The sequence below is a fragment of the Amycolatopsis sp. NBC_00348 genome, from assembly GCF_036114655.1.
GTDB lineage: Bacteria > Actinomycetota > Actinomycetes > Mycobacteriales > Pseudonocardiaceae > Amycolatopsis.
In genome coordinates this window covers 2,373,031-2,487,977 of the sequence record NZ_CP107994.1, presented here as the reverse complement: position 1 = coordinate 2,487,977, position 114,947 = coordinate 2,373,031, and the positions used below count along the sequence as shown (strand labels likewise).

The 114,947-nt window shown below is 72.0% G+C and carries 96 protein-coding genes, 3 pseudogenes and 1 riboswitch (2 of these 100 only partly in view); of the genes and pseudogenes, 36 read left to right on the top strand and 63 right to left on the bottom strand.

What is annotated here, in order from left to right; genetic code table 11:
* Nucleotides 1-1,215 carry the beginning of a glutaminase domain-containing protein gene (locus tag OHS58_RS11215; protein ID WP_328648171.1) on the bottom strand. It extends 1,335 nt beyond the left edge of the window, so only the first 1,215 of its 2,550 coding nucleotides appear in the window; it begins with the start codon at nt 1,213-1,215; its stop codon lies off the left edge, out of view.
* 255 nt (nt 1,216-1,470) lie between these two features.
* Between OHS58_RS11215 and OHS58_RS11210 the strand changes: the two genes are divergently transcribed.
* Entirely contained in the window at nt 1,471-1,833 is a 363-nt protein-coding gene (locus OHS58_RS11210) for an amidohydrolase family protein (protein ID WP_328648170.1), read from the top strand.
* Between the two features lie 39 nt (nt 1,834-1,872).
* Here OHS58_RS11210 and OHS58_RS11205 read toward each other — a convergent pair whose 3' ends face one another.
* Complete coding sequence (locus tag OHS58_RS11205; RefSeq protein WP_247052126.1) at nt 1,873-2,139, bottom strand: DUF1883 domain-containing protein; 267 nt, start codon at nt 2,137-2,139, stop codon at nt 1,873-1,875.
* Between the two features lie 293 nt (nt 2,140-2,432).
* Nucleotides 2,433-2,906, bottom strand: coding sequence for a MarR family winged helix-turn-helix transcriptional regulator (locus OHS58_RS11200; protein ID WP_326953063.1), 474 nt, complete (start codon nt 2,904-2,906; stop codon nt 2,433-2,435).
* Nucleotides 2,907-2,958: 52 nt separating this feature from the next.
* Between OHS58_RS11200 and OHS58_RS11195 the strand changes: the two genes are divergently transcribed.
* Entirely contained in the window at nt 2,959-4,404 is a 1,446-nt protein-coding gene (locus OHS58_RS11195) for a phenylacetate--CoA ligase family protein (RefSeq protein ID WP_328648169.1), read from the top strand.
* Here OHS58_RS11195 and OHS58_RS11190 read toward each other — a convergent pair.
* Both OHS58_RS11190 and OHS58_RS11185 read right to left on the bottom strand, forming a co-directional pair.
* Nucleotides 4,401-6,962: a hypothetical protein gene (locus OHS58_RS11190; RefSeq protein WP_328648168.1), complete on the bottom strand. Its 2,562-nt coding sequence runs from the start codon at nt 6,960-6,962 to the stop codon at nt 4,401-4,403. The genes OHS58_RS11195 and OHS58_RS11190 overlap by 4 nt on opposite strands.
* Nucleotides 6,963-7,062: 100 nt before the next feature.
* On the bottom strand, nt 7,063-7,989 hold the full coding sequence (locus OHS58_RS11185) for an aminoglycoside phosphotransferase family protein (RefSeq protein ID WP_328648167.1): 927 nt from the start codon (nt 7,987-7,989) through the stop codon (nt 7,063-7,065).
* A 189-nt stretch (nt 7,990-8,178) separates the two neighbouring features.
* Here OHS58_RS11185 and OHS58_RS11180 point away from each other — a divergent pair, with 189 nt between their 5' ends.
* Entirely contained in the window at nt 8,179-8,553 is a 375-nt protein-coding gene (locus OHS58_RS11180; protein WP_326949915.1) for an STAS domain-containing protein, read from the top strand.
* A gap of 1 nt (nt 8,554) precedes the next feature.
* Here the strand turns inward: OHS58_RS11180 and OHS58_RS11175 are convergent, their stop codons facing one another.
* From OHS58_RS11175 to OHS58_RS11130, 10 genes are all read right to left on the bottom strand, one after another.
* Nucleotides 8,555-9,256, bottom strand: a complete 702-nt coding sequence (locus OHS58_RS11175) for an RraA family protein (protein ID WP_328648166.1) — start codon at nt 9,254-9,256, stop codon at nt 8,555-8,557.
* Nucleotides 9,257-9,285: 29 nt separating this feature from the next.
* Nucleotides 9,286-9,609, bottom strand: a complete 324-nt coding sequence (gene cutA, locus OHS58_RS11170; protein ID WP_326949917.1) for a divalent-cation tolerance protein CutA — start codon at nt 9,607-9,609, stop codon at nt 9,286-9,288.
* A gap of 273 nt (nt 9,610-9,882) precedes the next feature.
* Nucleotides 9,883-11,526 (bottom strand): Hsp70 family protein, encoded by a 1,644-nt coding sequence (locus tag OHS58_RS11165; protein WP_328648165.1) that lies wholly within the window; start codon nt 11,524-11,526, stop codon nt 9,883-9,885.
* Nucleotides 11,527-11,531: 5 nt separating this feature from the next.
* Nucleotides 11,532-12,785: a hypothetical protein gene (locus OHS58_RS11160; RefSeq protein WP_328648164.1), complete on the bottom strand. Its 1,254-nt coding sequence runs from the start codon at nt 12,783-12,785 to the stop codon at nt 11,532-11,534.
* Nucleotides 12,782-14,257 (bottom strand): dynamin family protein, encoded by a 1,476-nt coding sequence (locus OHS58_RS11155; RefSeq protein ID WP_328648163.1) that lies wholly within the window; start codon nt 14,255-14,257, stop codon nt 12,782-12,784. The genes OHS58_RS11160 and OHS58_RS11155 overlap by 4 nt, the downstream gene beginning before the upstream one ends.
* Nucleotides 14,254-16,095, bottom strand: a complete 1,842-nt coding sequence (locus OHS58_RS11150; protein ID WP_326949921.1) for a dynamin family protein — start codon at nt 16,093-16,095, stop codon at nt 14,254-14,256. The genes OHS58_RS11155 and OHS58_RS11150 overlap by 4 nt, the downstream gene beginning before the upstream one ends.
* Before the next feature lie 26 nt (nt 16,096-16,121).
* Complete coding sequence (locus tag OHS58_RS11145; protein WP_328648162.1) at nt 16,122-17,606, bottom strand: hypothetical protein; 1,485 nt, start codon at nt 17,604-17,606, stop codon at nt 16,122-16,124.
* 129 nt (nt 17,607-17,735) lie between these two features.
* Nucleotides 17,736-20,309, bottom strand: coding sequence for an AAA family ATPase (locus OHS58_RS11140; protein WP_328649792.1), 2,574 nt, complete (start codon nt 20,307-20,309; stop codon nt 17,736-17,738).
* A gap of 210 nt (nt 20,310-20,519) precedes the next feature.
* Nucleotides 20,520-21,119, bottom strand: a complete 600-nt coding sequence (locus OHS58_RS11135; protein ID WP_328648161.1) for a hypothetical protein — start codon at nt 21,117-21,119, stop codon at nt 20,520-20,522.
* 4 nt (nt 21,120-21,123) lie between these two features.
* The gene (locus OHS58_RS11130; protein WP_326953051.1) at nt 21,124-21,564 is read right to left on the bottom strand and encodes an LppU/SCO3897 family protein; all 441 of its coding nucleotides are present in this window, start codon (nt 21,562-21,564) and stop codon (nt 21,124-21,126) included.
* A gap of 142 nt (nt 21,565-21,706) precedes the next feature.
* On the opposite strand from OHS58_RS11130, the gene OHS58_RS11125 reads away from it, so the two are divergent.
* Entirely contained in the window at nt 21,707-23,113 is a 1,407-nt protein-coding gene (locus OHS58_RS11125) for a hypothetical protein (RefSeq protein ID WP_328648160.1), read from the top strand.
* A gap of 67 nt (nt 23,114-23,180) precedes the next feature.
* On the opposite strand, the gene OHS58_RS11120 is transcribed toward OHS58_RS11125, so the two are convergent.
* Entirely contained in the window at nt 23,181-25,061 is a 1,881-nt protein-coding gene (locus OHS58_RS11120; protein WP_328648159.1) for a hypothetical protein, read from the bottom strand.
* A 225-nt stretch (nt 25,062-25,286) separates the two neighbouring features.
* Between OHS58_RS11120 and OHS58_RS11115 the strand changes: the two genes are divergently transcribed.
* The gene (locus tag OHS58_RS11115) at nt 25,287-26,438 is read left to right on the top strand and encodes an FAD-dependent monooxygenase (protein WP_328649791.1); all 1,152 of its coding nucleotides are present in this window, start codon (nt 25,287-25,289) and stop codon (nt 26,436-26,438) included.
* Between the two features lie 4 nt (nt 26,439-26,442).
* Here OHS58_RS11115 and metH read toward each other — a convergent pair whose 3' ends face one another.
* Nucleotides 26,443-30,084: a methionine synthase gene (gene metH, locus OHS58_RS11110; RefSeq protein WP_328648158.1), complete on the bottom strand. Its 3,642-nt coding sequence runs from the start codon at nt 30,082-30,084 to the stop codon at nt 26,443-26,445.
* Between the two features lie 14 nt (nt 30,085-30,098).
* Nucleotides 30,099-30,177, bottom strand: a riboswitch (S-adenosyl-L-homocysteine riboswitch).
* A 349-nt stretch (nt 30,178-30,526) separates the two neighbouring features.
* Between metH and OHS58_RS11105 the strand changes: the two genes are divergently transcribed.
* Nucleotides 30,527-31,387 carry a TIGR03619 family F420-dependent LLM class oxidoreductase gene (locus tag OHS58_RS11105; protein WP_328648157.1) on the top strand — a complete coding sequence of 287 codons (861 nt, stop codon included), beginning with the start codon at nt 30,527-30,529 and terminating at the stop codon, nt 31,385-31,387.
* 343 nt (nt 31,388-31,730) lie between these two features.
* Here the strand turns inward: OHS58_RS11105 and OHS58_RS11100 are convergent, their stop codons facing one another.
* The 7 genes from OHS58_RS11100 to OHS58_RS11070 form a co-directional block, all read right to left on the bottom strand.
* Complete coding sequence (locus OHS58_RS11100; RefSeq protein ID WP_328648156.1) at nt 31,731-33,116, bottom strand: sugar porter family MFS transporter; 1,386 nt, start codon at nt 33,114-33,116, stop codon at nt 31,731-31,733.
* Between the two features lie 592 nt (nt 33,117-33,708).
* Entirely contained in the window at nt 33,709-34,710 is a 1,002-nt protein-coding gene (locus OHS58_RS11095; protein WP_328648155.1) for a zinc-dependent alcohol dehydrogenase family protein, read from the bottom strand.
* 27 nt (nt 34,711-34,737) lie between these two features.
* Entirely contained in the window at nt 34,738-35,439 is a 702-nt protein-coding gene (locus tag OHS58_RS11090) for an HAD family hydrolase (RefSeq protein WP_328648154.1), read from the bottom strand.
* On the bottom strand, nt 35,436-36,251 hold the full coding sequence (locus OHS58_RS11085; RefSeq protein ID WP_328648153.1) for a carboxymuconolactone decarboxylase family protein: 816 nt from the start codon (nt 36,249-36,251) through the stop codon (nt 35,436-35,438). Before OHS58_RS11085 ends, OHS58_RS11090 begins: the two co-directional genes overlap by 4 nt.
* Nucleotides 36,252-36,291: 40 nt before the next feature.
* On the bottom strand, nt 36,292-37,122 hold the full coding sequence (locus OHS58_RS11080; RefSeq protein ID WP_247052149.1) for an AfsA-related hotdog domain-containing protein: 831 nt from the start codon (nt 37,120-37,122) through the stop codon (nt 36,292-36,294).
* Between the two features lie 30 nt (nt 37,123-37,152).
* Nucleotides 37,153-38,595 (bottom strand): hypothetical protein, encoded by a 1,443-nt coding sequence (locus OHS58_RS11075; RefSeq protein WP_328648152.1) that lies wholly within the window; start codon nt 38,593-38,595, stop codon nt 37,153-37,155.
* Between the two features lie 321 nt (nt 38,596-38,916).
* Nucleotides 38,917-39,858, bottom strand: coding sequence for a glycoside hydrolase family 5 protein (locus tag OHS58_RS11070; RefSeq protein WP_328648151.1), 942 nt, complete (start codon nt 39,856-39,858; stop codon nt 38,917-38,919).
* 19 nt (nt 39,859-39,877) lie between these two features.
* On the opposite strand from OHS58_RS11070, the gene OHS58_RS11065 reads away from it, so the two are divergent.
* Entirely contained in the window at nt 39,878-40,054 is a 177-nt protein-coding gene (locus tag OHS58_RS11065) for a hypothetical protein (RefSeq protein ID WP_328648150.1), read from the top strand.
* Nucleotides 40,055-40,059: 5 nt separating this feature from the next.
* Here the strand turns inward: OHS58_RS11065 and OHS58_RS11060 are convergent.
* Together OHS58_RS11060 and OHS58_RS11055 are read right to left on the bottom strand one after the other, a co-directional pair.
* Nucleotides 40,060-40,143, bottom strand: a pseudogene (locus tag OHS58_RS11060) (cellulose binding domain-containing protein); the annotation flags it as partial.
* 106 nt (nt 40,144-40,249) lie between these two features.
* A pseudogene (locus tag OHS58_RS11055) lies at nt 40,250-40,408 on the bottom strand (hypothetical protein); the annotation flags it as partial.
* Nucleotides 40,409-40,850: 442 nt separating this feature from the next.
* Between OHS58_RS11055 and OHS58_RS11050 the strand changes: the two are divergent.
* Nucleotides 40,851-41,981: a cellulose-binding domain-containing protein gene (locus OHS58_RS11050; protein ID WP_328648149.1), complete on the top strand. Its 1,131-nt coding sequence runs from the start codon at nt 40,851-40,853 to the stop codon at nt 41,979-41,981.
* Here OHS58_RS11050 and mgrA read toward each other — a convergent pair.
* Together mgrA and OHS58_RS11040 are read right to left on the bottom strand one after the other, a co-directional pair.
* Nucleotides 41,978-42,970 carry an L-glyceraldehyde 3-phosphate reductase gene (mgrA, locus tag OHS58_RS11045; protein WP_328648148.1) on the bottom strand — a complete coding sequence of 331 codons (993 nt, stop codon included), beginning with the start codon at nt 42,968-42,970 and terminating at the stop codon, nt 41,978-41,980. The genes OHS58_RS11050 and mgrA overlap by 4 nt on opposite strands.
* A 48-nt stretch (nt 42,971-43,018) precedes the next feature.
* On the bottom strand, nt 43,019-44,251 hold the full coding sequence (locus tag OHS58_RS11040; protein ID WP_328648147.1) for an AGE family epimerase/isomerase: 1,233 nt from the start codon (nt 44,249-44,251) through the stop codon (nt 43,019-43,021).
* A 186-nt stretch (nt 44,252-44,437) separates the two neighbouring features.
* Between OHS58_RS11040 and OHS58_RS11035 the strand changes: the two genes are divergently transcribed.
* Nucleotides 44,438-45,499 carry a lytic polysaccharide monooxygenase gene (locus OHS58_RS11035; protein WP_328648146.1) on the top strand — a complete coding sequence of 354 codons (1,062 nt, stop codon included), beginning with the start codon at nt 44,438-44,440 and terminating at the stop codon, nt 45,497-45,499.
* A 54-nt stretch (nt 45,500-45,553) separates the two neighbouring features.
* Here the strand turns inward: OHS58_RS11035 and OHS58_RS11030 are convergent, their stop codons facing one another.
* Nucleotides 45,554-46,570, bottom strand: coding sequence for a LacI family DNA-binding transcriptional regulator (locus OHS58_RS11030; RefSeq protein ID WP_328648145.1), 1,017 nt, complete (start codon nt 46,568-46,570; stop codon nt 45,554-45,556).
* A gap of 194 nt (nt 46,571-46,764) precedes the next feature.
* On the opposite strand from OHS58_RS11030, the gene OHS58_RS11025 reads away from it, so the two are divergent.
* Together OHS58_RS11025 and OHS58_RS11020 are read left to right on the top strand one after the other, a co-directional pair.
* Nucleotides 46,765-48,036, top strand: coding sequence for an ABC transporter substrate-binding protein (locus OHS58_RS11025; RefSeq protein WP_328648144.1), 1,272 nt, complete (start codon nt 46,765-46,767; stop codon nt 48,034-48,036).
* A gap of 48 nt (nt 48,037-48,084) precedes the next feature.
* The gene (locus OHS58_RS11020; protein WP_328648143.1) at nt 48,085-48,621 is read left to right on the top strand and encodes a GNAT family N-acetyltransferase; all 537 of its coding nucleotides are present in this window, start codon (nt 48,085-48,087) and stop codon (nt 48,619-48,621) included.
* Here the strand turns inward: OHS58_RS11020 and OHS58_RS11015 are convergent.
* The 5 genes from OHS58_RS11015 to OHS58_RS10995 all read right to left on the bottom strand — a co-directional run bounded on the left by OHS58_RS11015 (nt 48,605) and on the right by OHS58_RS10995 (nt 57,471).
* Nucleotides 48,605-49,366 carry a GH12 family glycosyl hydrolase domain-containing protein gene (locus OHS58_RS11015; RefSeq protein ID WP_326949944.1) on the bottom strand — a complete coding sequence of 254 codons (762 nt, stop codon included), beginning with the start codon at nt 49,364-49,366 and terminating at the stop codon, nt 48,605-48,607. The genes OHS58_RS11020 and OHS58_RS11015 overlap by 17 nt on opposite strands.
* A gap of 82 nt (nt 49,367-49,448) precedes the next feature.
* Nucleotides 49,449-51,251: a glycoside hydrolase family 6 protein gene (locus OHS58_RS11010; RefSeq protein WP_328648142.1), complete on the bottom strand. Its 1,803-nt coding sequence runs from the start codon at nt 51,249-51,251 to the stop codon at nt 49,449-49,451.
* A gap of 30 nt (nt 51,252-51,281) precedes the next feature.
* Nucleotides 51,282-52,715, bottom strand: coding sequence for a cellulase family glycosylhydrolase (locus OHS58_RS11005; protein ID WP_328648141.1), 1,434 nt, complete (start codon nt 52,713-52,715; stop codon nt 51,282-51,284).
* 154 nt (nt 52,716-52,869) lie between these two features.
* Entirely contained in the window at nt 52,870-55,785 is a 2,916-nt protein-coding gene (locus OHS58_RS11000; protein ID WP_328648140.1) for a glycoside hydrolase family 48 protein, read from the bottom strand.
* 690 nt (nt 55,786-56,475) lie between these two features.
* Nucleotides 56,476-57,471 (bottom strand): LacI family DNA-binding transcriptional regulator, encoded by a 996-nt coding sequence (locus OHS58_RS10995; RefSeq protein WP_326951552.1) that lies wholly within the window; start codon nt 57,469-57,471, stop codon nt 56,476-56,478.
* A gap of 249 nt (nt 57,472-57,720) precedes the next feature.
* Here OHS58_RS10995 and OHS58_RS10990 point away from each other — a divergent pair, with 249 nt between their 5' ends.
* Genes OHS58_RS10990 through OHS58_RS10975 form a run of 4 tightly spaced genes read left to right on the top strand, consistent with a single transcriptional unit; the run spans nt 57,721 to nt 62,294 of the window.
* On the top strand, nt 57,721-59,022 hold the full coding sequence (locus OHS58_RS10990; protein ID WP_326953030.1) for an ABC transporter substrate-binding protein: 1,302 nt from the start codon (nt 57,721-57,723) through the stop codon (nt 59,020-59,022).
* A 4-nt stretch (nt 59,023-59,026) separates the two neighbouring features.
* Nucleotides 59,027-60,016, top strand: a complete 990-nt coding sequence (locus OHS58_RS10985) for a carbohydrate ABC transporter permease (RefSeq protein WP_326949949.1) — start codon at nt 59,027-59,029, stop codon at nt 60,014-60,016.
* On the top strand, nt 60,013-60,870 hold the full coding sequence (locus OHS58_RS10980) for a carbohydrate ABC transporter permease (protein ID WP_326953029.1): 858 nt from the start codon (nt 60,013-60,015) through the stop codon (nt 60,868-60,870). The genes OHS58_RS10985 and OHS58_RS10980 overlap by 4 nt, the downstream gene beginning before the upstream one ends.
* A 2-nt stretch (nt 60,871-60,872) precedes the next feature.
* Nucleotides 60,873-62,294: a GH1 family beta-glucosidase gene (locus tag OHS58_RS10975; protein ID WP_328648139.1), complete on the top strand. Its 1,422-nt coding sequence runs from the start codon at nt 60,873-60,875 to the stop codon at nt 62,292-62,294.
* A gap of 54 nt (nt 62,295-62,348) precedes the next feature.
* On the opposite strand, the gene OHS58_RS10970 is transcribed toward OHS58_RS10975, so the two are convergent.
* Nucleotides 62,349-62,567, bottom strand: coding sequence for a hypothetical protein (locus OHS58_RS10970; protein WP_328648138.1), 219 nt, complete (start codon nt 62,565-62,567; stop codon nt 62,349-62,351).
* Between the two features lie 149 nt (nt 62,568-62,716).
* Between OHS58_RS10970 and OHS58_RS10965 the strand changes: the two genes are divergently transcribed.
* Together OHS58_RS10965 and OHS58_RS10960 are read left to right on the top strand one after the other, a co-directional pair.
* The gene (locus tag OHS58_RS10965; RefSeq protein ID WP_328648137.1) at nt 62,717-64,483 is read left to right on the top strand and encodes an IlvD/Edd family dehydratase; all 1,767 of its coding nucleotides are present in this window, start codon (nt 62,717-62,719) and stop codon (nt 64,481-64,483) included.
* Nucleotides 64,484-64,581: 98 nt separating this feature from the next.
* Nucleotides 64,582-64,884, top strand: coding sequence for a DUF3040 domain-containing protein (locus tag OHS58_RS10960; protein ID WP_326953027.1), 303 nt, complete (start codon nt 64,582-64,584; stop codon nt 64,882-64,884).
* A 48-nt stretch (nt 64,885-64,932) separates the two neighbouring features.
* On the opposite strand, the gene ku is transcribed toward OHS58_RS10960, so the two are convergent.
* Together ku and OHS58_RS10950 are read right to left on the bottom strand one after the other, a co-directional pair.
* Nucleotides 64,933-65,877 carry a non-homologous end joining protein Ku gene (ku, locus tag OHS58_RS10955; protein ID WP_328648136.1) on the bottom strand — a complete coding sequence of 315 codons (945 nt, stop codon included), beginning with the start codon at nt 65,875-65,877 and terminating at the stop codon, nt 64,933-64,935.
* A 51-nt stretch (nt 65,878-65,928) separates the two neighbouring features.
* Nucleotides 65,929-66,126, bottom strand: coding sequence for a hypothetical protein (locus OHS58_RS10950; RefSeq protein WP_247052170.1), 198 nt, complete (start codon nt 66,124-66,126; stop codon nt 65,929-65,931).
* Nucleotides 66,127-66,309: 183 nt separating this feature from the next.
* On the opposite strand from OHS58_RS10950, the gene OHS58_RS10945 reads away from it, so the two are divergent.
* Nucleotides 66,310-66,516 (top strand): hypothetical protein, encoded by a 207-nt coding sequence (locus OHS58_RS10945; RefSeq protein WP_328648135.1) that lies wholly within the window; start codon nt 66,310-66,312, stop codon nt 66,514-66,516.
* A gap of 42 nt (nt 66,517-66,558) precedes the next feature.
* Here the strand turns inward: OHS58_RS10945 and OHS58_RS10940 are convergent, their stop codons facing one another.
* Complete coding sequence (locus OHS58_RS10940) at nt 66,559-67,290, bottom strand: GAF and ANTAR domain-containing protein (protein WP_326949955.1); 732 nt, start codon at nt 67,288-67,290, stop codon at nt 66,559-66,561.
* Between the two features lie 243 nt (nt 67,291-67,533).
* Between OHS58_RS10940 and OHS58_RS10935 the strand changes: the two genes are divergently transcribed.
* Nucleotides 67,534-67,740, top strand: coding sequence for an STAS domain-containing protein (locus OHS58_RS10935; RefSeq protein WP_328648134.1), 207 nt, complete (start codon nt 67,534-67,536; stop codon nt 67,738-67,740).
* Here OHS58_RS10935 and OHS58_RS10930 read toward each other — a convergent pair.
* Nucleotides 67,711-68,682, bottom strand: coding sequence for a TIGR03557 family F420-dependent LLM class oxidoreductase (locus tag OHS58_RS10930; protein ID WP_328648133.1), 972 nt, complete (start codon nt 68,680-68,682; stop codon nt 67,711-67,713). The two genes, OHS58_RS10935 and OHS58_RS10930, sit on opposite strands and share 30 nt — an antisense overlap.
* A gap of 106 nt (nt 68,683-68,788) precedes the next feature.
* On the opposite strand from OHS58_RS10930, the gene OHS58_RS10925 reads away from it, so the two are divergent.
* The 3 genes from OHS58_RS10925 to OHS58_RS10915 all read left to right on the top strand — a co-directional run bounded on the left by OHS58_RS10925 (nt 68,789) and on the right by OHS58_RS10915 (nt 70,415).
* On the top strand, nt 68,789-69,118 hold the full coding sequence (locus tag OHS58_RS10925) for a plasmid stabilization protein (protein ID WP_326949958.1): 330 nt from the start codon (nt 68,789-68,791) through the stop codon (nt 69,116-69,118).
* Between the two features lie 62 nt (nt 69,119-69,180).
* Entirely contained in the window at nt 69,181-69,627 is a 447-nt protein-coding gene (locus OHS58_RS10920; RefSeq protein ID WP_326949959.1) for an ATP-binding protein, read from the top strand.
* The gene (locus tag OHS58_RS10915) at nt 69,624-70,415 is read left to right on the top strand and encodes a SigB/SigF/SigG family RNA polymerase sigma factor (protein WP_326953021.1); all 792 of its coding nucleotides are present in this window, start codon (nt 69,624-69,626) and stop codon (nt 70,413-70,415) included. Before OHS58_RS10920 ends, OHS58_RS10915 begins: the two co-directional genes overlap by 4 nt.
* Nucleotides 70,416-70,468: 53 nt before the next feature.
* Here OHS58_RS10915 and OHS58_RS10910 read toward each other — a convergent pair whose 3' ends face one another.
* Nucleotides 70,469-71,986 (bottom strand): CYTH and CHAD domain-containing protein, encoded by a 1,518-nt coding sequence (locus OHS58_RS10910; RefSeq protein WP_328648132.1) that lies wholly within the window; start codon nt 71,984-71,986, stop codon nt 70,469-70,471.
* Nucleotides 71,987-72,110: 124 nt separating this feature from the next.
* On the opposite strand from OHS58_RS10910, the gene OHS58_RS10905 reads away from it, so the two are divergent.
* The gene (locus OHS58_RS10905) at nt 72,111-72,647 is read left to right on the top strand and encodes a hemerythrin domain-containing protein (RefSeq protein WP_328648131.1); all 537 of its coding nucleotides are present in this window, start codon (nt 72,111-72,113) and stop codon (nt 72,645-72,647) included.
* Nucleotides 72,648-72,749: 102 nt separating this feature from the next.
* On the top strand, nt 72,750-73,556 hold the full coding sequence (locus tag OHS58_RS10900) for a GAF and ANTAR domain-containing protein (protein WP_328648130.1): 807 nt from the start codon (nt 72,750-72,752) through the stop codon (nt 73,554-73,556).
* Nucleotides 73,557-73,611: 55 nt separating this feature from the next.
* Here the strand turns inward: OHS58_RS10900 and OHS58_RS10895 are convergent, their stop codons facing one another.
* Entirely contained in the window at nt 73,612-74,076 is a 465-nt protein-coding gene (locus OHS58_RS10895) for a hypothetical protein (RefSeq protein ID WP_247052179.1), read from the bottom strand.
* A 70-nt stretch (nt 74,077-74,146) separates the two neighbouring features.
* Nucleotides 74,147-74,986: an aldo/keto reductase gene (locus tag OHS58_RS10890; protein WP_328648129.1), complete on the bottom strand. Its 840-nt coding sequence runs from the start codon at nt 74,984-74,986 to the stop codon at nt 74,147-74,149.
* Between the two features lie 167 nt (nt 74,987-75,153).
* Between OHS58_RS10890 and OHS58_RS10885 the strand changes: the two genes are divergently transcribed.
* Genes OHS58_RS10885 through OHS58_RS10875 form a run of 3 tightly spaced genes read left to right on the top strand, consistent with a single transcriptional unit; the run spans nt 75,154 to nt 76,129 of the window.
* The gene (locus tag OHS58_RS10885) at nt 75,154-75,567 is read left to right on the top strand and encodes a phage holin family protein (RefSeq protein WP_326953016.1); all 414 of its coding nucleotides are present in this window, start codon (nt 75,154-75,156) and stop codon (nt 75,565-75,567) included.
* Nucleotides 75,564-75,869 carry a DUF3618 domain-containing protein gene (locus OHS58_RS10880; protein ID WP_247052182.1) on the top strand — a complete coding sequence of 102 codons (306 nt, stop codon included), beginning with the start codon at nt 75,564-75,566 and terminating at the stop codon, nt 75,867-75,869. Before OHS58_RS10885 ends, OHS58_RS10880 begins: the two co-directional genes overlap by 4 nt.
* Nucleotides 75,866-76,129, top strand: a complete 264-nt coding sequence (locus OHS58_RS10875; RefSeq protein ID WP_247052183.1) for a DUF4235 domain-containing protein — start codon at nt 75,866-75,868, stop codon at nt 76,127-76,129. The genes OHS58_RS10880 and OHS58_RS10875 overlap by 4 nt, the downstream gene beginning before the upstream one ends.
* Nucleotides 76,130-76,171: 42 nt before the next feature.
* Here OHS58_RS10875 and OHS58_RS10870 read toward each other — a convergent pair whose 3' ends face one another.
* Nucleotides 76,172-76,558 carry an STAS domain-containing protein gene (locus tag OHS58_RS10870; RefSeq protein WP_326953015.1) on the bottom strand — a complete coding sequence of 129 codons (387 nt, stop codon included), beginning with the start codon at nt 76,556-76,558 and terminating at the stop codon, nt 76,172-76,174.
* A gap of 167 nt (nt 76,559-76,725) precedes the next feature.
* Between OHS58_RS10870 and OHS58_RS10865 the strand changes: the two genes are divergently transcribed.
* Complete coding sequence (locus OHS58_RS10865) at nt 76,726-78,015, top strand: NAD(P)/FAD-dependent oxidoreductase (protein WP_328648128.1); 1,290 nt, start codon at nt 76,726-76,728, stop codon at nt 78,013-78,015.
* Nucleotides 78,016-78,031: 16 nt separating this feature from the next.
* Here the strand turns inward: OHS58_RS10865 and OHS58_RS10860 are convergent, their stop codons facing one another.
* Nucleotides 78,032-78,226 (bottom strand): DUF2630 family protein, encoded by a 195-nt coding sequence (locus OHS58_RS10860; protein WP_326949969.1) that lies wholly within the window; start codon nt 78,224-78,226, stop codon nt 78,032-78,034.
* 59 nt (nt 78,227-78,285) lie between these two features.
* Nucleotides 78,286-79,167 carry a LysR family transcriptional regulator gene (locus OHS58_RS10855; protein ID WP_328648127.1) on the bottom strand — a complete coding sequence of 294 codons (882 nt, stop codon included), beginning with the start codon at nt 79,165-79,167 and terminating at the stop codon, nt 78,286-78,288.
* Between the two features lie 81 nt (nt 79,168-79,248).
* On the opposite strand from OHS58_RS10855, the gene OHS58_RS10850 reads away from it, so the two are divergent.
* A complete protein-coding gene (locus OHS58_RS10850) occupies nt 79,249-80,577 on the top strand; it encodes a diaminopimelate decarboxylase (RefSeq protein WP_328648126.1) in 1,329 nt (442 codons plus the stop codon).
* Nucleotides 80,578-80,617: 40 nt separating this feature from the next.
* On the top strand, nt 80,618-82,117 hold the full coding sequence (locus tag OHS58_RS10845; protein ID WP_328648125.1) for an ArnT family glycosyltransferase: 1,500 nt from the start codon (nt 80,618-80,620) through the stop codon (nt 82,115-82,117).
* 105 nt (nt 82,118-82,222) lie between these two features.
* Here the strand turns inward: OHS58_RS10845 and OHS58_RS10840 are convergent, their stop codons facing one another.
* On the bottom strand, nt 82,223-84,583 hold the full coding sequence (locus OHS58_RS10840) for an alpha-L-fucosidase (RefSeq protein WP_328648124.1): 2,361 nt from the start codon (nt 84,581-84,583) through the stop codon (nt 82,223-82,225).
* A 217-nt stretch (nt 84,584-84,800) separates the two neighbouring features.
* On the opposite strand from OHS58_RS10840, the gene OHS58_RS10835 reads away from it, so the two are divergent.
* Together OHS58_RS10835 and OHS58_RS10830 are read left to right on the top strand one after the other, a co-directional pair.
* Nucleotides 84,801-85,064 (top strand): hypothetical protein, encoded by a 264-nt coding sequence (locus OHS58_RS10835; RefSeq protein WP_247052192.1) that lies wholly within the window; start codon nt 84,801-84,803, stop codon nt 85,062-85,064.
* Between the two features lie 461 nt (nt 85,065-85,525).
* Complete coding sequence (locus tag OHS58_RS10830; RefSeq protein ID WP_328648123.1) at nt 85,526-86,746, top strand: SGNH/GDSL hydrolase family protein; 1,221 nt, start codon at nt 85,526-85,528, stop codon at nt 86,744-86,746.
* Here OHS58_RS10830 and OHS58_RS10825 read toward each other — a convergent pair.
* From OHS58_RS10825 to OHS58_RS10785, 9 genes and pseudogenes are all read right to left on the bottom strand, one after another.
* Nucleotides 86,704-88,021: pseudogene (locus OHS58_RS10825) on the bottom strand (MFS transporter). The gene OHS58_RS10830 and the pseudogene OHS58_RS10825 overlap by 43 nt on opposite strands.
* On the bottom strand, nt 88,018-88,569 hold the full coding sequence (locus OHS58_RS10820; protein WP_328648122.1) for a GNAT family N-acetyltransferase: 552 nt from the start codon (nt 88,567-88,569) through the stop codon (nt 88,018-88,020). Before OHS58_RS10820 ends, OHS58_RS10825 begins: the two are co-directional and overlap by 4 nt.
* Before the next feature lie 72 nt (nt 88,570-88,641).
* Nucleotides 88,642-93,657, bottom strand: coding sequence for an RHS repeat-associated core domain-containing protein (locus OHS58_RS10815; RefSeq protein ID WP_328648121.1), 5,016 nt, complete (start codon nt 93,655-93,657; stop codon nt 88,642-88,644).
* A gap of 35 nt (nt 93,658-93,692) precedes the next feature.
* A complete protein-coding gene (locus OHS58_RS10810) occupies nt 93,693-94,271 on the bottom strand; it encodes a YbaB/EbfC family nucleoid-associated protein (protein WP_328648120.1) in 579 nt (192 codons plus the stop codon).
* Nucleotides 94,268-94,612, bottom strand: a complete 345-nt coding sequence (locus OHS58_RS10805) for a type VII secretion target (protein WP_328648119.1) — start codon at nt 94,610-94,612, stop codon at nt 94,268-94,270. Before OHS58_RS10805 ends, OHS58_RS10810 begins: the two co-directional genes overlap by 4 nt.
* 4 nt (nt 94,613-94,616) lie before the next feature.
* Nucleotides 94,617-96,695: a hypothetical protein gene (locus tag OHS58_RS10800; protein ID WP_328648118.1), complete on the bottom strand. Its 2,079-nt coding sequence runs from the start codon at nt 96,693-96,695 to the stop codon at nt 94,617-94,619.
* An 8-nt stretch (nt 96,696-96,703) separates the two neighbouring features.
* The gene (locus OHS58_RS10795; protein WP_326949980.1) at nt 96,704-97,174 is read right to left on the bottom strand and encodes a hypothetical protein; all 471 of its coding nucleotides are present in this window, start codon (nt 97,172-97,174) and stop codon (nt 96,704-96,706) included.
* A gap of 19 nt (nt 97,175-97,193) precedes the next feature.
* The gene (locus tag OHS58_RS10790; protein WP_247052200.1) at nt 97,194-98,036 is read right to left on the bottom strand and encodes an ESX secretion-associated protein EspG; all 843 of its coding nucleotides are present in this window, start codon (nt 98,034-98,036) and stop codon (nt 97,194-97,196) included.
* A gap of 182 nt (nt 98,037-98,218) precedes the next feature.
* Nucleotides 98,219-99,142 (bottom strand): ketopantoate reductase family protein, encoded by a 924-nt coding sequence (locus tag OHS58_RS10785; RefSeq protein WP_328648117.1) that lies wholly within the window; start codon nt 99,140-99,142, stop codon nt 98,219-98,221.
* 375 nt (nt 99,143-99,517) lie between these two features.
* On the opposite strand from OHS58_RS10785, the gene OHS58_RS10780 reads away from it, so the two are divergent.
* Nucleotides 99,518-100,429: a hypothetical protein gene (locus OHS58_RS10780; RefSeq protein WP_328648116.1), complete on the top strand. Its 912-nt coding sequence runs from the start codon at nt 99,518-99,520 to the stop codon at nt 100,427-100,429.
* On the opposite strand, the gene OHS58_RS10775 is transcribed toward OHS58_RS10780, so the two are convergent.
* From OHS58_RS10775 to OHS58_RS10755, 5 genes are all read right to left on the bottom strand, one after another.
* Nucleotides 100,386-101,108 (bottom strand): flavin reductase family protein, encoded by a 723-nt coding sequence (locus OHS58_RS10775; RefSeq protein WP_328648115.1) that lies wholly within the window; start codon nt 101,106-101,108, stop codon nt 100,386-100,388. The genes OHS58_RS10780 and OHS58_RS10775 overlap by 44 nt on opposite strands.
* Before the next feature lie 134 nt (nt 101,109-101,242).
* Nucleotides 101,243-102,061 (bottom strand): FAD binding domain-containing protein, encoded by an 819-nt coding sequence (locus tag OHS58_RS10770; RefSeq protein ID WP_328648114.1) that lies wholly within the window; start codon nt 102,059-102,061, stop codon nt 101,243-101,245.
* Nucleotides 102,058-102,528, bottom strand: a complete 471-nt coding sequence (locus OHS58_RS10765; protein ID WP_328648113.1) for a (2Fe-2S)-binding protein — start codon at nt 102,526-102,528, stop codon at nt 102,058-102,060. The genes OHS58_RS10770 and OHS58_RS10765 overlap by 4 nt, the downstream gene beginning before the upstream one ends.
* Complete coding sequence (locus OHS58_RS10760; protein ID WP_328648112.1) at nt 102,525-104,789, bottom strand: xanthine dehydrogenase family protein molybdopterin-binding subunit; 2,265 nt, start codon at nt 104,787-104,789, stop codon at nt 102,525-102,527. The genes OHS58_RS10765 and OHS58_RS10760 overlap by 4 nt, the downstream gene beginning before the upstream one ends.
* 66 nt (nt 104,790-104,855) lie before the next feature.
* Entirely contained in the window at nt 104,856-105,617 is a 762-nt protein-coding gene (locus tag OHS58_RS10755) for a sulfite exporter TauE/SafE family protein (protein WP_328648111.1), read from the bottom strand.
* 245 nt (nt 105,618-105,862) lie between these two features.
* Here OHS58_RS10755 and OHS58_RS10750 point away from each other — a divergent pair, with 245 nt between their 5' ends.
* Both OHS58_RS10750 and OHS58_RS10745 read left to right on the top strand, forming a co-directional pair.
* Nucleotides 105,863-109,015 carry a discoidin domain-containing protein gene (locus tag OHS58_RS10750; protein WP_328648110.1) on the top strand — a complete coding sequence of 1,051 codons (3,153 nt, stop codon included), beginning with the start codon at nt 105,863-105,865 and terminating at the stop codon, nt 109,013-109,015.
* Between the two features lie 64 nt (nt 109,016-109,079).
* Nucleotides 109,080-110,087: a LacI family DNA-binding transcriptional regulator gene (locus tag OHS58_RS10745; RefSeq protein ID WP_328648109.1), complete on the top strand. Its 1,008-nt coding sequence runs from the start codon at nt 109,080-109,082 to the stop codon at nt 110,085-110,087.
* 47 nt (nt 110,088-110,134) lie between these two features.
* Here the strand turns inward: OHS58_RS10745 and OHS58_RS10740 are convergent, their stop codons facing one another.
* On the bottom strand, nt 110,135-110,287 hold the full coding sequence (locus OHS58_RS10740) for a hypothetical protein (protein WP_328648108.1): 153 nt from the start codon (nt 110,285-110,287) through the stop codon (nt 110,135-110,137).
* Nucleotides 110,284-111,990, bottom strand: coding sequence for a discoidin domain-containing protein (locus tag OHS58_RS10735; protein ID WP_442875528.1), 1,707 nt, complete (start codon nt 111,988-111,990; stop codon nt 110,284-110,286). The genes OHS58_RS10740 and OHS58_RS10735 overlap by 4 nt, the downstream gene beginning before the upstream one ends.
* Before the next feature lie 496 nt (nt 111,991-112,486).
* Between OHS58_RS10735 and OHS58_RS10730 the strand changes: the two genes are divergently transcribed.
* On the top strand, nt 112,487-114,700 hold the full coding sequence (locus OHS58_RS10730) for a discoidin domain-containing protein (RefSeq protein WP_328648106.1): 2,214 nt from the start codon (nt 112,487-112,489) through the stop codon (nt 114,698-114,700).
* Between the two features lie 48 nt (nt 114,701-114,748).
* Here OHS58_RS10730 and OHS58_RS10725 read toward each other — a convergent pair whose 3' ends face one another.
* A protein-coding gene (locus tag OHS58_RS10725; RefSeq protein ID WP_328648105.1) for an FAD-dependent monooxygenase crosses the window boundary here: on the bottom strand, nt 114,749-114,947 show its 3' portion. 1,292 nt of this gene lie beyond the right edge of the window; 199 of the gene's 1,491 nt are visible here — the last part of the coding sequence; its start codon lies beyond the right edge, outside the window — the gene reads right to left on this strand; it ends in the stop codon at nt 114,749-114,751.

The window sequence follows — 114,947 nt, the reverse complement described above, 5'->3', positions numbered from 1 at the left end:
GGTGACGTCCACTGTGGACATGTTGCCGCTGGAGGAGATCTCCTTGAGGAAGGCCCACGGCGCGCCGCCGCGGTCGACCAGCTCGGTGCCGCCGAACGCCTGGCGCAGGGCGAGCGCGCAGATCCCGGCGTAGTGCTCGCCGGTGGTGCCGCCGCCGGCCGCGGCCACGGCGTCGTCGTGCAGCCGCTGGTCGATCGCCGTCGCCGCCGACAGCGCGGCCGCGTGGTCGGCCGCGAACCAGACGGCCATGTCCTGCCAGCTGCCCCAGTAGTGCGTCCACCAGGGCTTCAGCTCCGCGCCGAGGTAACGCACCGCCGGGGTCCGGACGTGGCCGACCGAGAGCGTGAACGGCGCCGACGTCCCGCCGGCCGCGATCGTGCCGAGGTTCTTGTTGAACGCGAGCACCGGCCAGCGGTCGCTGATCGCGCGCGGCTGCGCGGTGTCGCTGGTGTTCGGCAGGGCGCCTTGCCCGGCGGACGCGGCGCGCACGACGGTGTCCTGCCCGATCTGCCAGGTCGTCCCGGCGGTCGGTGCCGCCACCACGAGGGAGCCCCAGCTGGCCTGTTCGCCGTTCTCCTGCAGCACGCCCGGGCTCGCCGGGGTGCAGCTCAGCAGGGTCTGGCCGCCGGACTGCTGCTGCGTCCAGGTGACCGGGGTCGCGGTGTTGCCGTGCACCCACTCGGCCGAGGTGTCGAAGTGCAGGTCGACGGCGTGCGCGCGGCCGTCGGTGCTGGTGGCCTGGATGGTCACGTAGCCGAACGGCACGGACTGGCGTTGCAGGTTCGCCGGGTCGACGGGCGAGAAGAACGTGACGGTCAGGTTCACCCCGCCGCCGCCGAGGACGTAGGTCGAGCGGGTGCCGGTGACCTGCAGGCTCACCTGCGTCATCGGGGTCAGCGCGGGCCCGGACGGCAGGGCGGGCGAGCCGGCGAAGACGTAGGCCACGCCGTCGACGCGGGCGAGGCCGCACAGCGCGGTGGTGTGCCCGTTCCAGAAGCTCGCCCACGTGCCGGGCAGGTTGTCGGACGGCTGCCAGGCGGACAGGTACGGCGAGCGGACGATCAGCGGCGTGGCCGGCGGCCGGAGCGGGCTGAAGGTGCCGGCGGCGGCCGCCACACCGGGCAGCCACAGGGCGGCGGCGACCGCGGCGGCCGTCCCGCCGGCGAGCCGCAGGAGGTCGCGGCGGGACAGGTGATCGCGTGCACGGGAGGACATCGATGGCCCCTTCTACGGCGTGTGACCGGAGCGACGAACAGCGCAGGGACACTTTTACATCGTTGATACAACGTTGTAAATCCGCCGATGGTCGGCGTCCGCTGTTGCTCCGGGTGCCGGACGGACCACGCTGCGCTCTGGTCCGGTGCCACCTGAGCCCGCCGTCCGGTCGGCGCTGACCTGGCCGGACAGTGATTCGGGGCCGCCGCGGACCGCACGCCGGACAGCCCGCCCCGGGCCGTTTGGCGCGGGTCGGTGTCTGGCCCGGTTCCTGTCCACTCGGGGCGTGATCGGACCATCACGGTGCCTGGCCGAACACCCGCGCCCTCGACCGCGCCATCACCCCGGATCCGCCCGACGCCCACATCCAGCGCGACGCCGGCGGCGCGCTCACCGGCGTCCTGCAGGCGCGCGGCGCCGAGCACCGCCTGGAGCGCCGGGAGTCGTTGCGCGGCCGGGGTTTCCGCGCGGAGAGCGTCAAGATCATGCAGCACGGCGGGTTCGGCGTACGTCAACCACCTCGACGACACCGGCGCGATCCGGCCCGGCCGCCGCGCGGACCTGGTCGTGCTCGACCGGGATCCCTTCGACGGCACCGAAAGGGAGAGGTCGCGCTGACGTTCACCGGCGGCCGGTGTGTCCACGGGGCGTGCGGGCTCAGGGCACGACGCTCACCCGCGGGTGCAGGGGCAGGCTTTCCAGCCCCTCGACGTCGAGCACCAGGAACCAGTGCGCGTTGGCCGGGATGTGGATCTTGAACATCGGTGCGGTGGCCACCCCGCCGTGCATCCGGTAGTACTGCCGGCGCCGGTAGGCCTCGAAGTTGACCGCCGTCAGGAGCCTGACGTTGGCCATCGCGGCCAGCCGGATGGTGACCACCGCGTCTCTTCGTACCTTCCCCAGGTCGAACACCTTCGGTTGCATTCCGTCCCTCTTCCACGCGTGTGTTTTCACCCAGTTGCCCGAGGTCGGCGCTCGACGACGCGAGAGATCGGAAGCCACCAGACCGGGCCCGGCCTTCCGGCTCGCCCGGCCGTCGGAGCGTCGCTGCGTGCCCAGTCACGGTCGGCGAACCTCCAGATGCGGGACCGAATCTGGACGTACCCAGCCACGCCGTACGCCACGCATGGCAGGCCGCTTCCACCCGTCCGGCCTAGTTCTTTCGGGCCGCCGGACCGGATTAACCCGCCAGTCGGCCGAGCCCGATCCACCACCCGTCAGGGATCTTGGCGCCGCGACTCCGCCAGTGAACCGAGGGCCAGGACGCCGTGCTGGAGTCCCTCACGGAACGTCGTGCGCTGGCCCGGGCTCAGGTCGGCGAGCAGCTCCCGCTCGACCTCCCCCACCGCGGGCGCGCAGCCGGCGAGCAGGGCCCGCCCGGTGCCGGTGAGGCTGGCCAGCAGGACGCGCTTGTTGTCCGGCTTGGGCGTCCGCTCGATCAGGCCGCGCTTCTCCAGCGCCAGCACCATCTCGTGCATCGTCTGCGGCCGCAGGAACGACCGGCGCGCGAGCTGGGCCGACGACAGCGGGCCGCTCGCCTCCAGCACGGTGAGCGCGGTGTACTGCAGCGTGGTGAGCCCGAGCTCCCTCAGGGCGTCGTCCAGCAGCGCCCGGATGGCCAGCTCCAGCCGCTTGACCAGGTACAGGGTCAACGGCGCGCCGGTGGCGGGCTGCTCCGCGGAGGTGCTCACGCGCCCATCATGACACCTCGGGGCGGTGCCGGCCGGACGCTATGCTGCGATCATGGACCACGGTCGGCAGGCCCGCGTGCGCCAGGCGTTCGACACCTTCTTCGCGGCACCCGGGCCGGCGCCCGCGGACCAGGTTCTCGACCTGTTCCGCCGGACCGCGGACACCGTGCCCGCGTACCGGAAGTTCCTGGGGGACCACGGGATCACGCCGGAGTCGGTGACGACGCTCGAGGACTTCCGGCGGCTGCCGCTGGTCGACAAGGCGGGCTACCACCGGAAGTACCCGCTGCCCGAGCTGTGCCGCGACGGCACGTTCGCCGGCCTCGACATGATCGCCGTCTCCTCCGGCTCCAGCGGGCACCCGACCATCTGGCCGCGCGCGCTGGAAGACGAGCTGCACGTCGCCCGCCGGTTCGAGCAGGTCATGGTCGACGGCTTCCACGCCGACGAGCGCAGCACCCTCGCCGTCGTCTGCTTCCCGCTCGGCACCTGGGTCGGCGGCCTGTTCACGACGGCGTGCGTGCGCCACCTCGCGGCCAAGGGCAGCCCGATCACCGTCGTGGCGCCGGGCAACAACAAGGCCGAGATCCTGCGGGTGCTGCCCGAGCTGGCGCCGCACTTCGAGCAGGTCGTGCTGCTCGGCTACCCGCCGTTCGTCAAGGACGTCGTCGACACCGGTGTGGCCGAGGGCGTCGACTGGCCCGCGTACGCGATCAAGCTCGTGCTGGCGGGCGAGGTGTTCAGCGAGCAGTGGCGTGACCTCGTCGCGCAGCGGGCCGGGGTCGCCGACCCGGTCCGCGACATCGCGTCGCTCTACGGCACCGCCGACGCCGGCGTGCTCGGCACCGAAACCCCGGTCTCGGTGGGCATCCGCCGGTTCTTCGCCGACCGGCCCGAGCTGGCGCGCGAGGTCTTCGGCGACGCGCGGCTCCCGACGCTGGTGCAGTACGACCCGGCGAGCCGGTTCTTCGAGGTGCACGAGGGCACGCTGGTCTTCACCGCGGACGGCGGGATCCCGCTGATCCGCTACCACATCGCCGACGACGGCGGGGTCCTGCCGCACGCCGACCTGCTCGCCTACTGCGCCCAGCACGGCTTCACCCCGCCCGAGGGCCCGGACCTGCCGTTCGTGTACGTCTTCGGCCGGTCGCTGTTCACGGTGTCGTTCTTCGGCGCGAACGTCTACCCGGAGAACGTCACGGTCGGGCTGGAGCAGCCGGGCATCAGCGCCACGGTGACGGGCAAGTTCGTCATCGAGTCGGTGGAGGACGAAGACCGCGACCGCCGGCTGCGCATCACGGTCGAGACGGCCCCGGGCGCGACGGCGGACGCGGGCCGCATCGCGGAGTCGGTGCGCGAGCAGCTGCTGCGGCTCAACAGCGAGTACGCGCACTACGTCCCGGCCGAGCGGCAGCTGCCGGACGTCGTCCTGCGCCCGGCGGGCGACCCGGAGTACTTCCCGGTCGGGGTGAAGCACCGCTACACGCGGCCGTCCTAGGGTTTGACGAGCTTGCGGAACCGTTCGCGGCGTTCATCGGATGACGAGCCGTCGGCGATGTCGTCGTCGAACCACGAACACAGCGCGCCCCACAGGTCCGCGCGGGCCGCGAAGTCGTCCTGGGTCTGCTCGACTTCGGCGATGTCGGCCACCAGCTGGTCGAGGCGCAGGTCGCAGAGGCGGACGTACTCGCGGACGACGATGTTCGCGTCCATGCCCGTCCGGCCCTTCGCGCCCGCCGCGCCGCGCAGCTGGGCGTGCAGGCGTTCCTCGTTGTACAGCGGGAAACCGCTGATGGCGCCCGGGTAGGCGCAGTCGGCCGACCACTCGCGGAACGCGCTGATCGCCTGGTACCGCGTGTACCAGTCCTGCTTCCCGGTGGCCAGGTCCGCCAGCCGGCGCCACGCGTCGCGATCGGTGGCGCGCCAGCGGTCGAGCACCCGGCCGTCCTGGACCGGGGCGGGGTCGAGGGCCCGCAGCCGCCAGAAGTGCGCGCGGCAGCTGGCGATCTCGCAGACGAGCTGGCGGACGTAGCTGACCTGTTCCCAGACGTGCGCGCGCTGCGGGCGCAGCGGCGCGGCGCGGTCCGGCGAGAAGGTGACCATCTCGAACACGCGGAACAGCTCGTGCCCGCGCAACGCGGCGAGGTCGGGGTCCTCCCCCATCACCCACGACCGGCGCTCGGGCAACCGTCCACTGTGGCTGATCGTGGCGGCGTGGTAGAGCTCGCGGACGGCGCGGCGGGCCACCTCGTCGCGCGTTTCCCCGGTCAGGCGCGGGTTCCGGGCGCGGTCACGCAGGTCGCGCTCACCCCGCGGGCCGACTTCGAGCATCGCGACGGCGTACACGCTCGCCGCGTTGTAGCACTCTTCCCACGACTTGCGCGGCCCGGCGGCTTCGACGGTGTCGTCGAGCGCCTGCGGATCCGGGGGCCAGCGCCGGTCCGGGCAGACGTCGGCCAGCTTGACGCGGCTGCCGGGGTAGGCCGGGCGGGGTTCGGGGACGGCGCCGGACATCGGCTCGACGTCCGCCATCGCCCGCCGCAGCACCGCCCAGACCAGCGAGAGGTCGAGCGCGCGGTTGGTGAGCTGCTCCCAGCTGCGGCGCCAGCGCCTGCCGAAGTTCCGGTAGTCCGCGACGAGCCGCTCGATCTCGTACTGCGACAGCGCGCAGAAGTACGACCGCATCTCGGCGGCGCGCTGGTTGTACTCCGCCAGCTGCTCGAGCGTCGCGTCCTGGACGACCAGCTCCGGCACCGACACGCGCATCACGCGCCGGTGGAGTTCGAGCCGCTTCTCCCGCGGGATCGCGTACGGCCGGGTCCGGACGTCGAGCTCGACGTAGCGGCGGAACCGCAGCTCCAGCGCGGCCCGCAGTTCCGCGCGGCGCAGCGCCCGGGCGTCACCGGGGACGCCCGCGGTGGTCCGGCGGACCCACCACGAGCCGGCGACCGAGTCGCCGTGGCCGAGGACCAGTGCGTGCCGGTAGCGGGCGATCAGCAGGGCGACGTCGCGGCTGCGGCCGGCGTGGCGCGGCTGGCGGGCGAAGTCCTCGCCGATCCACCACCGGGCCAGCTTCGGCTTTCCCCTGCTGCACAGGGTGATCACGTCGTCGTAGGTGGCGAGCGCGTCGAGGTGCAGGTCCAGCTGCTCCTGCAGGGCGGCGATCTCGAGTCTGATGTAGACGTTCGACGGGTCGAGGCTGAGCGCGCGGTAGTACTCGGCGAGGGCTTCGTCGTAGCGGCGGTAGGTGATGAAGTGGTTGGCGCGCTGGTAGGCGTCGAACAGCTCGTACGGGATCTTCGCGTCGCGCCAGGCGGCCCAGTGGATGTTCGTGCGGACGTAGGCGCTGCGCGGGATGACGAGCGCGGCGACGGCGTTGGCCGCGCGGTGCAGCACGCGCGGCCAGCTCTCGTCCTCGATCACCAGCGGGCTGGCGGCGAAGCGCGGGCACCGCACGAGCTCCAGGATCAGCTGGTAGCGGCCGGAGGTGTTGCCGGGCCGGACGGTGCCGGTGACGGTGAACGCGGCGGGCGGCTGCGCGAGCCGGATCAGCTTGGTCGCGGCCTTCCACCAGCCGTCCGCGGACTCACCGGCGTTCTCGACGATCTGGATGAAGTCGTAGGAACCGCCGACGCCCGGCACGGAAGTCGGGGTGTAGAGCCGCGAATCGTTCAGGATCCGCTTGAAGGCGGCGGTCAGCTCGACGGCGGAGTCGATCTCGCGGTCGTGGCTGGCGTCCGGCCGCTCGTCGGCGAAGAGGCGGATGTCGATCTGGTTGGCCCGGAACGCCGCGGCTTCGAGCCGGGCCTTGCCGGTGAAGTACAGCGTCAGCACGGCCGAGATGACGACCACCGACGTCTGCAGGACGGTCCAGGTGATGACGCTCGCGACCTTCGGGTCGCGGATGAACGTCAGCTCCTGGAAGAAGGGAAGGTACGGCACGATCGCGAAACCGGCCGCGACGAGGCCCGCCGTCACCGCCGCGAGCCACCACCTGATCCGGTGCGCTTCCGGAAGTTCCGCTTGATCGAACCCGCCGTGTCGTTGCCCGGCCACCCGTCGACCACCCCCTCGTGTCAGATTACTCGCCCAGGGGGTGCGTTTCGTTACGGCCCGTGATCTGCGATTTCCGCGATGGCCGCGGCGTGGCACCGTCTCATCGGGACGCCGACGCGTGGTCCGCCACCAGCTCGTCCAGCCGCCGTCGTGCCGCGGCCACCCGCGCCGGATCCGGGCCGGTCAGCTCCGCCCGTGACGGCAGCACCGCGGTCAGGCCCCAGGCGCGGCCGCGGGCCCACGTCGCGTCGTCGACGTCGAGGGCCTTGCGGAACTCCGCGCGGCCGTCGGCGGACAGGACCGACCACGCGGCGATCAGGTCGCACGCCGGGTCGCCCACCGCCAGGGTGCCGAAGTCGATCACCGCGCTCAGGCGGCCGTTGCGGGACAGCAGGTTCGCCGGGGCCGGGTCGCCGTGGACCCAGACCGGCGCGCCCTCCCACGGCGCCACCGCGCGGGCCGTTTCCCAGACCGCCGCCACCGCATCGAGGTCGACCAGGCCCGCCAGGGCTTCGATGCGCGGTGCCAGCCGGGCCGGCGCGATCGCCGAGTCGCGTTCGTCGGTCGTCGAGACGCCGCGGAAGCCGTTGCTCCACTGCGGCGGCGGGCCGCCGGTGGCGTCCGCGCCGCGCAACGCCGTGAAGAACGCGGCGAGGTCGGCCGCGACGCCGTCGACGCGGTCCGGGTCGACGGCTTCGCCCGGCAGCCAGCGGTAGACCGACCACGGGAACGGGTAGCCCGCGTCCGGTTTCCCCTCGGCCAGCGGGACCGGGACCGGGAAAGGCAGGTGCGGCGCCAGTTTCGGCAGCCACTCCTGTTCGCGTGTCACCTGCCCGGTCCACCGCGCGAACCGCGGCAGCCGCACCGACATGTCCGGCCCGAGGCGGTAGGTCGCGTTGTCGACGCCCTGGGCCGGTGCCGGCTCCACCGCGAGTCCCGCCCAGCGCGGGAACTGCGTCTCGACGAGGCGGCGGACCACGGCGGCCGTGATCGTCGCTTCGGCCGAGGAAAGATCACCGGTGACCACGAAGGACGTCCCCCATTCGGCATGCCCGGCCGGGGTATGGCGGGCACGGCCGATCACAGCGGGTACCCGTGCGCCCTGTCCAGCGAATTTGGCGGCAGTGGTTCACGAAGATCGAGTGCAGTACGATGGGGATTAACGGCTGAGCCGGGCTTCACGGCTCTCCGCAGCCCCGAGGAAAGGTGTGCCGCGATGGTTCCCGAACCACGACCGGCCGACCACGAACTCGCCACCGCCTGGGTGGACGCCCACGGCAGGCTCTCGATCGACGTCCACCACCCCCGGCCGCGCACCGTGCTCGTGCGGGTGGCCGGCGAGATCGACCTGAGCACCGCGCGCAAGCTCGACGAGGTGCTGCAGGCCCGCGTGGCCCCGGAGATCGACGAGGTGATCGTCGACCTCGGCGACATCACGTTCTTCTCCGTCGCCGGGCTGAACTCGCTCATGCGGGCCCGGCTCCTCGCCGACACCGCGGGCGCCCGCCTCACGATCGACGCCGAGGGCTCGCGCGCCGTCCGGCGGCTGTTCGCCCTGCTGCCGACGGAAAGCCTCTCGTCCGCCCGGTGAGTCACTCCTCGATCGCACCGCCGACGGCCCGCAGGTGCGCGCGGAAGGTGAGCGCCGGGTCCGTTTCCCGCGCGGCGAGGAAGTCCGCGAACCGGACCTGCTCCCGCAGCGACTCCCCCGCCCGGATCCGGTCGGCCTGACGGCGTTCGGTGTCGCGGATCCCTTCGGCGAGGGTGAACAGCTCGTCCGCCCGCTCCGCTGGGACGAACAGAACGCCGTCGTCGTCGCCCAGCACCAGGTCCGACGGCCCGATCCGCCACACACCGACGATCGCCTCGGCCAGCCCGCCCTCGACGCGGGGCCCGAGGCTCAGCGGCCCGGTCGGGAGCGAGCCGAGGCTGAACACGGGCAGGCCGATCTCGCGGATGTCGGCGGTGTCGCGGTGCAGGCCCCAGATCACCACCCCGGCGAGCCCGGCGGCGCGCGCTTCGAGGACCACGAGGTCACCGACGCAGCTTTCGTCGACGCGGCCGCCGTTGTCGACGACCAGCACGCCACCGGGGACGGCCTGCTCGAACGCCTCCAGGAAGACGTCGACGCTGCCGACGTGCCGGGCCGGGACCGCCGGCCCGAGCAGGCGGCTGCCCGGCACCACCGCGCGGGTCGGCGCGGGGGCGCAGCGCACGGGCAGCCCGGCGCGGACGCAGGCGTCCGCGAGGTGGGCGGTGGTCAGCGTCGCGAAGCGCTGCCTGAGATCGTCCATTCCCTGACCCTAATCAGCGAACGGCGCGCTCAGCCACGGGTTTCCGCGGTCAGCCAGGCCAGGTAGGCCGCGCTGCCGCCCTCGATCGGCGTGGCGATCACCTCGGGCAGGTCGTAGCGGTGCAGCTGCGCGATCCGCGAGGTGAGCGCGGCCACCCGGTCGGCCGTCGTCTTGATCTCGACGCGCCACTCCTGATCGGTCTGGACCGCGCCTTCCCAGCGGTAGACGCTGGTCACCGGCCCGACGATCTGCGCACACGCCCCCAGCCGCGCCTCGATCGCCTGCGCGGCCAGCTCACGAGCCGCCGCCTCGGAGTCGGTCGTGGTCGTCACGATCACGTGCTCTGCCACCATGCCCGCGAGGCTACCGGCGCCGGCTCATCGCCAGTGCGCCGAGCAGCGGCCCGAGGGCGGCACCGGGACCGCGGCACGCCAGCCGATCGGCCTGGGTCGGTTCGCGTGATCGGCACGCCGACACGCGTGATTACAGGGTCGACACGCGTGATTGCAGGGACGACACGCCGCCCGGCCCGGAGCCTGGGCGCGGAGGCCTGGGCGCGGAGGCCTGGGCGCGGGCCGTGCCCCCCGACGGTGCACGGCCCGCGTCCCTTCCGGACTCCCCCTGGCTCAGGGCGTGGGCTTCGCGCTCGTGGTGGTCGTCCAGCTGGTGGTCGTCGTCGGGGTGGTGGTGTGCGTCGGCGTTGTGGTCCGCGGTGGGGTCTTGCGGTGCGTCGTGGCCGGCGGGTTCGTGTGCGGCGGGGCCACCGTCGCGTGGGTCGTCTCCGGGGTGTCCGACGGCGACGGGATGCTGACCAGCGTCGGTGTGTCGCTCGTCGATGCCGGCGCCGACGTCGGGTCGCCGGCCGAGCCGCCACCGCCCGAGCTGCTCACCGCCACGGCCACCCCGCCGATCGCCACCACCGTGACCGCGCACAGCCCGATCACGACTCCGCGGCGCGATGCGCGACGTCCCGGGCTCGCGCCTTCGCCCTTGCCGCGGCCTAGCGACGGCGGGGGCGCGCCCACACCGGGGGTGGCCATCGCGCGCGTCTCCTCGCGCGGTGCGGGCGCCCGCCGGGCGTCGGGTCGCGCCGGGACACCGGCGGGCGGCGTCCGCGGCACCGCGAGGCCGTTCGGCGGCGTGCGCGGTGCCGGCGGCCGGGGCACCCCGGGGAGCGGCAGCTGGGCCTGCGTCGCCTGCACCAGGCCGGACCGGCCGGACGCCAGCGCCGCGGCGCCGAGCGCGACGCCGTACTTCGGGTGGATGTCGACCGCGGTCGGGCGGCCCAGCTCGGCCGACACCAGCTGCGACACCAGCGGGATCCGCGACGAGCCGCCGACGAGCAGCACCGCGCCGAGGTCGGCGGGCTGGAGGTTCGCCGAGCGCAGCGCGCGGTGCAGTGAACCGATCGTCGCGGTGATCGACGGGCGGATCATCTCCTCGAATTCACCACGTGTGAGGCGCACCTCGGTCTGCACCGACGGCAGCAGCACCGGCACGGCCGTCTCGGTGTCTGCGGAGAGGGCTTCCTTGGCCAGCACGCATTCCTGGCGCAGCCGCACCACCGCGGCGACCGCGCCGGGGTCGTCCGGGTCGATCTGCGACAGCTTGCCGTCGAGCGCGCGGTCGACGTGGGCGAACACGGCCTCGTCGAAGTCGACGCCGCCCAAGCCCTCGATGCCCTCGGGGGTGCCGAGGATCTCGAAGCCGCCGCCGCGCTTGCGCAGCACGGTCGCGTCGAACGTGCCGCCGCCGAGGTCGTACACCGCGACGACGGCGCCGTCCTCCAGCCGTTCCTGCGCCGCGTAGTGCGCGGCCGCGGCCTCGGGCTCGGTGATCAGCCCGACGCGGTCGATCCCGGTCAGCTTGGGCACCTGCTCGAACAGCTCCCGCTTGTACGGGCCCCAGTTCGCCGGGTGCGTCAGCGTGATCCGGTCCGGCCGGCCGCCCTGCTGCCCGGCGACCGTCCGCACGACGTGGCCGAGCAGGTGCGCCATCAGCGACGCCACCGAGTGAGGCGCGCCGCCGAGCAGCACCGGCGTCGGGTCGCCGAGGCGCCGCTTGAACTCCCGCGCCACCCGGTCCGGCTCGACGGCCGCCCGCCGGTTCGCCGCGTCGCCGACCAGCACGCTGCCGTCCGCCCGCAGCAGCACCACCGACGGGATGGCCGCCGTGCGGTCGCCGAGCGACACCATCTCGATGTGGCCGGCACTGTCGACGGCGGCGGCCGTGAAGGTCGTGCCGAGGTCGATGCCCAGTCCGTAGCCCATTGTTGTCAGCCTCCGCCGTCCGCGTGCGCATGGTGATCGAAGTGGTGGTGCTCGTCCGCGTCCGGAACCGGCTGCGGTTCCTCGGGCGGTTGCTCGTGGTCCGGCGGGCCGGGTGGCTCCAGCGGCCGCGGGTCGTGCCGGTCGTGCTCGCCGGGTGGTTCCGGTGGCTCGCCGTCCGTGTCCGCCGGCTCCGGCTCGTGGTGGTGGTCCTTCGGCGGCTCGAACGGGTGCTCCTCCCGGGGTTCGGGCCGCGAACCGGTCACTTCCCCGGCGTCGTGGTGCGCCCGCTCGGGCTCGTTCGCGAAGCTCGGCTTCTCCGTCGCGAAGCTCAGCGGCTTCGACGCCGGGTGGTCGGCGAGCGCGGACGACGTCGCCAGCGTCGTCGTCTCGACGGCGACCGGCGCCGCGGCCGGAGCGTCCACTGTGGACGGCTGACGGCCGAACGTGACGACCGGCGCCGACGGCGGCCCGGGCACCGACGGCGCGGGAGCGGTGACCGACGTCGTCACGGACGTCCCGCGGGCCCGGTCGCCGACCGTCTCGGTCTGGTGGATGGTCGGCCCGGCCGGCTCGCCGAAGGGATCCTCGGCGGACGCCTTCTCGTCGGCGGTGATGCCGACCTCGATGCCCGGCGGGCCGGTCTCGGCCGCGTCGAGCACGACCGTCTCCTCCTGGAAGACCTCGATGTCGCCGTGCCCCGGCGCGTCGGGCGTCAGCGCGTAGCTCAGCGAACCCTGGTGCTCGACGCTGATCGTGCCGTCCGGGTTCTCGTGCACCACGACGTCGGCGTCCTGGAAGATGTCGATGTCCGTGTCGCCGGGGGTGCCGTCGCCCGGCACGACCAGGTGCTGGTGGTCGACGTAGACCTCGTCGTGGCCGTGGTTGTGGACGACGAACCGTTCGGTGGCGTCGATGACGAAGTTGCCGAACGCGTCCTCGTGGACGTCGATCTGCTCGAACTCCTCGACCGTGGGCAGGTCCGCCAGCGGCGTGCCGTCGGCGGTCTCCGGGTGCCAGGTCGTGCCGGTCTGCGCCTCGACGGAGCCGTCTTCGCCGCGGGTGACGGTGGTCGTCTCGACGTGCGGCACGTACTCGTGGCCGGACGCTTCTTGCGCCGTCTCGGCCGCGGCCGGTTCCGGCTGCGGCGGCGGCGCGCTCGGCGACCCCGGCGTGAGCGCGTTGCCCAGCACCTCGGAGACGGTGGCGCCGGCGACGGCCGCGACCGCCTTCTTGATCTTCCCTTGCACGTGGTCGTTCACGACAGGACCTCCGCCCGGGCTTCGCTGAGCAGGATTCCCTCGCAGGTCCGCACGAGGACGCGGGCCGCGTCGCGGACGTCGCGGGGTGAGGCCGGGTGCTCGGCGCGCCGCTGCCACCGCAGCAGCTGCGCGCCGAGCGCCTGCCGGATCGCCGCGCGGCCCGCGTCGGTCGGCAGGCCCAGCCGGCTCGGCACGTCCACCCCGGCCGCGCCGAGCAGCCGTTCCGCGTCGCGGGCCTCGTCGGTGGTGAACAGCACGACGCCGAGCCGGATCGAGTCGATCAGCTGGATCTCGGCGAACTCGTGCGCGCCGGCGACGATGCGTTCCCATTCGTGCAGCAGCCCGCCGGCGCGGTCCGGGTAGGCCCGCAGCACCAGTTCCACCGCCTGCAGCGCCGAACGGGCCTTGAGGACGTCGGCCCGCGCGGCGAACTGGGTGGTCAGCAGCTGCCGGAGGCGGTGCAGGCCGCTGCGGGCCAGCAGCTCCCCCGACAGCGCCCGTGCGCCGGTCACCAGGCCGCCGCCGGTCAGCTCGACGGCCAGCCGGACGCCGAAGAGGCCGTAGCGGTTGAGCAGGTCCGCGCGCTGCATCGCCGGAACGTCCACTGTGGACTCCGCCCGGGCGAACCGGTCCGCCGACGTCAGCAGCCGCGCCAGCTCGTCCGGCGGCGCGGCGGCCAGCAGTCCGAACGCGCGGTACTCGGCCTCCTTCAGCGACGCGGCGGAGCCGGCCAGCAGGCCGGCCACCGGCACGACGGTCTGGCAGAGCCCGCGGACGCGGGGGTCCCGGGCGTAGCGGGCGGCGACCTTCGCCGCGGAGTCCAGCGCGTCCGTGCGGGCGTGCCCGACCTCGTCGGCCCGTGACAGCACGCCGATCGTGTTGACCGGGCGCCGTTCGGCTGGGTCGTCGTGGAAGGCCTCCAGGAACCGGACGTCGTCGCCGTGCACGTGCCGCATCAGGTAGATCACGGCGTCCGCGGTGCCGACGCCGTCGCGGTCCGGGACCAGCGCGACCTCGGTGCGCTCGGAGACCGACGGCCGCGCCGAGCCCAGCCCGGGCGTGTCGATCAGCGTCATGGCCCGCAGCGCGGCGGACGGCCAGTCGACGACCAGGCGGTCGACGTCGTCCGGCGCCATGCCGAGCTCGAGGCCGAGGGTGCCGCTGAGCCGGCCGAACGGCAGCTGACGCGGCATCCCGCGGACCGGGTGCAGCATGATCCGGTAGGTCGGGCCGTTGCGGTACCAGGTGACGACGCGGGTGCACTCCCCCGCGTCCGTCGCGGCCAGTTCCTGCCCGACCAGCGCGTTGAGCAGAGTGGACTTCCCGGCCTTGACGCGCCCGGCGATGGCGACGCGCAGCGGCTCGGCCAGCCGGCCGGCGATCTGGCGCAGCGCCGGCTCGGCGGGCGTGCCGGCGTACCCGGCGCACGCGCGGGCGACGAAGCCGCGGACCTGGACGTACAGCGTGGTCATCGCGTCACCGCCGCTACCGGTTTGGGCGTGCTGCGCAGAGTGAGTTCGTCGGCGCGGCGGCCGAGCACCTCGAGGGCTTCGATGTCGGCCTCCAGCCGGTTCAGCTCGCCTGTCTCCGATTCGTCTTCGACCACGGCCTTCTTCGCCGCGGCCAGCGCCTCGGTCAGGGAGCGCTGCAGTTCTTCGACGCGCGCGCTGTAGGCGTCGCGGAGTTCTCGCTGGACGGTCCGCATCGCGTCGCGGGAGTCCTTGCCCACCTGGAGGTTGAACTCGTCGACGAACCGGCGGACCGCGGTCTTGGCCAGGCCGCGGCGTTTCTCGAGCTGCCGCTTGCGCTCGTCGAGGAACCCGGAGCGGCCCATCAGCAGGCCGGCCGCGATGCCGAACGGCGTCGGGATGGCCAGCGCGGCCATCTTCGTGAGCATCGAGAACATCAGGAACCCGCTGTAGGCCTTCTGGAACGCGGCCATCCCGGTGGTGCCGCGGGTCTTGACGCCGGTGAACGACGAGTCGATGTCGATCTCTTCGACCACGGTGACGGGCGCCTGCACCTCGCGCGGCAGCACGGCCTGCGACTCGGCGAGCTCGAAGTGCTCGGCGACCCGGCCGGCCAGGCCGCGGGCCTGCTTGATGAACGTCGCGTAGTTCTCCAGGGTCTCGTTCGCCAGCCGCTGCCGCAGCCATTTCTCGAACTCGGGCCAGTTCTTGGCCGGGTCGCCCTCTTCGATGGCCTCTTCGGCCTCGTGCAGCACACCGCGTGACCGGGCGCGCAGGTCGTAGTCCACATCGGACGAGATGTCGGCGAACCCGTCGAAGAGCAGCTGCTGCCACTTGGAAGACTGGCTGCGCAGCGCGTCGACGCGGTCGTTGACCCGGGTCAGCTCGGCGATGAGCGCGGCGGACTGCTCGGGGTGCGCCAGCGAGGTGCGACGCGACCGCAGCGCGGCGTGCAGCTGGCCGACGGCGGACCCGACGTGCAGGCCGACGGCGTTGAGCGCCGAGCGTTCGGCGTCACCGACCACGCCCTGGAGGTGCTTCACCAGCTGTGGGAAGCCGGACTCGACGTTCATCTCCTGGTCGGCCGAGCGGGCCGCGACGGTTCGCAGCTCCGACGAGACGGCGATGGTGTCGATGGTGATGCCGCAGGCGTCGAGGTGGCCGGCGTTGAGCTCGAGGATCCGGCGCCAGTGCGGGTAGAGGTCGGTTTTGGTGAGGACGAAGAACACCGACGGGCAGAGTTCTTTCACCGTCCGGAGAAACCGCAGCTCGGCGGCGGTCAGCTCCTGCGAGGCATCGGAGAGGAACAGGACGGCGTGCGCCCGCGGTAGCGAGCTGACCGTGACGGCGTTGTGCAGCGAGCCGAGGCCGCCGACGCCGGGCGTGTCGACCAGCACCAGCCCGCCGGAGAGCAGCTGGCGGCTGATCGACGCCGTGACGGACTTGAGCTTGCGGACGTTGCCCGGGTTCCCGGCTTCACTCACGTGGGACGGCAGGTCTTCGAGGGAGATCCGCTCGGTCCACGGCGGCGACGACGGATCGGCCGGCTCGTAGGTCGCCAGGGCCCCGGACTCCGGCGCGAACCGGACGGCCGTCGGCACCGCGGTCGCGATGTCGTCGTCGACCGGGCAGATCTTGGCGGTGAGCAGGGCGTTGATGAGAGAACTCTTGCCCTGCTTGAACTCCCCGACGACGTAGACGGTGATGTCGGGCTCGGACAGCAGGCGCCGGGCGTCGGTGAGGCGCTGGACGAGGTCTTCCCGTCCGTAGGCCTTGGCGCCCTTGACCGCGAGGTCGAGGGTGTCGAGGGCGATGCGCCCCCCGCCGCTCGGCTCCTGCATGACCGCTCCCTTTCCCTCAAGCCGGCTCAGATGTGGTGGTCGACGTCGTGGTGGTGGTGATCGACGTGGTGATCGTGCTGCGCGGCGTCGTGGTGCTGCTCGTGTTCGTGGCTGTGGTGCTCGGTGGCCGCCTGCTCGTTGAACTGGTTGCCGCCGTGGCCGCCCGAGCCCTGCTCGTTCTGGAAGATGTTGCCGTGGCCGCCGGTCGAGGCCTGCTCGTTGAACTGATTGCCGCCGTGGCCCGCGCCCTGCTGGTTCTGGAAGATGTCGCCGCCGCCACCGTGGCCGCCCGTGGAAGCCTGCTCGTTGAACTGGTTGCCCCCGTGGCCACCGGAACCCTGCTCGTTCTGGAAGATGCTGCCGCCGTGACCACCCGTGGAAGCCTGCTCGTTGAACTGGCTCCCACCGTGGCCACCGGAACCCTGCTCGTTCTGGAAGATGCTGCCCGAACCGCCGGTCGAGGCCTGCTCGTTGAACTGGTTGCCCTCGTGGCCGCCCGCGCCCTGCTCGTTCTGGAACACGTCGCCGCCGTGGCCGCCCGTCGACGCCTGCTCGTTGAACTGGTTCCCGCCGTGACCGCCCGAGCCCTGCTCGTTCTGGAAGATGCTGCCCGAACCGCCCGTCGAGGCCTGCTCGTTGAACTGGTTGCCGCCGTGGCCTGAACCCTGCTGGTTCTGGAAGATGCTGCCCGAGCCGCCGGTGGAAGCCTGCTCGTTGAACTGGTTGCCCCCGTGGCCGCCCGCGCCCTGCTCGTTCTGGAACACGTCGCCGCCGTGGCCGCCCGTGGAAGCCTGCTCGTTGAACTGGTTCCCGCCGTGACCGCCGGAACCCTGCTCGTTCTGGAAGATGTCCCCGCGGCCACCGTTGGACGCCTGCTCGTTGAACTGGTTCCCACCGGAACCGCCGGAACCCTGCTCGTTCTGGAAGATCGCGCCGCCGATGCCGCCGCCGGTGGAGGCCTGCTCGTTGAACTGGTCACCGCCGTGCCCGCCCGAGCCCTGCTCGTTCTGGAACACGTCCCCGCCGTGGCCGGCCGAAGCCTGCTCGTTGAACTGGTTGCCACGCCCGGCACCTTGCTCGTTCTGGAAGATGTCCCCGCGGCCACCGTTGGACGCCTGCTCGTTGAACTGGTCGCCCCCGTGCCCACCCGAACCCTGCTCGTTCTGGAAGATGTCCCCACGACCACCGTTCGAGGCCTGCTCGTTGAACTGGTTCCCACCGGAACCGCCCGAACCCTGCTCGTTCTGGAAGATGTCCCCACGACCACCGTTCGAGGCCTGCTCGTTGAACTGGTTCCCACCGGAACCGCCCGAGCCCTGCTCGTTCTGGAAGATGTCCCCACGACCACCGTTCGAGGCCTGCTCGTTGAACTGATCGCCCCCGGAACCGCCCGAACCCTGCTCGTTCTGGAAGATGCTGCCCGAGCCACCGGCCGAGGCCTGCTCGTTGAACTGGTTGGCGCCACCGGAACCCTGCTCGTTCTGGAAAACGTCGCCCGACGAAGTCGTCATCTCGTGCACTCCTGACATTCGGATCGGTGAAGCCCGTGCCCCTCCGTTGTCACCAGTCTTGGGGCGAAGCGGCCGCCGGTCATGAGTAGCGGGCTACTCGGCTTCCCGGCCGGGGACCGCGCGGACTACCTACGGGGCGTCGGCGGGACTACTCCCCACCTCGGGCCGGCCCACCACCGAAGCCAGCTCGCGGCGCCCGGAGATACCCAACTTCGCGTAGACGCCGTGCAGCACGTTGTCGACCGTCCGCACCGACACCACGAGCCGGTCGGCGACGGCGCGGCTCGTCAAGCCCGTCGCCACCAGGCGCGCGATCTCCAGCTCCCGGTCCGTCAGGTCCAGCGGCGTCTCCAGCAACGCCAACGCCGGCGTCGCGGCGTCCTCACAGGACGCCAGCCACGACCGCGCCCGCTGCGCCGACGTCCCCGCGCTGCCGAGCTTCCCCTCCGCCCGGTACAGCCGCGCCGCCTGCGCCGCGGCCTCCGCGGCGAGCAACCGGGCCCCGACGTCGGCGAAGCCGGTCGCGACCTCGTCCAAGGACGCCGCGTCCGACGCGCGCGCGTGCTCCGCGTACAACGACGGGAGGCGCCCCTCCAGATCCACCGGAACGACCTCGGTGCCGAACCGGAGCACGTCGTGGCGTATCTCCGCCGCGAGTGCGAGCCGGCCCTCGGCAACAGCCGAGGCGGCCGCCGAAGCAGCGAGGTCGGCCGCCCGCGTCAGCTCGCCCCGGGCGGCCGCGACCCAGGCGTGGGCCCACGTGCCGAGCGGCCCCGGAACGTCGGGCGCGTTCGCGACCTTGCCGGTCATCGCCGTCGCCCGGGCCAGGGCCGCGACCACGGCGGGGCGGAACGCGTGCGGCTGGTCGTGCGCCTCCGTCGCGAGGGCCTCGCGCAGCCAGCGGATCGCGCCGCGGAGGTTGCCGTAGGCGAGCGCGACCGTGCCCAGCGACGCCGACGCGCCGGCCAGCGCCGGGCCCCAGCGGTCGCGGATCGCGTCGCGGTAGCCGTCGCCGGCCAGGTCCTCGGCCTCTTCGACGCGCCCCGCCCCGCACAACGCGACGATCCGCGCGTGCTCCAGGCGGGCCCGCGCGCCGGGCGCGTCGGCGTCGGAGATCCGCCCGGCGAGCGCGAGTCCCTCGTCGACGACGCCGAGGCACGCCTCGACGCGCCCGCTCTCCGCCAGGGCCCCGGCCGCGACGACCAGCGCCGCGAGCCGGAGTGGGTCGCCGCGGCGGTTGCGGTCCAGTACCGGGCCGAGCAGATCTAGTGCGGCGCCGGCCGCCCCGGACGCCGCCCGCAAGGCCGCGCGGGCCGTCGCCAGCTCGTCCACTCCGGACGACACGGCCGTCTCCGCCGTGTCCAGCACCGCTTCGGCCTGCTCGGCACGGCCGAGGCCGAACGCCAGGTTCCGGGCGCGGGTCGCGGCGACGCGGGCGTGCTGCACGTCCGACACCGTCTCGCCCGCCAGCTCGGCCAGGAGGGCGTCGGCGTCGGCGTGCCTGCCGCCGGCGATCCGCACCTGGGCCAGCAGGAACTTCGCGGCGAACCCGCCGCCCAGCCGGACGGCCTCCTTCGCCAGCTGCTCGGCTTGGGGGAAGTCCTTGCGCAGCAACGTCTCCGCCGCCGCGCGGACCAGCTGCGGGTCGGTCGGCAGCCCGGCCGCGAGCCGCCACCGGACCAGCCTCGGCTTGTCCTCGGCCCGGCGCGCGCCGGTCATGTCGAGGGTCTGGGCGAGGATCCGGAACGTCTCCCGCTGGCGCAGCGGCGACGTCCGCCGCCGGATCACCTCGGCGTAGAGCGGGTGCGCGAGCCGGACCTCGAGACGTCGCCCGGTGCGTTCGGACACGACCAGCCCGGCCTGCTCGGTCGACGCGAGGACGCGCCCGGCGCCGAGCCGCACCAGCGGGTCGCTGCCCAGCGTCTCGCCGAAGGCCAGCAGTTCCAGCAGCCGCCGCTCGTCGGCGTCGACGCGGTCGGTGCGCGTCTCGATCAGCTCGACCAGGCGCGGGGTGGCGCGCAGCGCCCCGCTCCAGCGCCAGACGCCGTCCTCCGCCGACAGCGAACCGCTGTCGAGCCCGCCCTGCACGAGCTCGCGCAGGAACAGCGGGTTGCCGAGGGAGAGGTGCCACAGCCGGTGCTCCGCGCCGTCGTCGAGCCGCCCGCCCAGCGCCGCGGTGAACAGTTCCCGCGTTTCCTGGCGGGTGAGTTCCCCGATGTCGAGCCGTTCCGCGACACGGTCCTTCCACATCGCGAACACCGGATCGGGCACGCTCACCCCGTGCGGCGCGATCACCAGCACGAATGCGGCCGCCGTCGCCGCCAATTGGTGGACCAGCGTCGCGGACAAATCGTCGAGCAGGTGCGCGTCGTCGACGCAGAGCACCAGCCGCCTGCCTTCCGCGCCGCGGGTGAGGTGCGCGGCGACCTGGTTGAGCCGGTGCGCCCGGTCGGCGGTGCCGGTCGCGCCGCCGGGCAGCAGGTGGGCGAACGCCCCGAAGGGGATCGTCGAGGCCGACGACATCGCCCGCACCCAGTGCGTGCGGGCGCCCCCGGCCTCCAGCTCGGCCAGCAAAGCCTTGGCCAGCCGGGTCTTCCCGGCGCCGGCCCGCCCGGTCAGCAGCAGCCCGCACACCTCGGCATCACCCAGCGCCCGGCGAGCGAACGCCAGCTCCCGTTCTCGGCCGACCAGCGGCCAGTCCATGCCCACGCGTGCTGCCTCCCCACCCCTCGCGCGGCTTTCCGGTGTCCGCGCACACCTCTTCTCCGGATAATGACGACGCCGGGGGCGCCCAAGTACCGGATTCGCACGACAATTTCGCATAAATCTCCGAGCGGCCCGGCAAATGCGACAGAACGGACAACGGATCCGCTATTCCGTGAGTATTTCCCGAGCATTCTCCCGACGTCGTGATCAATGGTTTCCCGGTGATTCTTTTTCCCGGCACACCATGATCCCGACGACCCGTGGCAGGACGACGGCGTTCCAGCCCGCCATCCCCGTGACGAGCCCCGGTTCCGGGCCACCGGTCCACACGCGCACCTGCCCCGCCCGCAGGTCGCTGCCCAGCACCCGGCCCCACGGCACCTTCCCGGCGAAGAACCGGGGCCCGCGCAGCCCGCCGGCGTCGGCGTCGATCCGCGGCTGCCCGCCTCCCCCGAAGCGGGCCGTCCCGCCGGCCGTGATGGCTTCGGCCATGGTCGACGCGATCCGCGGGCAGGCCGCCGACTCCACCAGCTCGACCAGCCGCCGCCAGGTTTCGCGCGCGTCGTCCAGCTCACCCGGCGCGGCGTCGAACCCGAACCGGCACCGCACGAGGCCGCTGGCCAGGCCGAGTGAGTAGCTGGCCCGGTGCAGCCGGGCCGCCGCGTGGTAGGCGACCCGGTCCACCTCGCCCAGCCGGAACACCCGGTCGCCGATCGCGATCACGTCGCCCGCGGCGGCGAGCGTGCGCCCGCCGCTGGAGACCCGCAGTTCGCCGGAGCCGGTGAACGCGAACTTCCCGGCCGCCATCGTGTTACTTACCGGTCTTCGCCAGGCACAACACGACCCCGGTCTCGCCTTCCTTGCCCTCCCAGAACACCTGGTCGGCGTCGGGGTAGGCGCTGCACGCGCTGACCTGCGCCTCGGTCTGCGTCTTGTCCTCGACGCGCGCGACGACCTTCAGCGTCGCGGTGCTGTCGCCGCAGTCGACGATCTTCACGTAGTTCTCGCCGCTTTCGGTGACGCAGTTGCCGACCTGCGCGTTCTCGCCGTTGGACCGGGTGGCCACCCAGACCAGCGCGAGGATCGCGGCGACCACGATCAAGAAGATGGTGAGCACGATCTTCTGGCGCCGTTTCGGGTTCTTCGCCTTGGGCTGGGGCGCACCGCCGGGCGGCGGCGGACCGGGCATCCCGGCCTGCGGCGGCACCGGCCCGGTCGGCTCCGGGTACTGGGGTCCGTTTGCCTGGGTCATGACGTTTCCTCCCTCGGGAACCTGCTGTCACCTCCTGGGCGTTCCATGCCGTTCCACCACGTTCCACCCGAAGTTCGAGACAGCGCCGGCGAAGGCCCGCCAGGATGGGACGGCTCCCCGTACCCGAGGTGAGGACCCGAGGATGACCCGTCTGCCCGCCCTGGCCGTCTCCGTTCTGACGGCTTCCGCGCTCCTGACCGGCGGCACGGCGCACGCCGCGAGCCCGCCGTTCACCGGTTCGGTCTTCCGGGCCACGCACAACAGCTACTCGGGCAACGTCGACGGCGCCAAGAACGCCCTGGCCTACCAGCTCGACCACGGCGTCCGGTTCATCGAGCTCGACATCCACGACAACGGCTACGCCACCTCGCACGACTACGGCGTCGGGCACGACTCGCCCGGCAACCTCGTCGACCACAGCGGCGGCAACCCGGCGTCGAACAACCTGCGCGACTGGCTGGCCACGGTGAACACGTGGTCGGCGGCGCACCCGGCCGCCGCGCCGATCGTCGTCATGCTCGACCTGAAGGACGACCTGACCGACAACCCGAACTTCGCGGCGGGCAACCTGACAGCGCTGAACCAGGAGCTGGAGTCGGTCTTCGGCGGCCGCCTGCTGCAGGCGAAGGACTACCCCGCGGGCCAGCCGTCCGTGGACGCGCTGCGCGGCCGCGTGTTGCCGCTGCTCTCCGGCGACGCCGGGACGCGCGCGGAGTACAAGCGCGACGTCGGCTACCACCCGGCGGTCGCGCTGAACGGGCGCGGCCAGGTCGTCGAGGTGCACGACTCCGGCGGCGGCGGGCTCTGGTACTGGACCGGGACCTACGGCGCCGATGGGCGGATCACCTGGCTGCGGCACGGGAAGTACGACAACGGGCAGACCCCGGCCGTCGCGCTGAACGACAACGGCGACCTCGTCGAGGTCCACCAGTCGCAGACCGCGACCACGCTCTGGTACCGCGTCGGCAAGCTCGGTGCGGATGGCGAGATCACCTGGCAGGCCAGCCACCAGTACGACAACGGCGTGCTGCCGAGCGTGGCATTCACCAGCGGCACGCAGTTGCGCGAGATCCACCGGAGCCAGGGCAGCAGCCAGAACTGGAGCTGGAACGGCACGCTCTCGGGCACGACGGTCGCGTGGTCCGGCAACGCCAAGACGTCCGACGCGCGGTTCCCGATCGCCACGGCCACCGGCGGCGGCCGGACGGTGACGGTCCGGACCGCGGCCGACGGCCCGACCCCGGCGCAGACGCTGCGGGTGGACACGCCCGGCGTGACCGGCGACCGGATCCGCTACCGCCAGGTGGCCTTCGACGAGTTCCAGAAGGGCGATAGCGCGGAACTGCAGGATGGCGCGCTGTTCTACGGCGCGCCCGCGACGGAGTCGGCGTTCATCACCGCGGCCCGCCAGTCGGGCAAGCTGGTGCGCGGCTGGGACTTCGACTCGGCGGGCGACGCGACGACGCCCCTGGCGAGCTACCCGGCGTCCAACCACCCGTACGACGCCTGGTATGACACCCTGCTCACCCAGAATGGCGCGGTCCAGTAGCGCCTCGTGAGTGGTGATGAGGGTTCTAACCCTCATTACCACTCACGACAAGCCGCGGCAGACCAGCTCAGCCGGGGCGGTAGCAGCAGCGGTTGCCCGTTTGGACGCCGTCGCGCAGGGCGTCGCCGATCACCGCGTCGGCCGTCGCGATGCGGGTCAGGGCGCGGCGGATCGCCTTGCCCACCGCGATCCGCGCCTTCTCCTCGGCGCCGGCGAACTCGCGGACGCGCCCGGCCAGCCCGGCCGCCGCGGAGAGTTCGCCGACCAGCCAGTCGCGCTCGGAGCGCACCCGCTCGGCGCGGCCGTCGTCGTGGTTGGCCTCGTGCTCGTCGAGCTCGGCCTCCAGGGTGGCCAGCCACTTGCGGTAGTGGCTGGTCGCCGCCGGGTCCAGCACCGGCTGCCCGGACGTCGTCGCGGCGGTCACGCCGGGGCCGGCAGCGAGGTTGACGGCCGACAGCTCGTAGCCCGGGTTGTCCAGCAGCGTCGCGAGGTAGCCCATGCCGACGCTGTGCTCGACCAGCACCGACCGGCCGCCCAGCGCGAACAGCCACTGCCGGCCCTGCCGGCGGCAGGTGACCCGCCCGGCCGGCCGCGCCGGTGCGGCGGGCAGCGTCATCCCGAGTTCCGTGGCCTCCCGGGTCGCCGTCGCCAGTTCCCGGGCGGCTTCGGGGGCACCGAGCAACGCCAAGGCCTGCGCGAGCCGGGCCCGCGAGAGCGCGACGGCCGGCCAGTGCGCCAGCGCCAGGTTGTCCCGCACGGCCGCCCGGAAGTGCGTGACGGCCCGCTCGGGCTCACCCGCGGTCAGCATCGCGACGCCCAGCGCGTGCTGCACCGAACCGAAGCAGGCGACGGCGAGGCTGGCCGTCATCGGCAGCCGCGCGAACGGCGTCAGCAGCGCGTACGCGGCGAGCGCGGATTCGACGTCCGAGACCAGGCACGCGGACTCGACGATGCCGTACATCGACACCAGCCAGCTGCTCGACCGCGGCAGCAGCGCCAGGTCGCGGCCGCGCAACCGCGCCAGCGCACCGGCGGCTTCGCGCTCGTCCCCGGCCGAGGCTGCGGCGACGGCCAGCCCGGCGACGAGTGCGTTGTCGACCGCGCTGAGCGTCGGCGAATGCACCGTCTCGCGCAGCACCGGCAGCAGCTCGGCGACGCGGCCCTGGTACCAGCGGATGGCGCCGAGCTGCGCGGTGTACCAGCCGGTCGCGTCGGCGTCGCCCGCCAGCTCACCGCGCTGGGCGCAGGCCGCGGCCCGCTGCTCGGCCTCGGCGAACCGGCCCGCGCGGATGCAGAGCATGACGTCGATCGCGTCGAGCACGAACCCGACCGCGAGGTGGTCCTGCTCGGCCAGCAGGCCCCGCAGGTCGGCGAGCCCGCGCTGGGCGTGCGCGTCGCCGTCGAGGAACAGGTCGACGGTCCGCCAGAGCAGGCCCATCAGCAGGTCGCTGCGCCGCGACGTCCGGAAGCCCTCGGTGATCAGCTCCTGGGCCAGCGCCCGGCGCTGCCCGCCGTGGTCCGGCCCGAGCAGGCAGTGGTGGGCCAGGCTGGCGGCTTCGGCCCAGGCGACCGGGTCGCCCGCGCGCTTGGCTTCCTCCAGCACGGCGAGGATCTGGTTGCTCTCCCCCGCCACGTAGTCCGCTTCGCCGGCCAGCCGCGCTTTCAGCCGCAACGCGAGCGAAGAACCCGGGTCGACGGCGGACCGGGCGCTGCGCAACCGCGCCTGCAGCAACGCCGCCGCGGGCGCGCCGCGGTGCTCGTGCACCCACAACCCGGCCAGGCCCAGCGCCGCGCGGGCCATCCCGGCGCCGTCGCACTCCTGATCCGCCGCGCGGTAGGCCCGGTCGAACCACTCCCGGCCCGCGCGCAGGTCCCCGTCGGCTTCCAGCGCGTGTTCACCGCGGCTCAGCAGCTCGCCGACCCCGGTCGTCACCAGCGGCGTTTCCATCCCCAGCACCGTGCGCCCCCTCTCCCCCGCGAGAATGGTCCTCCCGGAGCCGAAGCAGGTCAACAAGCGAAAACCACCGCGCAAACCGGCCTCCCCGCCGGGAATTTTCCGTCGTCACCGTCCACTCTCGACGGTGACGCACCGGGTGCTGACGGTGGCCGTCAGCGCTTCGCCAGCGACCGGTAAGGCCCGGCGGCGAAGCTCTGCCCCATGACCAACGACGCCATGAAGAACCTCAAGGTCCTGATCTCCGGCGCGAGCATCGCCGGCCCGGCCCTCGCCCACTGGCTGACCCGCTACGGCTGCACCGTCACCCTCGTCGAACGCGCGGCTTCGGTGCGCCCCGGCGGCCAGGCCGTCGACTTCAAGGGCCCCACCCACCGGACCGTGCTGGAGCGGATGGGGATCCTGGCGGAGGTCCGCAAGCGGGCGACCGGCGGGCAGGACCAGACGGTCGTCGACGCCGCGGGCCGGCCCCAGGCGGTGATCCCGGGCGAGTTCACCGGCGGCGAGATCGAGATCCGCCGCGGCGACCTGGCCGAGCTGCTGTACGAGCGCACGGCCGCAGACTGCGAGTACGTCTTCGGCGACACGATCACGTCGCTGACCGAGACGGCCGACGGCGTCGACGTCACCTTCGCCAACGCCGCGCCGCGTCGTTTCGACCTCGTCGTCGGCGCGGACGGCATCCACTCGAACGTCCGGCGGCTGGCCTTCGGCCCGGAGCACGACTACGTCAAGTTCCTCGGTCACTACTACGCCCTCGCGGAACTGGGCGAGCAGGTCGACGGCGGCGAGGCCGTGATGTACAACGAGCCCGGCCGGATGGCCGCGGTCGGCGGGCCGAAGGCGTCGGCGTTCTTCGTCTTCGCCTCCCCGGAGCTCGACTTCGACCGCACGGACGTCGAACGGCAGCGCGCACTGCTGATCGACGCCTACCGCGGCGTCGGCTGGCGGGTGCCCGACCTGCTGACGAAGGTGCCGCGGGCCCGCGAGTTCTACCTGGACTCGCTCGCCCGGGTCACGATCGACCACTACTCGCGCGGCCGGGTCGTGCTGCTCGGCGACTCCGCCTACGGCAACACCCTCGGCGGCTTCGGCACCGGCCTCGCGATCGTCGGCGCGTACGTGCTGGCGGGCGAACTGCTCGCGGCCGGCGGCGACCACCGCGCCGCCTTCGCCCGCTACGAGGAGCAGTTCCGGGGCTACGCCAAGATCTCGCAGCGCGGCAGCGCGGGCCCGTTCCTCGCGCCGCCGTCCCCGCTGCGGATCAGGATGCGGGACTGGACGTTCAAGTCCCGCTTCCTGCTCCGCATGATGCTCAAGGCCACCGACAAGTTCGCCACCGACATCGAGCTGAAGGACTACCCGAGCTGACCGGCTACGCCTTGGGCTCGTAGGCCAGGTTCGGCCGCAGCCACTGCTCGACCTCGGCGACCTCGACGCCCTTGCGGCGCGCGTAGTCCTCGATCTGATCGCGGTTGAGCCGCCCGATGGTGAAGTACTTCGAGTCCGGGTGGGCGAAGATCAGCCCGGACACGCTCGCCGCCGGCGTCATCGCGAACGACTCGGTCAGGGCCATGCCCAGCTCGTCGGCCTCCAGGAGCTCGAACAGCTCGCGCTTCTGGCTGTGGTCGGGGCTCGCCGGGTAGCCGAGCGCCGGGCGGATGCCGCGGAAGCGCTCCGCGTGCAGGTCCTCCAGCTTCGGGTCGGCGTCCGGCTCGAACCAGCCGCGCCGCGCCTTGAGGTGGATGTACTCGGCGAAGGCCTCGGCGAGCCGGTCGGCCAGCGCCTTGACCATGATCGCGCGGTAGTCGTCCTGCTCGGCCTCGTACTTCGCCGCGAGCTTTTCGGCCCCGTGGATGGCGACCGCGAAGCCGCCGAGGTGGTCGCCCTCGGGGGCGATGTAGTCGGCGAGCGAGCGGTTCGCGCGGCCCTCCGGCTTCGACGTCTGCTGCCGCAGCATCGGGAACCCGATGTGCGAGAACTCGCCGTCGAGCAGGATGTCGTCGCCCTCGGTGTGCGCCGGCCAGTACGCGTAGGCGCCCTTCGCGGTGAAGCCGCCCTCGGCGATGATCTGGTCGAGCAGCGTGTTCGCGTCGTCGAACAGCTCCCGCGCGACCGGCTGGTCCAGGATCGCCGGGTACTTGCCCTTGAGCTCCCAGGCCAGGAACAGGAACTGCCAGTCGACCATCTCGCGCAGCTCGGTGATGCTCGGCTCCACGACCCGGACGCCGGTGAACTCCGGGGTCGGCAGGTCGGCGAACGACACCGTCTCCGGGTTCGCGCGCGCCTGCTCGAGGCTGAGCATCGGCCGGCGCTGCTTGTTGGCGTGCTGCTCGCGCAGCACCTCCTGGTCGGCCCGGTTCTTCTCGGCCAGCACGATCGAGCGGTCCGGGTCGAGCAGGTCGGACACCACGCCGACCACGCGCGACGCGTCGAGCACGTGCACCGTCGCGTTGTCGTAGACCGGGGCGATGCGGACCGCGGTGTGCTGGCGGGACGTCGTCGCGCCGCCGATGAGCAGCGGCATCTTCAGGCCCCGGCGCTGCATCTCCGTGGCGACGTTGACCATCTCGTCGAGCGACGGCGTGATCAGCCCGGACAGCCCGACCGCGTCGGCGCCCTCGGTGACCGCGATGTCGAGGATCTTCGCCGCCGGCACCATCACGCCGAGGTCGATCACCTCGTAGTTGTTGCAGCCGAGCACCACGCCGACGATGTTCTTGCCGATGTCGTGGACGTCGCCCTTGACCGTGGCGAGCACGACCTTGCCCTGGCCGTTCGACACGGCCGCCTTGCCCGCCAGCCGGGCCGCTTCCTTCTCGGCCTCCATGAACGGCTCGAGGTAGGCGACCGAGCGCTTCATCACGCGCGCGCTCTTGACCACCTGCGGCAGGAACATCTTGCCCGCGCCGAACAGGTCGCCGACGATCTTCATGCCGTCCATCAGCGGGCCTTCGATCACCTCGAGGGGCCGGGCCTTGAGCTGGCGCGCCTCTTCGGTGTCGTCCTCGATGTAGTCGACGATGCCGTGCACGAGCGCGTGCGACAGCCGCTCCTCGACCGTGCCTTCGCGCCAGGACAGGTCGACGACGCGCTTGGTGCCGCTGCCCTTGACGTTCTCGGCGAAGCTCACCAGCCGGTCGGTGGCGTCCTCGCGGCGGTCGAACAGCACGTCCTCGACCAGTTCGAGCAGCTCGGGCGGGATGTCCTGGTAGACCGCGAGCTGGCCGGCGTTGACGATGCCCATGTCGAGGCCGACCTGGACGGCGTGGAACAGGAACGCCGAGTGCATCGCCTCGCGGACGATGTCGTTGCCGCGGAAGGAGAACGACAGGTTCGAGATGCCGCCGCTGATGTGGACGCCGGGGCAGCGCTCCTTGATCCGGGGCAGCGCGTCGATGAACGCCTTGGCGTAGCCGTTGTGCTCGCTGATGCCGGTGGCGACGGCCAGCACGTTCGGGTCGAAGATGATGTCCTCGCCCGCGAACCCGGCCTTTTGCGTCAGCAGGTCGTACGCGCGGCCGCAGATGGAGACCTTGCGGTCGGCGGTGTCGGCCTGGCCCTGCTCGTCGAAGGCCATCACGACGACGCCGGCGCCGTAGTTGCGGATGATCCGGGCCTGGGCGAGGAACGGCTCCTCGCCCTCCTTCAGGCTGATCGAGTTGACGACGCCCTTGCCCTGGATGCAGCGCAGGCCGGCTTCGAGCACGGTCCACTTCGAGCTGTCGACCATCACCGGGATGCGGGCGACCTCGGGCTCGGTGGCGATGAGGTTGAGGAACGTCGTCATCGCCTCCTCGCTGTCGAGCAGGTCGGCGTCCATGTTGACGTCCAGCAGATTCGCCCCGCCGCGGACCTGCTCCAGCGCGACGTCGACGGCGGCCTGGTGGTCGTCGGACTCGATGAGCCGGCGGAACCGCTTGGAGCCGGTGACGTTGGTGCGCTCGCCGATCATCACGAACCCGGTGTCGGCGTTGATGCCGAACGGCTCGAGGCCGCTGAACCGGGTGAACGCGGGCGGCGCGGGAACCTCGCGCGGGGTGACGCCCTTCGCGGCGGCGGCGATCTTCTCGATGTGCGCCGGGCTGGTGCCGCAGCAGCCGCCGACTAGGTTGACCAGGCCGTCGCGGGCGAAGCCGCCGATCAGCCCGGCGGTCTCGTCCGGCGTCTGGTCGTACCCGCCGAACGCGTTCGGGAGCCCGGCGTTCGGGTGACAGGCGACGTAGGTGTCGGCGATCCGCGACAGTTCCTCGACGTGCGGGCGCATCTCTTCGGCACCCAGCGAGCAGTTGACGCCCACGACCAGCGGCTTCGCGTGCTCGACCGAGCTCCAGAACGCCTCGACGGTCTGCCCCGAGAGCGTCCGCCCGCTCAGGTCGACGATGGTGACCGAGATCCACAGCGGCAGCTCCGGCGCGACGTCGCGCGCGGCGGCGATGGCGGCCTTGCAGTTGAGCGTGTCGAAGATGGTCTCGATCATCAGCAGGTCGACGCCGCCTTCGACGAGACCGGCGATCTGCTCCGCGTAGGCGGCCTTGACCTGCTCGAACGTGACGGCGCGATACGCCGGGTCGTCGACCTTCGGCGACAGGCTGAGGGTGACGTTGAGCGGGCCGATCGACCCGGCGACGAACCGGCCGCCGAACTCGTCGGCGGCCTGGCGGGCCAGCTGCGCGCCGCGCACGTTCATCTCGTGGACGTGGGCCTGCAGGCCGTAGTCCGCCTGGCCGATGCTGGTGGCGGTGAAGGTGTTCGTCGTGGTGATGTCCGCGCCGGCCGCGAGGTACTGGCGGTGCACGTCGAGGATGACGTCCGGCCGGGTGATGTTGAGCAGGTCGGGGTCGCCGGTGACGTCGTGGGTGTGGTCGCCGAAGCGGTCACCGGTGTAGTCGGCCGGGGTGAGCCCGGCGCCCTGCAGCATCGTGCCCCAAGCGCCGTCGAGAACCGCCACCCGCTGGCTGAGCAGCTCGCGCAGCCGCGCGGTGGCCTCGGATTCGTGCGGGGTGATCGGGTTCACCGGCAGCCTCCCTCAATCGGGAGGCGCCCTTGGGTGGTTGGTCCCGGCCGAGCGTGGCGGGCCCCCTGGCCCGTTGCAGCGCCTCTCGGCCTTCGATCCAGGGTACTGGAACCCCGGCCCGGCACACCATCCCGCCCCACGGGTCCGTCCACTGGCTGGGACGCCACCCACGCGCGTCCACAATGGATCGTCGGCTCCACTCGCCACCACCCCGTTCCGACCGGCCGTTCCCGGGCTCACCCACTATGACCCGGCGAACGTCGGCGCTCTGCTCCCCGTCTGCTTACCCGGGCGGCGTCCAGCAACACTCGATCGACGCTCGATCCGGTCACGCACTGTGCGCACAGGTATACCGAAAGCGAGATCGGCCACCCCCGCCGGTCCCGCGATGCGGGACGGCGGCCGCTTGAAAACTGAAACACGTTCTAATACAGTCCCTCGCGTGGACTACGGAATCGTGCTGTTCACCAGCGACCGAGGCATCACCCCGGCGGCCGCGGCGCAGGCCGCGGAAGCCGCGGGGTTCGCCACCTTCTACGTGCCCGAGCACACGCACATCCCGGTGAAACGCGAGTCGCCGCACCCGCGCACCGGGGACGCGTCCCTGCCCGACGACCGGTACAGCCGCACGCTCGACCCGTGGGTCGCCCTGGCGACGGCCGCGGCGGTCACCGAGCGGATCCGCCTCTCGACGGCGGTGGCCCTGCCGGTCGAGAGCGACCCGATCACGCTCGCCAAGACGATCGCCAGCCTCGACCACCTCTCCGGCGGGCGCGTCACGCTCGGCACCGGGTTCGGCTGGAACGTCGACGAGCTGACCGACCACGGCGTACCCGGCAACCGCCGCCGCACGGCCCTGCGCGAGTACCTCGAGGCGATGAGTGCACTGTGGACGGAGGAAGAAGCCGCCTACGACGGGGAGTTCGTCTCGTTCGGCCCCAGCTGGGCGTGGCCGAAACCGGTCCAGGCGCACATCCCGGTCCTGCTCGGCGCGGGCCCGACGGAGAAGACGTTCCGCTGGATAGCCCGCCACGCGGACGGCTGGATCACCACACCGGCGGACACCGACCTCGACGGCCACGTCGCACTGCTGAAGGAGATCTGGCACGACGAGGGACGTTCCGGAGCCCCGTCGATCCACGCACTGGGCGAGCGCCCGGACCCACCGCGGCTGGCGCACCTGGACGCACTCGGCGTCACCGAGGTGATCTTCGGCCTCCCGGACCGCTCCCCCGACGAGGTCGCGGCCTGGATCGGCCGGCTGGCGGGAAAACTCGGCTTGGCCACGGCCCCCGTCGCCTGACCACTTACCCGGCAACCCCGGTCACCGCGTCGGCCCGGATCGTCCGACTGGCCGCCCTCGGTAACCGCCGAGGCTTGCGGGGCTGCCGGGACTCGCGGGCGCTGCGGCTGGGGGTCGTGAGTGTTTAGGAGGGTTCTAACCCTCCTAAACACTCACGACCGGTACCGGTGTGGCGCGTGCGGCTTCTGGTGCGGCGGGGTTGGCCTGCGGCGGTGTGGTCGCCGGAACGGCGGGCCGGCGGTGTCGGTAGCCGAACGCTGGTCCGGCTACAGCGCAAGGGTTCGGGAACGCGAGACGGCGGGGGTGCAGTCTTCCCGCACCCCCGCCATTCACACCACCAAGATCAGCTCTTGGCTGCCACGCCCTGGCGCGCTCGCAGGTCCAGCTCGATCTGCTCCAGCGAACGGCCCTTCGTCTCCGGGACGATCCACTTGGTGAGCACGAACAGCACCACGTTGATCCCGGCGAACAGGAACATCGAACCGCCGATGCCGAGCGAGCCCACGGCGGAGATGAGCGGGAACACCGCGCTCACGATGCCCGTCGCCGCCCAGAGGATGACGCTGCTGACGCCCATGCCCGCCGCCCGGTACTTGAGCGGGAACACCTCGGCCATCATCACCCAGACGACCGCGCCCCAGCCGAGCTCGTAACCGACCAGGTACAGCACCATCATGACCAGCATCAGGATGCCGCGGGTGCCGGTGTCGTGGACGTTCAGCACCACGAGCCCGGCCGCCACCAGCGTGATCACCATGATCACGTTGCCGATGAGCAGCAGCGGCTTGCGGCCCCAGCGGTCCACCACGAACACGACCCACGCGGTGAACAGGAACTTCGTCACGCCCAGCAGCACGCCGGACAGCAGCGCGGCCTGCGTGGCGAACCCGAGGCCGATCAGCATCGTCGGGAAGTACGCGTTGATCGCGTTGACCCCGCTGAACTGCTGCCCGATCGCGAGCAGCGCGGCGACGATCATCATCGGCCGCACGAAACCGGAGAACAGGTCGCGGAACCGCGGCTTGCCTTCGGTGTCCATCTGGATGACGTCGCGGATGGTCGCGATCTCCTCGTCGAGGTTCACGGTGTTGCCGTGCGCACTCGCCAGGACCCGCCGCGCCTCTTCCTCCTGGCCGTTCTTGACCAGCCAGCGCGGCGTCTCCGGCAGGAACGCGAGCCCGACGAGCAGGATCGCCGCCGGCACGATCGCGCCGGCGAACATCCAGCGCCAGGCCGAGATCGGGCCGAGGAAGTAGCTGGTCAGGAACGCGATCAGGATGCCGAGCACGATGAAGATCTGATTCAGCGCGCCCATCGCGCCGCGCAATCGCGCCGGTGCCAGCTCGGAGAGGTAGGTCGGGACGGTCGAGGACGACAGCCCGATCCCGAGCCCGATGACCAGCCGCGAAATCACCAGGAACGCGAACGTCGGCGAGAAGGTCGCCGCCAGCGTGCCCACGATGACGATCGCCGCGGCGACCATGATGGTGCGCCGCCGGCCGAGTGCTTCGTTGATGCGGCTGGAGAACAGCGCGCCCACGATGGCACCGATCGAGAGACTGGCGGTGATCACGCCCTTGTCCCAGGCGGTCAGCGACCACACTTTCCCGATGAACGGGAGCACACCGGAGATCACCCCGAGGTCGTATCCGAACAGGATTCCGCCGAGTGCGCCGAAGAAGTACAGAGTTGTTCGGCTGATATGCCGTGGCGGGGCCGTCTGCGTCATTGCCGGGTCGCCTCTTTCATAGGTCCAGTCCAGCCAGCGGCCACCACACTCACACGCCGGAAAAAACCGGGCAAGACAGTCCTTGATAACGATTCAGAAACGTGATCGCCATTCACATATGTGACAGCGTAAGGCGCACGGCATTGCTCCGTACGCCGACCCTTCATTCACAACCTCGAATGGGTACACAGTGGACACGGATCGACGCGGAAGACGGTTCAAAGATCCACAGTGGACAAATGCGGGACGCGATTTGTGAAAGCGCTCCCGGAACCGGCGGGCGGCAACCGGACGTATTCGGCGTTATACGCCGGGCGGGGGAAGAAGGGGTCCGGACGCAGCAGGAGGGGGTTCAACCCACCCCCAGGTGGTTGAACCCCCTCCGCGCCCCCAGACCGGACCGTCGGGCCGAGCAGCCGCAGCCTGCTCGGACGATGTCCGATGTCTGTCGGGTACCACTTTCCTCGGTACCGGCATCCGCCGCCATTCCTGCCCGGAGGGCAGTTTTTCGGCCCCACGCACCCCGCTTGAGCTGCGGAAATCGTAGATCGAGGTGCAGAACTACCCAGCCGGACCGGCAAAAATTACCCGGTCACGCGCTTTCCAGCACGACCTTGCCGACGTGGGCGCCGGACTCCAGGTGCTTGAAGGCGGCCGCGACGTCGTCGAAGGCGAACCGGCGGTCGATGACGGGCCGCAGGCCGGTGCGTTCGATCGCGCGGTTCATCGTCTGGAACGTCTCGCGGGAGGCGTTGGTGAGCCCGCGCAGGGTCAGCTGCTTGACCAGCACGAGCACCGGGTCGGCCGCACCTTCGTGGGTGAGGACGCCGGCGACGCTGACGTGCCCGCCGACGCGCGCGGCGAGCATCGACTGGCCGATCGTGCCGCCCCCGCCGACGTCGACGACGTGGTCGACGCCGCCGCCGGCCAGCTCCTCCGCGGCGAGGCCCCACTCCGGGGTGGTCGTGTAGTTGATCGTCTCGGCCGCGCCGAGCTCACGCAGCCGCGCCAGCTTCTCGTCGGAGCTGGACGTCGCGATGACGCGGGCGCCGGCGAGCGCTGCGAACTGCAGGGCGAACGTCGACAGGCCGCCGCTGCCCAGGGTGAGCACCGTCTGGCCGGGGAACACCCCGCCCTCCTCGACGACCGCGCGCCACGCCGTCACGCCGGCGCTGGGCAGCGTCGCGGCCTCGGCGTAGTCCAGGTGCGCGGGGACGGCCACGAGCGCGTCCTCCGGGAAGACGGCGTACTCGGCCAGCGTCCCGTCGAGCGAGCCGAACAGGTCGTCCGCCGTCTTCTCCGGCGTGCCGGGCCCCGCGAGCCAGTTCGGGAAGTACGTCGCCGCCACCCGGTCGCCCGCCGACCACGCGCGCACGCCGTCACCGACCCCGACGACCTCGCCCGCGCCGTCGGACAGCGCGACGACGTCCGGCTTGACCGGCTTCGGGTAGAAGCCCTTGAGGATCATCAGGTCGCGGGCGTTGACCGCCCAGCCGTGCAGCCGGACCAGGACCTGGCCGGGGCCGGGTTCGGGGGCGTCACGCTCGCCGAGGACGAGTCCGGCGCCGGGACGCGGCAGGGAAAAGTACTTCACAGCGGCTCCAAGGAGGTGGGAAACCCATCAACAGGGCCAGTGTGTCGAAGTCGCCAGCTCTTCGTCGACCATCACGAGAAGATCCGGGGTCAGTTCGGCGAGCGACGCCGGGAGGTGCCGGACGCCGAGCCCGGCCATGAACTCCCGCTGCCGCGCGTGCGCCGGGCTCGACGGGAACCCGAGGAAGCCGGCGCCGTGCTCGCGGGCGTCGGCGGCCACCCGGCTGACGTCGTCGACGAACACGATCTCGTCGAACGCGACGTCGAAGACCGTGCGGGCGATGTGCTCGACACCCGGCCGGTGCTCGTTGATGCTCACGTACGGCACCTCGGCGTCGAGCAGCGCGGTGAAGTCGCCGAGGTACCGGTCGAACGTGTGCTTCCGGGTGCGCCCGCCGTAGCAGACCAGCCGCACGGGCAGGCCGCTCAACGCCGTCAGGCAGTCCTGGACGCCCTCGGCCACCCGGATCGGGTGCTCCCGCAGGTACTCCTGCCGCGCGGCCCAGAGCTGCTTCAGCGTCTCCTCGGCCGGTTGGTCCAGGGCGCAGAGCCGGGTGACCTTCTCGGCGACGACGAGGTCGCGCAGCCCGATCACGTCCCGCTCGGCCTCGGCGTCGTACACCCCGCCGTGGTCGGTGACGAACCGGGCGATCACGTCCAGGTAGGTGTCGTCGATGAGCACACCGTCGCAGTCGAGGGCGACCACGCGGAGCTTGCGCAGGGCGCTCACCGCTGCGCGAACACTTCCCGCGCGGCCGCGATCGCGTTGAGCGCGGCCGGGAAGCCGCAGTAGAAGGCCAGGTGCAGGATCGTCTCGACGATCTCCTTCTCGGTGCCGCCGACGTTGAGCGTGGCGTGCAGGTGCACCTTCAGCTGCGGGGTCGCGGTGCCGAGCGCCACGCACGCGGCGATCGTGACGATCTCGCGCAGCCGCAGGGTCAGGTGCGGCCGGGTGTAGATCTCGCCGAAGGTGAACTCGACGATGTACCGGGCCAAGTCGGGCGCGATGTCTTCGAGCGCCTGGGCGACCTTCTCGCCCGCGTCGCCGTCGACGGCCTTCATCGCGGCCAGGCCGCGCTCGTAGCGGTCCTCGATGCCGGCCCACGGCACGTCGGCCGCCTCCCCCGTCGGGGGTTCCTCGGCCGGCAGGGCGGCGAACACGGCCTTCAGCTCCCCCAGCGCGTTCAGCGTCGCCGGGAACCCGGCGAACGAGCTGATCTGGATGGCCGTCTCGACCAGCTGACGGCGGGTGCAGCCGACGTTCAGCGCGGCCTTGGCGTGGAACTGCAGCTGCGAGCCCGCGTAGCCCAGCGCGATGAGCGCGGCGACCGTCGCCAGCTGCCGGTCCGGGAGCGGGAGGCCCGGGCGGTGGTAGACGTCGCCGTAGATGAACCCGACGCACTGTTCGCCGAACTCCGCCTCGCCGATGCTCTCGAACAGGTCCAGCACGGCCGGGCGGTCCACCCCGCCGAGCTGCTGGATCAGTTCCAATCCCTGGGCGAAGGACGCGGCAGCGCGGTCCTGCTCCGGCACGTCGGACATCGTCGTGGGGTTCCTTCCGCAGTGGTGTTCGGTGCCTTGCTCAGCCCAGGTAGGCCCGGGTGGCCTGGTCGGCCTTGCGGCGTTCCAGGGTGTCGATGCGTTCCAGCCGGATCATCGCGTAGTCGATGCCGGCGGTGGCGACGGTGCGCCCGTGCTGGCGCACCACCGCGGTGGCCCGGAACTTCAGGTGGTGCGCCCGCTCGAGGTCGGACTCCTCGATGCGCGACTCGACCGTGGCCGGGAGCGGGAACAGGAAGTCCTCGAAGGACATGTCGATCCGCTTCCACACCCCCGCGTAGCCCGCCGAGGTCAGGGCGGGGCGGACCGCGGTCTCGAACTGCGCGATGCAGATCTGGCGCATCGCCTCGATGATCACGATGCCCTGCACGTGTTCGCCGGTGTGGTGGTCGAGGACGAGCTCGTTGTCCCGGTGGACGCGCAGGTCAGCCTGGCAGAGCGTGACCTCCGGGCTGTGCACGCCGGCGAGCAGGACGTTCTCCGCGCGGTGCTTGTGGACGATCGCCGGGGCCACCGGCAGCGGCCGGAACGCGTCCGGGTCCGCCAGGAACACGGTGGCGCCGCTCTTCTCGGCGGCGGCTTCCAGCAGGTCGCAGTCCGTCCCGTCGATGCCCTGGCCGGGGTGCACGACCCAGCTGCACCCGGCCACGTCCGGGCCGTCGGACGTCATCAGGGCCAGCAGCCCCGACACCGTGAACACCTGGTCACCGCGGGCGAACCTGGCGAAGCGGTCGGCGACCACCACGACCTGCCGGCGTGTCCGGCCGTGCAACGCCCAGTCGGGGGCGGCGTCGGCCGGTTCGGCAGGACTGTCGTGGGGTGCCCGGCACGCAGAACCATCAGGTCCTGCCATCGGCACCTCCATCCGGGATCGGGTCGAGCGTCATTCCCGCGTGGACGCCTGCGCGTCCACAAGGGCCTCCGCGAGGTTCCGGGCCGTCGGGACCGAGCGCCAGCGCGGACCGGACAGCTCGGCGGCGAGGACCTTGAGCATGGCACGCACCATGTCCGGCTGTCTGCTCACATCCGCGATCAAGAGCGGTTCCACTTGCGCGGCGGCGCCCTCGAGATCGTCGAGCAGCAGGTGCGCGCGGCCCATGTCGATCCGGATCATCGGGTCCATCGCTTCCCAGCGGTTCTCGAGCGACAGCCGCTCGTAGGCCTCGCGGGCGGTCCCGAACTCGCGCAGCGCCGCCGACGCCTGCCCGACCGAGAGCAGCGACGTGCCGGCCATGTAGTGCCGGCGGTCCTTCGTGATGTTGAAGAACTGGTCCTCGCCGCCGGCCCCGAGCTCCGGGTCCTCGATGCTGGTCCAGCGCGCGATCGCGTCCAGCACCTGCGGCTCGGCCCGCACGGACGACCAACCGCGCGCCTCGGCGAGGATCAGCGGCGCGTCGGTGAGCCGCCCGCCGACCTGGTAGTTGAGCCCGTCGGCGGCGAGCTTCGCGGACTCCACGCCGTTGCCGGCCCAGAACGCCACGCGCGCCTGCGACGTGCGGACCCAGCGCCGGGCGAGGAAGTCGTCGGCGTACTGCGTGTAGAGCCAGGCGGCGGAGTTCAGCTCGCGCGAAAGCCGGTAGCGCCCGAGGTCCCCCGCGATCCACGCCATCATCGCGGCGCACTTCGCCCCGACCATGAGCAGGTCCTGGGTCTGCTTCGGCCGTTGCCGGCCCTTCAGCAGCGCGGCCGTGCGTTCCTCGACGACGGCGAGCTGGCCCAGCACCGAGTCGGGGGCGGTCCGCGTGTACGCGCTGCCCAGGAAGTTGAGGTCCGACCACAGGTCGTCGAGCTGGACCTCGTCCACGTTGGTCGTGGTGAGCAGGATGGCGTCGTCGAGCGAGGTCACCCCGACCTCGGTGTCCGCGCCGGGGTCGACGTGGACGATCGAGCGGATCGGGTAGCTCAGCACGGGTGCCGCGGCCTTGGCGGCGACCGGGACGACGGCCGCGGGCGCGACCGGCACCACCGGCTCCACCGTCTCGACGTCGGCGTGGTACTCGGCGAGGTCCTTCGGCGGGAGCTGTTCGAGGTCGCGCAGCCCGAGCAGGGACTTCCAGCTCGTGCCGTACACCTGGGCCAGCACGCGCAGCGCCGCGAACGTGGGCCGGACGCCGCGGTCGGGCCACTGCTCGTACTCCCAGATACGGGTCCCGCGCATACCCGCGCGGGGGTCACCCGTAAGGGTGTTGTACTGGTGCGCCGCCACGTCGAGCGACAACTCGGACGCCAGCCGCCACGCCGTGCGGGGCGGGACCCGGCATTCGACGATCAGGTTCTCCGCCACGCGCGCCGGGATCACCTCGCCGGGAAACCCCAGGGCGGCCAAGCGATCGCGCAGCTGTGCACGGTAGGGCTTACTCCCTGGCTTGACCTGTCGACTCATCGTTCATCCAACGATTTCCGGAGTACTGGTGCACCGGTCGACAGTACCGCAGCGTGACCGTTACGGCCCACGATGTGACAAAGGTGCGGCTCACGTCCTGAAATCGCCGTCAGGGGCGGAACGAGGCAGGAAAAGGGTGATGCCGGCCGACCTGGGGGTCATCGGCCGGCACCACGGGGCGGGCGAACCCGCCTCCGCCATTATGCATGTGCGGACGTCCGCGCGCAGCGCCGGACGAACTTCTCACACTTCGGTGGACGCGGGTCAGCCCGCGGCGAGGAAGTGCTGCCGGACGCCGGCGCCGAACGCCGTCGGCGTGCCGTCGTAGGCCGAGATCAGCGCGGGCCCGGTCGAGCAGTTCCAGGTGTTCCAGGTCCAGCCGAGGTAGGACGCCTGGTGGCGGTCGAGCCAGTCCATCAGGCCGGTGACGTACCCGCTCGCGCAGTCGTTCTCGCCGATCTCGCCGGCCACCAGGGGCACGGCCGCCGCGACCGGGGCGAGCTGGGCGTCCCAGCAGGAGGACGAGCTGCAGGTGTTGAAGTTGTACGAGTGCCACGACGCGACGAGGTTGCCCGCCGGGTCGCTCGGCTTGTACTGCAGCCACTGCGTGAGGTCGTTGGAGTAGGCCAGGCCGCCGAGCATGAGCACGTTGGTGGCACCGGTCGCGCGGACGGCGTTCACCAGCGTCTGCATGCCCGCCACCGCGTAGCCGATGCCGGTGCACGCCGACCCGCCGTCGCGCCAGCACGTCCAGGCCGCGGCCGAGCCGGAGACCGCGCGGTCGAGGTAGGGCTCGTTGAACAGGTCCAGGATCGTGGCGTCGTCACCCTTGAACGCGGTCGCGACCGACGTCCACAGGTCCACCGCGTGCGCGGCGTCGGTCATCGGCTTCTGGCACGTCGAGTTGACGTCGGTGCACGCCGAGGAGTTCCCGGTGTAGACGCCCTGGGTCCAGTGGAGATCCAGGATCGCCACGAGACCGTTCTGGTGCAGCAGGTCCACATAGGACTTGAGCGCGGCGCGGTAGGTCGCGCCGGCGTAGGCGGGCTCGACGTTCGGCAGGCCGAGCCAGCAGTCCTCGTTGAACGGCACGCGCACGACGTTCGCGTGCCAGCTCTTGATGGCGGCCACGGAGGCGGCGTCCATCGGGCCGTCGAAGATGCCGTTGCCCTGCACGCAGGCGAACTCGCCGCCGGAGCGGTTCACCCCGCGCAGGGTGACCGGCGTGCCCGCGGAGTCGGCCAGCCGGTTGCCGGCGACGTGCAGCGCGGGCGCGCCCCCGGCCGGTGGCGGGGTGGTGGTGACGGTCGTCGGCGGCGGGGTCGTCGTCGGGGGTGGCGTGCCGCCGCACGGCGCGCCGTTGACGCTGATCGACGCCGGCGCGGTGTTGGTGCCGCTGTAGCCGAAGTTGGCCCCGGCGGTGATCGACGAGCCGGGGGCGACGGTGCCGTTCCAGCCCGCCGGGGTGACGGTGACCGTCTTGCCCGTCTGGGCCCAGGTGGCGTTCCAGCCCTGCTGGAGCTGCTGGTTCCCGGCGTAGGCGTAGCTGAATCTGCCAGCCGGACAGCGGCGCCGTCCCGAGGTTCTTCAGGGTGAGGTTGGCGGTGAAGCCGCTCCCCCAGTCGTTGACCGTGTAGCCGACTTCGCAGGCCGTCGCCGCCGAAGCGGGCGACGGCGTGCCGAGGGTGAAGGCCGTCGTCGCGCCGACGACGGCGAGCGCGCTGAGGGCGCCGAGCAGTGCTGGTCCGGAACGCATCGATCACTCCTTTGTGCACGACCTGGATATGAGAGCGCTCCCAGCACCGGTGGACGCTACCGCGCGGCCCGGCGGCTGTAAACCTCGTGGCGAACGCCCGCGAACAACCCGGAATCCACTCCAACGGCGGCATCCGCCCGCTTCCACCGGTGGCGCAGCGCGACGGAGACATTTCTTTGCCGCCAACGGGTTCGGCCGTTCAGGAGTGTTCAGTGGCCGACCTCGGGGAAACGGCCCCGGAAAGCCGTCCACCGGGTCGGGCCGCGTCCGGGTCGCGCTTTACAACGACGATACGGCGGGGTTACCTTCTCGTCGGCTGGAAGCGCTCCCATGCCAGGTCACGATCACCAGACCGTGACCACGAAACACCAGGGGCGCCGTGGCTTCCGCTACGGCGCCCCTGCTCGTGTCCGCTGTCCCGTTCACCGGGAAAGGAAGCCCGATGAAGAGGTTCGCCGGTGCCCTGGCCGGGCTCTGCCTCGCCGCGGCGGGCACCTCCGCGGTCCTCGCCGCGGGTCCGGCCGCCGCCGCCCCCGCCTGCGGCGTCGACTACCGCGTCGACCAGTGGGCGACCGGGTTCACCGCCCAGGTCACCGTCACCAACGGTGCCACCGCGCTCTCATCGTGGACCCTTTCCTGGCACTACGCGGGCACACAGGCCGTGACGTCGGCCTGGAACGCCACCGTCCACCAGTCCGGCACGGCCGTGACCGCGGAGAGCCTGTCCTACAACGCGTCCCTGCCCGCCGGCGGCACCGTGACGTTCGGCCTGCAGGGCACCTACTCCGGTACCAACCCGGTGCCCACCGACTTCGCGCTCAACGGCGTCTCGTGCGGTGGCGACGCCCCGCCCACTTCGACCACCACCACCACCACCACCACTTCTTCGCCGCCGCCCGCGGGGTGCGCCGACGTCTGCGACGACTTCGAGCAGCAGACCGGCACGACACCGGGCGGCCGGTGGACCGTCGGCGCGGCGAACTGCCAGGGCACCGGAACGGTCACCGTCGACAGCACGGTCGCGCATTCGGGCACCCGCTCGGTCAAGGTCACCGGGCAGGGCGGGTACTGCAACCACGCCTTCCTCGGCACGACGTTGGCCGCCGGGAGCGTGCGGTACGGCCGGTTCTGGGTCCGCCACACGACGCCGCTGCCGGCCGGGCACGTCGCGTTCCTGGCCATGCGGGACACCGCCGACGGCGGCCGCGACCTGCGGGCCGGCGGCCAGAACCGGGCGCTGCAGTGGAACCGCGAGTCCGACGACGCGACCCTGCCCGCGCAGAGCCCGGCCGGCGTCGCCCAGAGCGTGCCGCTGGCCACCGGGACCTGGTCGTGCTTCGAGTTCGAGGTCGACGGCCCCGGCGGGCAGCTGCGGACCTGGCTGGACGGCGCCGAGGTCCCCGGCCTGGTCGTCGACGGCGTACCGACCCCCGACGTCGACCAGCAGTGGCTCGCCCGGGCCTGGCACCCGTCGCTCACCGACCTGCGCCTGGGCTGGGAGAGCTACGGCACCGACCCCGACACGCTGTGGTTCGACGACGTCGCCACCGGCCCCGCCCGGATCGGCTGCTAAGCCACGATGCGGTCGATCTCCGCCAGCTCCTCGTCCGTGAAGTCCAGGTTCGCCACCGCCGCGACCGTGTTCTCCAGCTGCGCGACACTGCTCGCCCCGATCAGCGCCGACGTCACCCGGCCGCGCCGCAGGATCCAGGCGATCGCCAGCTGCGCCAGCGACTGGTCACGCCGTTCGGCGACGTCGTTCAGCGCGCGGATCCGGCCCAGGGTCTCCTCGGTGATCCGGTCCTGGGTCAGGAACGGGCTGGCCCCCGCGGCGCGGGAGTCGGCCGGGATGCCGTCCAGGTAGCGGTCCGTCAGCAGGCCCTGGCTCAACGGCGAATACGCGATCGAGCCGACGCCGTGCTCGGCCAGGGTGTCCAGCAGGCCGTCCTCGACCCAGCGGTTGAGGATCGAGTACGACGGCTGGTGGATCAGCAGCGGCGTGCCGAGCTCGCGCAACGCCCGCAGCGCGGCTTCCGTCTGCTCGGGCGAGTAGTTGGAGATGCCCGCGTAGAGCGCTTTCCCCGACCGCACCGCCGTGTCCAGGGCCCCCATGGTCTCCTCGATCGGGGTGTCCGGGTCCGGCCGGTGCGAGTAGAAGATGTCGAAGTGGTCCAGACCGGTGCGGGCGAGGCTCTGATCGAGGCTCGCGAGGACGCTCTTGCGCGAACCCCACTCGCCGTACGGGCCGTCCCACATCAGGTAGCCCGCCTTGGACGACACCAGGATCTCGTCGCGGTACGGCCGGAAGTCGGCCGCGTAGTGCCTGCCGAAGTTCGCCTCGGCCGCACCCGGCGGCGGGCCGTAGTTGTTGGCCAGGTCGAAGTGCGTCACCCCGAGGTCGAACGCCCGCCGCAGCACCGCCCGCTGGACGTCGAGGGGCTTGTCGTCCCCGAAGTTGTGCCACAGGCCGAGCGACACGGCGGGCAGCTTGAGCCCGCTGCGCCCGGCCCGCCGGTACGGCATGCCCGCGTAGCGGTCTCCGGCGGCGACGAAAGGCGACATGGTTCTCCTTGTCGGGAGGGAAAAGACCCCCGCAGTCTACGGGCGTGATCAGCTTCCTTCGGCGACCGCGCCCCGGTCGAGGGACAGCGCCCCGGCGAACGACACCCCCGGCGCCAGCACGGGCAGCAGCGTCGCCTGGTAGGCGTGGTAGACGTCCGGCTTCCCCGCCCAGACCGTCGCGGCGGGGCGGTTGCGCGGGTCCAGCTCGTGGTGCCAGGACCCGCGTTCGCGGTCGACGAAGCACGCTTCGGCGTGCTCGCACCACTCTTCGAACCGGGCCAGGTACTCCGGGTCGCCGGTCTCCTGGTGCAGCGTCCAGGCGGCGGCGATCGCCTCGGCCACCACCCAGTGGAGGCGGTTGCGCACCACCGGGACGCCGTCGAAATCGGTCGTGTAGACGAAGCCCGGGTGACCGTCGACGGCCCAGCCGTCCCGCACCGCCGTGGCGAATAACGCCTCCGCGTCCGGCAGCAGCCACTCGGGTGCCGCGGCGCCGAGCGCGCGCTTCAGGTGTACCGCCAGCCGGGACCACTCGAGCAGGTGCCCGATGGTGACCCCGAACGGGCGGAACGGGTGCGCGGGCTCGTCCCGGTTGAACTCCAGCCGCACGTGCCAGTCCGCGTCGTAGTGCTCCGGCAGGCGCCAGCCGTGCGCGCGGGCCTCGCCGTGCACCAGGTGCTCCACAATGGACAACGCGCGGGCGGCCCAGACCGGGTCGCCGGTGACATCGTTGACAGCGAGCAGCGCTTCAACGGTGTGCATGTTGGCGTTGGCGCCTCGGTAGGTCTCCAGGCGCGTCCAGCCGCGGTCCCAGACGTCGGCGACCCGGCCAGGCCCCGCTTCCCAGAACCGGCGGTCGACGACGTCGAGGGCTTCGGCCAGCAGCGCGTCCGCTCCGTCGGCCCCGGCGGCCACCGCGCTCGTGGCCGCCAGCACGACGAACGCGTGCTCGTACGCGCGTTTCTCCGCGTCCACCGGGCCGGCCGCGGTCGCCGTGGCGAACCAGCCGCCGTGCTCCGGGTCCCGCAGCAGCCCGGTCAGCGCCGCGACGCCGTGCGCGACCTGCTCGGCCGCCCCCGGCACGCCCTGCAACGCGGCGAGCGCGAAGACGTGCGTCATCCGGCAGGTGATCCACGTTTCGACGGGCCGGTCGAGGACCGGGTGCCCGCTGTCGTCGAGCCAGGCGAAGCCGCCCGCGGGGTGGGCCGCCGGAGCGGCGAAACCGAGCAGCCGGGCGGGTTCGGCCCGCACCCAGGCGGGAACCGAAGACGGAATGTCCACTTTCCGACAACCTTGCCTTTCTCGACCGGCCGGCCCGGGTGATCGGCCGCCTTTCCCAAGGTATGCCAAAGCTCGGGCGCGGGTCACCCGCCCCCTCGCCGGATGTTCCGCGAGCCGCCGCCACCGCGTACCCTGTAATGGGAGCGCTCCCAGTCTTCGACGCCCGTACCCGACGAAGGGACCGACGTGACCAGGAGACGAAGTACGATCCTCGCCGCCGTCACCGTGTTGCTGGCGAGCTTGACCGCCGTGCTGCTGACCACGGGCACCGCCGAAGCGCACGGCGCGCTGATGAAACCGGGCAGCCGGACGTTCCTGTGCTGGCAGGACGGGCTGAGCTCGACCGGCCAGATCATCCCGCAGAACCCCGCCTGCTCGGCCGCGGTGGCCACCAGCGGCGCCAACTCGCTGTACAACTGGTTCGCCGTGCTGCGCTCCGACGGCGCCGGCCGCACCCGCGGCTTCATCCCGGACGGGAAGCTGTGCTCCGGCGGGAACCCGGGCTACGCCGGGTTCGACCAGGTCGGCGACTGGCCGCTGACCCACCTCACCGCCGGGGCGGCGTTCGACTTCTCCTACAACGCGTGGGCGGCCCACCCGGGCTGGTTCTACACCTACGTGACCAAGGACGGCTGGGACCCGTCGCAGCCGCTGACCTGGGACTCGCTGGAAGACCAGCCGTTCCTGACCGTCGACCACCCGGCGGTGACCGGGCAGGTCGGGACCGTCGACGGCCAGTACAAGTGGACCGGCGCGCTGCCGTCGGGCAAGTCGGGCCGGCACGTCATCTACTCGGTCTGGAAGCGCTCCGACAGCGCCGAGACGTTCTACGGCTGCTCGGACGTCACGTTCGACGGCGGGCACGGCGAGGTCACCGGGGTGCACGACCCGGGCACCCCGACCACCACGCCGACGACCCCGACGTCGCCCCCGCCCACCGGCGGCTCGTGCATGGCGATGTACGAGATCACCAACACCTGGAGCGGCGGCTACCAGGCCACGGTGACGATCATGAACCACAGCACCACGGCGTACTCCGGCTGGCAGGCGGGCTGGACGCTGCCCACGGGCCAGACCGTCGGCAGTGTCTGGAACGGCACGCTGAGCCAGTCCGGCTCGGTGGTCACGGTCCGCAACGCGGACTGGAACGGCCGGATCCCGCCGGACGGCGAGACGACCTTCGGCCTGGTCGTCAACACCACCGGCACCAACCCGGCCCAGCCGTCGCCCACCTGCCAGGGCACCTGACGCCGAAGTCCGTGAATGCCACATCGAGGGACGTGGTGTCCCTCGATGTGGCATTCACGGACTCGACGGGGCCGGGCCGGTGCTGCCGCGGGTGATCAGCGCCGGCGGGGCCGTGCGGACGTCGCCCGCGTCGCCGCCCGTCAGCAGGTCGCGCAGCACCGACACCGCGAGCGCGCCGAACTCCGCGACCGGGCGCCGCACCGCCGTCAGCGCCGGGCGGACCAGGCGGCAGAGCACCGAGTCGTCCCACGCCACCACCGAGACGTCGCCCGGCACGGCCAAGCCCCGTTCGCGCAGCGCGGCTAGGCCGGCGACGGCGAGGACGTCGGTGTCGAACAGCAGCGCGGTCGGCGGCCGGGCCGCGGCCAGCAGCCGGGTGGTGGCACTCGCGCCGGCCTCGGCCGAGTGGTCCGTGTGGACGGTCCGGGCGGCGGGCAGGCCCAGCCGCTCCGCCGCCGCGGCGAACGCCTCGGCCCGCACCCGCGTCTGCACCAGCACCGCCGGCCCGGTGACCCACGCGACCCGGCGGTGCCCGAGCGCGGCCAGGTAGCCGAGGACCTCGCCGACCGCGGCGGTGTCGTCCACCCGCACCGACGGGACGCCCGGGCGGCCGAGCGGGCCGCCCAGCGCCACCGCCGGCAGGCCGATCCGCAGCAGCTCGGCGATCCGGTCGTCGTCGCGGCGCGGGCCGGTCAGCAGCACGCCGTCGGCCCGGCGCTCGCCGTGCCAGCGCCGGTAGACCTCCAGCTCGGTGGCGTGGTCCGGCGCGACCTGCAGGATCAGCGACGCCGGCCCGAGCTCGCGCTGGATCCCGGTGAGCAGGGCCAGGAAGAGCGGTTCGACGCCGAGGACGTCCGCGGGCCGGTCCAGCACCATCCCGACCGCACCGGCCCGGCCGCCGGACAAGGCCCGCGCGGTCTCGCTCGGCGCCCAGCCCAGCTCCCGGGCGATCGCGGTGATCCGGTGCCGGGTCGCCTCCGAGACGCCGGGGCGGCCGTTGAGGGCGTAGGAAACGGCCCCTTTGGACACCCCGGCCTCGCGGGCGATGTCGGTGATCGTCGGACGCTTCATCGCGCTCCTCCACTGGACCCGTTGCGCCACAAGAACTCGACCCCAGGGCTTGACCGATTCATCGCGTACCCGTGTCCGTCCGGACACCCGCAGTCGCCCACCTTGACACCCGTCGGCCGCGGAAACAAGACTCGCCACGGGAGCGCTCCCACCCTCGTGTGCGAGCGCGAGTCGCGAATCGGGAGTGCGCACACGTGAGGAAAGTCCGAAGAACACTGGCGGCCGCCACGGCCGCCGTCCTGCTGGTCCTGACCGGGGGCTGCGGCCCCGCCACGCCCGAGCGCTTCACGCTCACGCTGGCGACGTTCGGGCAGTTCGGCTACGACGACCTGATCCCGGGGTACGAGTTCACCCACCCCGGGCTCACCATCCGCCAGGTCCGGACCGAGCAGGGCGGCCCGTACCACCAGGACCTGCTGGCCAAGCTGCAGAGCGGGCAGGGCCTCGCCGACGTCCAGGCCGTCGAGGAAGGTCACCTCGCCGACGTGCTCGCGCAGTCGGCGAAGTTCGCCGACCTGGCCGCGATCGGCCCGCCCGACGTCAAGCCCGGGCGCTGGCTGGAGTGGAAGTACGAGGCCGGGATCGGCAAGGACGGCAAGCTCGTCGGCTACGGGACCGACATCGGCCCGCTCGCCATGTGCTACCGCAAGGACCTCCTCGAGGCCGCCGGCCTGCCGACCGACCCCGGCTCGGTGAAGACGATGTTCGCGACCTGGGACAGCTACTTCAAGGCGGGCGAGCGGTACGTCAAGCGCTCGAAGGGCAAGGCGTGGTTCGACTCCGCCGCGCAGAACTTCAACGCCATGGTCAACCAGCTCCCGGTCGGCTACCTCGACCGGCAGGACCGCCCGACGTTCGAGACGAACACCGCGCTCGCGGCCGCCTGGGACCAGGTCACCACCGCCGTCCGGCAGGGCCAGTCGGCCGGGCTGACGGCCTTCGCCGACGACGGGAACGCCGGCCTGCGCGCCGGGACGTTCGCGACGAAGGTCTGTCCTTCGTGGATGCTCGGCGCCATCGAGCAGCAGGCCGGGCTGGCCAACGCGGGCAAGTGGGCGATCACCGACGCCTTCCCGGACGGCGGCGGCAACTGGGGCGGCTCCTACCTGACCGTGCCGGCGACCAGCCCGCACCAGAAGGAGGCCGCCGCGCTGGCCGCCTGGCTCACCGCGCCGGAGCAGCAGCTGCACGCGTTCCGGGCCAGCGGGAACTTCCCCAGCCAGGTCGACGCCTTCACCTCGCCCGACCTGCTCAGCGAGATGAACGGCTACTTCGGCGGCGCGCTGAGCGGGCAGGTCTTCGTCGCGCAGGCCCGCAAGGTCGGGAAGCCACAGTACAAGGGCCCCGGCGACGGGAAGATCCAGGAGACGGTCGTCGCGCCGGCGCTCAAGGCCGTCGAGCAGGGTGCGGACCCCGCCGCCGTCTGGCAGCAGGTGAAGCTGGGTGCGGCCCAGGTCGTGCCCTGACCGGAAATCCGGTGGAACGCACGCACCGGAGCGGGCAGGGTGCCGGGTATGACGACTCCCCTGCCCGCGCCCTGGCCGCACCTCGGGATCCGGCGTCCCGGCCCGGCCGACCACCTGCCCGTGCTGGCCGTCCTCGACGACTGGTGGGGCGGCCTCGGCGGCGAGGAGGGCATGCGGCAACGGGCCCTCCTCCTGCCGAGGCTGATGTTCCAGCACTTCGGCGACAGCAGTTTCCTGGTGACGGCCGACGAGCGGATCGTCGCGTTCCTGATCGGGTTCCTGTCGCAGTCGCGGCCGGACGAGAGCTACATCCACTTCGTCGGCGTCGACCCCGCGGAGCGCGGGAGCGGGCTGGGCGCGGAACTCTACGAGCGGTTCTTCGCCCACAGCCGGGCGCACGGACGCACGGTGGTCCGGGCGATCACGTCGCCGCGGAACAGTGGTTCGCACGCGTTCCACACCAGGATGGGGTTCGTCACCGAACCCGGGCCGGCGGAGTTCGAAGGGCGACCGGTCCAGCCCGACTACGACGGGCCCGGGCTGGACCGGATGACGTTCCGGAAGGACCTCAGCCCGACAGGCTGAACGTCTTCACTCCCAGCCCGGTCTGGCCCTGCCACGGCTCGAAGCCGAACTGGACACTCGTCAGGTACCAGGCGTCGCTGATCTTGCCCCGGTTCACCGCGTCACGGGTGAACTCCGTGAGGTTGACGCCGAGGCTGTCGGTGCCGCTGGTCCGGACGTAGGAGATGACGTTCCAGCCGATGTTGCCGAACCAGACGTTCCACGTCGCGCCGGCCAGCTGCGCGGTGCCGATGACGCTGCCGACCGGCTGCGGGGCCCCGCGGTGGTTGCCCCAGATCATCACCTCGGCGCCGGTGTTCTGCCCGGCCGGGTTGGGCGCCGGGTCGTACCAGACGTCGTAGGAGGCATCCCACTGTCCGGCTTGGACGGTCGCGTAGTCCACCCGGGACGTCAGCGAGCCGAGCGAGCGGACCTGGCGGGGCAGGCCGCTGCCGGTGCTGCAGTTGCCGTAGTGGCAGCCGGCGTAGACCGACGGGTAGCTGCCCGGGGCGCCGTTCGTCGGCCGGTTGTGCGACGCCGTCGTCACGCTGAAGCCGGTGGCCGACACCGAGAGGCACTGGGTCGTGTCGTCACCCCAGTTGTTGTTCTGCACGATGTAGCGGCCACCCTGGATGCGCAGCGAGCCGTACTTGTCGCACAGCTGCGTGTCCGCGGCCGCCGGTGGGGCGGTGAGCACGACACCGCCGGACAGCAGCACGGCCGTGGCTCCGAACGACGCCATTGTGGCTCGTAGCCGGTTGTTCATGGAGACTCCTTCCGGGTTGCGGACAGGTGGAAACCCGGGCCGGACGGCGGCTGCGCAGGCACCGCCCGGCCCGGGAGATCTGTTACTGCACCGCCGGGTAGGCGTTCTGGACCAGCTGCTCGAACTGGGCCTCGAACCACTTGCCCGACAGCGGCGAGTTCGGCAGGGCGCCGGTCAGGTTGCCGCCGTTGGCCTGGTCGCTGCCGTGGTAGGCCGGGTCGCACATCCCGTCGAAGCCCTTGCCCTCGTCGTTCGGGATCTGCTGGCTCGCGCCGTCGGACTCACCCGGCGGCTTGATCCAGACGTAGGCGTCGAAGTGCGCCGCGGGCGACGCGGTGGGCCGCACGCCCAGGCCGGCCCCGCTCTGGTTGCACCAGTTGCCGCGGTGCAGCCGCCGGTCGATCCGGCCGGAGTTCACGTAGCTGTCCACAGTGGACCCCGACGCGCCGGTGGGCCGGGCCGAGCCGCCCCAGCCGTTGCGGGAGGTGTCGATCAGCATGCCGATGCCGCTCGGCAGGCCCGCGGCGACGAACGCGTTGTACATCGCCGTGGCGAACGGCACCTCGGCGAAGTACGGGTTCCACTGGTAGAACGTGGCCGACCGGAGGGGCTGGCCGCCGACGTTGAGGCTCGAGTCCGGCAGGTTCGGCTCGGTGAGCGGGGTGTAGTTCGCCGTGTCGCTGATGAAGCCGTCGATGCTGTTCACCCCGGCGGTCGTCCCCTGGAGCGTCTGCTTGACCAGGTTGACGAACGGGCCGAAGTTGCTGTCCCAGCCCAGCCACGCCGAGTGCGCGATGTCGAGGTAGTTGTAGACGTTCGAGATCGCGTGCAGCTTGTTCAGCGCGTACTGGATGCCCTGGGTGTAGGCCCCGGTCGACTGCGCTTCGGCGCACTTGGCCGTCGCGGTGTTGGTGATCAGGTTGGGCAGCGAGTCCGGTTCGACGACCGCCACGACCCGCAGCGGCGCGTACTTCGAGTCCGACAGGATCGAGGCGATCGGGTCGATGTACTCGCTCTTGTACCGGGCCAGACCGCCCGAGCCCGCCTGCAGCTCACCGTTGGACGCCAGCGCCGCGCAGTCGCGGTTGGGCAGGTCGTAGACGACGATCTGGATCGTCACCGGCGTGCCGCCGCTGCTCTGGGCGAGTGCCGCGTCGAGGTGCCCGCGCAGCCCGCGGGCACTCGACGTGCCCTCGATCGCCGCGATCCGGTCCAGCCAGACGGCGGTGGAGGTGTTGGCCACCTTCGCCATCTGGGTGCCGAGCGTGCCGCCCTTGGCCGCGGCCGCCGCGGTCACCGACGCCGACCAGTCCGGGTTCACGTACCCCTTGGCCCCGGCGTACGGGTTGTCCACGTGCGTGCCCGCCGGGGGCGGGGTGGTCGTCGTGGTCGGGGTGGTGGGCGTCGTCGGCGTGGTCGGGGTCGTCGGCGTGGTGGTCGGGGTGCCCGTGCCGCCGTCGCAGTGGACGCCGTTGAGCGAGAACGACCCCGGGATGTCGTTGGTACCGGAGTAGGAGCCGTTGAAGCCGAAGCTCGCGCTCGCGTTCGTCCCCAGCGTGGGGGCCCAGGTCGGGCTCTTCGCGCTGACGTGCTTGGCGCTCTGGCTGTACGTCGCGCTCCAGCCCTGCTGGACCTGCTGGTTGCCGCCGAAGTCCCATTCGACGTTCCAGCCGGACGTGATCGCGTCGCCCAGGTTGGTCACCGCGAGGTTCGCGGTGAAGCCGGTGTCCCACTGGTTGACGGTGTAGGTGACCTTGCAGCCGGTGGCGGCGACCGCCGGGCTGCCGCCGGCCACCACCAGACCGGCCACGACGGCCGCGGCCGTCACCGAGGACGCCACGGCGAGCCGTGACTTCCTCCTCGCGGACCAGAATTCACTCTTCATCGAGTGTGCTCCTTCTGTTCTGTTGACGGGTCAGGTGGTGCACGCGGTCGCGCCGACGGCGAAGCCACTGGGGTTCGGGGTCGAGGCGCCGGTCGCCTGGAAGCCGATCGACGTCGAGGCGCCGCCGGCCAGGTCGGGCGCCCAAGTGGGCGCCTTCGCCGTCGCCTGCGCGCCGGACTGGGTGACGGTGGCGCCCCAGCCGCCGGTGATCTGTGTCCCGGACGCCGCGGTCCAGCCGAGCGCCCAGGTCTTCAGCGGGGTGGTGCCGGTGTTCTTCAGCGTCACGGAGGCGACGAAGCCGCCTTGCCACGTGTTGTCGACGTGGTAGGTGACGGCGCAGCTCACCGCGGGCGGCGGATCCGTCGTGCCACCGCCGCCCCCGACCGGCGGGATCAGGTAGGGCTGCAGGATCGCCTGCTTGGCCTGGTTGACGGTCGTCCAGTCGTCGTTGAGGACGCCGCCGGTGTCCCCGGAGTTCGGGTTCCACGACCAGTACGTGAAGCTCATCCCGGTCACGCCGGTGCCGGCGTACTTCATCAGCTCCTGCAGCCAGACCTTGTCGCGCGGGTCGGCGAGCGTGGTGCCGAACTCGCCGAGCAGCACCGGCGCGATGTTCTGCTTCTGCAGGTAGCCGAAGAAGTGGTCCCACAGCGCGGGCAGGTTCGCCGGGAACGCCGGGTCGGAGAACCACGGCTGGGCGAACACCGACGTCGCGTACTCGTGCGCCGAGTAGACCAGCTTGTCCGCTTTGGACAGTCGCACCGGGAACTGCCGCGCGCCGGAGAGGTTGCCGCCCCACCAGCCGCACTGCGGGTCGCCGGTGCCGCTGACGCAGTCGACACCCTCGACGATGACCAGCCAGTCCGGGTTCGCGGACAGGACGGCGTTGCCGCCGCGTTCGGCGGCGAGGCGCCAGTCGGTCGCGGTGTCCCCGCAGCCCCAGCACGCGCCGCCGCCACCCTGGATCGAGTGCGGCTCGTTGTGCAGGTCGGCGCCGATCACCGTGGTGTTGCCCTTGTAGTGCTGGGCGAGCATCGTCCAGTCGGACAGCCAGCGGCTTTCGGGGTAGGCACTGGTGTACCAGAGCGCGGACTGCGCGCCGGAGTCCGGCCGGTGCTGGTCGAGGATCACGCGCATGCCCTTGGTGCCGGCGTAGCCGATGATCTTGTCGAGCACCTGCAGCCCGGAAAGCCCCTGCAGGTCCGGGTTCTGGACGGCGTCGATGCTGTTCGGCTTGACGCCCGGGTCGAAGAGCTGGTTCGAGTACGGCAGCCGCAGCGTGTTGTAGCCGAGGCTCGCCATCTGGTCGAGCATGTCCTTGTAGTTGCGGCTCCACAGGCCGTGCGGCGAGTAGTTGCCGGTCTCGGCGCCGAACCAGTTGACACCGGTCATCCGGACCGGCGCGCCGGTGGCGTCGACCAGCTGGGAACCGGACGCGTGCCAGTACCCGGTGCCGGTGCCCAAAGCGGCACTTTCACGTGAAAGTGCCCACCTGGGGACGGCACTTTCACGTGAAAGTGCCGGGGCGGGGGCCGCGGTGGCCGGGGACGCCGTGAGAACGGCGCCCCCGACCAGTGCGGCGACCGCGAGTGCGAGCAGTCGCTTCATCGAGTGCCTTTCAGCCGAACAGGGCGACGTGGGCGGCGAACGCCGTGGCGATCTCCGACTGCGCCCAGAACCGGTGGTAGGTGAACGTCGGCGCGGCGCCACCGTCCAGGTAGGACTGGACCTTCGGCCACTGCGGGTCGTTCTTGTAGAAGGACCGCATCGAGGTGAACGTCGAGGAGGCGTTGATCGGGTCGCCGTTCGGCATGGTCCCGGTCCAGCCCGTCGGGACGTAGGGCCCCTGGTCCGTGGTGGCGTTGTAGGCGTCGTCGAACCGGTTGTAGTCCGTCCGGGTCTCCGGCACCGCGATGCCCTGGGTGTCCGCGTTCGCCGACAGCGCCGTCAGCAGCTGCTCCCCCACCGTCTTGGCCTGGGCGTTGCCCGAGCCGGACGCGTAGTAGAGCAACGTCTTCGACAGCGAAGCCGCGACGCCGACGTCGGTGCTGTAGTTCTTCACCGTGACGTGCAGGCCGGTGTTGCCGCCCGGGCTGGTGGCGTTCCAGGTGTCCGGCGCGCCGCTCCAGGTCAGGTCGGACGGGACCTGGAAGCTCCCGCCGGCGCCGACCGTGGTGCCCGCGATGGCCCACGGGACCCACTTGTCGAGGATCTTCTTGGCCCGGGCGTCCTTGGTGGCCTGGTAGTACTCGGCGATGCGTTCCATGCCCCAGGTCTGGAAGCCGAACCACTGGTTGCTCGGCGGGTCGTGCCAGACCGGCTGCTGGTCGTAGAACATGCCGTAGAACGTCGGCGTGCCCGACGGCGGCGTGCCGTACTGGCCTTCCCAGCTGTTCGTCGCGCCGCCGGCGAGGCCGCCTTCGGACGACTGGAGCCACTGCAGGAACTCCATCTGCCGGCCGAGGCTGGTCGCCCAGTCGCTCGCGCCGGTCGCCGACGTCACCTTCAGGCCCGGGTCCGCCGAAAGCGCGTACGCGGCCAGGGGGTTCTGGTAGCCCTGGTGGGCCGCTCCGTCACCGATGCGCCACGCCCACGCGCTGGAGGAGTCCATCGACCCGCCCCAGGCGTAGTACCAGGAGATGAGGTAGTGCTCGCTGTCCTTGCCGCTGCCCGCGGGGCAGCTACTCGGGTTGACGCAGTTGCCGATCTTCTTGAAGTACTTGTCGAACAGCGAGTACCGGAGGTAGTCGCCCATCTTCGACGCCTTCTTCACGACGGCCGCGACGTCCGAGCCCTTGCCCTGCGCGGCGGCCCACTTCTCGGCCTGGAACGCCACCTGCACAGCGCGGGCGTCCGCGTCGGGCGCGTCGGTGTACTTCCACTGCTTCGCGTACGACGAGTCGCCGGTGAACAGGTCGAGGTAACCGTTCTTGCCGCCGAACTTCAGGACGTCACAGCTGGGCTGGGTGACCGTCTCCCAGACCGACTCCTGCGAACCGCGCTGGAAGGTGTTGATGAACGCCGGCGCGGTGTTCGTGCCGTCCTCGCAGTGGCCGAACTTGTAGATGTTGTCGACGTCGAGCAGCCAGTGCATGCCGTAGACGTCCGGCGAGCCGTATGCGGCCTTCAGCTCGGCCGCGATCGGGTCACTGCCGACGGCCACGCCGGTCTGCAGCTGCGAGGGGTAGGACTTCGGGCTCGGGTACTCCGCCGCATAGGTGGCCGGCTTGCTCGCGTTGTAGCCGGAGTTGCCCGGCTGGTCGGCCGCGGACGGGATCGCGTAGGTCTCGATCGACGTCCACGCCGCGTTGAACGGCGTCCAGTCCCCGGTGATCTGACCGTAGGAGGCCTCGAGCCAGAGGTAGTAGCTGAACGCCTCCGACGTCGTCTCGTGGCCGTAGTCCGGCGCTTCCACCATCAGCGTCTCGATGGAGTGGTAGGGCACCAGGATGTTCCCGAACTTGCGGAAGTAGCCGTTGTTCGGGTCCTTGATCTTGTTGTACTGCTTGAGGAACTCGACCTGGTAGTCCGATGTGGACGCCGAGATCTCGGTGACCGTCACTGTCGCCGCGGTGTAGCCGGTGCCGGTCGCGGTGAAGGTCGCGCTGCCGAGCGCTCCGCCGTTGTCGGCACTCTTCACGGTGACGTTCTGTGCGACGTTCCAGTTCGCCGGGGTGAAGGTGAGGCTCGTGGGGGTGGCCGTCAGGTCGGAACTGCCGGTCTTGGCGATCGCTACAGTGACGGAGCTCGTCGGGGCGCCGGCGAGGGTGACGCCGAAGGTCGTCGTGCCGCCCTGCTTGACCTGCGCGGTCGCCGGGGCGGCGACGACCGTCGGGCCGGAGAGCACCTTGACGCTGACCGGGTTCGACGTGGTGGAGGCGTTCTTGTTGTCGTAGGCCTTGGCCGTGATCGAGTAGGTGCCGGCGGGGACGTTGCCCCAGCTACCCTCGAACGGCGCGGCCGTGTCGGTGGCCAGCAGCGTGTCCCCGGCGTAGAACTCGACCTTGCCCACGGTGCCGTCGGTGTCGGCCGCGGTCGCGGCGAGCGGGATCGTGGCCGGGGCGTAGTAGGTGCCGGTCGACGTCGGCGACGTCAGGCTGACGGTCGGGGCCTTGTTGGCACCGGTGCACGCGGAGCCGTTGACGGAGAAGTCCGTCGGCGGCCGGTTGGCGGACCCCTTGGTGCCGTTGAAGCCGAAGGAGGTGCTGGCCCCCGTCCCGAGGTGGCCGTTGTAGGAGAGGTTCGTCGCCGTGACCGCGGCGCCGGTCTGGGCGAAGGTGGCGCTCCAGCCTTGCTGGACCTTCTGGCCGTCGGGGAACGTCCAGCCGACCTGCCAGCTGTCGAGCGCGGCGCCGTCGTTCCGCAGTGAAACGCTGGCCGTGAACCCGGTGTCCCAGTCGTTGGTGGTGTAGGTGACGGAGCAGGCCACGTCGGCGGCGAGCGCCGGTGGCACGGGGACGAGCAGGGCGGCCAAGACCACCGAACTCGCGACCAGCGGCAGTACGCCGGCCTGGATGGGATGAGGGGAACGCATGGCTGCGGAACTCCTTTGTCCGTAGGGAGCCAGCGATCTGGGAGCGCTTCCAGGCGCAGACGGTAGCCAGCGGGAAACACCCCTGTAAAGAATCGAGTCAGAAGCACACCGTCATCGACGGCCTCGACGTTGCCGACCCGCGAGTAGTCAGCCCGCTGAACACTCCTGAACGGCCCCACCCGTTCGTCACACCGTCACCCGACCGGCCCAGCCGCCCGGTCACCCGCCGTGCGTTTCGGCCGCCGGCTTGCGCCAAAGGCGTACACCTGGACTAGGAGCGCTCCCAGGCTCCACGGCCCACTACTCGCCACCGTGTCGTCCTCCCCGCTGCGCGTGTCGTCGGTCCCGGTGCGTCGTGTCGTCCCCCGGATCACGCGTGTCGACCCTCCAGACACGTGAGCCGACCCTCCAGACACGCGAACCGACCGTCCAGGCACGCGAGTTCGCCCCTTCCGGCCGTGCGGGAAGGGGCATCACCCGTGATCAGCGGGGCATCACCCGTGATTGGGGAGGCATCACCCGTGATCAGGAGGTCGACACGCGTGATCGAAGGGACGACACGGCGCTGCGGGCAGGCGGCACACGTACCCAGGGGGTCGGCACGCGTACCTGGAGGGTCGGCTCGCGTACCCCAGGAGTCGGGTCGCGTACCTGCAGGGTCGGGTTGCGTGCCTGGACGACACGGGTTGGTCAGCTGGAGCCGCGGATGGCCAGGGAGACCGGGAGGACCTGCTGGCGGGGCTTCAAAGCCTGGTCGTCGAGGAGCTGGAGCATGGTCTCGACCATGGCGTGGACCTGCTCGCGCGGGTCCTGGTGCACGGACGTCAGGGGCGGGTCCATGGCCGGGGCGAGGGTGGCGTTGTCGTCGAAGCTGACCACCGCGACGTCGGCCGGGATGCGGCGGCCGGCCGCGTCCAGCGTGCGCAACGCGCCCACCGCCATCATGTCGCTCGCGACGAAGACGGCGTCGAGGTCCGGGTGGCGGGCGAGCAGCGCGGACATCGCGTTCGCGCCGCCCGAGAGGGTGAAGTCGGCCTCCGCGGCCAGGTCGACGGGATCGAGGCCGGCGTCGAGCAGGGTCTTGCGCCAGCCGGCCAGCCGGTCGATCGCGGCGCTCTGGTCCTGGGGGCCGGCGATCGTGCCGATCTTGCGACGGCCGGACGCGACCAGGTGTTCCACGGCCAAGCGCGCGCCGCCCTCGTTGTCGAAGTCGACGACGTGGACGCCGCGGCGGATGCCCGCCGCCTGGCCGCCGAACACCACCGGGATGCGCAGCAGCCGCAGCGCCTTGGGCAGCGGGTCGGCCCGGTGCGGCGCGAAGACCAGCGCGCCGTCGACGTGGCCGCCTTCAAGGAACCGGACGGTCTTGCTCAGGTCCTCGCGGGTGTCGCTGAAGATCAGCACCATCTGCCGGCCGATGTCGGCGAGCTCGCGGTAGCCGGCGCGCATGACGGCCGTGCGGTACGGGTCGTCGAGCAGCCGGGCCTCCGGCTCCGAGAGCACCACCGCGATCGCCCCGGTCCGCCGGGTGACCAGCGAACGGGCCGCCTGGTTCGGGGAATAGCCCAGGTCACGGGCCGCGGCCTGGACCTTCTCCCGCGCCGCTGCGCTGACGTACGCGTCGTCGTTCAGCGCCCGCGACGCCGTCGACCGCGACACGCCGGCGAACGCCGCGACGTCCTCCAGCGTCGGCCGCTCTTCATCCCCTGCTCGAGGCCCCACGGCACCGCCCTCGCTCACCACATCCACCCGGACGCCCCCAGCTTATCGCCCGCGCGTCCCAGGGTCCGGGAGCGCTCCTCGCAGGAAACGCTCCGGTTACAGCCCCTTGACACCGCTGGAGGCCCCAAGCAGACTCTGCGACACCTGGGAGCGCTCCCAGAACGGCTCCCAGCAGTGAGAGCGCTCATTCCCGTCAACAAGGTGGTTGAACACGTGAGAACGATCCGGAACGGCCTGGTCCTCGCACTGGGCATCACGATGACGGCGCTCGGCGCCACGGCCTGCGGCGGCGGCGGTGACGAGACGCCGGCCGCGGCGGGCCCGAACGAACACGTCGACCTGACGCTGGCGACGTTCACCGAGTTCGGCTACGAGGCACTCATCCCGGAGTACGAGCGGCTGCACCCCAACATCAAGATCACCCACCGCAAGACCGGCCAGGGCGGGCCCTACCACCAGGACCTGATCACCAAGCTGGCCGCGGGCTCGGGCCTCGCCGACGTCACGGCGGTCGAGGAGGGTCACCTGTCCGACGTCCTCGACAAGGGCTCGAAGTTCAACGACCTGAGCAAGATCGGCCCCGCCGACGCCTCCCCCGACCGCTGGCTCGGCTGGAAGTACGACGCCGCGAAGACCAAGGACGGCAAGGTCATCGGCTACGGCACGGACATCGGGCCGCTCGCCATGTGCTACCGCAAGGACATGTTCGCCGCGGCCGGCCTGCCGACCGACCCCGAGCAGGTCAAGCCGCTGTTCGCCACCTGGGACAGCTACTTCGCCGCCGGCGCCGACTACGTGGGCAAGAGCAAGGGCAAGGCCTGGTTCGACTCCGCCGCGCAGAACTTCAACGCGATGGTCAACCAGCTCCCGCAGGGCTACATCGGCAGCGACGACAAGCTCGCCGTCGAGGGCAACCAGGGCATCAAGGACGCCTGGACCAAGGTCACCGACGCCGTCGCCAAGGGCGAGTCGGCCAAGCTGACGGCGTTCAGCAACGAGTGGAACTCCGGCTTCAAGCAGGGCGCGTTCGCCACGAAGGTCTGCCCGGCGTGGATGCTCGGCGTGATCAAGGAGCAGGCCGGCCCGGAGAACGCCGGCAAGTGGGCGGTCACCGCGGCCTTCCCCGGTGGCGGCGGCAACTGGGGCGGGTCGTACCTGACCGTGCCGACGCAGTCGAAGCACCCGAAGGAGGCCGCCGAGCTCGCGTCCTGGCTGACGGCGCCGGAGCAGCAGATCAAGGCGTTCCAGGCCAAAGGCACCTTCCCGAGCCAGGTCAAGGCGCTCTCGGACCCCGCGCTGCTGAGCCAGACCGACGCCTACTTCGGTGACGCCAAGGTCGGCGAGCTGTTCGCCGAGCAGGCCAAGAAGGTCCAGAAGCCGCAGTACAAGGGCCCCGGCGACGGCCAGATCCAGGAGAACGCGTCGAGCCCCGCGCTGCAGGCGGTCGAGCAGGGCAAGCCGGCGGCGGACGGCTGGCAGCAACTGGTCGACGCGGCGAAGAAGATCACGCGCTGACCTCATGACCGTCATCGACAAGATCGCGCCGGAAAGGAGCAAGGCCGGGGAGCGCACGTCTCCCCGGCCCACCTTCCGGCACAAGCTGAGCCGGTGGGACGTCAAGGCATCGCCGTACCTCTACGTCGCACCGTTCTTCATCGTCTTCGGTGTCGTCGGGCTGTTCCCGCTGCTCTACACCGCGTACGTGTCGCTGTTCAAGTGGAAGGCCGGGGACGACAACCCGGACTTCATCGGCATCGACAACTACAAGGAGCTGTTCGCCGACGGGCAGTTCTGGAACGCGCTGGCCAACACCGTCAGCATCTTCCTGCTCTCCAGCATCCCGCAGCTGATCATCGCGATGGCGCTCGCGGCGCTGCTCGGCGGCCGGCTGCGCGGCGCGACCGGCTGGCGCGTCGGCATCCTGCTGCCGTACGCGGCCAGCCTCGTCGCGATCGGCATCATCTTCGCCAACCTGTTCGGCCCGAAGTACGGGCTGATCAACGGCGTGCTGCAGACGATCGGCCTCGACCCGGTCGACTGGCAGGCCAGCCGCTTCGGCAGCCACGTCGCGATCGCGATCATGGTGAACTGGCGCTGGACCGGCTACAACGCGCTGATCGTGCTGGCCGCGATGCAGGCCATCCCGAAGGAACTGCACGAGGCCGCGCTGATCGACGGCGCGGGGATGTGGCGGCGGTTCACCGCCGTCACGCTGCCGCTGCTGAAGCCGACGCTGATCTTCGTCACCATCACCTCCACGATCGGCGGGCTGCAGATCTTCACCGAGCCCAAGCTGTTCGACGCCATGCCCGGGTCGAACAACGGCGGTTCCACCAACCAGTTCCAGACCGTGACGCTCTACCTGTACCAATCCGCGTTCGAGAACTTCAACCTCGGGTACGCCTCGGCGATCGCCTGGGTGCTGTTCCTGATCATCGTGCTCATCGCGCTGGTGAACTTCTTCCTCACCGGCCGGCTGGCCCGCACCCCGGCGGTGAAGAAGAGATGACCACCATCCACAGTGGACTCCGCAAGAGCGTCGCGACGCTCGGCAAGCCGCGCAAGGCGACCTACTGGGTGCTCGCCATCTTCGTGCTCGGCTCGCTGTTCCCGTTCTACTGGTCGTTCCTGGTCGCCAGCCGTGACAACGGGATGCTCACCGAGCGCATCCCGCCGTTCTTCCCCGGCGGGAACTTCTTCGCCAACGCGGCCCGGGTGTTCGACACCGTGCCGTTCTGGAAGGCGCTGGCCAACAGCGTCATCGTGTCCGGCACGGTCACGCTCACCACGGTGCTGTTCTCCTCGCTGGCCGGGTTCGCCTTCGCGAAGCTCCGGTTCCGCGGCCGCAACGGGCTGTTCGTGTTCATCGTCATCACCCTGGCCGTGCCCACCCAGCTCGGCATCATCCCGCTGTTCATCGCCATGTCGAAGCTGGGCTGGGCCGGTGGGCTGCAGTCGGTGATCGTGCCCAACCTGGTCACCGCGTTCGGCGTGTTCTGGATGCGGCAGTACACCGTGGACGCGCTGCCGTACGAGCTGATCGAGGCCGCGCGCGTCGACGGCTGCAGCATGATCCGGATCTTCTGGAACGTCTGCCTGCCCGCGGTGCGCCCGGCGGCGGCGATCCTGGCGATGTTCACGTTCATGACGTCCTGGAACGACTTCCTGTGGCCGCTGGTGGTCCTGGACGCGGGCAACCCGACCGTCCAGGTGGCGCTGGAGAAGCTGCAGAGCGGTTACTACGTCGACTATTCGCTGGTGCTGGCCGGCACGACCCTGGCCACCATCCCGATCCTCATCGTCTTCCTCCTCCTCGGCCGCCAGATCGTGGCCGGGATCATGCAAGGTGCCGTGAAAGGGTGAACATGTCCGTACATCCCGACAGCGTTCGGGCGGAAAACGTTCGGGCGGAGACCGCGTTGATGTTCCCGCCCGCCTTCGTCTGGGGCGCCGCCACCGCGGCGTTCCAGGTGGAAGGGGCGACCACGGCCGACGGGCGCACCGACTCGGTCTGGGACGTCTTCGCGCGCCGTCCGGGTGCGGTCGTGGGCGGCGACACCGGGGACCCGGCGGCCGACCACTACCGCCGCTACGGCGAGGACGTCGACCTGATGCGCCGCCTGGGCCTGGGCGCCTACCGGTTCTCGCTGGCCTGGCCGCGTGTGCGGCCCGACGGCGGCGCCGCCAACGCCGCCGGGCTCGCCTTCTACGACCGGCTCGTCGACCGGCTCCTCGAGGCCGGGATCGAGCCGTGGGCGACGCTCTACCACTGGGACCTGCCGCAGGCGCTGGAAGACCGTGGCGGCTGGACGTCGCGGGACACCGCGTACCGCTTCGCCGAGTACGCCGAGACCGTGCTGGCCCGCCTCGGCGACCGCGTCGCCAGCTGGTCGACGCTCAACGAGCCGTGGTGCGCGGCGATGCTCGGCTACGCGGGCGGCATCCACGCGCCGGGCCGCACCGACCACACCGCCGCCGTCGCCGCCACGCACCACCTGCTGCTGGGGCACGGGCTGGCGATGGACCTCATCCGGCGGCACGCGCCGGGTGTCCCGGCCGGGATCACGCTCAACCTGTACCCGGTCGCCGCGCACGACCCGGCGGACGCGAGCGACGTCTCGGCGGCCCGGCGGATCGACGGCCTGCAGAACCGGCTGTTCCTGGACCCGGTGCTGCGCGGCGGCTACCCGGACGACCTGGTCGAGGACCTCGCGCCGTTCGGGCTCGGCGAGGTCGTGCGGCCGGAGGACAGCGCGGTCATCGCGGCGCACGTCGACTGGCTCGGCGTGAACTACTACCGCGACTACCGCGTCGCGGGCCGCCCGGTGCCGGGCAGCGAGCCCGCGGGCCCGGAGTGGGTCGGCGCGGGCGACGTCCACTTCGTGCCGGACCCGGCCGCGCCCCGCACGGACTCCGGCTGGGAGGTCCAGCCGGCCGGGCTGACGGAGTCGCTGCTGCAGGTCCACCGGGGCTACCGCCAGATCCCGCTGTACATCACGGAGAACGGCGCGGCCTACCCGGACGTCGTCTCCGACGGCGGCGAGATCGTCGACACGGACCGCATCGCGTTCCTGGACTCCCACCTGCGCGCAGCCCACGAAGCCTTGGCGGCCGGCGTCGACCTGCGGGGCTACTTCTACTGGTCGCTGCTGGACAACTTCGAGTGGGCGGAGGGCTACGCCAAGCGGTTCGGCCTGGTCCACGTCGACTACGAGACGCAGACGCGGACACCGAAGCGCAGCGCCCACTGGTACTCGCGGGTGATCGGCCTCAACGGCCTGGGCTGAAGTCCATGAGGGGCACCCCCATGGACATAAACGCCATGAAGGTGCCCCTCACGGCTATCCACCGTAGAAGTCGCCGAGCGAGTTCCGCGCCGAAGAGACCAGCAGGTCGGCGTGGGCGAAGCCGGCGGGCAGGCAGGCGTGGACGCCGTCGAGCAGCTCGCCGAACCCGACGGGCGGCGTCACGACGTGCGCCAGCGGGTGGTGCTCACGCAGCTGCTTCATCAGCTCGGCGACGTGGATCACGGCGGCCTGCGGATCGGCGACGGTCTCCATGCCCCCGATGCCGGCACCTCCGCGCCGAACCACGCGGAGGCTCGCCGAAAGGTCGTGAGGGGCACCCTCAGGGACGTATAAGCCCTGAAGGTGCCCCTCACGGCGTTCACGCGACCGCGTCGAGGCGCGCGAGTGACAGACTGGCTGGTATGGGACTGCGCAGCGAAGCTTGGTTCAACAACCCCGACGACCCCGGGATGACCGCGCTCTACCTCGAGCGGTACATGAACTGGGGCCTGACCAGGGAAGAGCTGCAGTCCGGGAAGCCGATCATCGGGATCGCGCAGACCGGCTCCGACCTCACGCCGTGCAACCGGCACCACCTGCAGCTGGCCGATCGGACGCGCGAAGGGATCCGTGAGGCCGGCGGGATCGCGATCGAGTTCCCGGTGCACCCCATCCAGGAGACCGGCAAGCGCCCGACCGCCGCGCTGGATCGGAACCTCGCCTACCTCGGGCTCGTCGAGACGCTCTACGGCTACCCCATCGACGGCGTCGTGCTGACCACCGGCTGTGACAAGACGACGCCGGCGTGCCTGATGGCCGCCGCGACCGTGGACATCCCCGCCATCGTGCTGTCCGGCGGGCCGATGCTCAACGGCTGGCACAACGGCGAGCGCACCGGGTCGGGAACCATCGTCTGGAAGGCGCGCGAGCTGCTGGCCGCCGGGGAGATCGACGACGCCGGGTTCATGGAGCTGGTCGCGTCGTCGGCGCCGTCGCCCGGGCACTGCAACACGATGGGCACGGCCTCGACGATGAACGCGCTCGCCGAGGCGCTCGGGATGAGCCTGCCCGGCTGTGCGGCCATCCCGGCGCCGCACCGCGACCGGGCGCGGATGGCCTACCGCACCGGGCTGCGGGTCGTCGAGCTGGTGCGGGAAGACCTGAAGCCGTCGGACATCCTGACGCGGGCGGCGTTCGAGAACGCCATCGTCGTCAGCTCGGCCATCGGCGGGTCCACCAACGCGCCGATCCACCTCTCCGCGATCGCCCGGCACATCGGCGTCGACCTGCCGCTGACCGCCTGGCAGCGGCTCGGGCACGCCGTGCCGCTGCTGGTCGACCTGCAGCCGGCCGGCAAGTACCTCGGCGAGGAGTTCCACCGCGCCGGCGGGGTGCCGGCCGTGGTGCACGAGCTGATGCGGCACGGGCTGATCCACGAGGACGCGCCCACGGTCAACGGCCGCACGCTCGGCGACAACTGCCGCGACGCCGAGGCGGGCGACCGCGACGTCATCCGGACGTTCGACACCGCGCTGGTGACCGACGCGGGCTTCCTCGTGCTGCACGGCAACCTGTTCGACGCCGCGATCATGAAGTCCAGCGTGATCTCGCCGGAGTTCCGGCGCCGCTACCTGGCCGGCGGGGTGTACGAGGGCACCGCGGTCGTGTTCGACGGCCCCGAGGACTACCACGCCCGCATCGACGACCCGGACCTCGGCGTCGACGAGGAGTCGCTGCTCGTCATGCGCGGGACCGGCCCGCTCGGTTACCCGGGCTCGGCCGAGGTGGTCAACATGCGCCCACCGGCCGAGCTGATCAAGCGCGGCGTGCACGAGCTGCCGTGCCTCGGCGACGGCCGCCAGTCCGGCACCTCCGGCTCACCGTCGATCCTCAACGCCTCCCCCGAAGCCGCGGCGGGCGGCGGGCTCGCCGTGCTGCGGACGGGCGACCGGGTGCGCATCGACCTCACGGCGGGCACCGCGGACGTCCTGATCACCGACGACGAGCTCGCGCTCCGGCACAAGGAACTCGAAGAAGCGGGCGGGTACCGGGTGCCCGAATCGCAGACGCCGTGGCAGGAGATCCAGCGCTCGATGGTCGACCAGCTCTGCGACGGCATGGTGCTGCGCCCGGCCGTGGCCTACCAACGGGTGGCCGCGACAAAGGGGATCCCCCGTGACAACCACTGACGGTAGTGCCCGAGTGCGGCACGTTCCCCGAAAGCGCTGCTTGGAAGCAGCGTCGCGGGGGTACCTGTGGGATAAGCCGAGGCCGAGGAGGACCCCCGATGCTGCCGGACCGTGAACGCCATGCCCTTCGCGAGATCGAGGCGGAACTGCTGGCGAGCGACCCCACGCTCGCCGACGTGTTCAGCGGTCGCGACATGCGGCAAGCCCGGCGCTGGAGCCTCCTGCTCATCCTGTGCGACATCACGGCGGTGGTGATGCTCGTCGTCGGCCTGTTCGCCCGGGACGCCTCGCTGGTGCTCTGGGGCACGGTCAGCGCGGGCGCGCTGGTGGCGTGGCACATCGCCCGTTCGGAGACGACCCGCAAGACCACCACCGGCGACGCCGAGCCCGCCGCCCACTGAAGCGCGTTTCCCCGCCTCGGTGGTCCCGGACCACCGAGGCGGTTCTCGTCAGGACGCCTTGAGCGCCTTCTCCAGCTGGGTCCGCGACATCTTCGACCGGCCCTTCACGTTCTTCTCCCGCGCCAGCTTGTCCAGCTCGGTCTTGGACAGCTCCCCCAGATCGGGCTGCTTCTTCGCGGGCTTCTTCTTGCCCTTCGTCGCCGGCTTGCCGCCGCCCTTGCGGCTCTTCACGCTGCGCGAAAGGGCCTCGAACAGGTCGACGACGTCGGCCGACTGCTCCGGCTCCGCCTCGTGGGCGATCTCCTTGCCGGACTCCTTGGCCTTGATCAGCTCCTCGACGCGCTCGGAGTACTCGTCGCGGAAGTCCTCCGGGCGCCACGGCGCGGTCATCTCGTCGACCAGCGACAGCGCCATGTCGAGCTCCTTCGGCCGGGCCTTGGGCACCTTGGGCAGCGCGCCCATGACGTCCTTCGGTTTCCGGAGGTCCGCGACGAAGTGCAGCGTGTTGAGGACCATCACGTCCTCGCCCGCGCGGACCGCGCAGAGGTACTCCTTGCCGCGCAGCACGAACTTCGCGACGCCGGCCTTCTCGCTGCGGTCCATCGCCTGCAGCAGCAGGCCGTACGCCTTGGCGAAGTCCTCCTTCGCCGGCTTCAGCCAGTACGTCCGGTCGTAGAACCACGGGTCGATCTCGTCGAGCTCGACGAACTGCTCGATGTCGATCCGCCGCGACCGCTCGGGCGCGATCTCGTCCAGCTCGTCCGGCTCGACGAGCACGTGGTCGCCGCCGCCGACGTCGTAGCCCTTGACGATCTCGTCCCGGGTGACCTCGTCGCCGGTCCGCTCGTTGACCTTGCGGTTGCGGATCCGGTCGGACGTCCCGCGTTCGAACTGGTGGAAGTGGATCGTGTGGTCCGCCACCGCGGGGTACAGCTCCACCGGAACGGTGACCAGCCCCAGGCTCAGCGCACCACTCCATACCGGTCTGGCCATGACGACCTCCTCAGCGCCTCCGATACCCGCGCACGGGCGTCGCGAAACCGCTCAGGCCACCTCGGTGCTCTTGCTGTCGCCGCGGTGCAGGCCCAGCATCTCGAGCAGCAACGCGCAGTCGTCGGCGTCCTTGGCCCCCGCCGCGACGGCCAGCGCCGCCTTCCGGCGCAGCCGCTGCCGCTCCGGCGTGTCCTCGCCGTCGACCAGCAGGTCGACCACCGGCCGCAGATCGTTCCGCTTGTCCCTCATCCCGTGCTCCCCTTTTCCCCGGTTCCTTCCCCAGCCCGGCTACCCCGCATCACCGGACGGAACACAGGAGTCACCGGACCGGACGCCGGAGACACCGATCATTGCGCCGAACGAGTGAAATCACCCGGTTCCGGCGCCGGACCCGGCAAGGTAGGTGAGACCCACGTCACACCAGGAGGCCGCATGGGCACTCAGATCCGCATCAGCCGCGAGGACGGCTCGCTGCCCTGCGAGGTCTGCGGCTTCCCCACGATGCACGTCGCGCAGGTCGTCGCCGACGACGGCCGGGTGCTCGGCCGCACCCTGGTCTGCACGACGTGCACGCGCAGCCGGCAGCCGGACCCGGTGCCCCAGGCCGACGCGCCCCCGGACGAGGTCCCGGCGACCTGACGGGTCCGCGCCGGCGTCGCGAAGGAGGCCGGCGCGGACGCCTCAGCTGCTCGTCGTCGCCACCGCCGCGACGAACTCGGCGGCCACCTCGTGGAGCTTGCGGTTGCCGTCCTGGGAGCGCTTGACCAGGCGCTGGAACGCGTCCTCCGCCGTGATCCGGTGCGCCGCCATCAGGATCCCCTTGGCCTGCTCGATCACCGCGCGCGTCTCCAGCGCGCGGTTGAGCTGTTCGATCAGCTCCTGCGCCGCGAAGTAGCGGCGCGCGCTGCGCAGCCCGAGGACCACCGTCGCGGTGTACAGCTCGAGGATCTTCGTGCCCAGCTCGCTGAACCCGTGCTCGCCGAACCCGAACAGGTTGACCGCGCCGGACATGTCGTCGTCCACCGTCAGCGGTGCGGCGAGGAAACTCGCGACGCCCAGCTGCTCGGCCTTCGTCACGAACTGCGGCCACAGATCGCCGACCGCGCCGACGCCGACCCGCACCGGCTGCCCGGTTTCGGCGGCGCGCAGGCACGGTCCGTCCCCGATGCGGTACTGCTCGCGGTCGAAGTTGACGGCCCGCTGGTCGGTGCTGGCGACCGTCTCCGGTTCCCCGTCCCGGACCAGGGTGATGCTCGCCATGTCGGCCCCCGGCACCACCTGCACGGCGTGGTCGCAGACGGCCTGCAGCATCTGGCCCAGATCCAGCTCGGTGTCGAGCATCGCGGTCAGCGACTCCATCGCGACCGTCACATCGTCGAGCCGCGCGGTGAGCTGTTCATGCCCGCCCGTCATCCTGGTGACGCCCCTTACTTCTTGTGCTAAGGGCGCTCTAAGACCAGGGAGGACCCGGGCGCGCGCCACAGTGGGCCGCTAGCGCTTTAACGGGTCCAGCGCGAGATTACTGCATCCCCGCAGCGGCGGGCACAAGCGGTCACCACCTCCGCGCGCCGCACGTCCGTTCGGAGCAACGAACCCCGGACCGAACCCGGCACCCCCGCGTTACGGCTGCGCACCAGCCGGCCCGCCCCGCACGAAGTGCTGGTCACCGTGCGGGGTGACCTCGACACCGCGACCGCGCCGTACCTGGGCGCCCGGCTCGACGACCGGCTCCGGGCGCACCCGCGGCGCGTCGACGTCGATCTGTCCGAAGTGGACTTCCTGGGCGTCGCGGACCTCCGGGTGCTGACCCGGGCCGAGCAGACCGGCGCCCGACTAGGCCGTGTCCCCCGCCAGGGCCGGTAGCAGCTCCTTCTCGGCGAAGTCGAGGAAGCCGTCCTGCTGGTCGCCGCCGATCTGGATCAGCGCGACGTCGGTGAAGCCCGCCTTCGCGAACTCGCGCACGCCTTCCACGATCGGCTCGACGTCCGGGCCGCACGGGATCGACCCGGCGACGTCGTCCTCGCGGACGAACTGGGTGGCGCCGGCGAACCCGGCCGGGCCCGGCAGCTCGGCGTTGACCTTCCAGCCGCCGGCGAACCAGCGGAACTGCTCGTGGGCGCGCTTCACCGCGGCGTCGCGGTCGGTGCCCCACGACACCGGCAGCTGGGCGATCTTGCGGGACGCCGGACCGGGCCGGGCGGCGTCCCACTCCCGCGCCAGGTCCGCCTTCGGCTCGACGGCGATCATCGCGTCGGCGACCGGGGCGAACCGGCGCACCGACTGGGCGCCGGACACCGCGACGCCGATCGGCGTGCGGGTCTCCGGCAGGTCCCACAGCTTCGCGGAGTCGACGCGGAAGTGCTTGCCCTCGTAGCTGAAGTAGCCGCCGTCGAAGAGGCCGCCGATGATCTGGACGGCCTCGGCGAGCATGTCGTGGCGGACGTTCGCGCCCGGCCAGCCGCGCCCGACGACGTGCTCGTTGAGGTTCTCGCCCGCGCCGAGCCCGAGGGTGAACCGCCCGCCGGACAGCGCCTGGATCGTCGCCGCCTTCTGCGCCACCACCGCGGGGTGGTAGCGCATGGTCGGGCAGGTCACGAACGTCGTCAGCTCGGCGCGTTCGGTGACCTGCGTGACCGCGCCCAGCACGCTCCAGGCGTACGGCGAGTGGCCCTGTTCGGCCAGCCACGGCGAATAGTGGTCGCTCATGACCTCGAACGCGAAGCCCGCTCGTTCCGCGCCGGCGGCGTAGCGCACCAGGTCGTTCGGACCCGTCTGCTCGGTCATCAGGGTGTAGCCGATCCGCATCGGAGCTCCTCTCGTCCCGCGCCGCTTACCCGGCCCCGTTGATGATCAACCGCGACGTTTGCCCGGTCGCGGACCGGGTATCCGCCGATCATCGAAGGGAGCGGTCATGCCTCAGGCCTGGAGCGGCAAGCGCGAACGTCAGTACGAGCACATCAAGGACGCGCAGGAAGACCGCGGCGCGAGCACCGAGCGGGCCAAGGAGATCGCCGCCCGCACGGTGAACAAGAACCGGGCCCAGTCGGGTGAATCGCGTGAGGCGAGCCCGTCCTCCCTGAACGACAAGTCCCCGCAGGAGCGCGGCGGTGAGCGCTCCGGGAACGGCAAGGGCCCGGGCGGCCCGACCAGGGACCAGCTCTACAACGAAGCCAAGAAACGGAACATCGACGGCCGCTCCAAGATGACCAAGAAAGAGCTCGAACGGGCCCTCGGCCGGTGACGGCGTCCTCGAGTCCGGATCGCGAAGTGTCAGGGTTCCCCCAGATGGGTAGACAGTCCGGTATGGAAGAAACACGAAGTGGCACGTCCGGCGGGCAGCCGTCGACCGACGGCCTGCTCGACGAGGTGGTGGAGCTCAGGTTGCCCGCCATGGCCGAGCAGATCCCCCTGGTCCGGATGCTCACCCACGGCATGGTGTCCCGCGCGGACTTCGGGCTGGATGCCATCGCCGACGCCAAGATGGCGGTCGACGAGGCCTGCGCGCAGCTGGTCCAGCTCGCGGAGCTCGGCACCCAGCTGCACTGCCGCTTCCGGCAGACGCCCGACGCGCTGCACGTCGTCGTCTCGGCCCGGTCGACCGACCCCCGGCCGCCCAGCGACCGGACGTTCGGCTGGCACGTGCTGACCACCCTGAGCCGGTCGGTGACCGCGCACTGCGACGTCCTGCCGGGCGGGGGCGCGGGCATCATCACGATCGAGCTGGTGCTCAACCCGGGAACGAGCGCGTGAGCGCCGAGCGCAAAACCCTCCTCCACCGCCCCGACGAATACGCCCACTGCGAGCCGCTGTTCGAGGAGCTGGGCGAGCTCGCGGCGGACGACCCGCGGCGCGACGTGGTCCGGGGCCGGCTCGTGACCGAGCTGCTGCCGCTGGCCGAGCACATCGCGACCCGGTTCTCCGGGCGTGGGGAACCGCGCGAGGACCTGGTCCAGGTGGCCCGGATCGGGCTGATCAACGCCGTCGACCGCTTCGACCCGGCGCGCGGGCACGACTTCCTGTCCTTCGCGGTGCCGACGATCATGGGTGAGGTCCGGCGCCACTTCCGCGACACCGGCTGGTCCGTCCGCGTGCCGCGCCGGCTCAAGGAGCTGCACCTGTCGCTCAGCCAGGGTTCCGCCACGCTGTCGCAGCGCCTCGGCCGCGCGCCGACGCCGTCGGAGCTGGCCGAGCACCTGAGCCTGGACGTCGACGAGGTCCGCGAGGGCCTGCTCGCCGGGAACGCCTACCAGGCGCTGTCGGTGGACAAGCCGGTGCACGACGACGCCGAGGCGCTGTCGCTGGCCGACACCATGGGCGAGCCGGACCACGAGATGGCCATGGTGGAGAACCACGAGGCCCTCCAGCCGCTGCTGCAGGAGCTGCCGCCCCGCGAGCGCGCGATCCTCGTGATGCGCTTCTTCGGCGGCCTGACGCAGACCCAGATCGCCGACCGCGTCGGCATCTCCCAAATGCACGTCTCCCGCCTGCTGTCGCAGACGCTGGAGCAGCTGCGCGGCAAGCTCACCGGCGACGCCTGACGCCGTCCCGGGCGGCGGCCCTGCCGAGCCGCCGCCGGTACCGGCGCGAACGGCTAGCCGAGCCAGCCGGGGCGGCCGCCCCTCCGGAGCCGCCGCCACTGTCCCGTGAACTCCTCCCGCAGCCGCGCCGCCTCCGCGGCGTCCTGGCCGTGCAGGATCCCGAACGTGAACGTGTTCTGGCCCTCGCCGTGCCCGTCGACGGCGAGGTGGTGCAGCACCTCCCGGCCGACCACGGTGTCCTGGTGCGCGCCCAGCGTCTGCTGCACGGCCTTGACGTTCTTGCGCCACGCGCGCAGCTTCTTCCCGTACACCGGCTTCACGGTGTCGGCGGCGTAGCGGGCCCGCTTGGCCTTCTTGCGGACGTCGTGCAGGGCCGTCTCGAGGTCTGCGCCCTTCAGCCCGCGGGTCGCGGCCTGGGCGCGGCGCAGCTTCTTCGCGGCCTTGCGGACGGGCTTGCGCAGCGCGGACTTCGCGGGCTTGCGCCCGCTGTCCGTCAACGCCGGCTCCGCCAGCACGGCGTCGAGCGCCCGCAGCAGGTTCCGGTACCGCTTGCCGGTCAGCGCCTCCAGCGCCCGGGTCCGTCCCTGCTCCTCCTCCCGCGCGAAGTAGCGCGTCAGGTACTGGCGCAGCGGTCCGAGCACCAGCTCCGGCGGCACGCCGTCCAGCTGCTTGCCCAGCCGGTCCTGCGTGACCTCGGTGTCGCGGGCCGGCGCCAGCTCGTGGCCGAGCCACTTCAGCTCGGCGGCCACCGGCGCCGTCGCCTCTTCGTCCACAATGGACCCGAAGGTGCGCAGGGCGCTGCGGAGCTTCCGGCTCGCCACGCGCATCTGGTGCACGGAGTCCGCGACGTCCAGCCGGACGCCGACGTCCGCGCGGCGCAGGTCGTCGAAGTGCGCGCGCAGGGACGTCAGCACGACGTCCGCGGCGGCGGGCTTCTTGCGGGCACGGCGCGGTGCGGGCACGCGGTCGCCGATCAGGCGCCGCAGCTTCGACGGCCACGGCGACGCGGTCGCGCCGGCCTCGGCCAGCGCCCGGTCGAACTCGGCGAGCAGGCCCGGCTCCGTGCCGGGGTCGAGCTCCAGTTCCAGCTCCCGCCACTCGTCGAGCCGGGCGGACTCGCCGCCGGCCTCGCCGGTCACGTGGTCGTCGGTCAGGACGGCGACGGTCCGGCCCTCGGCGTCGGCGAGGCGGTGGGCGAAGCGGTCGGTGCGCAGGTGCGCGATCGGCACCAGCTTCTCCCCCAGCGTGTAGGCCCGGACCAGGCGCTTGAGCCGGCCGGGCACCTTGTGGGCGTCCCCGCCGAGCGGCAGCTGGATCTCCCGCCGCTCGTCGGCCGAGACGGGCAGCTTGACGTGCCAGCCCGCGTCGTGGCCGCCGACCCGGCGGCGCAGGGTGATGCCGGCGTGGGCCAGCCGGAAGGTCCGGGTGTCGTAGTACGACGCGTCGAGGACCTGCTCCACGGGATCGTCCTGCGTCTCGACCCCGGCGACACCGAGCAGCCGCGGCACCCCGCTGCCCGGGACGATCTCGTACTTGCGTTCGCGCTCGATCACCATCGACGGCGCAGCCATGGACGTCCTTCCTGGTGGCGGTGGGTTTCCTCACCGGCTACCCGGCGGGCCCGGTGCCGACACGGGATTCGGCGCACGGGCAGCGGGTAACCCGGAAGAAATCGAATCCGGACCAGGAGCGTGCATGAACCACCGCCAGCCCGCAACCGACCTCACCACCGTCCTCGACGGCGACCACCGGGAGCTCGAGCGGCTGTGCACCGAGCTGGAGCTCGGCCAAGGCAGCCCGGAGAACCGCAAGGACCTCGCCGATCACCTCATCGGAGCGCTGGTCCGCCACACCGTCGCCGAAGAGCCCTACCTCGACGGGGCCGGCGATCTCGCCGAGGCGGACGGGCTGATGCGGCAGCTGGAGGGGGCCGGGCCGCAGGAGACGCGGTTCGAGCGGCTGCTGGGCGGGCTGATCCGCACCGTCCGGCGGCACGTGCGTGACGAAGGCCCCGAAGCGGTGGCGCGGATCCGGCGGGACTGGTCCCCGGACCGCCGCGGCGAGCTCGGCCAGGCGCTGGTCGAGGCCCGCGAGGCCGCAGCGACCCTGCCGCACCCGGGCCTGGCCGACCGGATGCCCCAGGCCGACCAGCTCCGGCCGGGCCCCGGGTTCGTCGACCGGGTCCGCGGCGCGCTCGACCCGGCATCCGGGGGAACCACCGCCGCCGGTTGACGACACCCGCGACGGGGATCACGCCCGGCCCGGCCGGGGTGCACACTGGGATCGGGTTGAATGGGAAGGACCGCATCACGAGGGACGAAGGCAGCGAGGGAAATGAGCGTCGGCGAAGACGAATGGGCCGGAGAGCGCACCTGGTTCGGCGTGGACGACCCGCGCCCGGCCGAGGCCGGTCCGCTGGCGCGGCAGTTCGCCGACCTGACGCGGACGCTGCTCGCCGCGACCCCGACGGTCGGTGGCGTGCTCAAGCTGGTCGTCGGCGCGGCCGTCGAGATCATCCCGGACGCCGACCTGGTGAGCATCACCCTGCGCGACCCGGACGGCCGGTTCCACACCCCGGTCGAGACCGACCCGATCGCCCTGACGCTCGACGAGCTGCAGTACCAGCACGGTGAGGGCCCCTGCGTCGAGTCCGCCTGCCCGGACGGGCCGGCGATCGGCTGGTCGCAGGACGTCGGCCGGGACCCGCGGTGGCCGTCGTTCGGCCCCGGCACCGCGGCCCACGGCTTCCACTCGGTGCTGGCGACCACGCTGATCCCCGACGCCCGGCCGCCCCGGCTGTCCGGCGCGCTGAACATCTACTCGCGCAAGCCCGGCGCGTTCGACGCCGCCGCCATCGACTCCGCGCTGCTGCTCGCGACGCACGCGTCCCTGGCCCTGGCCCACACCGAGTCCGTCGTGTCCGCCGAGCTCGAGGCGACCCACCTGCGCACGGCGGTCGAAAGCCGTGACGTGATCGGGCAGGCGAAGGGCATCCTGATGCAGCGCCGCGGCATCACGGCCGACGAGGCGTTCGACGTCCTGCGCAAGGCCTCGCAGGACCTGAACGTCAAGCTGGCCGACCTGGCCAGAACCCTGGCGACCCGCCACACCGAGCTGGACCTGCCGGTCCCCGGGCCCTGACACGCCGAAAGCGTCACTTTCACGTGAAAGTGACGCTTTCGGTGCGGGCGTGGGCTTACGGCGCCGTGTAGGGCGGCCGCTGGTCCAGCGACGGGCTGACGTCCGGGTACCGGCCGTCCTGGCCCGTCACCGGCGTGACCGTGGGGCCCTGCTGCTCCGGTTCGATCCGCTGCCGGCCGCCTCGCTGGACGACGGCTTCGACCTCCTGCTCGCCGCGGATGCGGGCCAGCGCGCCGAGCGTGATCGCGTGGGCCAGCGCCAGGATCAGCAGCAGCACGCCGATCCGGGCGATGATGCTGGGCAGGTCACCGCCGATGTTGATGGTCGAGACGAGCGCCAGCACACCCAGCGTCGCCAGGTGGAACAGCACTGTGACCAGCCGGGCCATTGAGGCTCCGGCGGCCGGGTCGCCGTAGGAGTTTTCGAGGTAGCGGCGGCCGCTGCGGTAGATGATCTGGCCGTCCGCGACGACCAGCAGCGCGCCGATCAAGAGAAACGCGAGGTATGCGTTCGTGCTCATGCCGGACGCTCCTTCCTGGGGGACCTCTCCGGAAGAGGTACCCGGCGGGTAGCGCAGGGAAACGCGCCGGTCACCCGGTGAAGGTGTCGGGGTCGGGCCCCGTGCGGCGGCCGTCGTCGAGCCCGCCGATCGCCGCCATGTCCTCTTCGCCGAGCTCGAAGCCGAAGACGTCGATGTTCTGCCGGATCCGCTCCGGCGTCGACGACTTGGGGAACACGATGTTCCCGAGCTGGATGTGCCAGCGGAGGACGACCTGCGCCGCGGTGCGGTCGTACTTCTCGGCGAGCCCGGTCAGCACCGGGTCCTCGAGCACCTCGGCCCGGGCCAGCGGGCTCCACGCCTCGGTCGCGATGCCGTGGGCGCGGTGGTACTCGCGCAGTTCCGCCTGCTGCAGCGCCGGGTGCAGCTCGATCTGGTTGACCGCGGGCACCGTGCCGGTCTCCTCGGCGAGCCGGTCGAGGTGCTCGGGCTGGAAGTTCGAGACGCCGATCGCGCGGGCCTTCCCGGCCCGCAGGATGTCCTCGAAGCCCTGCCACGTCTTGACGTACTTGCCGGTCTTCGGCAGCGGCCAGTGGATCAGGTACAGGTCGACGTGATCGAGCCCGAGCCGCCGCAGGCTGCCCTCCAGCGCGGTGATCGCGTTGTCGTACCCCTGGGCGTCGTTGGCGAGCTTCGTGGTGACGAAGACGTCCTCGCGCGCCAAGCCGGACTCCGCGATGGCCGCGCCGACCCCCGCCTCGTTCCGGTACATCTGCGCGGTGTCGATGTGCCGGTAGCCCGCGTCCAGCGCCGTCCGCACGGCGCTCGCCGTGTCGTCGGCCGGGATCTGGAACACCCCGAACCCGAACTGCGGGATCCGGACGCCGTTGTTCAGTTCCACGGTGGGGACATTGGCTGTCGTGGTGGTCATGCGTCCGGCCTACCCGAGGCGTCCGGACGCGAAACGCCACGGGCCGGTACCCACCCCGCGGTTTCACTCTTCCGAGTGACCTTCCGCAGGACAGCGCGGCGACCCGGGCAAATCCGGCGTGGTTATCCACGCCGGAACGCGGGTAGCCCGGCCTCAGGAGGTATTCCGTGATCGAAGAAGTGAACAAGAAGCCCGCGACCGAACGCTCGGTCGGCGAGCTGGTGTCGGACCTGTCCGACGAGGTCAAGCGCCTCGTCCGGGACGAAATCCGGCTCGGGGTCTTCGAGCTGCAGCACAAGGGCAAGAAAATGGGCTTCGGCGCCGGGTTGTTCGGCGCCGCCGGGCTGTGCGCGCTGTTCGGCGTCGGGGCGCTGGTCGCCACCGCGATCCTCGCGCTGGCGCTCGTGGTCCCCGGCTGGCTGGCGGCGCTGATCGTCGCCGTGGCACTGTTCCTGATCGCCGGGGTCGCCGCCCTGGTCGGCAAGAAGGAAGTCACGCAGGCGGTGCCGCCGGTGCCGGAGGAAGCCATCGCCGGTGTCCGCGAAGACGTGGACACCGTGAAACAGGGAGTGCACTCATGAGCGGGGACTTCCCGAAGAACGCGGAAGAGGCGCGGCTCGACCGCGACGCCACCCGTGAAGAGCTGACCGAGACCCTGGACGCGCTCGGGCAGAAGCTCGACGTGAAGACCCGGGTCACCGAGAACATCGACGGCAAGCTCGACCAGGCCACGCTGAAGGTCGCCGACGTCACGAACGAGCCGACCGCGGTGAAGTTCCGCCAAGGCGCCGACGCCGTCCGCAGCAACCCGCTGCCGGTCTTCGCGGGCGTGCTGGGCCTGGTGATCGTGATCCGGCTGATCGCGCGACGGAGGAACTCGTGAACAAGGTCGTCTACAAACCGCTCAGCTGGGGCGTCGGTGCTCTCGGCGGGCTCCTCGCGGGCCAGGTCTTCAAGCAGGTCTGGAAGCGCGCGGCCGGCGAAGAAGACGCCCCGGACGCCATCGACCGCGACTACACCTGGACCCAGGTGATCATCGCGGCGGCCGTCCAGGGCGCGATCTTCGGTGCCGTCAAGGCCGCTACCGAACGAGCCGGCGCGGTCGGTTACCGCAAGGCGACCGGCGACTGGCCGGACGACTGAGCCGGGCTAGACCGACCACAGTGGACGGCCGGGCCGGTGCGCTCACGCGTCCGGGCCGGCTTCCGCGGCGGGCAGGCCCACGGCCGCCAGCGCGGCGAGCGCGTCGCCCGTGCGGCGGTGCAGCTTCAGCAGCAGGTCGGCACCGGTCACTTCCAGCGACCGGGTGACCGCGTGCCCGCCGGCGACGACGGCCAGTTCGACGCGGTCGTCCGCCTCGAGCAGGGACCGGACGCCGGCGCAGCTGAGGAAGCCGACCCGCGACAGGTCGGCGACCAGGCGGTCACCGGTGGCGAGGGCCTCGTCGAGGACGCCGACGGTGGCGGCGTCGATGTCTCCCACCAGGGTGAGGACGCGGACCCCACCAGGGCGTTCGGTGGTCGTGACGGTCAACCCGCCGGCTTCGTCGATCGTGCGGAACAAGTGGTACATGGCGCTCCCTTCGCGGCTTTCAGGGGCGCTGACCGGAGCACGTGTCTGAACAACAGCCAACCCACCCGACCGTACGCCCCTGCGCCGACAGGTCAACCCCGCGGGTTTTCTTCCCCCGACCTGGGGGAATCCGCCAGGACCAAGATCGGTGCCCCGGAAGGAGATCCATGCGTGTCGTGATCGTCGGCGGCGGGTTCGCCGGGTACCACGCGGCGAAGAGCCTGCGGAAGGAAGCCGAGGACGTCGAGATCGTCGTGCTCAACCCGACGGACTACTTCCTCTACCTGCCGTTGCTGCCGGAGGTGGCGGCCGGGATCCTCGACCCGCGGCGGGTGACCGTGTCGATCCCGGAGACGCTGCCGGGGGTCCGGCTGCTGCTCGGCAAGGCGACGGCGGTCGACTTCGACGCGCGGGCCGTCACGTACACCGATCCCGAGGACGAAGAGCACCGGATCGGGTACGACCGGCTGGTGCTGGCCGCGGGCAGCGTCAACAAGCTGCTGCCGATCCCCGGGGTGCCGGAGTACGCGCACGGCTTCCGCGGTGTGCCCGAGGCGTTGTACCTGCGGGACCACGTCACCCGGCAGATCGAGCGCGCGTCGCGTTCGGCCGAGGACCCGGCCGAACGCGACGCGCGCTGCACGTTCGTGGTCGTCGGCGCGGGCTACACCGGCACCGAGGTGGCCGCGCAGGGCCCGGCCTTCACCGACGCGCTGGCCGCGCGGCACCCCGAGCTCGCCGGGCAGCGGATCCGCTGGCTGCTGGTGGACGTCGCCGAGCGCGTCCTGCCCGAGCTCGACCGGCGGCTCGGGAAGACCGCCGACGAGGTGCTGCGCTCGCGCGGGGTCGAGGTGCTGACGAAGACGTCGGTCGACCACGCGGACGCCAAGGGCGTCACCCTCACCACCGGGGACCTGGTACCGACCCGCACCCTCGTGTGGTGCGTCGGCGTCCGGCCCGACCCGCTGGTCTCGGACCTGGGCCTGGAGACCGCGAAGGGCCGGGTCGTCGTCACGGCCCAGCTGACCGTGCCGGGCCGCGACGACGTGTTCGCCTGCGGTGACGCGGCCGCGGTGCCCGACCTCACCCGGCCGGGCCGCTACACCGCGATGACCGCGCAGCACGCCGAACGCCAGGGCAAGCTCGCCGGGCGCAACGTCGCGGCGTCACTCGGCCAGGGCCGCACCCGCAGCTACCGCCACCACGACCTCGGTTTCGTCGTCGACCTCGGCGCCGGGGCCGCGGCGGCGAACCCGCTGCACATCCCGCTCTCCGGCCGCCTGGCCAAGGCCGTGACGCGCGGCTACCACCTGAGCGCGATGCCGGGCAACCGCGTGCGCACGGTCGCCGACTGGGTCCTGGAGACGCTGACCGGCCGCCAGACCGTCCAGCTCGGACTGGTGCGCGCGCGTTCGGTGCCGCTGGACACGGATTCCCCCGAGCTGCCCCACGTCTAGCCCGGCGGGACTCCGGTCACTCGTCGTCGAACGCGGACAGGGCCTGGCGACGGTGCAGCAGCTCGAGGGCCGAGTCCAGCTGGCGCTCGAGGTCCTTGAGCCGGACGCGGTCGTCCGCGGTGAGCCCGCCGTGGTGGAGGGCGCCGGTGCGCAGCCGGTGTTCTTCGTCGATCAGGTCGGCGATGCGGTCGGTGATCTCGTGGCCTGCCATGGAATACCCTTCGACGGGAGCCTCCGAGAGCATAGCCCGGCCGGCCGGTGGGCGGATCTTCACGCCGTTCCCGCCGCGAGGTCCACGAACGCCCGCACCACCGAGGACACCGACCCCGCGCGCCACGCCAGGCCCAGGTCGATGCGCGGCACCGGTTCCTCCAGCCGGCGCAGCACCACGCCCTTGCGGCGCAACGCGCGGGCCCGGTGTTCCGGCACCGCGGCGATGCCCGCGCCCTCGGCGACCGCACGCATCAGCTGCTCGTCCTCCGGCTCCTCGCGCACGATCGGCGGGACGCCGGCCGGCCAGACCTGGGCGCTGATCGCGTCGTACTGGCCCGGGCCGTTCTCACGCGGCCAGAAGACCACCGGCTCGGCCGCGATCCAGGCCCGCCGCAGGCGGCCGCGACGGCGGGCGAGGTCGTGGCCGGACGGCAGCGCGATCAGCACCTCCTCCGACCCGACCGCCGCCACCGCGACACCCGGGTGGGTGACCGGCGGGCGCACGAAACCGAGGTCGATCTCACCCGCGGCCAGGCGGGCCAGGTTGAAGCTCGTCCAGCCCGTCTCCAGGGCCAGCTCGACGCCCGGGTGGCGGGCGCGGTAGGCCGCGACCAGGTCACCGGCCAGCGGGCCGGGCGCCGAGCGCGTGTACGCGATCCGGAGGCGTCCCGAGTCGCCGCGCCCGGCCGCGGTGATCACGCCCCGCGCCCGGTCCAGCCGGTCCAGCAGCTCGCGGGCCTCCGTCGCGGCGACGCGGCCCGCGTCCGTCAACGCGAACCGCGGGCCCGACCGGTCCAGCAGCGCGACACCCAGCTCGGCCTCGAAGGCGCGGATCTGCTGGCTCAGCGACGGCTGCGACACGAACAGCCGGGCGGCCGCCCTGGTGAAGTGCATCTCTTCGACGAGCACGGCGAAGTAATGCCAGCGGCGGAGGTCCACCCCGCCATTATAGGCGCGTCCTATGATTTCATCGGGACCACGTCTTGGACCGGCACGGCGGTGCGCTGCTGTCCTTGGAGCATGACCACGACCAGCGCCTCCCCGGCCCGCACCGACCGCCGGCTGCTCGCCCTCACCGCCGCGGCGGACCGGCGGCTCGTCGATCCGATGGCCGGGTTCGTCGACCTCGCCGGCCTCCGCGCGGCCGTGGAGGAGCTGACCGCGGCCTTCGCCCCGCTCGGGCACGTCCAGCACACCGTCGCCGCCAAGGCGTGCGGCCTCGCGCCGCTGCTGCGGTTCCTCGGCGACCTCGGGATCGACGCCGAGGTCGCCAGCCCCGGCGAGACGGCGGTCGCCGAGGCCGCCGGGCTCCGCGGGCCGAGGCTGGTGCTCGACTCCCCCGCCAAGACCGTCGGCGAGCTCGCCCACGCACTGGCCGAGGGCACCGCGATCAACGCCGACAACTTCCAGGAGCTGGCCCGGCTCGACCGGCTCGTCGGCGCGGCGCCGCCCCGCTCGGTGCTCGGCCTGCGGATCAACCCGCAGGTCGGGGCGGGCCGGATCGGTGACACGAGCACGGCGACGGCGGCGTCGAAGTTCGGCATCCCGTTGCGGGACCACGGGTACCGCGCGCTGCTGCTCGAGGCGTTCGCGCACCGGCCGTGGCTGAGCCGGCTGCACGTCCACGTCGGCTCGCAGGGCTGCCCGCCCGGGCTGATGGCCGACGGCGTCGCCGCGGTGCACGCGCTCGCCGAGGAGATCAACGCCGAAGCCGGGTACCGGCAGGTCACCAGCATCGACCTCGGCGGCGGGCTGCCGGTGAACTTCGACTCCGACGAGCCGGGACCGACCTACGCCGACTACGTCGAGACGCTGCTCGCGCGCGTCCCGGCGCTCGGCGACGGGCGCTACACCTACGTCACCGAGTTCGGCCGGTCCCTGCTGGCGAAGAACGGGTTCCTCGTCAGCGCCGTCGAATACACGAAGGTCGCGGGCGGGCGGCACATCGCCGTGACGCACGCGGGGGCCCAGGTGGCCGCGCGCACGGTGCTGCAGCCGGAGCACTGGCCGTTGCGGCTCAGCGCGTACGACGCCGCGGGCGTGCCGAAGACCGGCCCCGACGTGCCGCAGGACGTCGCCGGGCCGCTGTGCTTCGCGGGCGACCTGCTCGCCAGGGAACGGCCGCTGCCGCTGCTGGAGCCCGGCGACCTCGTCGTCGCCCACGACACCGGCGCGTACTACTTCGGCGCGCACTACGCCTACAACACGCTGCCGCGCCCGGCCGTCCACGGCTTCGACATCGACGTGGCCGGCGACGTCCGGTTCACCCCGATCCGCCGGGCGCAGTCCCTCGACGAGCTGGTCGCGGACGCGGGCGGCGAATACGTCGGAGCGCTCCCGATCGGGTGATCAAGAGCGTACGATCCTCGGACGCCGAGGGGAGACTGCCATGGGGGCCGGTCGCGTTTCCGGGTCGTTGCCACGTTTCGCCGCGCTGCCGGTCGGCCTCGTCGTCGCCCTCCAGGCCGTGGTGCTGACGCTGTTGTCCGGCCGGTACGGCTTCCACCGCGACGAGCTGTACTTCCTCGCCGCGGGCAAGCGACCGGCCTGGGGCTACGTCGACCAGCCGCCGATCACGCCGTGGCTCGCACGGGCGTCGACGGCGGTGTTCGGCGAAACCCCGACGGGCCTGCGGGTCGCCGCGACCCTGCTGGGCATGGCGACGGTCGTGGTCGTCGTGCTGATCGCCCGCGAGTTCGGCGGCGGCCGGGGTGTCCAGGTGTGCACCGCGGTGGCGACGGCGCTCTCGACGTACGTGCTGGTCGTGTCGCACATGCTCGCGACGAACTCGGCCGACACGCTGCTGTGGTCGCTGATCGCGTTCGCCGGCCTGCGGCTGCTGCGCACCGGCGACGGCCGCTGGTGGCTCGCCGTCGGCGCCGCGGCCGGGCTCGGCATGATGAACAAGTGGCTGGTGCTGCTCCTGCTGTCCGGGCTCGGCATCGGCGTGGCCGTCGCCGGGCCGCGCCGGGTCTTCCGGACGTGGTGGCTCGCGGCGGGCATCGGCGTCGCCGCCGTGCTCACCGCACCGGTGGTGCTCTGGCAGGCGTCGCACGGCTGGCCGATGCTCACCGTCGCGGGCGGGATCAGTGACGACGACGGCGGCGAGAACCGCGTGCTGTTCGTGCCGATGCAGCTGGTCTACCTGTCGCCGGTGCTGGTGCCGGTGTGGATCGCCGGGCTCGTCCGGCCGTGGCGTGACGCCGGGATGCGCTGGGCCCGCGCGCTCACGATCGCCTACCCCGTGGTCTGCGTGGAACTCCTGGCGCTGGGCGGGAAACCGTACTACTCGGTGCCGTTGCTGCTGCCGCTGGTCGCGCTCGGCGCCGAGCCCGCGCTGCGGTGGCTGGCGCGGACCGGGACGGTGCTGCGGGCGTCGATCGGCGTGGTGACGGCGGTGTGCGTGGTCGTGTCCGTCCTCATCGGACTCCCGGTGGTGCCGGCCACCGCGCTGAACGGCGTGTTGCTGGCGGTGAACAAGGAACCCGGTGAGCAGGTCGGCTGGCCGGGGTTCGCCGACACGGTCGCGACGGCGTGGGCTCAGGTCCCCGACAAGGACACCGCCGTCATCCTCACCGACAACTACGGCGAGGCCGGGGCGCTCGAGTACTACGGGCCCGAACGCGGGCTGCCGCAGCCGTATTCGCCGCACATGTCCTACGCCGACTGGGGACCGCCGCCGGACCGGCTGGTCGGGCCGGTGCTGGTCGTCGGCCGATTCGAGCGCGGCTCCCCCGCGTCGCGGCTGATCACCGGCTGCCACGCCGTGGCGACGCACCACAACGCCGAAGGCGTCGACAACGACGAGGACGGCGTCACGATCTCGCTGTGCGACACGCTGACCCGGCCGTGGTCGGCGGCGTGGCCGCAACTGCGGCGCTTTTACTGATGTGCCCGGTTCCCTACCCCCGGGCGCATGGCGCTGCTCGCGGAAGATCCGCCATGAGGGGCACCCCCAGGGCTCTGACGTCCCTGAGGGTGCCCCTCACGGCATTCAGCTCCAGGCGATCTTGAACACCCAGGCAAAGCGGCCCGCCTGCCGGGCCGCGGCCGGGACGTCGATCACCAAGGCGCCGTTTTCGACGCTCCAGTGCAGGTTCCCGCGGTAGCCCAGCAGCGTCACGCGGTCCCCGGAACGGATCGGGACCGGCGCGTCGACCACCAGGGGGCTGCCCGGTGCGGCGAGCGAGTGCACGTAGAACGCCTCGTTCTGCTTGACCGTGAACCGCAGGTCGCCGAGCTGGGCCATCCGTGACCAGTACGTCGTGCCGTAGATCGCCTCGCCGTTGATCTTCAGCCACGCGCCCGCGTCGCGCAGGTGCTGCTGCATCACCGCCGGGATGGTGCCGTCGTAGTCCGGGCCGATGTCGAGCAGGAAGTTGCCGTTCTTCGACACGATGTCGACGAGCGTGCGGACGACCTCCTCGGCCGTCATGTACTTGTCGTCCGGGGTCGCGCGGTTGTAGCCGTAGGAGAACGGGTCCAGCCCGCGGCTCGCCTCCCACTTCGCCACCACCGTGTTCGGGTACGTCGTGTACTCCGGCGTGGTGAAGTCGTGGTCCGGGATGCCGCCGCGGTCGTTGTAGGTGACGTCCTTGGGGTGCCGGCGGTTCTTCGCGCGGTTGAAGTACTCCGTGAGCACGTCGCGGCTGTCGTTGTCGCCGCCGATGTCGAACCACAGGACGTCCGGGTCGAACTCGTGGATCAGCTCCAGCACCTGCGGCGCCTGGTAATCGCGGACGAAGTCCTTGCCCGCGGTGTACCCGGTGTAGGGCACCGGCGCGCCGGTGTACGGGTTGCGCGGCGCGTGGCCCATCCACGGGTTGTCGGGGTTGAACCACTCCGGCAGCGAGAAGTACAGGCCGTTGCGCAGCTGCGGCGTGTACTTGCGCGACGCCGCGAAGAGCTCGGCGATGACGTTCCGCCGCGGGCCGAGCTTCACCGAGTTGCGGTCGCTGACCTTGGTGTCCCACAAGGCGAAGCCGTCGTGGTGCTTGGACGTCAGGACGTAGTACTCGGCGCCCGCGTCCGCGATCAGCTTCAGCCACGCGCGCGGGTCGAACTTCTTCGCCGTGAACATCGGGATGAAGTCGTCGTAGACGAAATTCTCGCCGTACTTCTGGGCGTGGTAGGCGTAGGTCGCGCCGTTGGGGTCCTGCTGGTTCTGCCAGTACCACTCCGCGTACTGCTGCCCGACCGGCGCCCACGCGGGCACGGCGTAGACGCCCCAGTGGATGAAGATGCCGAACTTGCTGTCGTCGAACCAGTACGGCGCGCGGTGCGTCGAGAGCGACGCGTCGGTCGGCCGGAAGTCCGGGACGCCGAGGGTGATCGGCACCTGCTGGGTGGCGAGCGTGCCGCGCCCGGCTGTCACGCGGAGCTGGCCGTTCGTGGTGGTGCCGGGCGGGACGGACGCGTTCGGCGCCAGGCCGAGCCGCACGGTCGCCTGCTCCCCCGGTGCGAGCGCGCGGATGGTCGCCGGGACCGTGGTGCGGCCGCCGGGGACGTCGAGGGTCACCGTGACGCGGTCGCGGGCCCCGAGCCAGACGGTGCCGGCGTTCACCACGGTCGCCTCGGCGGCCTGCGGCCCGCCGTCGGTCAGCAGGTTCGCCGTCGAGCGGCCGTCCAGCACCAGCGCGGACCGGCCGACGGCGACGGGCTGCAGGGTGAGCGCGAAGACGTGCAGGCTGGAGACGTTCGGCGCGGGTGCCGCGGTCGTCGGCAGGGTCAGCGCGACGGCGTCGCGGGCCGGGTCGACCCAGACCTGGCCCGTGGCCAGGGAAACCGGGTTGGCGTCGACGACGCCGCCCGGCGCGTAGCGGAACGACGAGACCAGCGCGCCGCTGCCGGTGTACCAGTCCGGGCCGGAGAGCGAGCCGGTGCTGGTGGTGCCGTCGGCGTAGTGCACGGTCGCCGTGCCGCCGGTGGTGCCGTAGCTGGCGGCGACCAGGAAGTACGCGACGAAGTAGCGGCCCTTCGGCAGGTCGAGCGTCTGGCCGGTGGCGACGACGTTGTTCTTCGCCCCGGCGGCCGCGGAGCCGAGCAGGAACGGGACGCCGCCGACGGTCGCCGTCCGCCCGACCGGCAGCTGCTCGGCCGGGAAGGTGTAGCCGGACCCGTCGAAGTCGCCGCCGGTGGCGGCCGCGCTGTCGATGCCGTCGTTGGAGAACCAGGCGTCGAGCGCGACCGGGACGGGCGGCGGGGGCGGCACGATCGGGGTGTCGGGTGCGTCGCCGGCGGCGTCCGCGGTGTCCGCGGTGTCCGCGGCCGCGGCGGGCGTCAGGCCGGCCGCACTCAGCGCCACGGCGGCGCCGGCGGCCATGCCGAGGGCTTGACGGCGAGGGAAGGTCGTCACTGAACCTCCAGGGATCGGATGAGTACGGGCAGACTGGTCCCCCAGTGGGCCAATCTGTGCTTTCTGGAGCTGATTCATCCGATGACTGACCCTGCTCGTCCGGGTTCGCCGTGTCAAGAGGGTCGATCAAAGTGAACCGGGCTCACGTCCGGCGCGTGGTTCTCAGTGACGAGCTGCAGCACTCGCACCAGACCCAGCCGGACCGAGAGGCCAGACCATGTCCACCCACCCGAGCGCGCTGAGCCGCCGCGCGATCGCCATGCTCAAGGCGGTCGGCGAGGGCCGTGCCGAACTCCGCTGCAGCTGCGAACCCGACCTCCGCGTCGACGGACTGTCGTGCTGCGACCAGAACGCCGCCCACGACCTGGCCCGCGCCGGCCTGATCCGCGCCGCGGTCCTGGCGGCGCCCGGCCAGTGGACGCCGGCCGAACTGACCGACGCCGGGCACCGCGCACTGGACGTGGTCCCCGCCGCCGCTTGAGCCTTCTGTTCCAAAGCCGTGAATGGCACATCGAGGGACTTGAGGTCTCTCGATGTGCCATTCACGGCTTTCGTCATTCCCGCGGGCCCGGGTCCGCGGGGTCATCGGCCGCTCCCGGAACAAAATTCGGTGGCCTGGGTGAACCGGGCCGGGGCGGCGGCCGTGCTTGGGGGTGAGGGCGTTCTCGCACACGCCCTCCGGGGTTGCCCCGACGCAACGATCCGGGCCAGCCTCCGCTTCGGATCGGGACCGGGGTACTCCGGCGAGCGGCCGTCGCGGCAACGGCCACCTCGCGCGGGCCCGCCCGGCATCCCCAGAATCCCGGGCGGGTCCGCCCAGGGGGGAACCCTAGGGAAACTGCCGGGGAAACAGCAACTTGCCGTCACTGTCCGGGATCTTGTCCGGTTCGCTCACCTGATCAGCGGTCGCTGGTTCGAGTGACAGACGCGACCGTGTGGGGCATGCGACGCTTCCTGGCCGTGAGCACGGCCGTTCTGGCGGGGTTGGCCATCCTCACGACGTCCGGTGGTGCGAACCCGGAAAGCGCTGTCCCGGCTCTCGCGCAGCAGTCCGTCGGCGGCTGGGCCGGCACCTGGGCCGCGGCTCCCGCGTCCGGCGTGCCGAACACCCCCGACGGCTACCCGGGTTACTCGATCCGCAACGTCGTGCACACCAGCGTCGGCGGCGGGCGGGCCCGGATCCACCTCTCGAACGCCTTCGGCACCAGCGCCGTGACCTTCGGGCACGTCACCGTCGCGGTCGAGGCGACCGGGGCCGACGCCGTCCCCGGCACGCTGCGGTCGCTGACGTTCGGCGGTGCGCCCAGCGTCGTCGTCCCGAACGGTGCCGAGGTGCTGAGCGACCCGGTCGGCCTGCGGGTGCCGGCGGACGCCAACCTGCTCGTGACGACCTACGTGCCCACCAAGTCCGGGCCGGTGACCTACCACCCGGCTGCGGCGCAGACGTCGTACTTCACCCGCGCCGGCGACTTCACCGCCAGCGAGTCGGGTGCGCCCTACACCGAGCAGACGTCCGTGTGGCACTACGTGTCCGGCGTCGACGTCCAGGGCGGCGCCGAAGCCACCGTCGTGACGCTCGGCGATTCGATCACCGACGGCGTCGGCTCCACCACCGGGGCCAACCACCGCTGGCCGGACTACCTGGCCGACCGGCTGCACGGCCGCTTCGGCGTGCAGAACGCCGGCATCAGCGCCAACCGGCTGCTGCTCGACGTCCCGGGCAGCGGCGCGGGCCAGAACGCGCTCTCCCGGTTCGACCGCGACGTGCTCGGCGTCGGCGGCGTGCGGACGCTGATCGTGCTGGAAGGCATCAACGACATCCAGCAGGACCCGCACCAGACCGACCCGGACGCGATCACCTCGGCCTACCGCCAGCTGGTCGCGCAGGCCCACGCGCGCGGCATCCGGGTCATCGGCGGCACGCTCACGCCGTTCAAGGGCTGGGGCGTCTACAACGAGACCCTCGAAGCCACCCGCACCGCGGTGAACCAGTTCATCCGCACCAGCAACGTCTTCGACGCCGTGGTCGACTTCGACGCGGCGGTCCGCGACCCGGCCGACCCGCTCCGGATGCTGCCCGCCTACGACTCCGGCGACCACCTCCACCCCGGCGACGCCGGCTACGAGCGGATGGCCGCCGCGGTCCGCCTCGACCGGCTGTGATCACTCACGCGGGATGAAGGCCACCGCCACGAGACTGAGCACCGCCACTCCGACCAGGTAGAGCGATACCGACAACGACGTGCCCGTCGCGGTCTGCAGGGCCGTCGCGATCAACGGGGCGAAACCGCCGCCCAGCACCGCGCCCACGGCGTACGAGAACGACGCGCCGCTGTAGCGGAAGCGCGGCTCGAACAGTTCCGCGAACAACGCCGACTGCGGGCCGTACGTCGCGCCGAGGCCGATGTTCAGCACCACCACGGCGACGATCAGCCACACCGTCTGGCGGGTGTCGACCAGCAGGAAGAATGGGATCGGCCACACCACGAGCAGCACCGAACCCCAGAGGTACACCAGTTTGCGGCCGACGCGGTCCGACCACGCCGCCGTCACCAGGATGCTCACCAGCCACGTCACGCTGCCCACGATCACCACCACCAGCAACGTGGTGCGGTCGATCTTCAGCACGGAAGTGCCGTAGGACAACAGGTACGCGAGGAAGATGTAGCCGATCGCGGTGTTGGCGATGAAGCTCCCCGACGCCACCAGCAGCGCCCGCGGCCGTTCGCGGAAGACGTCGACCATCGGCCGCCGGCTGCGTGCTGCCGAGTCCCGCAGCTGAGCGAACACCGGGCTTTCCTCGATCCGCAGCCGGATCACCAGGCCGACGCCGACGAGCACGATGCTCAGCAGGAACGGCACCCGCCAGCCCCACGCCGCGAACTGCGCGTCGGTCAGCGACTTGCCGAGGACGAAGAACACCAGCTGCGCGAGGATCAACCCGGCCGGGACGCCGATCTGCGAGAACGCGCCGTAGCGGCCCCGCCGGCCCTCCGGCGCGTGCTCGACGGCCATCAGCGCCGCGCCACCCCACTCGCCGCCCGCGCTCAGGCCCTGCAGCAGCCGCAGCACGAGGAGCAGGATCGGGGCCCACACGCCGATCGCGCTGTACGTCGGGAGCAGGCCGACGCCGACGGTCGCCACGCCCATCAGGACCAGCGACAGCACGAGCATCGCCTTGCGGCCGACGCGGTCGCCGAAGTGGCCCCACAGGATCCCGCCGACCGGGCGGGCCAGGAAGCCCACCCCGAGCGTCGCGAACGCGGCCAGCGTGCCGGACGCGGGCGAGAGCGTCGTGAAGAAGAGCTTGCCGAAGACCAGCGCGGTCGCCGTGCTGTAGATGAAGTAGTCGTACCACTCGATCGTGGTCCCGATGGCGCTGGCCACGGCGACCCGCCGCAGCTGCCCGGGCGCGGCGGGCACCGCCTGCGTGCTCACGAGCCGGCCATCGCGGCGACCGGCACCAGGTCCTCGGCGAGCAGGTCCATCAGCAGGCCGTCGTGCCAGCTGCCGTCCGGCCCGCGCTCGTAGGAGCGCATCGTGCCGACCGGCCGGAAGCCGAGTGCCTGGTAGAGCTTGATCGCGGACTCGTTGTCCGCGGCCGGGTCGATCACGACCCGGTGGTGCCCACGCACGGTGAACAGGTGCTCGGCCAGCGCCCGGATGGCGTCCGAGCCGAGGCCGTGGCCCTGGAAGTCCGGGTGCACGGCGATGTCGATCCCGGCGTGCCGGTACTGCGGGTCGGCTTCCTCGAAGGCGAGCTCGACGCCGATCACGGTGTCCGTGACGTCGTCGAGCTCGATGGCGTAGGTCGTGGTGCCCTCGTCGGGGTCCAGCAGATAGGACACCTGGGCGGCCACCGGCTCCTCGGCGTCGGCCCACCAGCGGGCGACATCGGGATGCGACAGGATCTCCTCGAACCGGGCGGCGTCCGTGACTGCGGCGGGCCGCAGCCGGACACGGCTTCCGGTGATCAGGCCGGTCATCGGCCCAGTGTCGACCCCCGGGCGCCCACTGTCGAGCAACACCGCCCGGCTGGCGGCCGGGCGGTACCGCCGTCAGTCGTCCATGTCGACGTCGGAACCCTGCCGCGGGCGCTTCGAAGGCCGGGAGTCGTCCGGGGAGTCCAGTGGCGAGTGCACCGGCTTCGAGCCGGACGGGCCCGCCACGGGCGGCGCAGAGGGCCCAGCTTGCGGAGCACCCGGAGCCGGCTTGACCTCTTCCCAGGAGTGCCACGGGCCGCCCTGCTTGGCGAACCCGGGGTCGTTGCGGTCCCAGTAGGCCCGGTCGGCGTTGTCGCTCGGGTGCGGGCTCTTGTACCGGTCCTCGTGCGCGCCACTGGCGTTGGAGCGTTCCTTGGACTCGATGCCGTGGTAGGTGCTCTCCTGGCGGTTGTGCTCCAGGTTCTCCTTGCGGGTCCGCCCCATCCCCTCCCGGTTCCAGTTCGAGCCCGCGGCCTCGTCGTGCCCGAGCACGCCGTTCTTGTGCCCCTTGATCTCGTTGCCGGACGTGCCGTTGTACGACTCCCCGGGCTGCTTCGTGTCGAAGCGCCGGTCCGGGTGCATCAGCCAGCTCTTGTCCGGCTTCTTCCCGGCCGGGACCGGCGACAGCGCCGCGTCCTTCCACAGCGGGAGCATGTTGCCGTGCTCGTGCTTGGGGTTCTCGTACCCGGCCGCGGTCCGCCGGTCGTACTTCTGCGCCCCGGTGGGCTTCTTCGCACCGTACTTCCCGGCCGGCGACATCTGCTGGTAGAGCCGGCCGCCCGGGGAGTGCTCGGTGACGACGTTGCCCGGCACGTTCGTGTTGATCTTCAGGTTCGGCTTCCCGCCGGACCCCGAACCACTCGCGCCCTGCGTGCTGGTGCCGCCGTTGCCCGTGCAGCTCTGCGGGCCGAGGCCGAGCGGGTCGACCCACGCGTGCGGGTTCCCGACGTAGGCGTGCGGGTTGGGCCCGGCGCCGAGGCCGATCGGGTCGGGGCTGGCGTACCGCCCGGTGGCCGGGTCGTAGTAGCGGAAGAAGTTGTAGTGCAGCCCGCTCTCGGCGTCGGCGTACTGCCCGGCGAACCGCAACGGCGTGCCCGCCGCCGTGCGGGTCTCCTCGACGGTCTTGCCCCACAGGCTCAGCCGCGCGAACCAGGCGACGGCGCCGCGGTCGTCGACGAGCTCGGTGGGTGCGCCCGACGGATCGGCCACGACGAGGTGGAACTGCTCGCCGGCGAGCTCCTGCGGCGAGCGCAGCAGCCGGTCCCGCTGGATGAGCGGCTGGTGGGTGCCCGGTTCGTAGTCCCACACGGTGACGCGGGTGCCGGCGGCGTCCGAGTGGGACTGCTCGACGAGCACCTGGTCGTCCCAGGTGAACTCGACGCGTTCGGCCACCGTGGTGCCGTCCGCCTCGAGCCGTTCCTTGGCGATCCGCCTGCCGAGCGCGTCGTAGGTGTAGCGCCACCGGACGCCGTCCGGGGTGCGCACCCCGGCGAGCCGGTCCTGCGGGCCCCAGGTGTACTGCCAGGTCCCGCCGGCGCTCTCCCGGAGCACGAGCCGGCCCCGCTCGTCGTGGGTGAAGCGGGTCCGCCCGGCCGACTGGACCACCGAGCCGGTGAACGACCGCGGGCCGAGCGCGTCCTGGTCGGCCGTGGTCGGCCAGACCGCGTCGGTGACGTTGCCCGCGACGTCGTAGGCGTAGCGCTCGGACCAGCGCGGCGCCTGCACGCCGACGACGCGGGCGCGCTGGTCGAGGGTGAAGCCGCGCGGGCCGGTGAGCCGGTCCTGGACGCCGGTCAGCGCGCCGTCGGGCCGGTAGGCGTAGGTGCGTTGCTGGCCGAGCTGCCCCGCCGCGCCGGTGATCGTCTGGGACTGCAGCCGCCCGTCCGGCGTCCACGTCCGGCCGATCGCCGCGCCCGAGTCGAGCACGCGCCGGACCTCGCGGCCGGCGGCGTCGTGGTCGAAGCGCAGTGTCCGCCCGGGCGTGTGCACGGCGAGCGGCCGGTCGAGCGCGGTGTACTCCCAGACGCTCTCCGCGCCGGAGGGGGTCCGGCGCCGGACCCGGCGGCCCTGCGCGTCGTAATCCGATTCCACGGTGCGGCCGCCGACGGTCTCGGCGGTGATCCGGCCGGCGGGGTCGCGCTGGTAGGTCACCCGGCCGCGGCCGTCGTCGGCCTCCAGCAGGTGCCCGAGGGTGCTGTAGGTGTACCGCGTGGTGACCGGGCCGCAGGTGTGCTCGACGAGGTTGCCGACGAGGTCGTAGCGGAAGGTCGTCGTCTCCCCCGCGTGCGTCCGGGCGGCCAGCTGGCCGGCGGCGTCGTAGCGGTAGTCCACTGTGGACCCGGTGAAGTCCGTCTCCCGCACCAGGTTCCCGGCCGCGTCGTACTCGTAGCGCCAGACGAGCCCCTGCTCGTTCGTGACGGCGGTGAGCCGCAGCCGCGTGTCGTAGGCGAACTCCACCCGGGTGCCGTCCGGGCGGATCTCGGCCGCGGGCAGGTCGAAGTGCGTGGACTCGCCGCGGGTGACCGCCCCGGCCGCGTCGGTGTGCACGAGGTTGTTGCCTTCGCCGTCGAAGACCCAGCGCTCGACGGCGCCGGTCGCGTGCCGGTGCCAGGCGAGCCGGCCATCGACCGTGTACCCGAAGCGCTCCACGCCGCCGAGCGGGTCGGTGATGGCGCTGACGCGGCCGAAGAGGTCGCGCTCGTAGCGCGTCACGCCGCCGAGCGGGTCCGTGGTCGCGACGGGCAGGCCGCTGGAGTCCGTCTCGACGCGCAGGGTGTTGCCCAGCGCGTCGGTGACGGCGGCGGTGTTGCCCCGGTCGTCATAGGCGTAGCGGCGGACGGCGCCGGTCGGGTCGGTCACCGCGGTGACGTTGCCGCGCTCGTCGTACTCCCAGCGCGTGATCACCCCGGGCGCTTCGGACATCGTCAGCGGCAGGCCGAACCGGTTGCGCTCGAAGCCGGTCTCGGCGCCGTCCGGCCGGGTGATGGTGGCGAGGTTGCCGGCGTCGTCGTAGGTGTAGGCGGTGGTGCGGCCCAGCGCGTCGGTCTGGCGCAGCAGGCGGTCGCGGGCGTCCCACTCGTTGACGATCGTGCCGCCGAGGGGGTCGACCTCCTTGACCACCTGGCCGGCGTCGTTCAGGTGGAACGCGGTGCGGTGCCCCAGCGAGTCCGTCGAGTAGGTGACGCGGTTCGCGGTGTCGTACTCCATCGTGCCGGTGAAGAACCCGCCGGCACCTTCGGTGCGAACGCAGCGTCCGTGCCGGTCGTAGGTGTAGCGGTACCACTCGCCGTTGCGGTCGGTCCAGGAGGTGATCCGCCCGGCCCCGTCGTAGGTGTACTGGAACGCGCGCCCGGAGGCGTTGGTCACCGCCGTCAGCCGGCCGTCGGTGTAGGCGTAGCGCATCAGCTCGACTTCGGTGCCGTCCGCGGCGACCGCGTGCAGCGCCGTGACCCGGCCGCCGGCGGTCTCCAGCCGGACGGCGTGCCCGCCGCTGTGCCGGATCTCCGCGGGCACGCCGTGCTCGTCGTGGACGAACTCGATCCGGTTCCCGCCCCGGTCGGTGACCGACCGCAGGGGCAGTTCCGCCGCCCCCGGCGCGAAGTAGAGGACGAGCTCCTGCGTGTAGTCCTCCAGCAGGTAGCCGCCGTCGTCGGCGCGGGTCAGCCGCCGCTCGGGTCCCTCGGTGGCGGTGGTCCACGTGCCGACCGTCGGGTGCGGGTACTTCTGGATCGTGCCGTCGGCCGCGGCGAAGGTGAGACCGGTGTCGTCGACGGCGAGCCGCTGGTCCACTGTGGACACCCAGCTCGCGCCGAACCAGCGCCCGGCCCGGCGGGCCGAGAAGTGCGCCCGCTCGACCAGCAGCGGCAGCACGCCCAGGAACTCCGCGTCGACCTCGCTCATCACCATCTGGCCGGTGGAGACGTCGATCGGGTCGTTCTCGCAACGCAGCTTGTCCGGCGGCCGGGGGTTGGGCTTCTCGTCCTTCAGCGGCGGCGGGCTGTCGGTGCCCTTGCCACCGCCCTTGCCACCCGAGCCGGGGCCGTCCACCCCGCGCGACCCCGTCGGGCCGTCGGGCGTCGGGTCGGGGCTCTTCGGGGTGTTGTCCGGGCCCTTGGACGCGGGCGGCGGATCGGTCTTGGCCGGCGGCGCGTCCGCACCCGAGGAATGCGTACCGTCGCCGTCACCCTTCGCACCGGACGGCGACGTGTTCCCATCACCCTTCGGCGGCGGATCCGTCTTCGCCGGCGGCGCATCCGGCCCACCCTTGCCCTTCGGACCACCCAGATCCTTCGGGTTCCCCTTGATGTCGATCTTGTTCGGCGGCGGAGACGCCTTACCCGGCTTGATCTTCCGCAACGCCTTCGCCGCATCCGAGAACAGATCCCCGGCCCGCTTCAGCAACGGAACCAGCGCCTTGAGCGCCGTAACGAGCCGCTTCACCAGATCCGCGATCTTCGACGCCGTCTTCGCCACCGCACCGATCACCTGCGGCACCACCCAGGTAAGCCCGATACCGAGCGTGAACACGACCTGCAACGCCCAGCTGATCAAGTGCCCGATCAGCTCCGCGATGATGTCCCGCACCAACGCCCGCACCGCGGCAACGACCTCACCAGCGGTCTTCACACCACCGGAAGCGCCTTCACAACCCTTCTGCGCCGTGTTCAGCAACGTCACCGTGTCATCAGCGCGCTGCCGGTAGCTGTCACCCGCGGGCCCGGTCCACGACGCCGTGTCCGCCTTGACCATCCCGGTCAAGTCCTCACCGATACTGCCCAGCTCGGTCGCGATGTTCTTCCACGTCTCCGACTGCGCCGCGATCTCATCCGCGTTGCCCGTGAGCCCGTTGAGCGCTTCCTTCAACGGGCCGACGTGCTCCATCAGCCACCCGACACCCGCGGCGAGGACCGCCCCGAACGGGTCCATCGCCATCGACAACGCATCCAGCGCGGTCCCGACGGCACCCATCGCGACCGAAGCCCAGTCACCCGACTCGATCGCGGACTTCAGATCGGCCGCCGACTCCAGCAGCGACACCCCCGAGTAGGCCTTGGTCGAGTCCTTCGTTTCCGCGACCAGCGGGTTCGCCACTGAGTGACCTTCCTCGTGTCCAGGGGCGAATCAGTTCACCACGGGTTGTTGTCCTGCTCGTCCGGGTCGGCGCCCGGCCGGCGGCCCGGCGGCGGCGCGGCCTGCGGGCCCGGCGGCGCCGGCGGGGTGCCGGTGCCGCCGGCCGCCGGGGCGGGCGGCACGGGCGGCGGGACCGGAGCCGGCGGCGCGGCCGGGTCGTCGGGCTCGTCCGGGTCGGGGAACCGGCCGCGGAGCGAGTCGAGCATGAGCGTGCGGGTGTCGCGGTCCTCGTCGCCGAGGTTCTCGGCCATCACGCCGGCCACGCGCTCGGCGATGCCGGACTGCGCGCGGCGCATCGTGGTGAGGATCGCCCGCGACAGCTCTTCGAGGGGGAACGACTTGACCTTGTTCGAGAACGTCAGGTCGGTGACGGTGCCGTCCGCGCCGACGGTGACGCTGACCGCGCCGTCGCCGCTCGTGGCCGTCAGCCGCAGCCGCTCGGTCTCCGCCTGGGCCGCCTGGTAGCGCTCGGCCTTGGCCGCGAACCCGGCCGCCCAGTCGTCCATCCGGCGGATCGTCTCGTCGGGGTCCCGCATCAGGTCCCCGAGCCCGTTCGAGCCGTTCGGGCTCGTCATCGATTCACCCTCGCTTCAGCTTCTCGCGGCGCGGCCGCGAGCTGACGCTCGAACGGCTGCTTGTTGCCCTCTTCACCGTCGCGGTAGGACTGCGCGGCCGTCCGGACGTTGTCCGAAAGGCCCTGCACACCCTCCACCGACGCCTTCAGCGTGTCCTGCGCCTGCTCACCCGTCGGCCGGATGATCGGCGGCAGGAACGCGCACAGCAGCCCGTACGCGTGGTCCGACATCGCCGAGTCGGACGCGGAGACCGCCGTGTTCAGCCGGTCCACCAGGCCGTCGACGTGACTCGCGTGCGCGACCAGGTCGTCCGGTTCGACCTCGAAGCCGCCCGCCGTCATGTGCTCACTTCCAATCCTGGTTCTTCCAGTCGCCGATCACCGGCGGCGCCACGACCTGCTCGCCGTCGAAGAAGTTCGGGTCGTCGTTCTCGACGTAGTCGGCCGACTTGTGTTCCTTGTCGTCTTCCTTCTTGCCGCCCTTGGCACCGGCGCCCATGCCGCCCATGCCCGGGGAGCCCGGCGCCCCGGCCTTGCCGCCGGCCGCCGCGTTGCGCGCCGCCATCGCCTCGGCCTCGGCGGCCGCACCCGACGCGGCGCCGCCGCTGAGGTTGCCCGCCCCGGTGCCGCGCAGGCCCGCGCCGCCGGCCCCGGCACCGCCGGTGCCCGAGCCGCCGATCCCGCCGAGGGACCCGCCCCCGGCGCCGGAACCGCCGCCGATGCCACCAAGGCCACCGAGGCGGCTCGCGATGCTCTCGCCGTTGATCCCGCCGCCGCGGCCGATGGTCGGCATCTTGCCGAGCCCGCCGCTGCCGCCGGAGCCGCCACCCGGGATGCCGTTGCCGCCGAGCCCGCCGCCCGTGGGCAGGCCGGTGATCGGGTCGATGCCGGGCGGGGTGAAGCCGCCGCCCAGGCCGCCGCCGCGGATGCCACCGCTGCCGCCGCCCGGGATGTCGGGCACGGAGAACGACGGCGGGGTGTACCCGCTGCCGCCGCCGGTGCCGCCGCCACCGCCGATGCCCGAGGGGGTGAAGCCGGACGACGACGTCGAGTCGCCGCCGCCGGGGATCGACGAGCCGGGGATGCCCGCGCCGCTGAAGCTGCCGCCGCCGGGGGTCTCCGGCATGTCGAAGTTCGGCGGGGTGAAGCTCCCGCCACCGCCGCCTGACCCGCCCGCGCCGCTGCCCGGGATGCCGCTGCCGGAGAAGCCCGAACCGCCGGTGCCGTCGCCCGGGATGCCGCTGCCGGAGAAGCCGGAACCCCCCGAGCCGGAGCCGCCGCCCGGGATGCCCGCGCCGCCGTACCCGCCGCTGCCGCCCGCTCCGCCGCCGATCGGCCGGCCGGTGGCCGGGTCGATGGGCAGGCCGGTGGCCGGGTCGATCGGGAAGCCGGTGGCCGGGTCGATGGCGGGCGCGCCGTTGGCCGAAGCGGCCGGGAGGCGCGCCAGCGACGGGTCGGTGCTGCCGTTCGGGTCCAGCTGCCCGTTGGGGAGCGTGCGGCCCATCAGGCCCTGCGACGACCCGCCCGACGACTGGGGCGTACCCAGGGTGCGCGCGCTCGCCGTCGCGGTGGGCAGCTTCGGCGGAGCCGGGAACTTCGGCGTCGCGACCGCGCCGGCGATGGTCTGGTCGTACTGGGTCATGATCTGCGCCGCGTGCTCGCGCGCGACCTGCTGCGCCCGGTAGGTCTGGATCGCCTCGCCGGCCGCCGACGCGTACTGCACCGGGTCGGTCATCGACTGCAGCTTCTGGTTGGTGGCCTGCAGGTCGAACTGCACCGGCGGGTTCGCGCCCATCTGCCGCTGCGTCTCGTTGAGCGCCTGGGAGTGGATCTCCTGCTGGCGGCCGGCGAGCGTCGCGCCCTGCGCGGTCGCGCCCAGCCACTTGCCGACGCCGGCGAGGTGCTCGCGGACGGCGTCACCGGCGTCGCCCTGCCAGTTGCTCGTGCTCGCGGTGATCGAGTCGGCCAGGTTCTTCTGGTGGGTGCCGAGGTCGTTGCCGACCTGCACCCACTCCTCCGACGTCTCCGCGACGGTCGCCGGGTTGGCGTCCAGCGTGATGGCGTCGTTCATCTGCTCGTGACTGGCGTTGCTCCACAGCATGTGCGGCGGCTCGCCGGTCTCGCGCATGGACAGGCCCTCGTCGAGCCCGTTCTTCGAGTTGTCCAGGTGCTGCTGGTACAGCTCCTGGATCTTCTGGTCGCGCAGTACCGGGTCGACGGCCGGGCCGAGCCAGCCGGCCCGGATCTCGTCGTCGATCTGCTGGGTGGCCATCTCGCGGATCTCGTCGCCCGAGGGCGTGTCGTCGGTCTTCAGCGGCCCGACGTAGTACTTCGACGACGAGTCCGCCGTCGGGTCGTACAGCGGGCTGCGCCGGTTGTAGTCCGGGGACGACGGGTCCGACACGGACTCGGCGGTGGGTGCCACGGTCTCCCTCAGCTCTGGTCGGCGGACGGGAGTGCGACGAGCGTGGCCCGTGTCTCCTCTTCCCGCGTCTTGTAGTTCTGCTTCGCCAGCTTGATCGCTTCGATGTAGGTCGGGAACTCCTGCCGCGCGGCCTGCAGCTGGGTGACCAGGCCGTGGTCGTCGGCCGCGGTGTTCACCATGTGGCCGGAGACCCACAGGCCGACCGCGGTCCGGCTGAGCGCCGGCTTGTCGTGCAGGCGCTGCAGCGCCGACCAGCGCGCTTCCAGCGACTCGAGCACGCCTTCGAGCGACTCGATCAGCCGGTTGCCGGTGGTGTCGTCGACCGCGAAGCTGCCGCTCTCGGCGAGCCGCTTCAGCTGGGCGCCGGCGAGGCCGACGCGGACCGCGGACATCGCCTGCAGCTGCGGGGTCTCCGCGGCCTGGAACTGCTGGGTCGCTTGCAGCGCGTCGGTGGTCGCCGCCGTCACTTCGTCGGTCATCAGGAGGGTTCCTTCCCGGTCAGTAGACCGCAGCGATCGCGTCGCGGATGGCGCGGGCCAGCTCGGCGCGGCCCGCGGGCACGTACTCGGCCGTCAGCTCGCCGGCGTCGCCGCTCTTGGTGCGCACGAGGTAGCGGCCGTCGGCGGTGTCCAGCCAGCTCAGCGGGTCGCCCGCGAGCCGTTCGCCGCGACGGCTCTGCGCGGTGACGGCGATGTGACCGCCGCCGAGGCGCGGTTCGGCGAGCACGCGCTCCAGCACGGCGACGTCGGACGTCGGCCGGGCCGGTGGGCGGCGGCCCGGCCGCACCACGGCCTTGACCTCGATCATGCCGAAAGCGTCGGTCTCTTCTTCGTCGAACTCCGCGTCGGCGCGCCGCTTGGCCGTCATCGCCGAGACCTCGCGGCCGGCGGCGCGGTGCACGACGTGCCTGCCGGTCGTCGCGGCGGGCGCCGGGGGCAGCACGCCGGTGACGACCTCGACCAGGTCCTCGTCCGCGAAGAGCGAGAACAGCAGCTCGTCGGTGTCCGGGGCCTGGGTGATGCCGAGCGCCTGCGCGCCGTCGGTGACCACGAGGACGGCGACGTCGGCACCGAGGCCGTCGATCCCGCTCACCGCGACCGACACGCGCGGGCTGGCCAGCAGCTCGAAAGCCGTGCGCACACCCGGGTGCAGCTCACCCGACACCGAAAGACGCCGCTCCTCGAGCGCGTCGTAGACCTGCCGGGCGACGTGGACGAACCGCACCGGATCGGCCGGGAGGTACCCGGCCCGCAGTGGGTACCGCCGGACATCGCCACCGGTCGCCTGCCCGACCACCAGGGCTTCCACGACCTCGAGGACGAACTCGAACCTGTCCGCCATTTCCCCTCGCCTGATTCCACTCAGTCAACCGCAAACGCCGGACATCCAAGACGTCAAACCTTCAAGCAAGTTCCCTTACGAAGAGTAGCAGTGCCGCATGATCGCGGTTCGGCACCGCCACCCGGATGCCCGAAAGACCACGATCCCTGTCCTGGGCGGGCAAGGGGCCCACAGTGGCCGTATCACCCGATGCGGTGGTTGTGCACGCGGAGCTGCAGAGTGATGAGATCCAGCAGGGGCACGGAAACGCCCAGCTCACGGGCACGCGCGGTGAGATCGCCGAAGATCTGGTCTCCCTCGACCGAGTGACCGCCGAGAAGGTCGCGATACAGCGAAGAACCACCCGTTCCGGGGTCGGCCACCGTTCGGCGTGTCGCCGCCAGATCCGCGGCGGGCACGGGATATCCGGCGGCTTCGGCGACGGCCGCGGCCTCCGCCACGACGGCCTCGGCGAACGCCGTGCCGCCGGGCACCGCGACGACGTCGCCGGTCGTGCCGCGCATCAGGCTGTTCACCCCGCCGATCGACGCGATGAACACCCACTTCGCCCACATGGCCCCGGTGATCGCGTCGTCGCGGGCCGCCGGGAAGCCCGCGCCGGTCAGCGCCGCGTCCACGTCGGACAATCGCGGCGGGACGGGTTCGACGCGCGCGCCGTAGGTCAGGTTCTGCAGCGGCCCGAGCCGCCGGATGTCGCCGTCGTCGTCCACCGTGGTCACGACTTTCGCGACACCGCCCAGAACCGCGGCGTCGCCGAAGCGCGCGGCGAGGGCGTCGATGTGCGCCATCCCGTTGAGGAACGGCAGAATCAGCGTTCCCGGGCCGACCGCGGGCGCGAAATCGTCGATGGCGCTCGTCAGCGCGGTGGCCTTCACCGCGAGCAGCACGAGGTCGTAGGTTTCGTCCAGGGCCCCGGTTTCCACCAGCGGCGGGTCGAGCACGGTCTCTTCGCCGAGCCCGACGATCCGCAGCCCGCGCTGCCGCAGCAGCTTCGCCCGCCCGGGCCGGACGAGGAACGTCACGTCCCGGCCCGCCTGCAGCAGCCGGCCACCGAAGTACCCGCCGGTCGCACCGGCACCCACCACCAGGATCCGCACGTCGTCCACGCCCACGACGCTACGCCGCGCGGGTACCGGGCCGCCGCCGTCCCGACGGGTGACCGGCGGTGGGTCTCGCCACACCGCTCCCCCGCGGCCCGGCCGGTCGGCACCCGCGTGCCGACCGGTCGACGCGCCTCGCGAGTGCGGTGATCCGGCCCGCCGCACCGGTTCCCGCGGCCGGGCAATTCGCTTCGCCACGCGAACCGCGCCGGACCCCGTAAACCGCAGTCGCGGACCCAGCCGAGCCCGGATTCCGCGACAGTGACCCGCTGTCACCACGCAACGCGTCGGCGCGACGGCCACAGCGTCCCCACAGCAAGACACAGCGAACGGACAGGTGGAATCCGCTGCCGACCGGGCCCCGCGAGGCGTTGACCAGGCATGGGAAGACCGATCCGGGACCTGGGCCTCGCCGCCGCGCTCGCCGCGACCCTGCTCGTGGCGGCCTGCGGCCAGGTGGTCACGACCGCCGCGCAGAGCACCACGACGGCCCCGGACCCGCCGCAGGACACCGAGGTCGGGCCACCGGCGCCGAGCACCACCGCGGTCCCCTACCCCGACCTCACCGGCGTCGCCGGCGGGGTCGCGGACGCCGTCACCGCCACCTCGCGCGGGACCGATGTCGGGTTCGTCCTCTTCGACCGGGAGTCCGGAAAGGAGCTGGCCTCGCTGGACCGCGACACGCCGTACTACACGGCTTCGGTGGTGAAGCTGCTGATCGCCATCGACGAGGTGCGCGGCACCGACGGCGGCTGGGCGCTCCCCGACGCCGGCACGGTCGACGACCTGACCGACATGCTCGCCGGCAGCGACGACGCGATCGCGTCGGAACTCTGGGAACGCAACGGCGGCAACGAGATCGTCACCCGCACCGCGGGCCTGATCGGCCTCACGCACACAACGCCGCCGGCCGACCCGACCCAGTGGGGCATGGCGAAGACGAGCGCCGCCGACGTCGTCGCGACCTACGAGTTCCTCGAGGACACCGTGCCCGACGACGTCGCGCAGCCGCTGCTCACCGCGCTCGGTGACGCCCGCAACCCCGCCGACGACGGCTGGGACCAGTACTTCGGCATCCCCGACGGGCTGCCCGGGACGTCCTGGCAGGTCAAGCAGGGCTGGATGATCCTGCGCGACGCCCTGGTCCTGAACACCACGGGTGTCGTCAACGACCGCTACGTCGTCGTGCTGCTGACCCAGCAGCCGCCGGTCGGCTCGGCGAAGGGCCGCGCCGCCGTGACCGCGGGGATCACGACGCTCGCTCCCCTGCTGAAGCAGCTGAGCGCGACGTGACGTCACGAGCGCGGTCGATGTCCGGGCCGCGGTAGAGCCGTTCCGGGATCCGGGCCAGCGTCGACGGGTGGACCTGCGGGCCGAGGCCGTAGAGCTTCTGGAAGCTCATGATGAGCGGCCGCCAGGCGTCCGGGTCGATGCGGTCGTCGCCGCCGGGCAGGCGGATGTCGTCGTGCACGAACACGCGCTGCACCCGCACCTCGATCGCGACGATCCCGCCGCGCTGCCGCTCGTCGGCGTCCGCGACCGGGTGCACGGCCTCGACGACCGCCTCCATCGCCACCGGGCATTCGGCGACGCGCGGCGGCGCCACGGTCTCCGACGCCACCGGCGTCAGCCCGGCCCGTTCGAACTTCTCCGCGAGGTGGAAGTAGCCGCGCTGCTGCTTCCCGGGCGGCACGGGGTCCGAGCCGGTGGTCATGGCGAGCCGGTCGACGTGCGCCGCGAGCGCGTCGGAGGGCAGGTTGAGCACGCATTCGCGGGTGCGCAGCAGGTTGTGGGTGGTGTGCGAGCGCGCGCTGAGCCCGAGCATCGCGCGCCAGCCGAGCCAGAACGCCGACGACATCGGGGCGAGGTTGGCCGAGCCGTCCTCATTGGAGCTGGAGATCAGCACCACGGGGGTGCCGAAGTAGAGGATTCCGGGCTCGATGGCTGAATGCGCAAGGGTTTCCGTCTTCACGCCGTCCATCCTCGCGCCCGGCCCGGTCCCCTCGCTGGCGGGAATCGGCCGTCGCGATCACCCACGCCCGAAGTCCGTGAATGCCACATTCACGGACACTGTGTCCCTCGATGTGGCATTCACGGACTTGACCGTCAGGAGCGGCGCGCAGCTTGAGTGAGGGCGCGGCGGGTGAGGACGCGCGCGAGGTGGCGGCGGTACTCCGCCGTCGCGTGCGGCTCGTCCGGCGGGTTCGTGTCCTCCGCCGCCAGGGCCGCCGCGTCCTCGATGGACGCGCCGGACGCCAACGCCGCTTCGGTCGCCGACGCGCGCAGCGGGACGCCGGCCATGTTGACCAGGCCCACCTTGCCGCCGACCACGGCCACGCCGACCATCGCCCAGTCGAGCGCGCGGCGGGTGAACTTCTCGAAGCCCCAGCCGAGACCCGTCTGACGCGGCAGCCGGATCTCCGTCAGCAGCTCGTCCGGCTCCAGCGGCGTCGTGAACGGGCCGAGGAAGAACTCCGACGCCGGGATCCGGCGCTCGCCCGCCGGGCCGCGCGCGACCAGCACGGCGTCCGACGCCAGGATCGCCGCCGGGAGGTCGGCCGCGGAGTCGGCGTGCACCAGGGAACCGCCGAGGGTGCCGCGGTGGCGGACCTGGCGGTCGCCCACCTCCCCCGACGCGTGCGCCAGCAGCGGCGCGTGCTCCCGCAGCACCGGGTCCTGCTCCAGGTCGCTGTAGCGCGTGAGGGCGCCGATGACGACGTCGCCGCCGTCCAGCCGGACGTAGCGCAGCTCGTCGACCGGCCCGATGTCCACCAGGTACTCCGGCGCGGCCAGCCGCAGCTTCATCAGCGGCAGCAGGGAATGCCCGCCGGCCAGGACCTTGGCGTCGTCGCGGTGCTCGGCCAGCCGGGCCAGCGCCTCGTCCACTGTGGACACGCGCTCGTAGCGGAACTCGGCGGGGATCACCGGTCCACCTCCTGACCCGAAGCGTCCATCACGGAGCTGACGATGTTGTGGTAACCCGTGCAGCGGCACAGGTTCCCTTCCAGCCCGACGCGCACCTCGTCACGCGTCGGCTTCGGGTTGTCCGCGAGCAGCGACACCGACGCCATGATCATCCCCGGGGTGCAGAACCCGCACTGCAGGCCGTGCTGCTCCCGGAACGCCCGCTGCACCGGGTGCAGCTCGCCGTCCGCGCCGGCCAGTCCTTCGACGGTGGTGACGGCGTGGCCGTCGGCCTGCGCGGCCAGCACCGTGCACGACTTGACCGACTCGCCGTCCAGCAGCACCGTGCAGGCGCCGCACGACGTCGTGTCGCAGCCGATGTTCGTGCCGGTGAACCCGGCCGTGTCGCGCAGGAAGTGCACCAGCAGCGTCCGGTCCGGCACCTCCTCGGCCACCGGCCGTCCGTTGACCTCGATCGAGACCTTCACCGTTCGTTCTCCTTGCGCGCGTCTTCGATAGCGGCCCAGACCCGGATCGGGGTCGTGGGCATGTCCAGGTGCCGGACGCCGCGCGTGGCCAGCGCGTCGACCACGGCGTTGTGCACCGCCGGCGTCGAGCCGATCGTCGCCGCCTCGCCGATCCCCTTGACGCCCAGCAGGTTCCGGTCGGTCGGGGTGGCCATGTCGACGAGCTCGAAGTCCGGCAGCTCGACGGCCGTGATGAACGAGTAGTCCGCCAGCGTCGCGGTGGTCGGGTTGGCGTCCTCGTCGTAGGTGACGACCTCCATGAGCGCCTGCGCGGCGCCCTGGCCGAGCCCGCCGTGGCGCTGGCCGCGGAAGGTCAGCGGGTTGACGATCGGGCCGGCGTCGTCGACGGCGATGATCCGCCGCAGCACGACCTTGCCGGTCTCGGTGTCGACCTCGACGACGGCGAGGTGCGCGCCGAACGGGAACGTCGGCTTGCCGCCGCCGAACCAGACGTCCGCGGTGAGCTTGCCGTCCCCGGCCGTTTCGGCGACCTGCGCCCAGCTGAGCACCGCGCTCGACGGCGCGCCGCGGACCTGCCAGACGCCGCGCTCGACGTCCAGCTCCAGGTCGTCGGCCGACGCTTCCAGCAGGTCGGCCGCCAGTTCGCGGGCCTCGGCGATCACCTCGTCGGCCGCCTGCCGGATGGCGGACCCGCCGAGCTGCAGCGAGCGGGAGCCGAACGTGCCGATCGCCTTGGGCACCTCGTCGGTGTCGCCGTGGCGGACCGTGATCTTCTCCAGCGGCACACCCAGGCGGTCCGACAGCAGCATCGCCAGCGACGTGCCGAGGCCCTGCCCGTGCGGCGAGCTGCCGGTCCAGGCGACGACCGAGCCGTCCGGGTGGATGTCGACGCGGCCGCTCTCGCCACCCGCGTCACCGCCGGTGATCTCGACGTACGCGGCGATCCCGAGACCCAGCTCGACCTGGTCGCCCGCCTCCCGCCGACGCTGCTGCTCGGCGCGGAGCTCGGCGTAGCCGCCCGCTTCGAGCACCTTGTCCAGCGCCGTCGCGTACTCACCCGAGTCGTAGGACGCGCCGGTCGGCGTCTGGTACGGGAACTCTTCGGGCCGGATGAAGTTGACCCGGCGGACCTCGGCCGGGTCCAGCCCGATCTCGGCGGCGAAGACGTCCATCGCCCGTTCGAGCGCGGCCGTCGCCTCCGGGCGGCCGGCGCCGCGGTAGGCGGCGATCGGGGTGGTGTTGGTGACGACGCCGCGGCTGCGCGTCTCGACCGCGGGGAACCGGTAGACGCCGACGGCCATCAGCTCGGTGAGCGTCGGCAGGAACAGCGTCCGCGGGTAAGCGCCGGCGTCCTGGACGACGTCGAGGCGGTACGCGAGCACCGTGCCGTCGCGCTTGCCGCCGATGGTGACGGTGTTCTGCTGGGCGCGCCCGTGCGTCATCGACGTCAGGTTCTCGCTGCGCGTCTCGATCCAGCGCACCGCGCGGCCGATCCGCTTGGCGGCCCAGCCGAGGACGGTCGCCTCGGGGTCCGCGCCGATCTTCGCACCGAACCCGCCGCCGACGTCCGGGGCGATGACGCGCACCGCCTCCTCGCCGACACCGAGGCTGCCGGCCAGCTGCGACCGGGCGATCTGGGCGTTCTGCGTCGACAGCCACGCGGTGAGCCTGCCGTCCTCGCCCCACACGCACGACGCGCCGCGGACCTCGAGCGGCGCGGGGGCGACGCGCTGGTTGACGATCGTCTGCGTGACGACCGCGTCGCAGCCGTCGAAGAGCGCGTCGTCGAACTCCTCGGCGCCGTGGACCTGCATGACGTTGCTGCCCGTTTCCGGGTACAGCAGCGTTTCCCCGGCCAGCGCGGCGTCGATGGTCGCGACGGCGTCGAGCGGGTCGTAGTCGATGTCGACCAGCTCGGCCGCGTCGGCCAGCTGGTAGCGCTCCTCGGTGAGGACGAGCGCGACGGGTTCACCGACATAACGGACGATTCCGTCGGCCAGCCACGGTTCCTTCACCGGTCCGGCGTCGTGCGGCGCGAGCCCGAGGTCGGCGGCGGTGAACACGCCGAGCACCCCGGGCGCCGCGAGCGCCTCGCTCACATCGATGCCGCCGATCCGCGCGTGCGCGATGGGACTGCGCACGAACACCGCGTGTGCGGCGCCGGAAAGCGCTTCCTCCCGCAGATCGTCGACGTAGGTCCCGCCCGCGGTGATCAGGTTCTGATCTTCTTGGCGGACCACCCTGGTCCCGACAATGCTCATCTGGTCTCCTGCTCGCCGATACCCGCCCGATCATGCCCTCTCCGGCGGCCCGGCGGCAGCATGGATCTAACCGAAGGCCTGCCGGCCGAGGACGACCGCCAGCACGAGCCCGGCGACGCCGATCCCGATCCGCAACGGCGTCGCGGGCAGGTGCCGCACGATCGTCGCGCCGAGCCACGCCCCGCCGAGGGAGCCGAGGCAGACGGCGAGCGCGGCCGTCCAGTCGACCTTGCCGGTCACCGCGAACACGAGCGCGGCGAGCAGGTTCGCCGACCCGGTGACCAGGTTCTTCGCCGCGTTGGTCCGGGCCAGCGGCTGGCTCCACACCGACACCAGCAGCGCCAGCATGAGCACGCCCGCGGCGGCGCCGAAGTAGCCGCCGTAGATGCCGATGACGAAGGCGAACGCGCCGGTCACCGGCCTGAGGCCGTGGTGCTCGGCGCCTTCGGCCAGCCGGCGCAGCCGCGGGCCCACCATGAGCACCACCGACGCCCCGCCGATCAGCCACGGCACGATCACGGTGAAGGCGTCGGCCGGCGTCACCAGCAGCACGACGCCACCGACCGCGCCGCCGATCGTGGTGATGACGCAGAGCGGGAGGATCCGCTCGCGCTGCCCGGCGAGCTCGGGCCGCGCCCCGGCGGCCCCGCCCGCGGTGGTCCCGAGCATGGCGACGGTGTTGGTCACGTTCGCGACGACGGGTGGCAGCCCGGCGGCGAGCAGCGCGGGGTAGGACACGAGCGACGCGAGCCCGGCGGTGGCCCCGGTCAGCCCGGCACCGACCCCGGCGAGCACGAGCAGGAGCAGCACCCCGGGGTCCGTGATCACGTTGTCATCTCAGCACGCCCCGGCCCGCGCCCGGCGGTGAGCTTGCTCCCACCGTTCACGTCCGTGAATGCCCCATCCACGGACACTTGGTCCCTCGATGTGGCATTCACGGACTTCCCAGGTCACCCGCGACCGAGCGGCGCGAGTATAGGGCGTTATACGAATTACCTAGGCCTTGTCCGAAACCGGACGAGATCGGCCGCCGGGGTTGCCCGCGGCGGCCGGGCCGTCCCAGAATCGCCGCGATGACAAGGTTGTCAGAGAGCGGAGGCCGGACCATGGGCGAGCTGAACCGGCGACGGGCCCTCGGCCTGCTGGGTGCGGGCAGTGCGGCGGCGGTGCTGGCCTCCGGGCTGCTGCCGGGTGTCGCCGAGGCGGGCCCGGCGGGCGGGGCACCGAAGAGCGGCCCGCCGGACGCCGTCGCGGCGACCTACCTGCGGGTCCTGCTCCGGCACACACGCTGGGCCGAGGCCCAGTTCGACAAGACGGCCGGGATCTACCCGGCCACGGACTTCACCTTCGCCGTCGTCCTGGGCAACGCCCTGCTGCTGACCCGCGACGGCTACGACGCCGCCGTCGCCGGGGTCGACCAGGCCACGCTGAAGACGCACACCCTCGACACGATCAAGCACTTCGCCGCGTCGAACCTGCTCACCGGCGGGACCGAGTGGGGCCGTCGGCTGTTCTTCGACACCACCTTCCAGTCGTACTTCCTGCTCGCCTCGCGTCTGCTGTGGACGGACCTGGACGCGGCCACGCGGGCGAACGTCGAGCGCATCACCACCGAACAGGCCGCCTACACCACCGCGCTGGGCACCAAGGACGACCCGACGTCCGGCGGCTGGACGCCCAACGGCCTGCTCGGCGGGCACGTCGGCGACACCAAGCTCGAGGAGATGGGCGTCTACGCGCAGTCCCTCGCCCCGGCCCTCGCCTGGGCCCCCGGTGACGCCCGCGCCGCCGCCTGGCGGGACGCCTTCGGGTCGTGGAGCCGCAACGAAGGCGGGCTGCCGGCCGCCGACCTGGCCAACCCGCGGCTCGTCGACGGTCACCCGATCAACGCGAACACCGCGACCAACCTCTACGACACGTTCCTCGTCGAGAACCACGGCTCCTTCGGTCCGCACTACCAGGAGGAGCTGTGGCGCACGTCCGGCCGCAACTCGATGCACTTCCTGCTCGCCGGGAAGCCGCTGCCCGAGGTGCTCACCGCGCAGCCGAACGGCGAACTGCTCTGGCGCACCATGCTGCTGATGACCAGCGACGCCGGCGAGCCGCTGATGCCGATGGTCGCCGACCGCGAGCACCTCTACGGCCGCGACGTCATCCCGCTGGCCTTCCGCGCGCAGGTGCTCGGCGACCGGTACGCCGCCCGCGCCGAGGCCGACCTGGCCGCGCGGCTCGAGCCGTACCAGGCCTACGCGCCCGCCGACCGGATCACGAAGTTCTCCGGCGAACCGAAGTACGAGCCGGAGGCGCGGGCCGAGGTCGCCATCAGCTACCTGCTGCACGAGTGGCGTGCCGCGCACGGCGGCCCGGTCGTCCCGGTGAGCAGGACGGAGTTCGACGCGCACGCCGCCGGCGTCGCCGACTTCGGCGCCGGGCCCGGGCTGCTCGCCCACCGCTCCCCCGCCGCCTGGGCCGCGACGGTGAGCAAGGCCGGGTTCGTCAAGTTCGCCTGGCAGCCCCACCACGACGACTGGCTGTTCGCGCTCGGCGGTGCGACGCCGATGCTGCTGCCCGCGTCGAACCTGGCCGTCCGGGAACGCCACGCCACGACGTGGACGCGCGTCCGGGACGGCTTCGACGGCACCTTCGGCGTGCTGCGCTTCGACACCGGCTACGCCGCGTTCGCCACCCTGCCGACCGGCGCCGCGGTGTACGCGAGCACCGGCATCGGCGGCGGCGAAGGCGCGTTCACCGTCTACAACCTGGCCATGCCCGGCGTTCCCGGGCTCGACGGCGACCGCACCTACACCGCGGCCGAAGGCAAGGTGACGGTGTCCGCGCAGGACGCGCCGGCCGGCGGCCCCCGGACCGACGACCTGAGCTTCGCGCCGGTCACCGCCCGGTTCGTCCGCATGCTCGGCGTCCGCCCGGATCCGGCGTACGGCTATTCGCTGTACGCCTTCGAGGTCCACGACGGCCCCGGCCCGGACCTCGCGCTCGCCGGCACCGCGTCGGCGTCTTCGGCCACCGCGGGCAAAGAGGCGAAATACGCCATCGACGCCAATGCGACCACCCGCTGGGCGGTGTCCACATCGGACCGGCCGCGCGCGGACAGCTGGCTCGCGGTCGACCTCGGCGCGGCGAAGGCGTTCGACCGCGTCGTCCTGAGCTGGGAAGCGGCCGCCGGACGCGGCTACCGCGTCGAGACGTCCCCCGACGGCTCGGTCTGGACGCCGGTGGCGAGCTACCCGAAGCCCGCGCTGAGCAGCACCCGCGGCTGGCTCGACGTCGACGGCCGGGCCGGGCTGGTCGTGTCCGGGCCGAACCCGCTCACCGTCGTCGGCAGCAGCGTCACGCTCTCGGACGGCCCCGCCGCGCCGCTGCTGGCCGAGTTGTACCCCGGCACCGCGGGCCTGGCGAAGCTGGCCGGCCGCGCTCGCGCGAGCACCACCGCGGCCGCCGTCCGCGCGAGCGTCACCGACGGATTCCTCGTGCTGGCCAACCTTTCCGCCGCCGCGGCGGCCGGGACGGCGAACCTCCCGCAGGACCGTTCGGCGCTCGGGCTGTACCGCGGCGAGCAGGTCGTCACCGCGGCGGGCACCGCGTTCACCTTCGCGCTCGCGGCCGCCGAAGGCCGGATCGAACCGCCGCGGTTCACCCTGCGCGGCACGTTCGGCCGCGCGATCCCGACCGGGCTCAAGGCGGTCGTGCGCGACGCCGGCCGGGTCGACCTCACCGCCGCGTCCGGGCTCCCGGTCCTGATCACGGTGGAACCCGACGGCGGCCTCCCGCGGCCGGTCCTGCTGATCCCGGGCCGGACCGTGCCCGTCCTCGTCCCGGAGGTCCGGCCGTACCCGCTGGCCGACCTCGCGCTCGGCGCCGTCACGTTCCCGGCGGAGCCGCTGCCGGCCGGGATGTCCAGTCCGGCCGCGGCGGTCGACGACGACCCGGCCACGGCGTGGCGGCCGGGCCCGGACGGCCGGCTGGTCGTGGATCTCGGTGCGGTACGGCCGGTTTCCGCGGCCGACCTCGCCTGGACGTCCGGTCGCGTCCCGGCCTGCGCCGTCGAAACCAGCACCGACGGCGTCACCTACACGACCGCCGCGAAGCCGGCCCGGAACCGCACGACGACCGTCGCCGTCACCGGTCAGGTGCGCTACCTCGCGGTACGCACGCTCGACTGGCGAAGCGGCGACGCGAGCCTCACGCGGCTGTCCGTCCGGACCTGATCGATTTCCTACGGTGGCCGGGGCGAGTACCTTGGCACCACACAAGGCACCGCCGGGAGGTCGCATGCGCGTCACGATCGCCGAGGTCGCCCGCCGCGCGCGGGTGAGCAAGACGACCGTGTCGAGGGTGCTCAACAATAAGGCCGACGTCGACGCCGCGACCGCGATCCGGGTGCGCGAGGTGATCGCCGCGACCGGCTACATCCCCAGCGCCGGCGCGGTCGGGCTGGCGCGCGGGGTGACCCGCACGGTCGGGATGCTGGTGCCCGGCCTGACCTGGCCGTGGATGGGCGAGGTGCTCCAAGGCGTCGCCGACGTCGTGGAGTCCAAGGGCTACGGCCTGCTGCTGTCGACCGCGAACCGCGGCGCGGACTCCCTGGAGGAGTTCTCGCGGCAGGTGTCGGCGAAGGCGTTCGACGGGCTGCTCCTGGTCGAACCGCCGGACGCGGTGCGGCACCTGCGGGTGCTGCGCGACTCCGGGCTGCCGGTCGTGGTGATCGACGACCGCGGCCGGCGGCCCGCGTTCCCGTCGGTGGGCACGAGCAACCGCCAGGGCGGCGTCGACGCGGCCCGCCACCTCCTCGAAACCGGCCGCACCCGGCTCGCCACCGTGACCGGGCCCCGCGACTTCGGCTGCACGAGCGACCGGCTCAACGGCTTCCGCGACGCCATCCTCGAAGCCGGCCGGAACCTCGACCCGCGGCTGATCATCGAGGGCGACTTCACCAGTGAAAGCGGGGAAGCCGCGATCCTGCAGCTGCTGGAGAGCGGCCCGGGGTTCGACGCGGTCTTCGCGCACAACGACCTCACGGCGGCCGGCGTGCTGAGCGGGCTGCGGAAGGCCGGGCGCGCGGTGCCGGCGGACGTCGCCGTGATCGGCTTCGACGACATCCCCCTCGCGGCGCACACCCAGCCCCCGCTCACGACGGTCCGCCAGCCCCTCCGCGCGATGGGCGAGACGGCGGCCCGGCAGCTGATCGCCCAGCTGGCCGGAGCGCCGTCACCGAGCGCGCCCCTGGTGGTGCCGACAACCCTGGTGATCCGCGAGTCCACGGCCGTCGTGAGTGTTTAGGGCGGTTAGAACCGCCCTAAACACTCACGACAACTTGCACCGAGCGCTCAGGTGACGTTCAGCGCCGCCGACAGCGGGACGTTGCGCGACGAGTCGCCGACCGACACGCGGTACTGGCCCGCGTTGGTCGTCCAGGAGCCCGTCCGGTGGGCGAGGTCCCGTGGGGTGAGCGCCAGCCGCCGCCGGAGCCCGGCTCTCACTGGTAGACCCGCACGTAGTCGATCACCATGTCCTGCGGCAGCACGGTGCCCGCTCCCGGCGGACCGGGGAAGTCACCGCCGATGGCGTTGTTGAGGATCAGGAAGAACGGGTGGTCGTAGACCCACGGCCCGCGCGTGCTCTCCACGGTGTCGCGGTTGATCGTCTCGAACGCGTTGCCGTCGACGTAGAACGTCATGTGCGAGGCGTCCCAGTCGAGGCCGAATTTGTGGAACCCGGCGGCGACGTCCTGGCCGAGGTCCAGCGGCGCGCCGATGCCGCCGGCGCCGTTGTAGGCCGGGGCGTGGATGGTCGAGTAGGCCAGGTTCGGCGACTTCCCGACGTGCTCCATGATGTCGATCTCACCGCAGTTGGGCCACGGCGTGCCGCCGAAGAAGTTGGCGCCCAGCAACCAGAACGCGGGCCATAGCCCCTGCGTACCGGACACCTTGATGTTCGCCTCGACATGGCCGTAGGTGAAGCTGAACTTGCCCGCGGTGTTGATCCGGCCCGAGGTGTACTGGCAGGTGCCGCTGCCGCTGATCGGGTCGACCGGGCACGCCGAGCCCGGCGTCGCCTCGCGGCGGACCTGGATGACCAGGTTGCCGCGGCCGTCCTGCTTGGCGTTGTTGTTGTTCGTGTAGTACTCGAGCTCGTTGTTGACTCCGGCGCCCGTCTCGGCCGTCCACTTGCTCGCGTCCGGGCCGGCGCCCGAAGCGCCGTTGAACTCGTCGCTCCAGACCAGCGTGCCCGGGAAGTGCGGGGCGGGCGGCGCGGGCGGCACGGTGGTCGGGTTGCCGCCGGTGCCGTAGACGTCGAAGCCCCACAGCGAGTAGCCGTAGCCGTTGGACCGCGCGGTGCCGTACATCCGGACGTAGCGGCCGCTGCCGTTGACCGTCAGGGTCTCCTTGAAGCCCTTGCCGGTGGTCGTCGAGTAGAGCGACGTCCAGTTCGCGTTGTCGTTCGACACCTGGATCTGGTACGCGACCGCGAAGGCCGGGTCCCACTGCAGGACGACCTGGTGCACGTTCGCGGTGGCGCCGAGGTCGACGGTGATCCAGCCCGGGTCGACCCAGCCGGTGGTCGCGCTGGTCGCCCAGCGCGTCGCCGGGTCGTGGTCGAACGCCTTCGCCGGGAGGCAGCCGGGGCAGGCGCCGTCGTCCTGGAACGACGAGGCCGAGCCGGACTTGCCGTACGACAGCAGGACGTCGCCGGGCTGGGTGGTGCCGCCCCCGCCGAAGACCTGGAACTCCCACAGCGAGTAGCCGTACTGGGTGGCCCGCTGGGTGCCGGTGAGCCGGACGTACCGGCCGCTGCCGGTGACACTCAGCGTCTGGTTCCCGCCCGTGGCGGTGGTCGTCGAGTACAGCGACGTCCAGGTGGCGCCGTCGGTGGACGCCTGGATCGTGAACGCCTTGGCGTAGGCGGCTTCCCAGTTCACCACGACCTGGGACAGCTGCTGGGTGGACCCGAGGTCGACCTGCAGCCACTGCGGATCGCTGAACGCGCTCGACCAGCGGGTGCCGCCGTCGCCGTCGACCGCGTTCGACGCCGGAGTGCCGACGTTTTCGGTGGACGACGCCGTCACAGGACGGCCTTGGGAGAGCAGGACGGGCGCGGCCTGGGCGGCGGGCGCGCTGATGAGCGCGGCCAGGACCAGGGTGAGGACGGCGAGCACGCCCGAGCGGGCTCGGGGTCGCTTCATGCGTCGGTGCATGGGAAACCTCCACGGGGACCGGCGCCGGGACGTCCTTGCCCCGGCACGGATCGGCTCACGTGGCCTCAGCGCGGGTGTGGGGCCCGCTCTTCGGTACGCTCTTAGTTCAAGATATAAATAAAGAGCGTGAAAATGTCAACGGCGGTGCGCCGGGTGGTCCCGGAACGGCCGGAACACTGGGCCGGGAGAAGGAATCCCGCCCGGAACCTTGACGCTTGCCCGGCGCGGGATGTTAACTGCTCCTCGCTTCGACGGAACCGGTTCCGCGGCCGCCACCTGGATCGATTCCACCCCTTCGGGCTGACTGGTTCGCCGTCTCGCCGCCCGCTTCGCCCCGCTCCCCGGCTCACGGGGCCCGGCGGACGCCCCGGCCGCGGACCCGTCGCACCACCCGGACGCCGGCGCGGGCAGTGGGGCCCGCCCGGCACGCCGCCGCGCCCCGAGCGCGGCCCGCCGGAGTCTCTCCGACCGATCAGGCAGGCAGATGAGATCAACGACGTTCTCCCGGGGACGGCGGTTCCTCGCCGTCTCCACCACCCTCCTCACCGCGTTCGCCACGGCGACCGTCCTCGGTTCCACACCGGCGCAGGCCGCCGCGTGCGGGACCACGAACCTCGCCCAGGGGCGCACCGCGACCGCGTCGTCCACCGAAAACGGCGGCACCCCCGCGTCGAACGCGGTCGACGGGAACACGGGCACCCGCTGGTCCAGCGCGTTCAGCGACCCGCAGTGGCTCCAGGTCGACCTGGGCTCGTCGCAGCAGCTCTGTGACGTGGTGCTGACGTGGGAAGCCGCGTACGCCAAGGCGTTCACCGTCCAGCTCTCGAGCAACGGCACGAGCTGGACCGACGCCTACTCGACCACCACCGGCACTGGCGGCACGCAGACCGTGCCGGTCACCGGCACGGCCCGCTACCTGCGGATCAACGGCACCCAGCGGGCCACCGGGTACGGCTATTCACTGTGGGAGGTGGCGGCCCACGGCACCGGCGGCGGCACCACGATCCCACCGACCGACCCGCGCAACCCGGACCTCGGGCCGAACGTGTCGGTGTTCGACCCGTCGACCCCGGCGTCGACGATCCAGGACCGGCTGACGCAGATCGCGAACCAGCAGCACACCAACCAGTTCGGCGACCAGCGCTACGCCGTGCTGTTCAAGCCGGGCAGCTACAACGCCGACGTCAACCTCGGGTTCTACGAGCAGGTCGCCGGGCTGGGCCTCTCCCCCGACGACGTCAACCTCAACGGCCACGTCCGCGTCGAGGCGGACTGGCTGCAGCAGGGTGACAACCCGGCCAACAAGGGCAACGCGACGCAGAACTTCTGGCGCTCCGCGGAGAACCTGTCGGTGACGCTGCCGGCCGGGCAGGTCGAGCGGTGGGCGGTCGCGCAGGCCGCGCCGTACCGCCGGATGCACCTGAAGGGCAGCCAGATCCAGCTGTGGAACGGCGGTGACGGCTGGGCCAGTGGCGGCCTGATCGCCGACAGCAAGATCGACGGGCAGGCCGTCTCCGGGTCGCAGCAGCAGTTCCTGACCCGCAACAGCGAGCTCGGCAGCTGGGCGGGCGGCGTGTGGAACATGGTGTTCGTCGGCTCGACCGGCACCCCCGCGGCGTCGTTCCCGAACCCGCCGGAGACCGTCGTCAACCAGACGCCGGTGAGCCGGGAGAAGCCGTTCCTCTACGTCGACGGCTCGGGCAGCTACAACGTGTTCGTGCCCGCGCTGCGGCAGAACTCCGTCGGCACCAGCTGGGGCCACGGCGCGCCGGCCGGCTCGTCGATCTCGCTGAGCGAGTTCTACGTGGCCAAGCCGTCCGACTCGGCCGCGACGATCAACGCGGCGCTGGCGGCGGGCAAGAACCTGCTCGTCACCCCGGGGGTGTACCACCTCGACCAGGCGCTGAACGTCACGCGCCCGGACACCGTGGTGCTCGGCCTCGGCCTGGCGACGCTGCAGCCCACCAACGGCACCGCGGCCATCACGGTGTCCGATGTGGACGGCGTGAAGATCGGCGGCCTGCTGATCGACGCCGGTGCGGTGAACTCGCCGGTGCTGATGCAGATCGGGCAGCCGGGCTCGGCCGCGAACCACGCGGCCGACCCGACGTCGCTGCACGACGTGTTCTTCCGGATCGGCGGCGCCGCCGTCGGCCGGGCGACGCAGACGCTGGTGATCAACTCGAACAACGTCATCGGCGACCACATGTGGCTGTGGCGCGGTGATCACTCGAACGGCGTCGGCTGGAACGTCAACACCGCGGCGAACGGCCTGGTCGTCAACGGCGCGAACGTGACGATGTACGGCCTGTTCGTCGAGCACTACCAGCAGTACGAGGTGCTCTGGAACGGCAACGGCGGGCGGACGTACTTCTTCCAGAACGAGATGCCGTACGACCCGCCGGACCAGGCGTCCTGGTCCAGTGGTGGCGGCAGGCAGGGCTGGGCGGCGTACAAGGTGGCCGACTCGGTGACCAGCCACGAGGCCTGGGGGGTGGGCAGTTACTGCTTCTTCCAGACCAACCCGTCCATTGTGGCCAGTCATTCGTTCGAGGTGCCGAACAACAGCGGGGTCCGGTTCCACAACCTGGTCTCGGTCTCGCTCGGCGGCGTGGGCACGATCAGCCACGTCATCAACGACACGGGCGCGGCGGCGAACCAGGCCAACCAGGTGAGCCCGCTGAACAACTACCCGTGACCCGGACCGGCACTTTCACGTGAAAGTGCCGCCCCCAGGTGGTCACTTTCACGTGAAAGTGCCGCCTGAGCCGCGCCGGAGGACAATGGCGACCTCCGGCGCGGTCGGGTCGGGCAGCACCGCGGCGACGTACGCGTCCGGGCGGACCAGCCAGGCCTCGCCCGGGCGCGCGCCCAGCGCCCCGCCCACCGGAATCTCCACCGACCGCACTCCCCCGGCTTCGACGCCCGGTGTTGTCAGCAGCAGG

Excerpts from the sequence above, each read along its gene's own strand:
- OHS58_RS11205 (WP_247052126.1), bottom strand. The coding sequence starts at position 2,139 with ATGCAACCGAAGGTGTTCGACCTGGGGAAGGTACGAAGAGACGCGGTG.
- OHS58_RS11195 (WP_328648169.1), top strand. The coding sequence starts at position 2,959 with ATGGACCACGGTCGGCAGGCCCGCGTGCGCCAGGCGTTCGACACCTTC.
- OHS58_RS11180 (WP_326949915.1), top strand. The coding sequence starts at position 8,179 with ATGGTTCCCGAACCACGACCGGCCGACCACGAACTCGCCACCGCCTGG.
- OHS58_RS11175 (WP_328648166.1), bottom strand. The coding sequence starts at position 9,256 with ATGGACGATCTCAGGCAGCGCTTCGCGACGCTGACCACCGCCCACCTC.
- cutA (WP_326949917.1), bottom strand. The coding sequence starts at position 9,609 with ATGGTGGCAGAGCACGTGATCGTGACGACCACGACCGACTCCGAGGCG.
- OHS58_RS11165 (WP_328648165.1), bottom strand. The coding sequence starts at position 11,526 with ATGGGCTACGGACTGGGCATCGACCTCGGCACGACCTTCACGGCCGCC.
- OHS58_RS11155 (WP_328648163.1), bottom strand. The coding sequence starts at position 14,257 with ATGACCACGCTGTACGTCCAGGTCCGCGGCTTCGTCGCCCGCGCGTGC.
- OHS58_RS11150 (WP_326949921.1), bottom strand. The coding sequence starts at position 16,095 with ATGCAGGAGCCGAGCGGCGGGGGGCGCATCGCCCTCGACACCCTCGAC.
- OHS58_RS11145 (WP_328648162.1), bottom strand. The coding sequence starts at position 17,606 with ATGACGACTTCGTCGGGCGACGTTTTCCAGAACGAGCAGGGTTCCGGT.
- OHS58_RS11140 (WP_328649792.1), bottom strand. The coding sequence starts at position 20,309 with ATGGACTGGCCGCTGGTCGGCCGAGAACGGGAGCTGGCGTTCGCTCGC.
- OHS58_RS11135 (WP_328648161.1), bottom strand. The coding sequence starts at position 21,119 with ATGGCGGCCGGGAAGTTCGCGTTCACCGGCTCCGGCGAACTGCGGGTC.
- OHS58_RS11130 (WP_326953051.1), bottom strand. The coding sequence starts at position 21,564 with ATGACCCAGGCAAACGGACCCCAGTACCCGGAGCCGACCGGGCCGGTG.
- OHS58_RS11125 (WP_328648160.1), top strand. The coding sequence starts at position 21,707 with ATGACCCGTCTGCCCGCCCTGGCCGTCTCCGTTCTGACGGCTTCCGCG.
- OHS58_RS11120 (WP_328648159.1), bottom strand. The coding sequence starts at position 25,061 with ATGGAAACGCCGCTGGTGACGACCGGGGTCGGCGAGCTGCTGAGCCGC.
- OHS58_RS11115 (WP_328649791.1), top strand. The coding sequence starts at position 25,287 with ATGAAGAACCTCAAGGTCCTGATCTCCGGCGCGAGCATCGCCGGCCCG.
- OHS58_RS11100 (WP_328648156.1), bottom strand. The coding sequence starts at position 33,116 with ATGACGCAGACGGCCCCGCCACGGCATATCAGCCGAACAACTCTGTAC.
- OHS58_RS11085 (WP_328648153.1), bottom strand. The coding sequence starts at position 36,251 with ATGTCCGACGTGCCGGAGCAGGACCGCGCTGCCGCGTCCTTCGCCCAG.
- OHS58_RS11080 (WP_247052149.1), bottom strand. The coding sequence starts at position 37,122 with ATGGCAGGACCTGATGGTTCTGCGTGCCGGGCACCCCACGACAGTCCT.
- OHS58_RS11050 (WP_328648149.1), top strand. The coding sequence starts at position 40,851 with ATGAAGAGGTTCGCCGGTGCCCTGGCCGGGCTCTGCCTCGCCGCGGCG.
- mgrA (WP_328648148.1), bottom strand. The coding sequence starts at position 42,970 with ATGTCGCCTTTCGTCGCCGCCGGAGACCGCTACGCGGGCATGCCGTAC.
- OHS58_RS11030 (WP_328648145.1), bottom strand. The coding sequence starts at position 46,570 with ATGAAGCGTCCGACGATCACCGACATCGCCCGCGAGGCCGGGGTGTCC.
- OHS58_RS11020 (WP_328648143.1), top strand. The coding sequence starts at position 48,085 with ATGACGACTCCCCTGCCCGCGCCCTGGCCGCACCTCGGGATCCGGCGT.
- OHS58_RS11015 (WP_326949944.1), bottom strand. The coding sequence starts at position 49,366 with ATGAACAACCGGCTACGAGCCACAATGGCGTCGTTCGGAGCCACGGCC.
- OHS58_RS11010 (WP_328648142.1), bottom strand. The coding sequence starts at position 51,251 with ATGAAGAGTGAATTCTGGTCCGCGAGGAGGAAGTCACGGCTCGCCGTG.
- OHS58_RS11000 (WP_328648140.1), bottom strand. The coding sequence starts at position 55,785 with ATGCGTTCCCCTCATCCCATCCAGGCCGGCGTACTGCCGCTGGTCGCG.
- OHS58_RS10985 (WP_326949949.1), top strand. The coding sequence starts at position 59,027 with ATGACCGTCATCGACAAGATCGCGCCGGAAAGGAGCAAGGCCGGGGAG.
- OHS58_RS10980 (WP_326953029.1), top strand. The coding sequence starts at position 60,013 with ATGACCACCATCCACAGTGGACTCCGCAAGAGCGTCGCGACGCTCGGC.
- OHS58_RS10975 (WP_328648139.1), top strand. The coding sequence starts at position 60,873 with ATGTCCGTACATCCCGACAGCGTTCGGGCGGAAAACGTTCGGGCGGAG.
- OHS58_RS10970 (WP_328648138.1), bottom strand. The coding sequence starts at position 62,567 with ATGGAGACCGTCGCCGATCCGCAGGCCGCCGTGATCCACGTCGCCGAG.
- OHS58_RS10965 (WP_328648137.1), top strand. The coding sequence starts at position 62,717 with ATGGGACTGCGCAGCGAAGCTTGGTTCAACAACCCCGACGACCCCGGG.
- OHS58_RS10960 (WP_326953027.1), top strand. The coding sequence starts at position 64,582 with ATGCTGCCGGACCGTGAACGCCATGCCCTTCGCGAGATCGAGGCGGAA.
- ku (WP_328648136.1), bottom strand. The coding sequence starts at position 65,877 with ATGGCCAGACCGGTATGGAGTGGTGCGCTGAGCCTGGGGCTGGTCACC.
- OHS58_RS10950 (WP_247052170.1), bottom strand. The coding sequence starts at position 66,126 with ATGAGGGACAAGCGGAACGATCTGCGGCCGGTGGTCGACCTGCTGGTC.
- OHS58_RS10945 (WP_328648135.1), top strand. The coding sequence starts at position 66,310 with ATGGGCACTCAGATCCGCATCAGCCGCGAGGACGGCTCGCTGCCCTGC.
- OHS58_RS10940 (WP_326949955.1), bottom strand. The coding sequence starts at position 67,290 with ATGACGGGCGGGCATGAACAGCTCACCGCGCGGCTCGACGATGTGACG.
- OHS58_RS10930 (WP_328648133.1), bottom strand. The coding sequence starts at position 68,682 with ATGCGGATCGGCTACACCCTGATGACCGAGCAGACGGGTCCGAACGAC.
- OHS58_RS10925 (WP_326949958.1), top strand. The coding sequence starts at position 68,789 with ATGCCTCAGGCCTGGAGCGGCAAGCGCGAACGTCAGTACGAGCACATC.
- OHS58_RS10920 (WP_326949959.1), top strand. The coding sequence starts at position 69,181 with ATGGAAGAAACACGAAGTGGCACGTCCGGCGGGCAGCCGTCGACCGAC.
- OHS58_RS10910 (WP_328648132.1), bottom strand. The coding sequence starts at position 71,986 with ATGGCTGCGCCGTCGATGGTGATCGAGCGCGAACGCAAGTACGAGATC.
- OHS58_RS10905 (WP_328648131.1), top strand. The coding sequence starts at position 72,111 with ATGAACCACCGCCAGCCCGCAACCGACCTCACCACCGTCCTCGACGGC.
- OHS58_RS10900 (WP_328648130.1), top strand. The coding sequence starts at position 72,750 with ATGAGCGTCGGCGAAGACGAATGGGCCGGAGAGCGCACCTGGTTCGGC.
- OHS58_RS10895 (WP_247052179.1), bottom strand. The coding sequence starts at position 74,076 with ATGAGCACGAACGCATACCTCGCGTTTCTCTTGATCGGCGCGCTGCTG.
- OHS58_RS10890 (WP_328648129.1), bottom strand. The coding sequence starts at position 74,986 with ATGACCACCACGACAGCCAATGTCCCCACCGTGGAACTGAACAACGGC.
- OHS58_RS10880 (WP_247052182.1), top strand. The coding sequence starts at position 75,564 with ATGAGCGGGGACTTCCCGAAGAACGCGGAAGAGGCGCGGCTCGACCGC.
- OHS58_RS10870 (WP_326953015.1), bottom strand. The coding sequence starts at position 76,558 with ATGTACCACTTGTTCCGCACGATCGACGAAGCCGGCGGGTTGACCGTC.
- OHS58_RS10865 (WP_328648128.1), top strand. The coding sequence starts at position 76,726 with ATGCGTGTCGTGATCGTCGGCGGCGGGTTCGCCGGGTACCACGCGGCG.
- OHS58_RS10860 (WP_326949969.1), bottom strand. The coding sequence starts at position 78,226 with ATGGCAGGCCACGAGATCACCGACCGCATCGCCGACCTGATCGACGAA.
- OHS58_RS10850 (WP_328648126.1), top strand. The coding sequence starts at position 79,249 with ATGACCACGACCAGCGCCTCCCCGGCCCGCACCGACCGCCGGCTGCTC.
- OHS58_RS10845 (WP_328648125.1), top strand. The coding sequence starts at position 80,618 with ATGGGGGCCGGTCGCGTTTCCGGGTCGTTGCCACGTTTCGCCGCGCTG.
- OHS58_RS10835 (WP_247052192.1), top strand. The coding sequence starts at position 84,801 with ATGTCCACCCACCCGAGCGCGCTGAGCCGCCGCGCGATCGCCATGCTC.
- OHS58_RS10830 (WP_328648123.1), top strand. The coding sequence starts at position 85,526 with ATGCGACGCTTCCTGGCCGTGAGCACGGCCGTTCTGGCGGGGTTGGCC.
- OHS58_RS10820 (WP_328648122.1), bottom strand. The coding sequence starts at position 88,569 with ATGACCGGCCTGATCACCGGAAGCCGTGTCCGGCTGCGGCCCGCCGCA.
- OHS58_RS10810 (WP_328648120.1), bottom strand. The coding sequence starts at position 94,271 with ATGACGAGCCCGAACGGCTCGAACGGGCTCGGGGACCTGATGCGGGAC.
- OHS58_RS10805 (WP_328648119.1), bottom strand. The coding sequence starts at position 94,612 with ATGACGGCGGGCGGCTTCGAGGTCGAACCGGACGACCTGGTCGCGCAC.
- OHS58_RS10795 (WP_326949980.1), bottom strand. The coding sequence starts at position 97,174 with ATGACCGACGAAGTGACGGCGGCGACCACCGACGCGCTGCAAGCGACC.
- OHS58_RS10790 (WP_247052200.1), bottom strand. The coding sequence starts at position 98,036 with ATGGCGGACAGGTTCGAGTTCGTCCTCGAGGTCGTGGAAGCCCTGGTG.
- OHS58_RS10780 (WP_328648116.1), top strand. The coding sequence starts at position 99,518 with ATGGGAAGACCGATCCGGGACCTGGGCCTCGCCGCCGCGCTCGCCGCG.
- OHS58_RS10760 (WP_328648112.1), bottom strand. The coding sequence starts at position 104,789 with ATGAGCATTGTCGGGACCAGGGTGGTCCGCCAAGAAGATCAGAACCTG.
- OHS58_RS10750 (WP_328648110.1), top strand. The coding sequence starts at position 105,863 with ATGACAAGGTTGTCAGAGAGCGGAGGCCGGACCATGGGCGAGCTGAAC.
- OHS58_RS10745 (WP_328648109.1), top strand. The coding sequence starts at position 109,080 with ATGCGCGTCACGATCGCCGAGGTCGCCCGCCGCGCGCGGGTGAGCAAG.
- OHS58_RS10735 (WP_442875528.1), bottom strand. The coding sequence starts at position 111,990 with ATGAAGCGACCCCGAGCCCGCTCGGGCGTGCTCGCCGTCCTCACCCTG.
- OHS58_RS10730 (WP_328648106.1), top strand. The coding sequence starts at position 112,487 with ATGAGATCAACGACGTTCTCCCGGGGACGGCGGTTCCTCGCCGTCTCC.